Origin of the sequence: Salegentibacter sp. UBA1130 (genome assembly GCF_002311535.1) — a bacterium.
Lineage (GTDB): Bacteria > Bacteroidota > Bacteroidia > Flavobacteriales > Flavobacteriaceae > Salegentibacter > Salegentibacter agarivorans.
Genome location: NZ_DCAP01000027.1, coordinates 180,314 through 291,497, shown reverse-complemented (window position 1 = coordinate 291,497; position 111,184 = coordinate 180,314). Strand labels below are relative to the sequence as shown.

Genomic DNA, 111,184 nt, shown 5'->3' with positions numbered 1-111,184 from the left:
CTGGGGCTACTATGATCTAATGACCAAAATAAAATACAAGGCCGAAAAAGCCGGTATTGAACTGATCATTGGTTAAAACATTTTCGAGGGTGCTTGTACACCCGCAAGGTGATTTGAACAATTCACTCACTAAATGCGCTTAGCATATACAACGCGTGGGTATCTCTTAATTTAATTTCATTAGAAAAAGATCTTAAGCCGAGCATGTTTGAAAAGTTAAAAATCTATCAGCACTTATTATTGCCAGAAAGGAAATTCCTAATTTACTGCCTTCCTTCGACGAAAATTTGATATTTTTAAATAAGGTTATCCAATTTCATTTTTTAAGAATAGTAAATTTTACAAGGTCGAATGCAGTTAAATTTACCTTCAAGAAAATTGATAAGGCGTTCATAACCAAATTTCTTACTTATTTAAAAAACAGACTATTGACTTATCACTCTTATAAGAATAATCAGGAAAAAAAACCAATTACAAAGCACAACAAAACAGTAGGTGCCATATTAGGAAAAATTGAAAAATCTATCTTTTTAGTAATCTTTTTAAGCCTTTTAGTAAGCTGTAAAGAAGCTTCAAAAACACAGGAACCTGAAGATAAGGACAGTAATAAAATTGTAATTGATCTTAAAAATACATCTGATAAGCTATTTAGTTTTGAACCAGTTTTTTCAGAATCACCGGTGTATTCTTTAGAAAAAAAATATCCAGAATATTATGATAAAAAACTACAGAAATTTAAAGGATTGCCGTCAGTAGACTCATTTAGAATAGTCAGCAAAAATTTTCAATTAAAACCTTTCATTCAAAATCTTTATGAAGATGGATTTATCAGAAAGGGTAAAGCACTTGAAACAATGGGAGAAAGTGAATTTGAAAATTTATCTGCAAGAGTAGACACTTTGGACTTTCAGTTAAATATTTTTTCTGGTTTTAAGGGAAACAAACAGCTAATAATAGCAGATCTAGATCACGATAATAATTTTGCAAATGATGAAACTCTTGAATTTCAAATAGACTATAGAAGTAAAAAACATATTGAACAAAATGAAAATATTCCAGTCCTACATCTCCCTTATGAAGTCTTTCTAAATGATGAAATTTATAGTCTAAAAAGAGATATCAAAATATATCCAGAAACTAAGCATCCGCACATTTATTTATTTGAAGATAATGTATTAGATGATACCACGAATGAGTATACTGTAATGCTAAAGTTTGTAGGTTACAAAAAGGGAGAGCATCAATTGAACGATATGGCTTATTCATTCGGAGTTCAAGGATTGTTCGGAGAATTTGTGCGATTAAAAATAATACCCAATTCCATTACAAATCCTAAAAGCAGAAAATCTGATAATTTTTTGTATTCAATCTCAGATACATTAAGGGCTGGCAATAATTTTTATGAAATTGAAAGTGTTTCAGGAGATTTAGCCAAACTTACACTGAAAAAGATAGATGTTGATACCGACAAATTTACTGGGTATAGAATTGGTGATAAGATTGATAACTACAACTTACTAACATTAGAGTCTAAAAAGGTTAACTTATTAGAGTCAATCAATAAAAATAAGCCATACACGCTACTTGACTTTTGGGGTACCTGGTGTGCTCCTTGTATTAAAGGTCTTCCCGAACTAAAGGGTTTTCATAATGAATTTTCAGAAAAGGTGAATTTAATGAGTTTTGCTCTTGATAAAAATATTAGTGACGTGAAAGAATTCAGTATTAAGAATAATATGTCCTGGCAGCATTTTTTTATTAATAGCAATAATCGGAAAGGTAGCATAATTGCAGGTATGAATATAACTAAGTATCCCACTTTTATTTTATTAAATGAAGATTTTGAGATAATCTACGAAGGGAATTCAGGTTCCTTAGCTGAAATTAAAAAGTTGATAGAGTATTAACTGTTTTAAGCTATTGTATAGCATCAGCAATACGCCAAACTCAATCATTTTAAAGCCGGATAAGTTTTATCTCTATTTTTTCACCCACGAAGGATTTCATTTTTAGTTAATACTGGGTATAGCTTATATCTGAAACTAACAGTTCACTGAGTTGTTCTGATCTTTCTATACTATTTAATTTTTCAACTGATCTAGGTATCTAAGTAGTCAAGTACTGTATTTGGCAGCATAACTCAAACCCCGTTCAGCCCATTCCCACTACATTTCGCAAAAGCTTCATTCCGGGAAAAGCGCTTCTCTACAAAGGTCTTGGACACCATCGAAGAAATTACGATTTCCATTACGCTAACCCGATGAAAAATCGGAACGCTCCATTACAGTTCGAAATTTTTCGATGAAGTCCGCTTGATTGAGGTCTAGATCATAGTCCTTCTTCCTAACAAAGTGGTGGTGTTTCCTGATCCATATTCAACTATACTTACGCCCCTCCCCTTTTTAAGATGCAAATAACAACATCCTTTCCTGGACAGCGGCATAAAGCCGATTCGGCTTTGCCTATTCTTTTTATACGCTTTACCAGGCCAGGATGTTGTAAAGCAAATGCATCGAAAAAGGTAATGTGACGGCGCTATAGGAAGTAAATCTAAAAGGAAACGGTAGCCTCTGTTCAAAACCTTAAAAGGCTTAGATCGAGTCTGGAGTCAAAATTTAAAAAAAAAAGGAAAATGCTCTAGATATAATAAGTAAATCTATTTAAAAAATTAATTCAATGAATGGATTAGGTTTTCTATTCCAAAATTGGATACGACGTTTTAGACGTTCACAGTGGAAATTTTTGAATGGTTTTTCGTCTCCGTATTCAAAAATCTGCGTTTTTAAAATTCTTGATTTGATTCAAATCTGAATTTTTACCTCAAATTAAATCAAAATACACCAAATCATACGAAAATCTCATTTTCAAAAACAATCCAGAAATAGTATTTTAAAGTGTTGATTTTCTGATTAATATCATTAACGAAAATCCTCGGTTTTGACTTTCGCTAAATAATAAAATGCTTCGAAAAGGAAATAGGACTTTTTTTCATTCCTTTTTTAAAAAGCAGTTGGTGCAAACCAACATGTATGAAAAATTTTGTCCCGCCTGCGGGACGAAATCGAATAGCAAGAGGGTAACACGTTGCACGGTGTTATTCGATTTCTTTTTTAGCTAAGCCCTGTGTTTATGGGGCTTTCTAAAATTAAAATTTTAAAAAGTATCCACCCTACTGGATATACCCCACTGGAAGAGCCCGTAAAATAAAGGTGGCCATAGCCAGTAAATAGTAAAATAGTATCCATTATGGCGAAATCAAGACTACAATTAAAGGCAAGTACGGCAAAGCGGTTCCGGGAGTTTTCGAAGAAAAACAATAGCAACCAGTCTGAAACTTTGGAGCTGGTCCTGGACTTTTTTGAGCAAAATAACCTCTCTCCTTTTGAAACTTTAGTGCCCTCAAAAGTGAGCCTGGAACAACTGATTAAAAAAAGGATCGATGCGGTGATTGCCATCCTTAAAAATATTGAGAAGACCCAGACTAAACCGAGCTTGTTAATGCTGGAGTTACTGATGGAAGGACGATCGGTTCCAAAACTTCAAGTGACCAAGAAAGAAAAGGTTCTTGTTACCGATAAAAAAAGCCAAGCACAATTGGAATTGGAAATTTCCAGGCTTCAGGAATTATTAAAAACTACAAAAAGAGATCTGGAATACCTCGTTCAACATGTGGAAATAAAGAGTAATGCTTTTGGGTCAGATTATCTAAAACTCAATCTCCCTCGGTCAGAATTTGAACATTATAAAATAGCCATCAAAAAAAAGGACTAATGTATATCAGTATCTCTCCTCAGAAAACCGGTGCCGCTTTTTCCAAAAGTGCAGGGGATTTTGTGAGCTACCTGGAAAAAGAAAACGAGGGAAAAAGCCCTATGGAAAAGGAATTCTTTTTTAACCAGTATGACGATAATATACGGCCGTACGAGGTAATCAAAGAAATAGATGGGAATACCGCGAAATTAAAAACCAAAGAACCCAAATATTACTCAATCACCATGAGCCCAAGCCAGTACGAATTAAAACACATTCGTAATAATCCTGAAAAGCTAAAGGCTTTTGTTAGGGAAGCGATGAAGGAGTATGCCGACTCCTTTAATCGGGAGATCAATGGAAGGCCTGTGGGTGTTGATGACCTAAAATATTACGCCAAAATTGAATATGAGCGAACTTATAAAAGTAACGATGTAGCGGTTAAGGAAAATAAACCCTACAGCAAGCAGATCGCCCATCTTAAAAATGAACTTCGGAAGGTAGAACGTGGGGAGATTTCAGGGAGCACCCGGAAACTTGAAAGTGAAATTCAAAAACTGGTGAGGGATGCGCCTTATAAAATACGCGGCCAGATGATAGAACCGGGAATGAAAAAAGAAGGACTGCAAAGTCATGTCCATATTATCGTTAGCCGAAAAGATACTTCTAACACTTACAGCCTTTCCCCAGGTAGTAAATACAAAGCTTCTGAAGTAAAAATGCATGGCAAAATGATCAAACGGGGTTTTGAGCGAGACCGTTTCTTTCAGAATTCAGAAAAAGCCTTTGACAAGATGTTTCAGTACAACCGGAATTATGTGGAGCGCTATGCTTCCAAAAAGATGCTGAGTAAAGATCCTAAACAATATTTTGTAGGCCTAAAAAACCTGGGAGTCAATGAGAAAAAGATCGCTTTTAAAATGATCCGTCAAACGGGATTACAATTACCCGTATTACACCTGCCTACAAATAAAGTAGGATTTGCCTATAAACAATTAAAAAAAGTCATCGAAGCCGGAATTAAATCTAGTTCTATCGGTTATTAAAACTACCTGTTATGCTGTCAAATATTTATTTTATCCTCTTTTTTAATATAGCCGTTGGAGCTATGTTTCTCTATTCCTTGAAAAACACTTCCTGGGGTTTCATCATCAACTTTGTGTTCATTTTCTTGTTGTTTGTTATCAGTTTTCCTACTCGCTTTAATTTTAACTTGTTCGTGCTGCTTTCCTTCCGCTTATTCATCCCTTTGATCGTGATCAATGTGCTACTAAGTGAATGGTTACTAAAGCCAAATAAAGACAATTTAATCAAACAATATGCTTTCAAAATGCCACTAGCTTCCGGGTCGATTAATTTGAAGGATATTCGCCGCGGTGTCTCTATCATTGGTGCTGCGGGTAGTGGAAAAACCGAAAGTGTTGTTGCCCAATTTCTAAAGTATTTTAGTAGGCAAACCTTCTGCGGAATTATCCATGACTACAAGAATTTTGAACTATCCAAAATAGCCTACCCCCTATTCAAAGAAAGCAAAATGCCCTTCTATATCATTTCCTTTGATAATATCTATCATAAGGTTAATCCCATCGCACCTCGTTATATGCAAGATGCAGAAAGTGTAAATGAGATTTCCCGGGTACTGTTGGAAAACCTATTAGAAAAAAAGGAAAGCATTTCATCCGGTAACTCCAAATTTTTTAATGATGCTGCAGAAGGTATTATAGCGGGGTTGATTTGGAAACTAAAAACCGATCATCCTAGCTACTGCAGTCTTCCCCATATGATCGCACTATTTCAGCAATTAACCACCTATGAGCTAGTGGATTTTTTAAGTACTAACCTCACCTCTCAGGCTATGGCGAATGCGTTTATAAATGGGGTAGATTCCGAACGGCAAACAGCTTCGGTAAAAAGCACCCTTTCCAATGCTTTTAAAAAGATAAGCACCCAACGTATCTTTATGGTACTTTCTGAGGATGAGATCCCACTAAATATTAATCATTCTGAAAATCCAGGGGTGATTTCCGTGGTTAATAATCCGAAATTCGAGTCGGCATACTCACCCATCGTAGCTACCATTATTCATAGTATTACCAAGCAGATGAGTGTACATGACAGGCTTGGTTCTTTTATACTTATGGAAGAGGCTTCCACGATTCGCCTGCTCAATATGCATCGCATTCCGGCAACGCTACGAAGCTATAATATTGCCACGGTTTATGTCATCCAGGATAAAATACAGAATGATATCCTCTATGGCAGGGAAGCAGGAAGAGCGATCCTCAGCAACCTATCCTATCAGTTCTTCGGAAAAGTGAATGATCCCGATACCGCCAAATACTATGAAAGTTTCTTTGAGATTGTAAAGCGGAAAAGTATTAGTGTAAGTAAAAGTGATAACCTGAATTTCGATACCCGAACTACCAAAAGTGAACGAGAAGTAGCCAAAATAAGGGCAGATCTATTCTTCCGCTTAAAACCTGGTGAGTTTGTGACCTTTGCCGATGGAAAAGATCGAAAAGTAAAATTCGCTACACCCAAATGGACCAAGGAGTTACCGATTCCTAAACACGAATTTTCTCAGGAAGAATTGGAATTAAATTTTCAGAAAATATACAGGGAAGCCAAAACGATTTATAAATCTGAAAACTACAAAAAATGAGCGACGTCAATTACATTAGCCACCTAAACGGAGTATTACGGAAATTCGCTGATGATGAAAATATCTCATCCTCCCATCGCAGTTTATACTTGGCCTTTTTTGAACTATGGAATCAGAAACATTTTCCTAGAACCATTATGCTTAATAGTAAACAGGTAATGGCACTAGCCAAAATACGATCCAGGACGACCTACCACAAATTACTTCGGGACCTCACAAATTGGGGTTATCTTAAATACCATCCCTCCACTACTCCCCAAATGGGATCACTCGTGGAGATGTTCAGATTTGATACAGACCCTGATCAAAAAATGAACAGAACTTATCCAGTTTCTGAACAAGTACCTGTCCAAAAATTGGTATCTTTTAATAAACATGAAAGTAAACATATAATAAACTCTTTTATAAACACTTGTCCAAAAAATGAACAAGAGGTTATTGATTATTTTAAATCAAAAAATAGAAATTCCCTGGAGGCGAAAAAATTCTATAATTTTTACGAGTCCATAGGCTGGAAATTAAATGGTAAAAATCCGATCACAAACTGGCAGGCCTGCGCACGCAACTGGATGCTAAAAGCTGATGAAATAAAAAGAGAACTAAAGTCTAATTCACCGTCCCAGAACCGGGACAACTTGCATACTAGTAAGGATAAAAATTATGGAGAGCCGTTGTGAAAGATCAGCTTCAAAATATTCTTGAAAAATTCTCAAACTATCAAACTAACTTAAATCCATTCATAAATGGTCTTTTATATTAGCCAAAAGATACTAATAATTAATATTTTTAAAATCTAACCACCTTTTTAGATCTGACTCTTTTAAGGGATGGTTCTTGGAATATTTTGAAATCATACTTTCATATTGTTTGAATTGAAATGAATTTAATCTAGGATTCGATATAATATCGAATTTCAAATTTTCAATTTCTGGAAGTTTAAATTTTAGTCCAGGTATGTTTAAAATTTCTTTCATAAATCCCACGATTCTATACTCTGCTTCGTGTTTAAATGATAGGTGTTTTCTAAATGCAGAAAATTTTAAAAGTGATTCTTTTTCCTTAAAAAGCATATCGTCATAATTTTGATATTTTACGGCACCGGCAACTACAATATCTAAGTTACTGGTGGGTTTTTCTTGTATTTTAATTGATTCTTTAATAAGTTTTTGAAAATATTTTCTTTCAAATCTAATTGTAAATCCAGCTTTACCATAGATATCCCACATTGCGAAGGATTCAACTTCATTTAATATCCAACAGCTTACATATCGATGTTTCTGTTTTAACTCGAGACTTTTTTGTAAACCATTTAAAGCTGCAATATTTTCTTGAATAATTTCTCCCCATTGATCATCACTAATATAAGGATTTGCATCCTCAGGTTTTTTTAATGAGTTGGTCCTTACTTTTAGTTCATTAATGTCGTAAGGTTCAATATTTTCCAGATTATCTTCAAACTTATCTAGACGGGTTAGAAAGATACTACTTGATTCTAAAAAATCAACCAACTTTTCGATTGTCACATATCTATAAACGTATTTTTCTTTAATTCCTTTGGTGTTATATGTATCCCAAGTCATTTTTAATTATTTTTCATCGGTATATTTTGGCTTTACAGACTATATACAAATTTAAATTAATAGGGTGAAAAAAATAACAATCTTTCTAAACCAAGCTGTAGACTGTATTAATGGAATGAAGAATAAGGTAGAAAAACAATTTAATTTGTAAATATTCATCGCAAGTAACAGGAATTGGCGAAAAAGTAAAATTTACAATTCATGATTTTTCTTCTACAAATTAAAATTATAAAAACTTAGCTGAATTTTCTAGTAATTTTTCGAGAAATAAGGCAAAAAACACTATATTTCTCGAAATTTTACTAAAGGTGAGTTTAAGCGATTTTATAAAAGAGCGATTGTCATTTGAAGAGTACGCCTTTACCTGGGATGAGTTAATTGAAGGTGTCTCCGGTAAACCAGAATCATTAATCCGCAACGATCTCTATTATGCTGTGAGCAATGGTAATGTTGTTTCCCTCCGGCATAAGTTCTATTTAATCATTCCTCCCAGGTATTCCCATTCTGCCAAACTACCCGTTGAGCTATACATAGATAAACTATTTAATTTTTTACACAGAAACTATTACTTAGGGCTGTATTCTGCCGCGAGGTATTATGGTGCTAGCCACCAACAAATACAGAAAGAGTATATACTTCACGATAAATCTCCGTTACTCTCCGTTTCAAAAGGGGCTGTTAAACTTGACTTTTTTACCGTTTCTAACTGGCCAGAAAAAAACATATTAAATCGTAAAGGAGATGCAGGGATGTTTAAAATATCCAGTCCTTCTTTAACAGCAGTCGATTTACTTTACCATCAAACTAAAATAGGAGGATTTAACAGAACTCTTTCCATATTGGAAGAGTTGATTGAAGAAGTGGAAGTTTCAGATGTAATAGACCTGCTGTCCTGGTATCCCCAAAGAAGTGTCCTTCAACGTTTCGGTTTTTTACTAAATCAATACGATTCCAAATCCGAACCAGCTGAATTAATTTATAATTATTTGAGTCTTCAAAAGTTCTATCCTGTTTTATTGAGTCCAAAATCTAATCAAAAACCAGGATCAGTCAATAATCGTTGGAAAGTTGATGTCAATATTAAAATGGAAAGTGATCTATGATACCGAGACCAGATATAGCTAAATGGCAGGAAAATGCCCCCTGGAAAGAATTTATGCAAGTCGAACAAGACTTAATAATCAGCAGAACTTTAGTAGAATTATTTTCTGATGATTTTTTAAATCAGAATTTAGCATTTAGAGGTGGTACAGCACTTCATAAGTTGTATTTGAATCCTGCTCCACGTTATTCAGAAGATATTGACCTGGTGCAAATAAAACCGGGACCAATTAAACCAATTATGAAACGGATAGGTGAAGTGGTTACTTTCTTTGAAGAAGAAAGACGTACTCAAGTTAAAGGACACGGAGCAAAAGCACTATATCGATTCAATTCAGAATATGAGAATATCAGACTAAGGCTAAAGTTAGAAATAAACTGTAAAGAACATTTTAATGTATTGCCCTGGGTTGAATATCCTTTTGAAGTGAAAAGCAACTGGTTTGAAGGAAAAGCGAATATTCGTACTTATAGTATCAACGAATTATTGGGAACAAAATTAAGAGCCTTATATCAACGTAGTAAAGGTAGAGATCTCTTCGACCTGGACTATTCTAGACGAAATATTGATTTAGACCTTGATCAGATTTTAAAGTCTTTTAAGACCTATATGGATTTTTCTGTAGGCAGATCCCCTAGTGCTAAGGAGTTTTTATTAAATATAGAAGAGAAAGAAAATGATCCTGACTTTACAGGCGATATGGAAGCCTTGTTAAGATCAGAAATTGAATATGACCAGGAAAAAGCATTTGACTGGTTAAAGAAAAATATAATTGAAAAGATTTAAAGCTTAGAAACCACTACATGGCAATAAAAAAATCAGAATTATACAGTTCTCTTTGGAAGAGTTGTGATGAATTGAGAGGCGGAATGGATGCCTCTCAATATAAAGACTACATTTTACCATTACTATTTATAAAATATGTTTCAGATAAATATGCTGGTGATGAGGATGCATTAATTACTATCCCGGAAGGAGCAAGTTTTTCTGACTTGGTTAAGATGAAAGGCAAAGACGGTATTGGTGATTACATTAACAAAAAAGTACTAGCCCCTATTGATAAGGAAAATGGCTTTGACATGCTATCTAAAATGGCAGATTTTAATGATGAAGATAAATTAGGTAAAGGCAAGGAACTTATTGAAAAATTAAGTAAGCTTATTGCTATTTTCGAAAATCCTGCGCTTAATTTTAGCAATAACAGAGCAGAAGATGACGACCTTCTGGGCGATGCTTACGAATATTTAATGCAGCACTTTGCCAAAGAAGCGGGTAAAAGTAAAGGACAATTTTATACACCTGCAGAAGTATCTCGAATTATGGCTAAAATTATTGGGGTTAATAACGCCACTTCGCAATCGCAAACTGTATATGATCCTGCCTGCGGTTCGGCTTCTTTACTTCTAAAAGTAAACGATGAAGCCCCATATGGTCTAACAATTTACGGCCAGGAAAAAGACAATGCAACAGTAGCTTTGGCAAAAATGAATATGGTATTGCATAATAATCCAGAAGCAGTACAAGACATTGTACAGGGCAACACATTAGCAGACCCAATCCACAAAGATGGAGAGCAATTAAAACGCTTTGATTTCTGCGTGGCAAATCCGCCATTTTCAGTAAAATCTTGGAGTAATGGGTTTCACCCTGAGAGTGATATTTACAAACGTTTTGATGGTTTTGGTATTCCACCAAATAAAAATGGCGATTATGCTTTTTTATTGCACATCATCCGTTCACTAAAATCTAAAGGAAAAGGTGCGGTTATTTTACCTCACGGTGTTTTGTTCAGAGGGAATGCAGAAGCGACTATTAGAACTAACATTATAAAACAGGGCTTCATAAAAGGTATTATTGGGTTACCAGCAAACCTGTTTTTTGGCACGGGTATTCCGGCTTGTATTATAGTCATAGATAAGGAGCGGGCAGCAACAAGTAAAGGTATTTTTATGATAGACGCTAGCAAAGGCTATATCAAAGATGGAAATAAAAACCGGTTAAGGGCACAAGATCTACATAAAATAGTAGATGTTTTTAATCAACAAACTGAGGTTAATAAATTTGCCAGAATGGTACCCTATGAAGAAATTGAAACCAACGATTACAATTTAAATATTCCTCGATATATTGACAGTCAAGAAGAAGAAGATATTCAGGATATTCAAGCACATTTATTGGGTGATATCCCCAATCGTGATATAGAAGCTTTACAAACATATTGGGAAGTATATCCAAGTCTAAAGGAGCATTTGTTTCACCCCGCAAGACGCAAAAAATACTCTAAGTTAGTTGTACCTAAAGAAACCATAAAGGAAAGTATTTTCAACCACGGCGAATTTATTGAATACCGAAAAACGTTGGATAGTGTATATGCCTATTGGGAAAATGAATCTAAATCGAAACTGTGGAATATAAATGCTAATACAAACCCAAAGGAATTAATTGCTGAAATTTCTGAGAGTCTGTTACAGCACTATAAAAATAAAGCTTTAATCAATCCTTATGATATCTACCAACATTTGATGGATTACTGGAATAATATTCTTAAAGATGATAGTTTTCTAATCAAAGAAGATGGTTGGGTTGCTACCTTAACACCATTAAAAGACAAAAATGGAAAAATTAAAAAAGGCGAATATGAAAGCGAATTAATTCCTTTCGAATTAGTTATCAATCGCTTTTTTGAAAACGAGCAAGCCGAAGTCAAAACTATTGAAGCTTATTTAGATACATTGTCTGCGGAAATGACTGAACTCAAAGAGGAACACTCAGGTGATGAAGGCTTATTGAATGAAATAATCAACGATAAAGGAAATATTACCAAAAGCGACATCGCCAAACGATTGAAGGAAATTAAAGGCGATGATGAATATGCAGAAGAATATGATATTATTCATAGCTATGAAAAGTTGATGATCTTAGAGACTGCCAATAAAAAGACTTTAAAGGAAGCAGATGTGAAGCTAAAACAGCAAGTGTATGCTAAATACCCACAACTCACTGAACAGGAAATTAAAACCCTAATTGTAGAAGATAAATGGTTAGCTGTTTTAAAAAATAGTATCGATAGTGAAATTGACCGAATAAGCCAACGTTTAACTATACGTATTACTGAGTTGGCAAACCGCTACGAAAATCCATTACCACAAGTAGAGCAACAAGTGCAAGAATTGCAAACCAAAGTTGCTGAACATTTACAGAAAATGGGAATGGTATGGAATTAAAAAAAGGTTATAAGCAAACTGAAGTTGGTGTTATTCCAGAGGATTGGGAGTATTCTTATTTAGGAAATTTAGGAGTTTTTAAAAAAGGAAAGGGAATAAGGAAAGATGAAGTTATATCTGATGGATTACAATGTGTCAGATATGGACAATTATATACAACTTACGATTTTCTAATTTACGAAACCAAATCATTTATTTCATCTTACTCTGCTGAAAATAGCACAAAAATAAAAAAAGGAGATATTTTGTTCGCTGGTTCTGGCGAAACAAAAGATGAAATTGGTAAATGTGCCACCCTAACTTCAGACAAGATTACTTATGCAGGAGGAGATATCATTATTTTAACGCCAAGCAATGCCAATTCTGTATATTTAGGTTATTTGTTGAATGAGAAAAGCATTCAAAAACAAAAAAGTCAAATGGGGCAAGGAGATGCAGTTGTCCATATTTATTCCAGTGGATTATCAAAAATCAAAATCCCACTACCACCTATTGAAGAACAAAAAGCCATCGCCCAAGTCCTGAGCGACACCGACCAACTTATTCAAAATCTAAAAACACTCCTTGCTAAAAAGCATGCTATTAAGCAAGGAGCAATGCAAGAATTGTTAACTGGCAAAAAGCGGTTAAAGGGATTTGATGGAGAATGGGAAATGTCGAAGTTGGGGGATATTGCGAATTTTCACAAAGGTAAAGCGCTTTCTAAATCACAAATAAAGGAAAGCGGAAAAACAAAATGTATTCATTATGGAGAATTATTTACAAAATATTCAGAAGTAATTACTGAAATCAATAATAGAACTGATTTAACTGAAAAAATTTTTCTTTCTAGGGCTAATGATATTCTAATGCCTACTTCTGATGTTACCCCAAGAGGTTTGGCGACGGCTAGTTGTATTAATGAAGATGGAGTAATATTAGGAGGAGATATTTTAGTTATTAGAGTGCCTAATTCGTTATTAAATGGAATCTTCTTTTCCTATTTAATTTCAATAAATAAAGATAAAGTATTGCAATTAGTTACTGGTTCTACTGTCTATCATTTATATGGTTCAGATATGGCAAAATTTGAATTCAAATTACCTAATGATATTAAAGAACAAAAAGCCATCGCCCAAATTTTGAGCGATATGGATTCTGAAATTGAAGCTTTAGAGATTCAGTTAGGAAAGACACAACACTTAAAACAAGGAATGATGCAGGAGTTGTTAACTGGTAGAATTAGATTGGTTAAGCCAGTTAGTCCATCTAAAAAGAAAGAACGACTTATAAAATTAAAACCCAAAATTGAAAGTACCACAATCCCTATTGCAGCAGAACCAAAGAAAGAATATAAATCTGAAAAGACACGTAATGAACATATAACTGATGCAGTTCTAATTGGCACGATGGCAGACTCATTCGGAAGCAAGGAATTTCCCCTAACTCGCTTTATGTACACAAAGGTTTCCTATTTGTTCAAACGATTTAAGCAAGTTAGGGATAATGGCTACTTGAAAAAAGCTGCTGGCCCTTACAAACCAAAAACAAGATATGGCGGAGCTGAAAAAATTGCTTTAGACAACAATTATGTGCAGTTATATATTTCTTACTACAATGGAAAAAAATACGAAAACTTTATTGCAGGAGATAATTGCAAAGAAGCTATCAGCTATTTTAAAAAATGGTATGGAGAGAACGCTTTGAAATGGATTCAACAATTCAAATACACAAAACGGGACCATTTAGAATTATGGACAACTGTTGATATGGCAATTCAGGACTTATCAAAAGCCAATAAGCTGACAAACTTTCAAACGGTAAAGAAATTAATCAACGAAGATAGAGAGTGGCGGCCAAAATTAAAGCGTCCCGTTTTTTCTGATGAAAATATAAAAATGGCTATTAAAAAAGTAAACCAGTTATTTGGTAAAAATTAGAATATGAGACAAGGACACGCAGAAGATGTATATAAAAGCTTTGATCGATTTGTAAATGAATTCCTTTTAAGCAGGAATAGTATCTTAACAGTTGGCCATCAAAATATCCTGAATGACACCACTATAAACAATTGTTTCGAATACTTTGTAAAAAATTTTAACGGCGACCAAAATAGTAATTTTGACGCAAAAATAGCTCAACAATTTAAAGATGCAGATTTAGATACTAGATTAGTGTTTGCTCACGCAGAATGGCTGTGGGCTTTTGCAGTAGATGATATTAGCTATAAAAAAAAGTTACACTATACAAAAAGAACCACAGAATTAAGTGATGATAAGTTGGTTAAAGATATTTATCCAGAAGGATTTGGGAGTGCAGGACAATGGCACACAAATAATAAGTATTACGAAATCACTTTTAGTTTACTAATAATTCAATTCATTAAAAGAAAAATTGAAGCAAATGAAATTAGTGAATTAGAGGAAGTTAAGAATTGGATTGAGAACATCTGTATATATCTCAAACAAAAAAATGAGGTTGATGGTTACGAATTACCAGATGACTTAAAAGATAAGTTACCAAAAAACAAATTAGCTCTAACGAATATCTTGACCTACGCCAGTAATCCTGAATATTATGAGCGTATAGCTTCTGATAACCATAAAAATCAAATCATAGTTTCATTTAATGGTTTATTAAATGAGCAGGAAAAGGAAAATTTAAGTGCTGATGAAAAAATATATGCTATCAGACAAAAATTAGGAGAATATACAAGACCTGACTTTGATTTTTATGAACGAGAATATGCTAAAATCTGGAACTACTCTTTAACAGAAGAGGGCTTTTCAGAGATACAAGGATTACAATATAAAAAAGCCATTATTTTATATGGCCCACCAGGAACAAGTAAAACCCATACAGCGAAACACCTTGCAGAGGCCCTGATTTCCCATAGTTATTTAAGCAACAAAGAGAATGTTGTAAAATACTTTAGAGAAAAAACAGATTTTATAACTGACCGAATACATCATTTACAGCTTCATCCAAATTACACTTATGAAGATTTTATTGCAGGCTATCAATTAAAAGATGGTAATACAGAAAAAACTAAAGGAACGTTGTTCAATATATGCAAAGCAGCAGCGCAAGACAAAGAGAAATTACCTCACGTTTTAATATTGGACGAAATTAACAGAATTGACCTATCAAGACTATTCGGAGAAGTGTTTTCTGCATTAGAAAATAGAGATGAACCTATCGAAGTCGGTGTTGGTGAGTTAGAGCTTACTATACCAAGTAATTTGTATGTAATTGGTACAATGAATGAAATAGACTTTTCACTTGAACGTATTGATTTTGCATTAAGAAGGCGTTTTTTATGGTTCTTTTATGGCTATAGTAAAGATATACTTTGGGAAATAATAACTAAAAAAAATGATGCCCTGGAAACACGATTAAAGATGGGTGATGAAATTGAAAGGTACGTGAAGAATGTAACAGCTCTTAATGGTAAAATATCAATCACTCCAGAACTAGGCAAACAATATCAAATAGGTCATACCTTCTTTGGAGAAATTGTTGAAATTTATAAAAGTTACAAAGAGATTGGTGGTTACAAAAATTTACAAAATCAACTATACAGAAATGATGGTGGAGCAACTGGTATTTTATGGAACATCTCCATTGAACCTATGCTTGTTTCCTTTTTAGGGAATATGGAATTAGAGTTAAGGGATGAAATTTTAGAAGAACTTAAAAACATTTTCTTTAATAAATAATGTTAAACTCGCCAGTTCTAATTAATGCAAAAGATTGCTTTCCTTTTGAAAATCAAGAGGGATATGGAGACGTATTGAAGTATTTCATTTCTAACCAAAAACAGCTAAATATTTTCCATTTTAGTAATTATACCAATAGGGATGATTTAGAAATAGCATATTTTAATACAAGAGATGGAAAATGGTATGCAGGTAGGTTGATAGGCGAAGCTCAATTTGAATATAAAGATGTTAATTATAAAATTGTAATTACACCCAGGTTTGGGAACTTACAACTCTTTAGGATGCTAGAGGAAATTTACAATATAAAATTGGCCAATTCCAAAGGCACCATCACCAAGCAAAATGATTATCAATACCTAATTAAACAATTAATAGCTTTTTTGTGGTTAAATCTATTATCAAAAGCGAATAAGCACGGAATTCCAAAGCAGAATGAGTTTAAAAATTATAAAGGGGCAATCGTTAGAGGTCGTTTAGATGTAAGAAAAAGTATTATACCTCTGCAGGTTGAAGAAAAAATTGTTAGTAGATATAACGAAAAAGTAGTTGATTCAACTGTAGCTAAAATTCTCATTAAAGCTTATAAAATTCTGAAAGCGGATTATAAGCTATCTTCAATTAGGGTGTCCTTAGGAGCTAAAAATGCCATCGAACAATTACAAGCATCTAATACTAGAGATACTTATTTAACCGAATTAGATTATAAGAACTTAAGGTATAATAACATCTATTTATCCTTTAAACCGGTTGTTGATCTCTCTTGGGATATAATTAAAAAGAAAAATTTCAATAGCAATAATGACAGTACTTCAGATAGTTTTAGTTTCTTTTTAGATATGGCGGAAGTATGGGAAATCTATTTACAATCAATCTTAAAGCGGCACTTTGCAAAATTTGGGTGGCATTTAAAGAAAGACAAAATCCAAACCTATACGGGTAAAGACTTCAAGCGCCTAATAATTCCAGATATTATTTTAGAAAAAGGTAATGAAGTAATGGTTTGGGATGCTAAATATAAACGAATGGAGTTCGATTATTTTGATTATGACAGAGCTGATTTCTTTCAAATCCATACCTATATTAGTTATTATCATCAAAATCAAAAAGTTATAGCTGGAGGGCTTTTATACCCTTTGTCAAAAGAATTTAGCCGAGAAAGACAATTCAAGAATAGATCAGAAACCCTCTTTAATCAAGAAGCCACAAATACTAAATACCTTGTTGACGGAATTGATTATACAAATTTGAATGAGGAAAAAATAAAAGAAGAGGAAGCAAACTTCTTAAATAGAATAGCCGACTTACAAATAAATTAAATATGAGCAACATAGGCCAAATAGAACGTATCACCCAAAACAAAGTAGTTCAGTTTTTTGAATTGGGTTTAAATTATGACTATCTCGGCGATTGGAAAGACCGAGCTGGCAATAGTAATATAGAACCTAAATATTTAGTTCCTTTTTTAAAAAGGAAAGGCTATTCAAACACACTCATTACCAAGGCTATCGATAAGTTATCTAAGGAAACGAGTGATTTGGGTAAAAGCCTATACGATGCCAATAAAGATGCGTATAGTTTGCTTCGTTATGGCGTTAAAGTACGACCAGATGTCGGGGAAAATAAAGAAACCGTTTGGCTAATTGACTGGAAAAATCCAAGTAACAACCATTTTGCCATTGCCGAGGAAGTTACTATTTCCGGAAACCACACCAAAAGACCAGATATTGTAATTTATATAAATGGTATGGCCCTTGGAGTAATCGAACTGAAAAGAAGTACGGTAGGCGTTACAGAGGGCATCAGACAAAATTTATTGAACCAAGAGAAAGACGTCATTGGTTCATTTTATGCCACAATGCAATTACTAATGGCAGGGAATGATACTGAAGGTTTGCGTTACGGAACGATTGAAACTTCAGAAAAATATTATCTCCAATGGAAAGAAAACAGCGAAGAACAAAACAAGTTATTAAAGCACCTATTTCAAATATGTAACAAGGAACGCTTTTTGGAAATCATTCACGATTTTATTGTATTTGATAAAGGCGTAAAAAAATTATGTCGACACAATCAATATTTTGGGGTCAAAGCAGCACAAGAAAGACTTCTAATGAGAGAAGGCGGCATTATTTGGCATACCCAAGGTAGCGGTAAAAGCTTAACGATGGTGTGGCTCACCAAATGGTTGCGAGAAAATGTGGATGATGCCAGGGTATTGATAATTACCGATAGAGAAGAACTTGACAGTCAAATTGAAAAGGTCTTTAAAGGCGTTCAAGAGGAAATTTACAGAACGAGAAGTGGTCGGGATTTAATTGATACACTCAATCAGAAAAATGAATGGCTCATTGGCTCATTGGTTCACAAATTCGGTGGTAAAGATGAAGCCAATTTTGATGCCTTTGCAGAAGAATTGACACTGAGTTTGTCTAAAGATTTTAAAGCAAAAGGAAATCTTTTTGTGTTTGTAGATGAATGTCATAGAACACAATCTGGAAGCTTGAATAAAGCAATGAAACAAATACTGCCAAATGCTGTCTTTGTTGGATTTACAGGGACGCCTTTGCTGAAAAAAGACAAACAGAAAAGTATTGAAGTTTTTGGCACTTATATTCACACCTATAAATTTGATGAAGCTGTTAAGGATAAAGTGGTTTTAGATCTCAGGTATGAAGCGAGAGATGTAGAACAAAATATCACTTCACAAAGGAAAATAGACCAATGGTTTGATGCCAAAACCAAAGGCTTAACAGATATTGCAAAACAAAAATTGAAAAAACGCTGGGGAACAATGCAAAAAGTTTTGAGTTCTCAAGACAGATTGAATAGAATTGTTGATGATGTTTTATTGGATTTTGAGCTTAAAGATAGGTTACAGAACGGAACAGGAAATGCAATGTTGGTTTCAGGAAGTATTTATCAAGCCTGTCGTTATTACGAAATCTTTCAACAGAAAGGCTTTAAACGCTGTGCTATTATAACATCTTACAACCCTACGATTCAGAGTATTAAAGACGAAACAACTGGAGAAGAAGGCTATACTGAAAAATTGATGCAGTATGAAACCTATATAAAAATGCTCGATGGTAAGACCACAGAAAATTTTGAACTGGAGGCGAAAACAAAATTTATAGAGGAGCCTGCCCAAATGAAACTACTCATTGTGGTTGATAAACTGCTAACTGGTTTTGATGCGCCATCAGCAACCTATTTGTATATTGATAAGCAAATGCGAGATCACGGTTTGTTTCAAGCAATTTGTAGAGTAAATAGATTAGATGGAGAGAGTAAAGAATATGGTTATATTATAGATTACAAGGACTTGTTTGAAAGTTTAGAAGGTTCAATTGACGACTACACTAAAGAAGCTTTTGGAGAATTTGATGAGGACGATGTACAAGGGCTTTTGGAAAATAGATTAGAAAAGGCAAAAGAGCGATTAGAAAACGCAAGGGAAACGATTAAAGCTTTATGTGAACCGGTGTTTCCACAAAGTGCGATTAATTTTCAACGTTTCTTTTGTGGTAATTCAGAAAATAAAGCAGATTTAAAAAATACTGAACCTCTAAGGTTAAACCTATATAAGTATACTGTTAGCTTAATTCGTTCTTATGCCAATATTGCCAACGAAATGAGAGAAGCCGGTTATACTACAGATGAAATCGAAACAGTAAAGCAGGAAGTAAGGTTTTACACAAATTTAAGAGATGAAATAGAAAAAGCAAGTGGCGATTATATCGACTTAAAACGTTTTGAGCCAGCAATGCGACATTTAATTGATAGCTACATTAGAGCAGAAGAAAGCGAAACAATTTCTGCCTTTGATGATTTATCCTTAATTCAATTAATTGTAGAGCGTGGGGAAGACGCTGTTGATTCTTTACCAGAAGGGATTAAAAAAGATAAAGAGGCCGTAGCAGAAACCATTGAAAATAACCTACGTAAAGTTATTATTGAGGAAACCCCGACCAATCCACGATATTTCGAAAAAATGTCAGTTATTTTAGATGAATTGATATTGGAACGAAGGCGTGAAGCATTTGATTATAAAAAGTATCTTCAAAAGATAATAGAGCTTACCAAAAAAGTAACAAGACCCAGTAAAACATCTTCTTACCCTTCTGAATTAGACACTAACGCAAAGCGAGCATTATATGATAATTTGGGAAAAGATGAAGCATTGGCAATGTTAATGGATGAAACAGTCAAATATAATAAGCAAGCCGATTTTAGAGGTAATAAATTAAAAGAGAAAAAAATAAAAATTGCAATCAAACATATACTTCCCGATGGTTATAGTGTGGATGAGATTTTTGAAATTATAAAAAATCAAAATGAGTATTAAGGAAGAACAGATACAGGTACTGGATTTAAGGATTGATGTGGTTAAAAAGGATATTAAAAATATGCATTTAGCAGTTTATCCCCCTACAGGAAGAATCCGTATAGCTTCACCTAAGGAGGTCAAAGATGAGGCTATAAGACTTTTTGCAATTAGTAAAATACAATGGATTAAAAAGCATCAAAAGAACTTCTACGAACAATTAAGAGAGACACCGAGAGAATATATTACAGGCGAAAGCCATTATTTTGATGGGAAGCGTTTTTTGTTGAAAGTAGTAGAGCGTCACGGCAAGCATGAGTTGATAATTAAGAATAAAACCTATTTAGAATTATATATAAATCCTAAAGCATCCGAAAATGCTAAAGAAAAAGTATTTCAAGAAAAATATAGAGCTCATTTAAAAGAAATTGTACCTGGTATTATTAAGAATTGGGAAGAAAAAACTGGTTTGATCTGTGAACATTGGGATGTCAAAAAAATGAAAACCAAGTGGGGTTCCTGTAATATTGAAAAAAGAAAAATATTATTAAACCTAGAATTGGCAAAAAAACCAAGACATTGTTTGGAGTATGTTATTGTTCACGAGCTAATGCACTTTTTGGAACGTAACCATAATGACAAATTTAGAGCTTTGTTAGATAAGTTTATGCCAAATTGGAGAACCTATAAAAGAGAGTTGAACGAACTGCCTGTGGTTTATTAAAAAATTATTTTTGTTGTAAAAAATGTAGAATTCTTATTATAAAGATTAACTACAATTTTTTCTTAAACACAACAATTAGGTTTGATCCGATAATGGTTTTCCACCCATCCTAAATATTGGTGCACAAAATCCTTAGGTTGGATCAATCCTAAATCTAAATGCATAAGAATCAATATTAAATGATAGCAATTAATATCAATTAAAAATTTGCTTTTGAATAAGGAGTTATTCTGTACCCATTCTGTACTTATTCTGTACTATAAGAAATAAAAAAAGGCTTTCGATTTCTCGAAAGCCTTGTCATTGCTAGTAGCGGGAACTGGACTCGAACCAGTGACCTTCGGGTTATGAGCCCGACGAGCTACCTACTGCTCTATCCCGCGATATCGACTGCAAATATACAGTCATTTTTTGTTTCTCCAAAGCTTTTTTTCAATTAAATCATTACCCAATTCATAGCTTTCATTCGCTCCTTTTTTTTAAAGGCTTCTACATCTGCCGGAACAATAAAATCTTTTATTTTCATAGATTTCTTAAACATCTTATCATCAGTAACAATAGCTATTTTTTTTAGATCTTCAGGATGTGAAAAATGAAATTTTACTGCCTTAAAAAAACCTCCCAGTGAGATTCCTTCATCAGATTCGTCCTCTAAATAAAGACATATTGGCCTTATTTTTTCTAAACGATTTTCTATTTTTGAAAGGATCTCTTTCATTTTTTTGTGATCAATTTCTTCCTTAATCATAAAACCGACAACATGATCGGCAAACTCAAAAGTTTTTTCCATTGGGTTATAGAATGGTTAGTATATTCCGTAAGTTAAAAAAAGAAAATGAATTTGGAAGTAGATAGAAAGTAATTTAGAAGCTTACTGTTCAATATTCACGGCCTCATAAGATGTTAATTCTCCATTCTCAAAAGAGACACGTATTTCTATAGGGTTACAGCAATTCTCGCAGTCTTCAATATAGGTTTGACTTCTAACCGATGGATCTAGAAGTACAGAGATTTCTTCCCAGCAATAGGGACATTGAAAAAAGTGTTCAAACATAAATTACAATTCAATATTCAACAATTGGCCGGTGAGCTGTAGCAACTCCAATTCAGCAATCTTTGCATCATATTTTGCGAGATTAAGACTCGTTCTTGCATCCAGTAAATTCACCTGGGCCTGTCTAAATTCAATAGAAGTAATTCTTCCAAGATTAAATTGTTCCTGGGAACGCTCAAAATTATCCTGGTTTGTAGCCACGTTTTCTTCCTGAACCCTTAAAATATATAACCGGTTTTCATAATTTCCCAGAGCATTAGCAATATCCCTTCTAATTCCCAGGGCTACCTGTTTCTTTTGCAACTCCTGGTTCTCGTGGGTTATTTTAGCATTCTGAATTTGCACAGAAGTAGTACCACCATCAAAAAGATTCCAGGTTAAACTTACACCTCCCGAAATACCATCGGTAGTTTGGCGGCTCCCGGGAAAGAACGCTGTTGCTGCACTTCTATTAAAATTCCACCCATAAGAGCCGTTAAGATCTATAGTAGGCAAATAACCCGATTTGCTAATTTTAATATCGTATTCTGTAATAGCCAAATTTCTATCCAGCTGAAGCAAGGAAACGTTATTAGCTTCGGCTTCATCAATATAGGCTTCCAATTGTAATTTTGGAATAAAAGTAACCGTGGTATCTACCTCAAAATCCTTGTTCATTATTTGTCTATCTACCAAAACATTTAAATCTCGTTTGGTATTATCCAGTTGTTGACGGGTTTGCAGCAGGTTCACACTATCGTTATTTACATCTACCCTGGCATTAAGCACCGCCAGGTTATTACTCTGCCCGTAATCGAACTGGTATTGTGCCCTGGTTACACGCTCTTTTGAAGTTTCCAGAACATCTTTTAATACTTCAACATTCTCGCTTAGGCGTGCAATTTCATAGTAAACGGTTAATAACTGAAGCATAGTATTTTCTATGGTTTCCCGGGCCTGAAGTTTAGATAAATCGTATTGTTCTTTTAAACTTTTGTAGTTGTAAAACCTACCCAAACCATCAAACAAAGTGTAATCTAAATTTATAGATGCATTATAAGAATTGCTTTCTATGCCTTGTTGATCTAGGGGTTCACCTTCTTCGGGTTCAGTAAGCCTGTTGTTAAGATCGTAACCGGCACCTGCTCGCCCAGTTACCGATGGTAAATAGCCAGAATTAAGGATTCCCTGATTGTTTTCGGAGATTTCCACATCGTTATTAGCCATTTTAATACCGTAATTACGCTCCAACGCGAGTGCTATAGCTTCTTCCTTGGTTAAGACATTTTCTTCCTGGGCAACCATACTACCCATACAAAAAATAGCGACCACAAGTATTAAATTAACCAATCTCCCCATGTGCTTTTTCTTCTTTTTGTTCTTTAATAGCTCTTTCTACTTCTTCATGCGTCACTCTGTTTCCGCTGGCGAGCCATTTTCCACTCACTTTAATATTATTACTGATAGATAGAAGTAATGGTAAAAGCAGTAAGGTTAGTACCGTAGCGATAGCGATTCCATAAGAAATAGAAATTGCCATTGGTTTTAAGAATTGCGCCTGCCTGCTTTTTTCAAGGAGTAATGGCGCCATTCCCGCAATAGTGGTAAGCGAGGTTAGAAAAATAGCCCTAAATCTTGCCCGGCCGGCTTCGTAAAGTGCATCGTTAAACTTCATCCCGTCTCGCAGGTTTCCGTTAAATTTACTTATAAGCACCAGCCCATCATTCACCATAATTCCTACTAAAGCAATAATTCCTAAAGCGGAAAGTACATTTACCGGGAAATCGTGAATCCAGTGTCCCCAGGCAACCCCAATAATACTAAAAGGAATCATTATCATTAATAATAATGGCTGGCTGTAACTTCTAAAAGTAAAAGCGATTACCGCATAAATAAGGAATAACACCACCGGTAATACTCCCTTAGCGGAATCGGTTAGCTTGTTGGCTTCCCTGTTTTGCCCTTCATAAGAAACCGATAAACTGGGATATTTTGCAAGCAAATCGGGCATTACGTTACTTCTGATGTCTGCTAGAATTTCGGTAGAACTTCCGTTGGGATCTTCCATATCTGCACTCACCCTAATTTCCCGAAGTCCGTCCAAATGGCTTATAGATTCGGTACCGCGCACAATATCATAATTTGCAATTTCATTAAACGGTACACGCGCGCCATCTGGTGTTGTTAATCGCATATCGTCTAGATCGTTAATAGAAGACCGATTCTCAAGATCGTAACGAACCCAAACCCTAATCTCATCCTGGCCCCGCTGAAAACGCTGTACCGGAGTTCCAAAAAAACCGTTTCTCACCTGGCGCATCACTTCACTAAGATCCAGGCCAAGAGCATAGGCGCTTTCTTTCAGTTTAATATTAATCTCTTTGATACCTTGCGGATCGTTATCCTTAACATCTTTTAAAAGCGCATTATTTTCAAAATTATCCTTTAGTTCTTCTTTTGCAGCCTCCAGTTCCTGGAGGTTATTCCCCAGTAAAGACACCGAAACCGGATCTCCTCCAAAATTACCACCAGAGCCAAAAGTAAGATTCTCTACACCAAAAACAGGTCCTACTTCATCCCTTATAGCATTTGTAATTTCTGGCGATCCAATATCTCTTTCTTCTCCGGGCAGTAAATTTACCTGCAGAGAAGCTTTATTATTTCCGGGGCCAACTCTTTTTATAGTATTTTCTACAACTTGTTTATTTCCGCTTTGGCGACTGCTAAAATCTTCATTTACGCGCCAGGCAGCTGCTTCAACCATAGAAATAATAGAGTCTGTTTTTTCGGGATTCACTCCTTCAGCCATTAAAAGATCTATACTCACCCTGTCACTGGCAATACTTGGGAATAGGGTTATCCTAATCCAGTTGCCACCAATTGCGCCAATGGTTAGAATTAAAACAGCAACCAAAATTCCTAAAGAAAGCATTTGTTGTTTAAGTACAAATTTTAATACGGGGCTATAAGATTTATCTCTTAAATAGCTCATAACCTTATCCCCGGTGCGGTTTACTACCCGCATCTTAACAAAGAACTTAGCCAGGCCGGTTTTCTTGTTATCTTCTTCAACATTTCTGGCTTGTAATGCTTTTGAATGAGCAATGTGGGCCGGTAAGATAATAAGTGCTTCTACCAATGAAACCACTAAAGTAAGAATGACCACTGTGGAAACTTCGCCAAAAAATTCACCAATTCTACTGTCTAAAAATAAGAATGTTGAAAAAGCTAAAACCGTAGTTAAAATAGCTGAAATTATGGGAGGAATAACTTCCATTGTACCATCTAAAGCAGCCTGAACGGGAGTTTTCCCCATTTCATAATGCTGATAAATGTTTTCACCAATTACAATCCCATCATCTACCAGGATCCCAATTACGATAATCATCCCGAATAAAGAAAGGACGTTTATAGTTACTCCAAACTGACCAGCAAATATAAACATCCCCAAAAACGCAATGGGAAGCCCAAAAGCCACCCAAAATGCCAGCCTTGTATTTAGAAAAATCGACAAGAACAATAACACGAGAAATATTCCCATTGCCCCATTTTCTAGCAGGAGCTGGGTTCTTTGCCCTAATGTAATAGAAGAATCTGATACTACATCCAGGCGAATATTACTGCTTTTCGTATTATAATCTTTTACGTATTCTTTTACCTTTTTTGCAGCCGATAAAAGGTCTTCATTATTGGTATTGCTTATCGCTACATTTACAGCAATATTGCCGTTGAAATATGAAGAGTTAGAAGTTTCACCAAATTGATCCCTAACTTCGGCCACATCGCTTAAGCGGGTAGTTTGACCGGTAGCTGAAGATCTTATAACCAAATCGTTTAAAGCATCGGCATAATAACTACGGCTGTTTGCTCTTATTAAATAATCTTCTGCTTCGGTTTTAATAGTTCCGCCGGTACTTAAGATATTTGCTGCGCCAACGGTTCTGGCAACTTCTTCAAAAGTTAGGTTATAAGCTAAAAGATCGTCCTGGCTCACTGCAATTTCAATTTCTTCTTCAGGAAATCCAGAAATTTCTATTTGCGAAATTCCGTCAAGCTGCCTTAGATCGTTCTCTACTTGCTCGCTAATACGTTTCAGCGTTACCAGCGGCACGCCATCGCCGCTAATAGCAAAACTAATAGATGGGCGCACTCTTTCTTCTTTAGAAACCACTAAAGGCTCCATTCCGCCAGGAAAAGTAGGAACGCGGTCTACCGCGTTTTTTACTTCGGTGAGCATAACATCTATATCTTCGTCCTGCTCTATTTCTACTGTAATTGAACCGCCACTCTCCCGTGCTGTAGAAGTCACTCGTTCTATACCCACCAGGCCTTTAAGGTTATCTTCAATTTTGAGAATAATCCCTTCTTCAATCTCCTCTGGAGCTGAACCCGGATAATTTACACTAATATTGATGATGCGTGATTCTTCTAAAGGAAAAAAGGAAGAATTTAAGCTGAATACACCTACGAGGCCAAAAATTACAAAAGCGAGGATTACCACATTAACGGCTACCTCATATTTTATAAAATAACTAATTAATTTTCTCAAAATTCCTCGGCTTTAGCAGTGTCTTTCTCTTCCTGTATTTGCACTTTCATTCCAGGATGGGCGCCGGGAACAGGGGCCGAAACAAGCTTATCGCCATCTTCAAGGCCTTTTATCACCACTTTATTGCTGGAAAAATAAACAGGATTAATTTCTTCTAAAACCATCACGCTATCTTTTACCACGTAAACTTTTGACCGGTCTACCAACAATTCCCTGGCAATCTCAATGGCATTATCCTCATCACGAGCATCTAATTTTGCTTCCAGGTACATTCCTTCCCGAATATCGGGATCTTCAATTCTTATAAAAACCTGGATGGTTTGTGAAGCTCGGTCTACCCTGGCATTTATCCTGCTTACGGTACCTGTGTATGTCTGATTCCCGTCAAGATCCTGGAGCGCTACATTTTCTCCGATTTTTAATAAATCTGAAAACTTTTTCCCAACAGCAACTTCAAGTTCGTAAACCGAAGGATCTATAAATTCGCCAAGTTTCTGGCCGGGTCTTACCAAAGTTCCCGGGTTTACGGAAGCTTCAGTTAAAACTCCATTAAATGGGGCAACTATATTGAATTTTCTAAGGCGTTCTTCCAGGTTCTTTATCTCGTAATAAGCCGATTGGATTCCGCGGCCGGTAATAAAATATTTTTCTTTATCTGAATCTGCCTCAGGCAAAGGTTTGGTTGTACTGTTTACATCAAAATTATTCAGGTAATCCTGCCATTTCTGAAAAGAATCTGGATAATCCATTCTAAGATCGGGCATAATGGAAGTGATATTATTGAATAATTCACTTTTAGCCGAACGCACACTTGCAGCATATTCTTCTGAATTAATACTTAATAGCACCTGGCCTTTATTATAACGTTGCCCGGGTCTAAAATCTTTACTGCTGTACTGGAAAATTCCTTCTACTTCAGAAAAAAGCTCCATTTTTTTAAGCGCGGTAACATTACCATTGGCGGGAACTATTATGGGAACCCTTCGGTTTTCAACAGTTTCTACAAATACATTTTTTACCACTTTGGTAGTCTCGGGAACTTCTTTCACATTACTATCAATAATTGCTTTTGCACCAAAAACTGCTAAAACAATAAGTAATACTCCAAGTATAGAAAGTATAATTTTGCGTTTATCCATGTGTGTAAGACACCTATTTGCCCAATTGGTTTAATTTAAACTTGAAATTATAAGAATTGTTTATGCTAAACTATCCAGGCTTTCCTGAATTTCTTCCCATTCTTTCATAAGAGAGTTTAGCTCTTTTTTCTTTGTTTTATACTTCTCCAAATATCCTGGCTTCGCTGCAACTTCATCGTAATTTGTAGCTAATTCCATATCACGCGTTTCGAGTTCTTTTTCTAACTTAGTGATTTTAGATTCGGTATTGCTCAACCTGTTTTTTAAAGATTTTACTTTTTTCTGATCTTTGTAGGCTTTTTTGTTGTTAGAACCGGCATCTTTTTGAACTTTCGCCGCCTTATCTCTTTTTTCAACACTACGCATATCTTCCAGTTTACGCTGCTCTAAAAAGTAATTAATATCACCCAGATATTCCTTTATTTTGGTATGCTTAAACTCATAAACTTTATTAGAAAGTCCTTGAAGAAAATCCCTGTCGTGAGAAACAATTATTAAAGTTCCCTCAAACCTGTTCAACGCTTCCTTTAATACGTTCTTGGATTTAATATCAAGGTGGTTGGTAGGCTCATCCATTATAAGAACGTTGAAGGGCTGTAGCATAAGCTTACAAAGCGCCAAACGGTTTCTTTCCCCTCCTGAAAGCACTTTCACCTTCTTCGATACTTCATCTCCTCTAAAGAGAAATGAACCCAACATATCACGAACCTTACTTCTATTCTTTTCATTGGCAGAATCAATCATAATATCCAATACGGTTTTCTCACCGTCCAGGTAATCGGCTTGATTTTGCGCAAAATATCCTAACTGAACATTGTGACCCAGTTTTAAATTTCCTTCGTAAGAAATTTCATCAATAATAATTTTAGCAAGCGTGGTTTTCCCCTGCCCGTTTTGTCCCACAAAAGCAATTTTACTTCCACGTTCTATTAAAAGATCAATATTCTTTAAAACCTGATTATTACCATAAGCTTTGCCAATCCCCTCTGCTTCTATAACCACTTTCCCAGGTTGAATAGAAATAGGGAAACTCACATTCATCACCGCATTATCATCCTCATCTACCTCAATCCGATCTATTTTATCAAGTTTTTTGATAAGCGACTGTGCCATAGAAGCTTTTGAAGCTTTTGCCCGAAATTTATCGATAAGCTTTTCGGTTTGCTCAATTTCACGTTGCTGATTCTTTTGTGCGGCCAGTTGTTGCTCTCTTAATTCCTCTCTAAGCACCAGGTATTTTGAATACGGCTTATTGAAATCGTAAATCTGGCCAAGCGAAATTTCTATGGTTCTATTGGTAACATTATCCAAGAACATTTTATCGTGAGAAACAATAATCACACAACCTGAATAGTTATTAAGGAAATTCTCCAACCAGATAATACTTTCAATATCCAGGTGGTTGGTAGGCTCATCCAGCAACAGAATATCGTTATTTTGAAGTAAAAGTTTTGCAAGTTCAATTCGCATTCTCCAACCTCCCGAAAAAGTTTCGGTAAGTTTACCAAATTGTTCCCGCTGAAAACCGAGTCCAAGTAACACCTTTTCGGTATCACCTTCGTAATTATACCCGCCAATTATTTCGTAGGTATGTGTAATCTCACTTAAATCCTGAATAAGTTGGGTGTAAGATTCACTTTCGTAATCGGTTCTGGTTGCTAATTGATGGTTAATTTCATCAATTTGCTTTTCAAGTTTCTTTATTTCAACAAAAGCTTGTTGCGCTTCTTCTAAAACACTGCGACCCTGTTCAAAATCTATATCCTGCTTTAAAAAACCAATATTCAGTTCTTTATCACGCGCAATCTGCCCACCATCATATTCCTGCTCGCCGGCAAGAATTTTAAGCATTGTAGATTTTCCGGCACCATTCTTTCCTATTAAACCAACGCGATCTCCCGCGCCCAGTCTAAAGGTTATTTCTTCAAAAAGATATTCTCCGCCAAAGGAAACAGAGAGATTATGAATATTAAGCATTTGTTGATTTTATTTTTGCAAATATGCCTAAATTTACAACGTGAAAAAAATATGTTTACTCCCAATCTAAAGCCACAACGAAACTTATAACCCCTTGATTATCAATTATGGAATTTTTAAAAGGAACCAAGCTTTACAGTATACTTACAGGAACCTGCCCTGTTTGCCACGAAGAGAGTATGTATGTTGAAAGCAATCCTTATAAATTAGGACGTATTTTTGAAATGCACGAGCACTGTTCTAACTGCGGAACAAAATATAAAATAGAGCCTTCTTTCTTCTTTGGAGCTATGTATGTAAGCTATGCGGTAGGCATCGCATTTTCTGTAGCAGCATTTGTAATTGCGTATTTCTTTTTTGGAGGTGGATTAATGACCTCTTTTTGGGCCATAATAGGAACGCTTGTAGTATTTATGCCAATAATTATAAGGCTTTCCAGAAATATCTGGATTAATTTCTTTCTTAACTACAAACCCAATGCGGGAAAACGCTAAGCCTTATAATGTTTCTTATTGAATCTTTGTAAATCTATTTCCTGCGGAAGCTGAACATTTTCTTCAATAAACCTGATTAATTGTTCTGAAACCATGGGGGAACTAAGCACGCCTCTGCTTCCAAATCCGTTGCAGCAATACAGGTTTTTATATTTGGGATGCCTTCCTAACATTGGTTTGCGGTCTTTGCTGGCAGGTCTAATTCCCGCCGACTGGTCTACAACTTCGAACTTACAGGTAATTAACTTTTTAATTTTATTTTCCAGGTCTTCCCGTGCAGTTTTACTGGGTTGTGGATCTGTATCCTTGTTGTTATAAGTAGCGCCAACTTTATATAAATTATTCCCTAGCGGAATAATAAAAACCGAAGATTTTACTGCTTCTTCCAGTTTTAATTCTTCTGAATAAATAGTGATATATTCTCCTTTATTTCCGCGTAGCGGAAGGTAATTAAAGAAAGGATTATGTTGCATCCCAAATCCTTCACAAAAAACGATTTGTTTGGCTGAAACTCCATTATAGTTAACGGAATCTTCATTAACCTGAAGCGCCGAATAATCAAATCTTTCAAATTGAATTTTGTTATTATTTTTTAAATAATTTCGGTATTCTTTTATGAGCACATCGGTATCAATAACCCCGGTTTGGCGAACCCTCCCAAAAGAAAATTCTGAAGGAATATTGGGATTTATCTCTTTAACCAGGTTTGTATCTAAATATTCTGAAAGTAAAGGTTTATCGGCTGCTTCAAACCAATTGTTCTGCTCTTCGGCTGAAAAGAATTTTCTATAAATTTCTACAGGATAAACTATCTTAGCCTGTAATTTTGCCTCTAATTCCTTATAAAAAGGAATCGCGATCTTCATTTGTTCATTTGCATTCCAGGCCAGGGTAAAACGTTTAAGAATTACCGGGTTAAAAAGCCCACCGGCAACCAGGGAAGATTTTTGAGAATTATCTTCAAAAACTACAAATTTCTTATTTCTGTCTTCCAGCCTTTGACTTATTGCAATTCCGCTTAGGCCTAAACCAACTACTATATAATCTAACATAGTTTAAAATTAAAAATTTATAGTTAACCTCCCTATTGAAAATGAAAAAGCGTCCCATAAGGAACGCTTTTCTAATAAATTTTTAAGCTTTTAAAGGAATTAGTAATTCCACATATCCAGCTCAAAGTTTCTTATTTGTTCTTTAATACGCTGGGCCTCTAAAAGTTCCATAAACGCATTATCTACAATGTATTCATCAATTTCACGATCTCCATAGACATTATCTTCTTTATAGATCATCCCATCAAATCTTCTGGAATTGAGTAAATGATCAAAGGTGACGGTTTGCGCAGAACTACTACCGGTAAAGGCTTTATTATCATGCAAAACCTGCCTGGCATCGGGAAACCAAACCCAAAATAATTCTACCAGATCGGTTTGACCAGAATCTATAAAATTTACATCGGGAGCTACGGGAGCAATACCGAGTATTCTATACTTCAATTCTGCCTGGCGCTTATCAAAATACCACATTCCACGAATATGATATTCTGCGATATCAGCGGCACTTAAATCCCGTCTATCTATAAATTGTTCCTCAACCTGTTCCCCGGCATTATACTGCTCAATTCCAAGATCTGTAGTATCTACTTTAGATAAGGTTGCTTCAATATCCTTAAGGGTTCTCTTTTCTTTAAAGTAAGAATCGGCATAAATGTTTTGAATTTTACCACTTTTAATAGCAGAAACCAAAACATCGTACAAGGCCCTACGGTTATTCCCAATATTATTAGTATCTATTGGGTAATACAATGGGAAATTAACCCTTTCATCAAGATCTATTTTTTCCCATACGTTTTTAGACCATAATACATCACGATCTTCAATGTATCCATATTCAAGTGGTTTATCATTTATATCACTTTGAATCTGGGCTTCGGTTTTCCTGCCAATATCTTCAGGGTCTTTAGCGTTTAAAATATTCGCCTGCCCAAAAGATGTTATTGTGAAAGAAAACACCAAAGCATTCAATAAAAATCCTCTCCAATTCATCTTCTAAATTTTATTAATTTGTTAACTCTATAACAACTGGAGAAACTTTCTTCAGTTTATATCCAGAGTTACCAGAGATACCCGCTTGAATATCAAAAATTTGCACAGATTCTCCTCGTCCTGCTCTTCTTAGAGCAGCTTTTGCTCTATCGTCTAACCTACTACCATTAACCTGAATAGTTGGTTGTCCCGGTACTTTAAAACTAAATCCTGTTACGTTTAGATCAAGATTGAAATCGAAATCTGGAAGTGTTGCCCCAATAGTAGAAACTTCTAAACTATTACGTTGCATTTGCACCGATCCATCTTCTCCCCTAACCGTACCTGCCGGTCTTGGAATATCTTTAATTCTAAATGTTTTACTATCTGAAACGGTTTCTCCACCGGGAAGCTTACCGCTTACATTAATTGCTACTTCTCTAGCCTGTAAATTAGTAACGTTCATCACGTATTGTCCCGCACCACCAGCTGGTGAAAGTCCTGGAGCCTGAGCACTAATACTACCAACACCAGGAATAGAAATCGTCATTGGGTTTTGAACCCCACGATAAAGTACATTCATTTTATCGGCAGAAATAACTGCTGAATTAGGCTTTGGAATAACAGCATAAGAACTATTAATAGGGATTCTCACAATTGAGTCACCTTCTTTAAACTGAAGCTCTCCGTTAATTTCTTTTTCACCTACATTACCTGCAGGGAAGTCTAACATAACCTGTCCCGCCTGTGTGCTTTCTACCTTATTGCCGTTTATAGTAACATTTTCAAACTTTAAAGTAGGATCTACACGACCTAAAACTACTTTACCTTTAAAGTTTTCACCACTAAAAAAGGCAGTTTTGTCTGGCACTACTATGGCCTGATAATTAGTTAAGGAAACGTCACTTTGCAATTGCCCTTCAAGCATTGAAGACAAAATATCGTTTTCTGTTGTTCTAACATCAGATTGTATCTGAGTTAATTTTGTAAGAGAAGCAATTAACGGAAATCCCTGATAGTTATACATCAACCAGGGTTGAGTTACATTCTCGTTATTAGTTACTTCTTCCGTAGAAAAATCGTTAGCTACTTTACTTCTAATCTGCGGAAAACCATCTCCCAGAATATTAAGTACTTCATTTCTATAATTATCTATTGCAGCCACAAATTCTTCTCCCCTGGGAGTTACTCTACCACTTGCAAAAAACAAGTTATTTAGTTTATCTGCGCGATCCATAGACTCATAATTGGTCCTTTCCTCACCTTCATAATCGGCTAATAATTCATCTTTAAGATTACCTACCGTATTGTATAAATTATCTGAAAGCACACCAATTTGTTCGGCTTTAGCTTTTAATTCTTCATATTTTGCAGGTTGTTCTTCGGCTTTGGCGGCTAAACCGGCCATTGCCATATCATTACGTTGAGATGTAGTAGCATTAGATTCCTCAAGGTCTTCATTCATTTGACCAAAGGCTGTCAATACTTCCTTAGACATATTTAGTGCCATCATTGCGATGAACACCAGATACATCAGGTTAATCATCTTCTGTCTTGGGGTTTGTTTTCCAGACGCCATGTGCTAATTAGTTTTGTTCTTTAATAATTTAAGTTTTCAGGGGTAATAAATTCACTAATTAGTTGGCACACCACTGCGGGTACCGTTCATAGCTGTAAGCATACCTCCATAAACTCCGTTTAAAGAAGAAAGGTTAGCTGCAAGAGATCCCATTTCCTGGTTTAATTTACCGGCATTTTCTGCAACCTCCTGGTTGATTTCTGCCTGGCGTGAAGCTGATTCTACCTGAGCTTTATAAATATTATTTAAGGTTTCCATTTGCGTAGCTGCTGTAGTAAGCTCTTCGCTGTATTTCTTTTGAGAAGCCATAGCATCTACAGTAGGAGCAATTCCTTTTGCCGCTCCTTCAAAATTACGGATACTGTCTCCAAGACTGCTCATTAGATTAGCATCTATCTTAGCTTCTTTAAGCATTTCATCTAATTTCTTAGAAAGTTGGCCCTGAGTTTCTTTGTCTTCCTCAATTACTGTTGCGCTACGTCGAGTTCCTTGTCCACCGGCTAATTCAGGGTAAACTAAAGACCAGTCAAGGTCGTCATCTGTAGGTTCAAATGCAGAATATGCAAATACAAAAGCCTCTACTACAAGACCTGCAATAAGCATTGGGTTTGCAAATGGCCAGTGCATAATTTTAAAAAGCGCACCTAATATTACAACTGATGCACCTAAACCGTACACCATGTTAGTTATTCTCTTTGTTGAATTCGATTTTGCCATAATAATAAAATAGATTTAGATTTTCTACTGGTTAAATAGGTTGTTGTTAATTATCTGTTTGGTTGATTTAGGGTAACATCTGTTCCGAGGTAATCTTGAACTGTTCTAAAGCCAATATAGCTTCTTGCAGAATCTGCATATTCATAATCTCTTGAACTTACCTGAAGGAAATAAGCTACATCTTTCCAGGAACCTCCCCGCACTACTTTTCGCATATCGTCGGGATTATTAACCGTTGGGTTCATTGAAGACATGTATTCGTAAGAAGCGGGATCGTAAGACGAATCTACCCACTCTGCCACGTTTCCGGCCATATTATACAAACCATAATCATTTGGATCGTAAGATTGAGCTTCAACAGTATAAAGCGCCTGATCTGCCGCGTAATCTCCTCTTAATGGTTTAAAGTTGGCCATAAAACAACCACGATCGTTTTTGGCGTAAGGACCTCCCCACGGGTAAGTAGCTCCTTCTAAACCACCACGAGCTGCGTATTCCCATTCACCCTCGGTTGGTAAACGGTAAGAAGGCACGTTGTGCTCACCTTTTTCTCTTCGGTAATAATTATGATATAAGGTTCTCCATTGCGTAAAAGCCCTTGCCTGTTTCCAGGTAACTCCTACTACGGGATAATCGTCAAAAGCACTATGCCAAAAATAATCATTATGCATAGGCTCATTATATGAATAGTTGAAATCTCTTATCCAAACTGTAGTATCGGGATAAATTTGAATTTCTTCTCTTTTTATATAATCACTTCTATTTCCCTGTTTTTTAGCCGCACCCTGCACATCCATCCAGGTATAAGTGAACTTTAATTTTTCTACATCTATGGTACGCTGTCCGTTATAAACCTCTTCCATGGGGATATACATCATATCCATAACTTCCGCATAATACACATCTGGATAATCTTCTGTATCCCAAATAATATCAATATCCTTATTTAAACGGCGGTTCTCGTAGGTGTCAGATGGACCACCCTGGCCGTATGTATTCAGCATATATTCTTCATAAGGCGTCATGTCTCCCTCATCGGCATCCATAAAAGCGTAATCTCCAATTCCGCCTGAGCCTTCTGCTTCGCCCATGTTTTCAGCCATAATTGCTAATTCGGTTCTAACAATAGAATCCTTTACATCATTAACAAATTGACGGTATTCGGCATTGGTAATTTCGGTTTCATCCATATAGAAAGAACGCACGGTCACCGTTTTAGGCGGGGCATTGCGTTGGCCTGCGATATCATCATCAGACTTTCCCATTATAAATGAACCTCCAGGAATTAATGTCATCCCAAGTGGTTTCTCCGGATTCCACTTCTCCCCTTTCGCACCAACCAGCTGTCCACGATCTCCACGACCACAGCTTGAAAGCAAGGCCAGAACAGCTATTAGCGAAATAAATTTCTTCATAGTTTCTCTTAGGTTAAGACATCTCAATTTACGGCAGTAAACCTATCTAATTATTTTTTAAAAAACAATATTTTAGGTAAAAATACAGTAAATACCAAGAATGCCTGAAATTATTTTAAACTTCGTTTTTTCTTTTTGCTTTATACCATCTTTCTGGAATTACCTGATTACAAGCTTCCAGGTAATCTTCCTCACTGCAAGGTAATAACGTACTCCTTTTTAATTTAGTATCTACATGTTCAAGAAACGGAATCTCTATCCACCACCTCCCGCTAACAGGACTTTTGTAGAACACCAAAACCTCATCATCTATAGGAACCTGATACTTTATAAACTCTTTTTTTGCCGAAATAGTATTTTCGTTAGTCCGGTAATTTATTCCTTCAGCAAAATACCACATCATTTGTGCCATTAACATGGCACCCAAATTTCCGAATTTTAAATTATCATATTCATAAATCCCGAAAGAGCTAACTTTGTCACTAATCCCGGCGTAGCGAGCAAGCGCACAAATTTCTTTCCCATCAAATCCATTAGGGGAAGCAATATCACGAGAACCCGATGAAGGTGCACTTACAGCTGCTAAATCTATAGCCACCATATTTGCATCCCTCATTACCGGTTCTACTAATTTTATATTATTACTAACTTCTCCTAAACGATAAGCGTCAAAAAACAGGCGCTCCATTAACTCTATTTCGTCCTGCGAATTAAAATAGGTTTGATAGCCAATATTGGAATAATTAAATAAATTATAAGGCTGATTAACTACTATCTTACCAACGTAAGAGCAATTGCTTATCGGGTTTTCGGCATCTCCTAAATCAAAACGGCTATCTATGTTTACAAGATTTACCATTTGATCTAAAGTATCGTATGCCCGGTATTGCGCATAAACTAAATCCTGACTTCCGCCTAAAAGCACGGGAATCACATCTTTTTTCACTAATTGCGCCACCAGGGTTTGCACTGCAAAATAAGTATCTTCTACAGTTTCGCCTTTTTCAATATCCCCCAAATCGGCAATATTAATATGCCAGTTTCCCGGGAATAAACTATAAAAAGCCTTTCTCACATCTACAAAATCAAGAAAGTCTATTTCTTCTCCCAGCCGGTTTTCTTTAATACCCACCACTGCCATTTGTACGCCATCTAACTCTGGCAAACCGTGAGAGGCGGTATGTTTTTTTACTGAATTCCCCAGGGAATGTTCACCAAAACCGGCAATTTCCCTAAGCAACTCTTCAGAAAGGGGACTCAGAAAATCTAAATCCATATATTACTTCTTCTTTTTTGTAGTGGTTTTCTTTTTTGCCGTGCTCTTCTTAGCAGTTGTTTTTTTAGCAGGAGCTTTCTTTTTAGTAGTCTTTTTTTTATTTTTAGATTTCTCTTCAAGAATTTCTTTTACTTCCTCCAAACTTAAGTTTTCGGCATCTGTGGTTTTTGGCAACTCAATTTTAGTCTTGCCTTTTATAATATTAAACCTTCCCCAACGTGCTTTTTCAACTCTAATTCCTTCTTCTTCCCAATTATGGATCAACTTTTCACGCTCTTTACGCTTCTTATCCTCAATTAAAGTTTCAATATCTTCAATAGAAAGATTATCAAAATCGTATTTTTTATTCACGTTAATGAAAATACCATTCCATTTTAAGAAAGGACCAAAACGACCTACACCTTTTTGTACCGGCATATCTTCGTAGTGGTGAATTGGAGCATCTGCCTTTTCTTTTTCCTTGATCAGCTCCATTGCGCGATCAAAATCTACGTTTAATGGATCTTCGCCTTTTTCAAGCGAAACATATTTCTTGCCAAATTTCACATAAGGACCAAAACGGCCATTATTTACCTCAACTTTTTCATCTTTATACTCTCCTAATTCCTTCGGAAGCTGGAAAAGATCCATCGCTTCTTCGTAAGTAACCGAATCTAAAGTCTGGTCTGGTCCAAGGCTGGCGAACTTTGGCTTTTCATCATCTTCTACAGAGCCAATTTGAACCATAGGCCCAAATTTTCCTAACCGAACACTTACCGGTTTCCCTGTTTCGGGATCTTCGCCTAAAATTCTTTCTCCAACTTCACGGTCGGCATTTTTGGCTACATCTACAACTTGAGGATGAAAGTCTTCATAGAATTCTTTCATCATATGCGTCCATTCTTCATTTCCTTCCGCGATATCATCAAAACTCTGTTCAACTCTCGCGGTAAAATTATAATCAAGAATGTTTGAAAAATGATTCACAAGAAAATCGTTCACCACCATACCTACGGCAGTTGGCACTAATTTTCCTTTATCACTTCCAACGGTTTCAGTTAATTTATTCTCTTTGATGTCAGAACCTTTCAATACAAATTGCAAATACTCGCGCTCTGTACCTTCAACCGACCCTTTTTCTATATAATTCCTATTCTGAATAGTAGAAATTGTAGGTGCATAAGTAGAAGGACGTCCAATTCCCAATTCTTCCAGTTTCTTCACTAAAGAAGCTTCAGTATATCTATATGGCGGTCTTGTAAATCTTTCTGTTGCGGTAATGTATTTGTTGTTAAGCGGCTGATTTTCCTTTAAAGCCGGTAACATTCCGTTTTGCTCTTCCGCATCTTCATCATCATCGGTACTTTCCAGATAAACTTTTAGGAAACCGTCAAATTTCAAAACTTCTCCATTTGCAGTAAACTGCTTATCGTGTTTAGAAGCTTCAATTTTCACATTAGTACGTTCTAATTGGGCTTCACTCATTTGTGAAGCGATAGCTCTCTTCCAGATCAACTCATATAAGCGTTGTTCGTCCCGATCTGCCCTTACCGAGTGGCTGGCAAAATTTGTTGGGCGAATTGCTTCGTGAGCTTCCTGAGCGCCTTTAGTTTTTCCTTTAAATTGTCTTGATTTTGCGTATTTATCTCCGTAAGCCTTTAAAATTTCTTCATTAGCTCCTTTTCGTGCATCTTCTGAAAGGTTTACCGAATCTGTTCTCATATAAGTAATATGACCGGCTTCGTACAAACGTTGCGCCATAGTCATGGTCTTACTTACTGAAAAATACAACTTCCTGGCAGCTTCCTGTTGCAAAGTTGAAGTGGTAAACGGTGGTGCAGGAGATTTTTTCGCTGGCTTGGTAGTAAGTTCCGCAACTTTGAAATCAGACCCTAAGTTTTGCTGAAGAAATGATTCAGCTTCTTTACGGTTATCAAAATTTTTGGGAATTTTTGCTTTAAAAGATTTACCGTCTTCCGTACTGAATTCAGCGTCTATTCTAAATGAAGCTTCCGCAGTAAAATTTTGAATTTCTCTTTCTCTTTCTACAATAAGTCTCACTGAAACAGATTGTACTCTCCCGGCCGAAAGACCTCCTTTAACTTTTCGCCATAAAACCGGCGAAAGTTCGTAACCTACCAACCTGTCTAAAACCCTACGGGCCTGCTGGGCGTTTACCAGGTTATAATTAATATCCCTGGGATTGTCAATAGCTTTAAGAATAGCCGATTTAGTGATCTCGTGAAAAACAATTCTTTTGGTTTTATCACTTTTAAGATTAAGCTCTTCGGCAAGGTGCCAGGCTATAGCTTCCCCCTCCCGGTCTTCATCACTTGCCAGCCATACCATATCAGCATCTTTTGCAAAACCTTTTAGTTTTCTAACTACATCTTTTTTGTCTTTAGAAACTATATATTTTGGTTTAAAATTACCTTCGGTATCAACACCTAATTCTTTTGTAGGCAGGTCGGCAATATGTCCAAAACTGGAAGCCACCTTATAATCTTTTCCTAAAAATTTTTCGATGGTTTTCGCCTTGGCAGGGGACTCTACAATCACTAAATTCTTTGCCATAACTCTCTTTTTTCTAGCTGCAAAAGTATATCAATTTTTTTTTAACATCCTAAATGATTTTACAAAACAAGTAGAAATAGCTTGTAAAACAGCCACATTCACGGCTTCACGTATAAAAAAATTCTTTTCTCTATAATTTATAAAAAAACCCCGCAGTATTGCGGGGCATCCTTAAAAAACCAAACAAAATAAAATCAATTAAGGCTGAAAGTGCTTAGTAAATTGATCTCATTACCTTTATAAGTATATTGGAAAAGTGTATTATCCCCAACCATTAAGAGCACATCTTCTAAGGGGATGACGTCATAGGTGTTAATGTCCTGAAAATGGTCTATTAGTTCCAGGTTGGGGGTATTTTTTGTATCATATATTTTTAATCCGGCAGTACCATCACAAACAAAAAGCCAGTCGTCTTTTACGCCAAGCCCGTAAGGATTTTTCATTGGGTAAGATTGTAATAACTGTGGATTGGACTTATCGGTTACATCTATTACATCCAGCTGGCTCCATTCCTGCCCGCATATATTTCCACCTCTAATAGATACATAAGCCATATCGCCTTTTACCACAACGGGATCGCAACCAAGAATATGTCTAAACATAGATTTATATTCTGGCGTAGCTGGATTTTCTACACTATAGATATACATACCGGTAGAACTTCCCAGGTATAAATGATTTTCTTTATAAAAAATAGTTTCTATATCTGGCCCAATCCATTCAGTTTTTAATAATTCGGGGTTACTTAATCCTGCAATATTGAAAACCGACAAATTATTTTGATCTACTACATATAAATAATCTTGGTGAATATTAAAACGTGCTAAAGAACCTCCGGTACCGGAACCGCCTGATGAATTTCCTGATTCAGAAAAAGATGCCCTGTCATTAGTTAGCCATTCTGTATTGCTTGCCATTTCAATTTTTCGGGTTTCCATAACATAACCTATTACTACTTCGGTTTCAGCATTAAAATTATCGCTATCTACAAAAGATGCACTTGCAGGAATACGGTTATTATGGTTGGGAAAAACGTTCTTCATTCTTTCCGCTTGTGTAATATTATTCATATCACTAATATCAAAAACTACGAGATCCATAGCTGAATTTGCAAATAACATGTCATCTTTTACAGCGATATCGGTATTTTGCGGAATTTCAAGAAATTTCATTTTTACAGGGTTTCGGTGATCACTGTTATCTATAATATGTACACCTTTTTGATCATCGTTTATAAAAACATAATCTCCATAAGAATAGATCTTGCCCGCTTCGGTAATTGCTCTTGGCTCAGAAATTTTAACCATAGCCCTAAATTCTTCAATAGGCTTTACTACGGGAACGGCTACATTATAAAACTCTTCTTCGGTTGCGTCTTTCTCGCAAGAAGTGAACAAAGCCATTAAAGCCAGAAGAAGCAACGTAATTAAACTGTAGAAAAATCTCATAATTATCTGGTTGGTTTCTATATAGATGCATTAATTACGAAAAGGTTGCGTGAGAAAATTAAAAATATTGCTGTCACTTTGTCAGAAGTTCGTTTTACCCTTATCTTTGCATTTCTTAATCCTGAAAAGGAAGATTTGAATTATGGAGAAGACAATAGACGAAAAACAACAGGGAAACACGCTCGTAATGGAGCCTAGGCAAGAAAATACCCGAAAGCTTTTTATTGAAAGTTACGGTTGTGCAATGAATTTTAGCGATAGCGAAATTGTTGCTTCTATTCTTGCAAAAGAAGGTTTTAATACTACTCAAAATTTAGAAGAAGCAGATCTGGTTTTGGTAAACACCTGTTCTATTAGAGAAAAAGCTGAACAAACCGTTCGTAAAAGACTTGAAAAATATAATGCAGTAAAAAGAATAAATCCCGGAATGAAAGTGGGCGTATTAGGTTGTATGGCCGAGCGTCTTAAAGAAAAATTCCTGGAAGAAGAAAAAATAGTAGATCTTGTAGTTGGGCCAGATGCCTATAAAGACCTTCCAAATCTTATAAATGAAGTTGAAGCAGGCCGGGATGCAATAAATGTTCTACTCTCTAAAGAGGAAACTTATGGTGATATTTCTCCTATTCGATTGCAAAGCAATGGAGTGTCAGCATTTGTCTCTATCACCAGGGGTTGCGATAATATGTGTACTTTTTGCGTGGTACCTTTCACCCGAGGAAGAGAGCGAAGCCGCGACCCACAAAGTATAGTAGAGGAAGTAAACGATCTTTGGAATAAAGGTTTCAAAGAAATTACCCTTCTGGGCCAAAACGTAGATAGCTATTTATGGTATGGCGGCGGACTCAAAAAAGATTTCAAAAATGCTTCGGAAATTCAAAAAGCTACAGCCACAGATTTCTCCGCACTTTTAAGGCTGGTCGCCGAAGCACAACCAAAAATGAGGATTAGGTTTTCAACTTCAAATCCGCAGGATATGACTTTGGAGGTAATTGAAGTTGTAGCCGCTTATCCCAATATTTGCAAGCATATTCATTTACCGGTTCAAAGCGGAAGTGATAGAATCTTAAAAGAGATGAATAGATTACACACCCGCGAAGAATATTTTAAACTTATAGACTATATAAGAGAATTAATGCCAGAGTGCTCTATTTCCCAGGACTTAATTGTTGGTTTCCCAACTGAAACTGAAGAGGATCACAAGGATACTCTATCATTAATGGAATATGTGAAATATGACTTTGGGTATATGTATGCATATTCTGAAAGACCGGGCACTATGGCGGCCCGTAAATTGGAAGACGATGTGCCTGCAGATACAAAACAAAGAAGATTAGCCGAAATAGTAGCGCTTCAGCGTGAACATAATCATTTTAGGACGCAAAGATTTCTTGGAGAAACCGTAGAAGTTTTAGTTGAAAAAGAATCCAAAAAGTCTAGCGAACACTGGAGCGGCCGAATCACTCAAAACACCGTGGCGGTATTCCCAAAAGAGAATTACAAGATTGGTGACTTTGTAAACGTAAAAATTAATGACTGTACCAGCGCAACCCTAATTGGAGAAGCCGTTGGATATAGTGAAAATAATTAAAAAATAGTTATTCAGTCTAAAGGAATCAGTTTTAGTAACTAGATTAATTCCTTCTGAAATAACAGGATTAATATATGGAATCAATTCAGGCAGTAAAACAGCGGTTTGGAATAATTGGCGACGATCAACGCCTTAACCGCGCTATAGAAAAAGCAATCCAGGTTGCGCCTACAGATATCTCGGTTTTGGTAACCGGGGAAAGTGGGGTTGGGAAAGAAAGTATTCCAAAAATAATCCATTCATTATCTCATAGAAAACACGGGAAATATATTGCAGTAAACTGTGGTGCAATTCCCGAAGGCACTATAGATTCTGAACTTTTTGGTCACGAAAAAGGCGCTTTTACCGGTGCCACCCAAACCCGAAGCGGTTATTTTGAAGTTGCCGATGGCGGGACCATTTTTTTAGATGAAGTTGGAGAATTACCACTTCCCACACAAGTTAGGTTACTGCGTGTTTTAGAAAACGGGGAATTTATAAAAGTTGGTTCATCTAAAGTGCAAAAATCTGATGTTCGTATTATCGCGGCTACCAACATTAATATGCAGGAATCTATTAAAAAAGAACGCTTCCGTGAAGACCTGTATTATAGATTAAGCACAGTAGAAATTAACCTTCCGCCACTGCGGGATCGTAAAGACGATATTCATTTATTGTTTAGAAAATTCGCTTCAGATTTTGCGCTGAAATATAAAATGCCAACCATTAAACTTCAGGATGATGCGGTAGGTTTATTAAAAAAATACCGATGGGGCGGGAATATTCGGCAGTTAAGAAATATTGCCGAGCAAATTTCAGTTTTAGAGCAGGAACGCATTATTGGCCCCGAGCGTTTAAAAGAATATTTACCTGATATTGGTAGCAATTTACCCGCAGTTATTTCAGAAAAAAAGAAAGAAAGCGATTTTAGCAACGAACGGGAAATTCTTTACAAAGTGCTTTTTGATATGAAAAGCGACCTGACCGATCTCAAAAAACTCACCCTAAAACTTATGGAGAGTGGGAATACGCAAAAAGTTCAGGATGAAAACGAAAGCCTAATTCAAAAACTTTACGGCGACGATGATGGTGAAGATGTTGATGCAGAAGAATTAGAAGCGTTAAATGATGAAAGGCTGGAAGTACTTCAAATTCCGCAGAACAGTCCGAAATCTGAAATTAGTAGGGAAAAGGATAAATATTATTTTGCAGAAGAGATCCAGGAAGAAGAAACCCTTTCTTTGCAAGATAAAGAATTGGAACTTATAAAAAAATCTTTAGAAAGACATAGCGGAAAACGCAAAGCTGCCGCTGAGGAATTAGGGATAAGTGAACGCACACTTTACCGAAAAATAAAACAATACAACCTGTAATTTTAGTCGGCTTATATGAAAAAAACTGCTTTTCTTTTATGTTTTGTGCTCCTGCTTAGCACCCAATCTTGCGGAATTTACTCTTTTACGGGTGCGGATACGGGTGATGCAGAATCTTTCCAGGTGAATTTCTTTCAAAACCAGGCAGATCTAGTAGAACCGGGAATAGACAGAACTTTCACTTTACAGTTACAGGATCTTATTCAAAATCAAACCAGTTTAAGCCTGGCCAACAATAACGCCGATCTTATTTTTGAAGGAGAAATTATTGATTTTTATGTAGCACCTATTACCGCTACCGCTGAAAATACGGCGGCACAAAACCGACTCACCATTGCAGTGAATGTTCGTTATTATAACACCCTGGAACCCGAAAAAGATTTTGAAAGAAGGTTTTCTTTTTACTACGATTATCCCGCCAATGCGCAATTAGTTGGTGATGTTTTGGCCACTGCCTTAGATGAAATTTACAACAGGTTAACCCAGGATATTTTTAATGCCGCTTTAACCGATTGGTAATATGGAAGCAAACGAATTCATACAACTGCTGCAAAACCCAGCCGAAATCACTGCCGGGCAAACCAGTGCTCTGGAAAAGCTTATTCAGAAAGCACCGTATTTCCAGGCGGCACGTGCAGTAAGGCTCAAAGGTTTAAAAGAGCATCAGGAATTCAGCTACAACAGCGCACTAAAAAAGACTGCCGTCTATACCACTAATCGTAGTGTACTTTTTGATTTTATAACCTCGGTAGAATTTAATCAGAATAAAATTGCAAGGCAAATCCAGGAGCAGGAAGAACAATTGCGAAATATTACCGTTTTTGAACCCGAAGAAGTTTTTGCCAAAAGAAGTATGGCTATAGATGAAGCCATAAAAATGAGGCAATCTGAATCTGAACAGGTGATGGATCCCGACTTGTTTTCTGAGAAAAGTGTGAAAGCAAAGGAACATACCGAAGAAGATTTATCTGAAGACCAATTGAAATTGGGAGAACCTTTAGAGTTTGATGCTTCAGAATCACATTCTTTTTCAGAATGGTTGCGACTTACTTCAGCAAAACCTATAAAAAGAGAAGAATCCGAAGAAGAAAATCCGAAAGATGAGGTTCAGCATAAAAAGTTTGAACTTATAGACAGGTTCATATCCAAAAGTCCGAAAATAAAACCGGGTAAACCCAGCAATAAATCCAACCTGGCAGAAGTAAGCACAACCCCGCCAGAGTCGTTAATGACAGAGACTTTAGCACGGGTTTATTTGGAACAAAAAAATTATAAAAAGGCAATCCAGGCATATAAAATATTAATTTTGAAAAATCCCGAAAAAAGTGGTTTCTTTGCTGACCAAATTCGGGCAATCGAAAAATTACAAGAAAATAATACAAAGCAAGAATGAGCACATTCACGATTTTTTTAGCATTAATAGTTATTGTAGCCTTTTTACTGGTAGTGGTAATTATGGTACAAAACCCTAAAGGCGGTGGTTTATCTTCCTCTTTTGGCGGTAGCGGACAACAAGTAGGTGGAGTAAAGAAGACCGGAGACTTTTTAGATAAAAGTACCTGGACTTTAGCAACACTTTTATTAGTCCTTATTTTACTTTCTAATGTAACTATTATGGACGATTCAAGTTACGGCGAATCAAGGGTTTTTGACGAAGATGCAATGCCTGAAAATACCGCTACTCCACCGGCACAAATGCCAGGACAAACTTCAGAATCTGACAGCGCTCAATAAACGCTTCCATTCTTTATAAAATTCACAAATGCCAGCTTATGACAAGCTGGCATTTTTTGTTTGTAATTGGCAGTAAAAGCGGGGTGGCATAATTTTAGAAATAGGCTTAGTCGCTTATTCAAAGATTAATTAACCTAAATAAATTTATAAAAAAATGGGACTAAACATTAAACCGCTCTCAGACAGGGTTCTTATTGAGCCTGAAGCAGCCGAAACTAAAACGGCATCTGGAATTTACATTCCCGAAACAGCTAAAGAAAAACCACAACGTGGAAAAGTTGTAGCTGTAGGCAAGGGTAATAAAGACCACGATATGACTGTGAAAGTTGGTGATACTGTGCTTTACGGAAAATACTCCGGTACAGAATTAAAACTTGAGGGCACAGACTATCTAATGATGAGAGAAGACGATATCCTTGCAATAGTATAAGACTTCTTTTCCCCACTCCCGGGGAAACTTTCAAAATAAATAATAGTATTAATTAGATTTCCGTCTTTACGGAAATGACAAAACATAATTTACAATGGCAAAAGATATAAAGTTTGACATTCAAGCCCGCGACGGAATTAAGCGCGGTGTAGATGCATTGGCAAATGCCGTAAAAGTAACTTTAGGTCCAAAAGGACGTAATGTGGTAATAAGCAAATCTTTTGGTGCACCAACCGTAACTAAAGATGGTGTTACTGTAGCAAAAGAAATTGAACTGGAAGATGCCTTAGAAAACATGGGCGCTCAAATGGTAAAAGAAGTTGCTTCTAAAACCAATGACCTTGCAGGAGATGGTACTACTACTGCAACTGTACTTGCCCAGGCTATCGTAAAAGAAGGCCTTAAAAACGTGGCAGCAGGCGCAAGCCCAATGGATCTTAAAAGAGGTATAGATAAAGCTGTAACTGCAATCACTAAAGATTTGGAGAAACAAACCAAAGAAGTTGGTGATTCTTCAGAAAAAATAAAGCAGGTAGCTTCTATTTCTGCAAATAACGATGAGCATATTGGTGATTTAATTGCCCAGGCTTTTGGTAAAGTTGGAAAAGAAGGTGTAATTACTGTAGAAGAAGCAAAAGGTACCGAGACTCACGTAGAAGTTGTTGAAGGTATGCAGTTTGACCGTGGTTATCTTTCTCCGTATTTCGTAACGAATTCAGAGAAAATGACTGCAGATCTTGAAGATCCGTACATTTTATTGTTCGACAAAAAGATCTCTTCTATGAAAGATTTGCTTCCAGTTCTTGAGCCGGTAGCACAATCTGGAAAGCCACTTTTAATTATTGCTGAAGATGTAGATGGCGAAGCCCTTGCTACTTTGGTAGTAAATAAATTGCGTGGTTCTCTTAAAATCGCTGCTGTTAAAGCACCAGGATTTGGAGATCGTAGAAAAGCAATGTTAGAAGATATCGCTATCCTAACAGGTGGTACTGTAATTTCTGAAGAAAGAGGATTCTCTTTAGAAAACGCTACTATTGATATGTTAGGTACTGCTGAAAAAGTAGCTATCGATAAAGATAATACTACTATTGTAAACGGTGCTGGAGACAACAAGCAAATTGAAGAACGTGTAAACCAGATCAAAGCTCAGATCGAAACCACTACTTCAGATTATGATAAAGAAAAACTTCAGGAGCGTTTGGCTAAACTAGCCGGCGGTGTTGCCGTACTTTATGTAGGTGCAGCTTCAGAAGTTGAAATGAAAGAGAAGAAAGACCGTGTAGACGATGCCCTTCACGCAACCCGTGCGGCTGTAGAAGAAGGAATTGTTGCCGGTGGTGGTGTTGCGTTAGTAAGAGCACAAGCGGTTCTTGCCAAAATCAAGACTGAAAATGATGATGAAGCAACCGGAGTTCAAATTGTTTATAGAGCAATTGAATCTCCACTTAGAACCATCGTAGAAAATGCTGGTGGTGAAGCTTCTGTAGTGATCAATAAAGTTCTTGAAGGCAAGAAAGAATTTGGTTACGATGCAAAAACCGACACATTTGTAGATATGATGAAAGCCGGAATTATAGATCCTAAGAAAGTAACAAGAGTTGCGCTTGAAAACGCTGCTTCTGTTGCCGGAATGATCTTAACTACCGAGTGTGCACTTGTTGATCTTCCAGAAGACGACAAAGGCGGCGGAGGTATGCCAGGCGGAATGGGCGGCGGAATGCCCGGAATGATGTAATGGCCCGGCCATAGCAAATATTAAAAACCCGTTTCTTTATTGAAACGGGTTTTTCTTTTTTCCAGAAACTTAAAAACTGGATTTATTAATTTCATTTAGAAAAATAATTATTCCAATCCCCGAACAATTCTTTTCCCGTGATAGGCTTTAGCATTGATTCCCCGGTGTAAGCCTTCCAGATTTTTTGAGGTGATTTTTCCTGCGCAAATCACTTCCATATCACCAGCCAGAGCTGTTATTTTTTTAAGTTGAAGGATGCCTTCAGCCGCGGTATTTTCTCCTCCTGAAGTAAGAATTCCATTTACAACACCTAAGTCTCTTAAAGATTTCACAGATTCTAAAATAGCCGGAGTTTCATCAATGGCTTTATGAAAGACAAATTTCATAGGTTTTCCTATTTCCGCAAGTTTTTCAACGGCATCAATATTTATTGTTTTATCTTCTTTTAAAATTCCTAATACCACGCCATTTACACCGGCTTCTTTACAAAAGACTATATCACTAGCCATCTGCTTAATTTCAGCATTATTATACACGAAATCACCAGCCCGGGGTCTAATCATAACGCGGATCGGAATATTTAAATGGGATTTAGCCGAAAGGATCAATTCTCTGGAAGGTGTTAAACCTTCTGCATCTAAATCTGCACAGAGCTCGATGCGATCAGCTCCATTTTCTTCAGCAACCAAAGCTTGTTCTATGCTTTCTACGCAGGCTTCTCTTATATAAGTCATTACATTATATTAGCTTTTCTTCATAAAATCAAAGCCACCTTTCCTAAGATTGATCCCAAATTCCAAATAAGCCTTTAAACAGGCAAGGAAATTTGCCCAACCTTCGGTATTTTGCTCAGAATCTATAATCGCTTCATAAACTTCAGCTTTCGATTTTGCGATTTGCAGGGCCGTTTTAATTTCTAACATCTTCATAAGTTGAAATTTACTTAAATATAAAACAGAAATTCCAAACCTCACAGGTTTTTGAAACCTGTGAGGAGAGCGATAGATAGCTTAAGAATTATTCTCCTTCTATTTCAATTAATTTTTTCGGAAAAAATAACACGAATTTGAAGTCAAACCAAGATTACTAAAAAATAAAATTTTTCATATCTATAACTAACTAATTCTACTTGTCTTACTTAATATACACCCGTTAAGAATGATTATTTAGAGTTAATTATATCTCTAAAATAACCAAAAAATTAAGCTCTGATGATACTTCACTTATTTCTAAAGTTTCTTTCTTATAACTAGCAACAACAGGTGTATAATAATCTGTACCACATATTGTTCTTGATTGTTCTGTTTCAAATTGAACATTAATAGTTTCTTCTATATCATCTAAATAAATAGTGTATTCGTATGATGATCTATGTGGCACTGTTAACATAATCGAATTATCCAGCACTCTAATTTCAGCATCAGGGTTTGCAAATTCATTTCCTGGAATAAATTGAAAAGTAATAAGTTCTTCTGAATAATCAGCTTCTACCCTGATATTATCTGGGTCAATAGTCCCTTTTTAAAAGAGATTAGCACCTGAGTCATCAACTATCTTGAGATGCAAGGAAGGCACTGCCATATCTAAAATACAGTCATCTCCTTCATCGTCGCTGTTGGAACAACTGGAAATAAGAGACCAATTAAAATAAGCGTAATGATTTTTTTCATAATTCAGTATTTATTAAAATTTAATACTCTTAGTTCTATTTATTAGATGCTCTTTCTTCTAAATGGTTGCGCCAAATGGCATACAATTTTATTATACTACTCCTTTCAAGTAGCATTTAAAGTATAACAGTTATTTCGTAGTAATTAAAAACTAAACCCTAAACTCAAGAAATACAAAACTTATAATTCACTCAGGCTTAGATTTTGAAATATATCCAGAAGGATGCTTAGTTAGAGACTAAATTTTAGCGTTGCTAAAACCTGCGAAGGCCGCAACTGATAACTGCTCTGCACATAATAATATTGATTGTTATATGCATTTATAAAAGTATCTGTATTCAAAATATTTCGCCAGCTTAAATTCAAGTCCATTTTGGGCTTTTTAAAAGTAAACTGATAGCCCAAGTTTACAAAATAATTATCCCCATTTTCAGAAAGCGAATTTCCATAATATTCTCCACTCAAACTCAAATATTGATTATCCTTAGGATAAAAATAAAGTTCTATGATATGTTGATGGGTTTCTATTTTTTGAAAATTGTTCCCTTCAAAACCCGAAGTATAAGTAGAGAAATTACCTGAATAATTCGCAATTAGCCAACTCCAAATATCGGCTTCCAAACTTCCTCGTAGATTCAAATTTTGTGTATTCACCTCGGCCAGCGTATTATTTAAAAGCTGTTGCCGATTTGATAAATTATATGAAGCATTTAGTTTAAGTGTTGTTGTTAGTTCCCTAAAGTATTTGCTTCCGCCGGCTTTGAAACTATGATTATCAAAACTATTATTGCGAGCCACAGCTTCTAAAATTGTTGTTCCATTTTCACCAATATTAGAACTGTACAATAGGTTATTTTCAGAATACGCATACGAGTAAGACGCATTTAAAAATAATTGCTTTAACGGATTTCGATAACGTAGGCCTCCGCTATAATTTTGTTTTTGTTCTTCGGAAATTGGTGCATTGTAGCGATTTAAATTCCGATAGCCTTTCAGTAAAAATCCGTAATATAATTGCTGAATTTCACCAAAATTATAACTCAATCCTGCTGAAGCATTTGCTTCCCAAAAAGCTGAAATTTTCTTTCTTACATAAAAATTAGGTTCAAAAACCAAACGATCCAGATTTCTGCTATCCTCAAAATTATCATCTTCAAGGTGAAAGCTTTTAAATTCAAGCGGTGTACTTAAACGCAAATTCCATGTTTCATCCTTACTTTCAAACCTGAAAGCGTTTTTAAAATACACCGAAGATTGTACAAATTCGGTTCGATTTTTAAAATTCACATCCAAAACTTCGTCGATCTCATTAAGGAAAACATCGCTATCTAACTGCTGATGCTGAAATGAAAAGCCAAATTTTGGGGAGATAGTGAATTTCCCCAGTGCTTTTGTCAATCCGGCAGAATTATCGGTATAAATTTTTCTGGCTGATACCAATTGCTGAATTTCCCCAAATGGATCGCCATCATTAAAAATAGCTTCAAATTGTCCTGGCTGCACCATGAGATCCTGATTATTTTCTGTAAATCCGGTATTCGAATTAAAAGTGATTAATTGTTTACCCACGGCCCTAAGCAAACGCAGATCGTTTTTAATTCCGAAGAAAGGATTATCCAGCTGCTGCTTTATTTTTGTATCAGGACGATCTATAACACCTCGTGCAGCATTCCAAAATCCGTTAAATTCCAATTGATTTTTCAGGTAATTTTTATCGGCATTATTTTCTAGGGTTAGTTTCCCCTGAAGTGTACTCACATAAAGATGGTTGTTTGTATTCTCGATCACATCAATCGTATCTGTAGGTGTAAAATAGCGGGTTTGTGTACTCCCATCCTGTTGCTGGTAATCATTTAGATAAGAGATATTCAGTTTTAGATCTATATTCTCTTTTATACGCTGTAAAATATTTGCAGAACCCAAATGCACATTATTATCCAACCAGCGTTCCTGAGAAAAAGGCGGCTCTGAAATGTTCTGAATCGAAAGCCAATCGGTTTTATCGATCGTAAACTGATCACCCAAAAAATTAATCGAAAAATCACGAATCTCCCGGGAAACATCACTACCGGTATTATTACTTTGATAAGTAAAGATCGCCTGTTGTTTTTTAGTAAAAATCATGGGCGTTACCTTTGCTTGCCAAAGCAGAGGCGCTGCACCAATCCCGGCGGTGGCCGTTCCGCTATACGTAATATCTTTTTTAAGCTTGATATTTATGGAAGCGCGCTCTGAAAATTCCAAACTATCCAAAACTTTTACCGGCTGGTGATTTTCCAGGATCTCTACTTTAGAAACCGCCTCGGCAGACAGGTTATCATTCGCCAGATTATAACGCCCTTCTAACAAATCTAAACCTTCGATATAATATTTCTGAATAGGCTCATCTCTATAAAAAATCTGTCCGTTTGGCCGAATATCGATACCCGGTATTTTTTTTAGAACATCAGCGATCACACGGTCATTTTTTCCTTTAAAGGCTGCTACTGAAAAACTAAGCGTATCGCCACGTTGCTGCAAAATTTCAGATTTTACGAGCACCTCTTTTAAAGATTCTGAAGAAGGTGAAAGCTTAACTTCAAGTGTCTGTGATTTATTCTGAATCGTTTTTTTAAACGTACCAAAACCTATATATGAAACTTTTAAAAACAGGGAATCACTCTCATTTTTGACAGCTATTTTGAATTTTCCATTCGCATCTGAAATACCATAAGCTAGTATTGGAGAAACAGAATCTTTACTCACCATCACCGTTGCCCCACTCAGTTTCTCATCTTGATCGTCTAGAACCTGTCCCGAGATTTCTTTTTGAGAATAACCTACAGAAATGATAAATATCGATATGAGGAATAGGAAAATCTGTCTAAAATGATCCAATTGATTATTTTTTTTGATTGATGATGATTTATTATGGCTAAAGCTCGATTGGATTATTTCGTTTTTTATATTTTTCGCTTAGTTCTTTTCTTGTTTTAGTTTCATCTTCTTCGCTCCAACCGAATTTTATGCCTGCCTTTTGCATTGTACCAATAGGATCACGATCATAATCGTCCCGAACCTGATCAAGTTCTTGCTGAGAAACAGTTTTATAATTATCTAAATTCAATAGTTTATCTACCGGATTTGCTAATTCCTGAAATGCTGTTAAGCTAAAATGATAATGATTTTTCAGGTCTGAAATCTCTAGAATAAGTCCCGGCAAACCACTAAACTTATAAGGCCCATCAGAGAATGGTAATTCTGGCGCAAACCAGGCGACATAATTTCTCCCTGCAAAATCACCTGTGGCTTTCTGAACGCTAAAACCTAAAATTTCTTTATTCTCTGGCTGAATTTCCCAATCAATCTGTTTTAGATCCTGTTTATATTTTAGTTCATATTGAAAAACTTTTTCGGCTAAAATAAGTTCGTTCTCCTGATAATCTTTATAGATGGTATATTTAAAATCGGTCATTTGATTGTACTCATCCATCCTCATGCTTACAGGATTTGTCATATTTTTTAAAGAATCTTTAACTGCTTTACCCAGGCTGGAATATCGTGATTGCTCCTCACTTAAATAAAGTACACCGGTTTCAGATTTTATGGAGTTTTCATCTGTCGAATCCTCCTGGAATTCGAGTTGATACGTAGCTTTATAGGAATATTGATCCTGTGCCTGCAAATTTCCTAAACTAAGTAAAAGCACTAACATTATAAGACTTCTCATTTTTGTAGTTCTATTTGGTTATTCCTTTTCGCAAAACTTTCTTTAAACGCTTCAGCATATTTTTTTTTGGTTTCTGCAGAGATGGTTATATTAGGGGGGATGGGAGCATACCCCCATGGATCTTCCATATATCGTTTCCAAACTTTATATAATTCAGTTTTATTGGTTTCAGCGTATTGGTTAAGATTGATCTTGTATTTAAGTTTTGGACTGAGTTTCTCAAGACCGAAAAATTCAAATACATAATGCTGCTGGGTATCTTCAAGCTCCAATATTAAACCCGGCAAACCACTAAACTTATAAGGCCCGTCTGAAATTGGAATTTCTGAAGTGAACCAGGCTATATAATCTCTTCCGGCAAAAGAAGTTTTAGCTTTCTGAACCTCAAAATCTTTAATTTTCTTTTTCTCCGGTAGAATTTCCCATTTAAATTGATTCATTTCCTGGGTATAGTAAAATTGATCACGTGAAATAGTTCTCGTGAAAAACAGCTTATTTTCACTCCTATGCTTCAAAATAACATATTGAAAATCTGTAACCGCTTCCCGGGAAGTATGTGCAGTATTTCCTTTTCTAACAATAGGATTGGCCAGAGTTTTTGCCCGACTTGAAAATTTAGAAAGTTCGTCTCCGGCAAACAGGAGCATATATTCAGATTTCGATTTATCCAGATTGGTAGAGTCTAACTTATAAGTGAGCTTGTAGGTAACTTTATATTCGAATTTATCGGTGAGTTTTTGAGCACTGCAAATTGATGTAAACAAAATAAGTAGAAATATCAAGTAGGCTTGTTTCATAGTTTAAATTATTTCAGTTCTATGGGGTTATTTTTCTTCTTAAATTCCTCGCGATGTTCCTTTAATAATTTCTCCTTTTGACCGGGTTGAAAACCCATTGTAATCCCGGAACTTTCCATTATTACAAAGGGATTTTCAGCATACTCTTCTTTTATTTGTAAAAATTTTTCTCTACTAACCTCCAGATAATTTTCTGGATTAAACTCCATCGAAATTTCATCGTTCAATTCTTTGAAACCGGTAAGTTTAAAGGTATAATAACCTTTATTATCTGAAATTTCCAGGATCAGGCCCGGTAAGCCACGAAATTTATATGGCCCTTCTGAAACAGGTATCGCAGTAGTAAACCACGCGGTATAATTCCTTCCTGAAAAACTTGTTTTTGCCTTTTGTGCCCCAAAACCGGCTACATCTTTAGTCTCGGGCAATATTTCCCAATTCAAATCAGCAATTTCCTGTTTATACCGGTAATTGTCCTTGACGATTTTCTCAGTAAAAGAAACCTCTGCTGAGTTCTGCCTCTTAAAAATATAAAAGTTTAATGCCGACATTGGCATTTTGGACCTCATTTCATTAAAACTTTGTTGGGTTCGTTCGCGATCTTTATAAGCCTCTTTTATAGAATCTGCTATGTATTGGCCTTCGCTGGAAAATCGCGAAATCTTATCACCAATAAACAATACCATAGCTTCATTCTGGATAGACTTAGCATCTGTTGAATCTATTTGCCAGGTAAGGTTGTACGTAGCTTTGTATTTAAATTGATCTTCAATCTCTTTGTTTTGTGCAAAAGCGGAAGAAAAAATAAGACTGAAAATAATCAAAAGGAAAGTCTGCATTAGTGATGATATATTAAGGATTAGATTGATATGGTGAATAATTATTCAATAATAAGAATATATTTTTCCTAATAAAAATTTTAACTAAATAAATAGTAGTTAAACTAAAAATAAAGTTGTCGCATATTTAAAGAATTATCCAGCTTTATTAAATTTAATATCTTGGTAGATCCTTGAGAACCTTATCTAATGAATAAATTTATAAGAGCGCTAATTTTAATAGCGGGGCCATTATTATTTTTTATCCTTCAAATCATCGGAGCACCGCAATCTATGCCGCCGGCAGCTTTTGATATTCTTTGTATTACCATTTGGATGGCGCTCTGGTGGGTTACCGAGGTAATCCCAATTTCGGTTACCGCTTTATTACCCATTGTCATGTTCCCCTTAACCGGCGCTTTAGATATTGAAGCCACCACCGCTGCTTTTAGTCATAAATACGTGTTTTTATACCTGGGCGGATTTGTTCTCGCGGTAGCTATAGAAAAATGGGATTTACACCGAAGAATCGCGCTGAACATCATCAATCTTATTGGCAGCAAAATAAAATTTATAATCCTTGGCTTTATGATAGCCACAGCATTTCTTTCTATGTGGATCTCCAATACCGCAACTTCAGTTATGATGCTTCCAATTGGCACCGCGATAATAAGTCAGTTAAAAAACAATCCTTTTAGCAACGAAAATGAACCTTTGGTCTTTGGTAAAGCATTAATGCTCGCAATTGCCTATAGCGCTTCTATTGGTGGAATTGGAACGCTGATAGGAACACCACCAAACCTGGTTTTTGCGGGAATAGTTGAAGAGTTATACGGAATAGAGATCAGTTTTTTAAAATGGGCAATGTTAGGAATTCCTATCTCGGTTTTTCTGTTGTTTATATGCTGGAAATACTTAACCAGTTTTGCTTTTAAATTTGATAAAGCTGAATTCCCGGGTGGAAGAGCCGAAATTAATAAACTACTGAAGTCTTTAGGAAAAATAAGCAAGCAGGAAAAAAGGGTGCTGGTTATCTTCGGTTGCACCGCTTTTTTTTGGATCACAAGATCATTTTTAATTCAGCCTTTTTTACCCTTTATAGATGATACTATAATAGCTATTATTGCGGCAATCGCACTCTTTATTGTTCCCTCCGGAAAAGAAACAAAACCTTTATTAAACTGGGAAGAAGCGGTGAAAATTCCGTGGGGAATTATTTTACTTTTTGGCGGCGGAATGGCATTGGCAAAAGGTTTTAGCGAAACAGGATTAGCCATTTGGATAGGCGAACAACTCACCTATCTACAAAACCTGCCGTTATTTCTATTAATATTAATTCTTGTCGCTGCCGTTAATTTTCTAACTGAAGTAACCTCTAACCTGGCTACTACGGCAATGCTACTTCCAATTTTAGCGCCTATGGCTTTGGCAATTGGACTTCACCCTTACTTATTATTAATAAGCGCAACACTGGCCGCATCCTGCGCTTTTATGTTGCCGGTAGCAACTCCACCAAACGCGGTAGTCTTTGGCTCCGGCTATTTAAATATTCCAGATATGATAAAAACAGGATTATGGATGAACCTGTTTTCTATTCTTTTAATAAGTATTTTAGTGTATTTCTTTTTACCCAGCATCTGGGGTTTTAAAGTGAACGAGATTCCAGAAGTTTTTGCATAAAAAAACTTGTGACTGATCAAGGGGAAAACTTTTTTTAATCAACTTCCTTCTTTCTCGTTTTCAAAAAGTATTTAGGATTTACTCCATACTTTTCTTTAAAGATCTTAGAGAAATAACTCCTGTTATTTAAACCAATCGCGGTTACAATTTCAGAAATATTCTTTTCTGAAGTCATTAGCATTTCTTTGGCGGCTTCCAGCTTTTTATGCTGCATATATTTATTTACCGTAAGATCGTAAACATATTTAAAACCTTCCTGCAGTTTATTTACGTTTGTTCCCGCCTCTTTTGCCAGGGCTTCTACTGTTAGATTACTTCCTAAATCACCCTGAATGCGTTTTACCACATAATCTACCTTTTCAATGTCAGACTGTCTTAGTATCTGCGGAAGCTTATCGCCATCTTCGTCATCTTCATACTGGGCAATTTGAATAACGAGCATTTGAAATGTTTTACCTTCCAAATAAAGAGAACGTAAGAAACCGGTGAATTCCTTAGTATTAATCTCATTCATAATATCGGCAGCTTTTATACTATAGTTGCCCTGGTAGAAAAACTGCTTTTCGGCCACCGCATCCTGAAATAATCCTTTTAGTGTGGGTTCAAGATCTTTAAAATCGTAGTTACGCCTATGGGCAAAAACCGATCTAATAATTTCAAGGCTGGAAATGTGAGTTGCCTCGTTGGCTTTAAAATACAGTACGTGCCCATTATACCCGCTACTGGATACAATGATATTTTGATAAGCTTTTATTTCATTTACTTTCTCAGCATCCTGGAAAGAATGACCAATTGATCCCGCTGAGCAAAAAATAAACTTTAAGGGATGCACCGTGTTTAAAGCAAAATGAATTTCCACATCTTCATAAAACTTGCAGTTGTATGAAATGAAGCCCATTCCAGAGTCAAAACTAATTCCCCTAATATAGCCTTCGCCCACTTCTTTTGGCAATTCTATGGTGTATTCTCCACTTCCATTTTGAATTGGTGCATTAAGGTTTTTAGAAATATCCTGAATAATTTCATCTACTGGTAAAGTTTTTACATTTATCCTCATAAACTAAACGTGGGGAAGCCCCTTTATTTCGAATTTTAAAACTTAATATTAGTTTTATTTTAAATACCAACGAAGTGTTTTAACACTCGTTGAATTTCTGTAAAGTTAGAATATCCTTCGCAAATAGCACTAAAAGCCATTAACAAATCGGTTTTAAGTTAATATTTAGAGCTTTTGCGTTAAACACTTTACTTAATTGCAACCTCAAAATACGCAATTGTGCCCGATTTCACGTTATAAACCGTAACTTTTATCTTAAAAACGGCAAGCAAAACAAATTAACAATCAGATATTTACATATTATTAATCGCGCCCTCTCCTACCCTGGTTAGGTACCAAATATATCGATTACTATGGATATTATTTTTCTTCTTTTGGGCCTTGAAGCTTTGGCAATAATTATTGTTTCCACATTTTTTGTAAAAAAAATAATTAAAACACTAAGAAAGAAGTAGCTGCCAACTACCTTTTAAATTCTCAAATTTCAAAACTTCCTTTATTAAAACAAACATTCATTGGGTAAGTAAGTTTTAATGGATATTTTAGACCAAAATTGTATAAATTAAACTTGTTACAAAATGTCTAAGACTTACTATAATCCAGATGATTTAAGAAAATTCGGCGAAATAACCGAATGGAGTGAAGAATTAGGAAATAAATTTTTTGATTACTACGGAAAAGTTTTTGAAGAAGGAGCACTTTCTGCTAGAGAAAAGTCGCTTATAGCCCTTGCGGTTTCGCACGTTGTAAAATGCCCATATTGCATTGATGCCTATACTAAAGACGGTTTGCAAAGAGGAATCACCAAAGAAGAAATGATGGAAGCCGTACACGCCGGCGCCGCTATTGAAAGTGGAGCTACCCTTGTACACGGGGTACAGATGATGAACAAATATGATAAATTGAGTATGTAAGTTTTATACTGAAATATTTAAATACAAAATCATTTTCTTCAAATTAGCACAAAATGTAATTTTTACATGGCTTTATTAAAATCCTTATCGGCTAGAAAAAACGATCTTTCAAAACCCGAGAACCAACTTGCCTTTTTAAGCAACGGAATTTTTAAAGAAGGAGAACTTCCTTTTTTTAAAGATAAAATTGCCAAAACCGGTAATTACCCGTTAAAACCTGAAAAACTAGAAATCCTTCAGCTTAATTTAGGTTATATGTGCAACCAGGTTTGTTCGCATTGTCACGTAGACGCCGGTCCCGATCGCAAGGAAATTATGACCAAAGAAACCATGCAGCAATGCCTGGAGGTTATTAAAACCACTAAAGCCCATACCTTAGATCTCACTGGCGGCGCACCGGAAATGAACCCGAATTTTAGATGGTTTGTAGAAGAAGCTTCTAAAGCAGGGATCAAAGATTTTATTGTTCGGTCTAACCTTACTATAATTCTGGCAAACAAAAAATACCACGACTTACCAGAATTCTTCAAAAAATATAATGTTCACGTAGTTTCCTCGCTTCCATTTTATAAAAAGGAAAAAACAGATAAACAGCGCGGAACTGGTGTTTTTGATAAATCTATCAAAGCTCTACAAATGCTTAACGCTGTGGGCTACGCACAGCCAGAAACAGAACTAAAATTGGATCTCGTATATAATCCATCAGGGGCCTTTCTACCTACCAATCAACAAGCACTGGAACAGGATTTTAAAACCGCACTTAAAGAAGATTTCAATATAGATTTTGATAACCTTTTTGCTATTACTAATCTTCCTATAAGCAGGTTTCTGGAATTTTTGATCGCTTCAGAGAATTATGAAGATTATATGTATGCGCTTGTAGAGGCTTACAATCCCGCCGCGGTAGAGAGTGTGATGTGCACCAATACCATTTCGGTAAGTTGGGATGGCTGGTTATACGACTGTGATTTTAATCAAATGTTAGAATTAAAAGTAGACAGCAAAGTGCAGCACATTAGCGATTACAACGAAGATTTGCTCAATAACCGGGAAATTAGAATTTCACAACATTGTTACGGCTGTACTGCAGGTGCTGGAAGTAGCTGCCAGGGAACAGTTGCATAATTTTCACTTCTTAAATTTTAAACTTTGAGCCTTAAACCTACCGAAGCTTTATTAATTATCTTTACCAGGAATCCAGAACCGGGAAAAGTAAAAACCAGGCTTGCCAAAGATGTTGGCGATATAATTGCTTTTAAAATTTATAATTTTTTGCTGGAACACACTGTTTCAGTTACTAGAAATCTTGCAGTTGGCAAAGAAGTATATTATTCTGAAGGAATTGCCCAAAACGATATTTGGGACCCTGAGATTTATGCTAAAAAACTTCAGCAGGGAGAAGGCCTTGGAGAAAGAATGAAGAACGCCTTTGAAGAAGGCTTTAAAAATGGCTACCAAAATATTATAATTATTGGCAGCGATCTTTACGATTTACAGCGGGAAGATCTGGAAAAAGCTTTTCAATTACTTCAGGAAAAAGATGCGGTAATTGGCCCGGCTACAGATGGCGGTTATTATTTATTGGGAATGAATCAATTGTTTCCAGAAGTATTTGAGGATAAAAAATGGGGAACCTCATCGGTTTTGGAGGATACTTTAAAGGATTTAAAAGGAAAAAATATCGGTTTGCTTGACGCCAGGAACGATGTAGATTATTATTCAGATATTAAAGATCATAAAGATTTTCAGCAATTTTTCAAAAATTAAAAAATGATTAAAGAAATACAGGAAACTACTAAATACCTGAAGGAAAAAGGATTTGAAAACCCTGAAATTGGAATAATCCTGGGCACCGGTTTAGGTCAGCTCTTAGACGAGATAAAAATAGAAATTGAGGTTAGTTACAATCATATTCCGCATTTTCCAACCGCAACGGTAGAATTCCATAAAGGGAAATTAATTTTTGGAGAACTGGAAGGAAAAAAAGTGATGGTCATGCAGGGGCGTTTCCATATGTATGAAGGCTACACGATGCAAGATGTTACTTTTCCTGTGCGCATTATGCACCAGCTTGGTATTAAAAAACTACTTGTTTCTAATGCTTCCGGATCGGTAAATTTGAAGTTCAAAAAAGGTGAACTTATGCTAATTGACGATCATATTAATTTGCTGGGAGATTCTCCTTTAGCCTTTAAAGGAGTTTCACAAATGGGCGAACGTTTTGTGGATATGAGTGCGCCTTACGATGCTGAAATGAATAAAGCATTTGAAATTATCGCTAAAAATGAAAGAATTACACTGCACAAAGGAGTCTACGCAGCACTTTTAGGTCCGCAATTAGAAACCCGTGCCGAATATAGAATGTTGCAGGTCTTGGGAGCAGATGCTGTGGGAATGAGTACCGTACCCGAAATTATTGTGGCCAATCATCTAAAACTACCGGTTTCGGCTATTTCTGTAATTACAGATGAAGGCGACCCAGATAACCTAGAACCGGTAAATATTAATGAAATTATTGCAATGGCCGAAAAAGCAGAACCAAATATGATTAAGCTTTTTAAGGAAGTAATAAAATCTGTTTAAGAACAGTTGCTTTGAACAAATTCAAAAGAAAAAATAAGAAATAATAACTTAATTTCGAAGAAGGCCCTGGAGCTTTTAAATCTCGATTATCGAGCACGTATGGAACATATTGTTATTATAGGAAATGGGATTGCAGGAATTACCTGTGCGCGGCATATCAGGAAAAATTCCGATGCGAAAATTACCGTAATTTCTGCGGAAAGCGATTATTTCTTTTCCCGTACCGCATTGATGTATGTGTATATGGGGCATATGAAATGGAATCACCTAAAACCTTATGAAGACTGGTTTTGGGAGAAAAATAGAATTGAACTAAAAAAAGCCTGGGTTGAGACCATATATTTTGAAGAAAAAACATTGCATTTTTCTTCGGATGAAACAATGAAATACGATAAGCTGGTTTTGGCAACGGGTTCAGTTTATAATAAATTTGGTTGGGAAGGACAGGATTTAGAGGGTGTGCAGGGCTTGGTTTCTAAACAGGATCTGGAGCTGCTGGAGAAAAACACCAAAAACTGTAAAAAAGCGGTAATAATTGGCGGCGGACTTATTGGCGTGGAACTCGCCGAGATGCTCAAAACCCGAAATATTGAAGTCACTTTCCTGATTCGGGAAGAAGCTTTTTGGCATAATGTATTACCAATCCAGGATGCTAAAATGATCTCGGAACATATTAAATCTCACGGTGTAGACCTTAGAGAGAAAACAGAACTGGATAAGATCGTTGCTAATGAAAATGGAAGAGTTAAATCTATAATAACAAATTCCGGAGAAGAAATTGAATGCCAATTAGTGGGACTTTGCACCGGCGTTAAACCCAATATAGATTTTCTTAAACATTCAGCTTTAGAAACCGATAAAGGAATTTTGGTAGATGAATTTCTACAAACCAATATCAAAGATGTTTACGCTATTGGCGATTGTTCACAATTAAAGCAGCCTTTATCTCATCGCAAACCCATTGAAGCAGTTTGGTATGCCGGCCGTATGATGGGTGAAACCCTGGCACAAACCTTAACATTAACAGGCAATGAAATACCCTACAAACCCGGAAACTGGTTTAATTCGGCTAAATTCTTTGATATTGAATATCAAACTTACGGCAATGTTTCAGCAAAACCGGGCGATAACGAAATGCATTTTCACTGGCAGCATAAAGATAATACCAAAGCTATTACGATCGCCTTTGATGCAAATTCCAATAAATTCCTTGGAATAAACACCTTCGGAATTAGGATGCGTCATTCAGTTTTCGATCAATGGCTGAGCGAAAATCGAAAAATAGATCACGTTTTGGCTAATCTAAAACAAGCTAATTTCGATCCCGAATTTTATACTCATTACGAGAAAGACATTTTTAAAAGTTTTAAAGAGAATCTACAGAAAGCATGAGCAAAATAGAACATAACATGTCTCTCACGGCAGAAGCACCGGCAAAACTTTCTACTACGCAAAGACTAGCCAGTGGCATAGGTTTAGTTGGCCTTTTTATCTTAGTGCTTGCAGTTGCGAACGTGAATTTTCCCAATAAAACTTTATTCTTAACTTTATCTTTAGGGCTTATCGCAGCCGGTACCATAATTTTTGCCAACGATCTCTATTTAGGAAAACACGAAGGCATAAAAAACGACGGAGTTTGGTTTAAATCGCTTAGCGGGCGCGGTTTTTGGGCCTGGATCCTTGGCATTAGCCTTACCCTTTTTTATGTGGTTTTGTATTGGTATCCACAATATTTAGGATTAAATGCTGACGGAGCCAATACCGGTATCATCTCACTTTTTGATCCATTAAGTCAATTCATTAGCGGAAATCCTGCCAGTCAATGGTTTGTTTACGGTACGCTTTACACGCTGGCAATCCTTATTTTCGGCTATAAATTTATTCTCAAATATCGCAATAATCGCTACGAGGTAATTCGCACTTTTTCGGTGATGTTCTTTCAGTTGGGTTTCGCGTTTATACTTCCCGAAATTTTAATTCGCCTAAACCAACCTTACTATAATCCTGCCAATATATGGCCGCTTAACTACGATTTGTTTACCGATTATAAGATCAACGAATTCCTTTCGGCAGGCAATATTGGAGTTATTATGCTAGCTTTTGGTTTGATTTCCATTTTTGTAATCACTCCAATTTTAACTTATAAATACGGTAAACGTTGGTATTGCAGCTGGGTTTGTGGCTGTGGCGGCCTCGCGGAGACCGCCGGCGATCCTTACCGCCAGCTTTCGAATAAATCACAATATGCGTGGAAAATTGAACGCTGGGTAATTCATAGCGTTTTGGTTTTTGTTACCGTAATGACCATCGCGGTTTTATACTCATTTTTAGGCGACAGTGCCAATGATTTCTGGCTTACCAAAGATGTTTTTCTTTGGGGTGCGGCCGGATTTCTCACCTTCCTTTTTGCCGTAATTATGATTTTTAAGCGTAAAGAATTGGCGAAAGATGCTAAATATGGTGCGATTGGTTATTTAGTAGTGATTTTATCAATTATCAGTATCAATTATTTCAGCGGAAATGGGAATATCTTTTTCTTCGGCGGTTATCAACTTAGGGAATGGTACGGTTTCTTAATTGGCGCCGCATTTTCAGGAGTTATTGGCGTAGGTTTTTATCCAATTTTTGGAAGCCGAGTTTGGTGCCGTTACGGTTGCCCAATGGCGGCGATTTTAGGAATGCAGCAACGTCTTTTTTCAAGGTTTAGAATTACTACCAATGGCGGACAGTGCATTTCCTGCGGAAATTGCTCTACCTATTGCGAAATGGGAATTGATGTTCGCGCTTATGCTCAAAAAGGAGAAAATATCGTGCGCTCCAGTTGTGTTGGCTGCGGAATTTGCTCGGCAGTTTGCCCAAGAGGCGTTTTAAAACTTGAAAATGACGATATGGGCGGACGCATAAATTCTGAAGAAGTGCTGTTGGGAAATGATGTAGATCTAATAGATTTAGTAAACCAGAAATCGAAGTAAATGCCGCAAAAAAATCAGGAATCAGAGAGTAAAACCCTTACCAATGATTCAGAAAAATATTCTGCTAATGATAAAAAATTTCATGATATAAAAACCTCTGTAGGGATTAAGGTTATTATTCCGGCTTATAACGAAGAAGAGTCCATAGCTAAAGTCATTGCAGAAATTCCTGAAATTGTTCAGGAAATAATTGTAGTAAGCAACAATTCTACTGATGCTACCGAAGAAAATGCTAAAAACGCCGGTGCCACGGTACTACAGGAGAAGCAAAAAGGTTACGGCTATGCCTGTTTAAAGGGAATGGATTATATTTCAAAACAAGAAAACCAACCCGATATTATTGTTTTCCTCGATGGCGATTACAGCGATTTCCCGGGCGAATTAACTAAAATTGTGGCCCCAATTATTAAGGAAAATAAAGACGTTGTTATTGGCTCCAGGGTAAGAAGATGGCGGGAAAAAGGTTCAATGACCTTTCCGCAGATATTTGGAAACTGGCTGGCCACTTCGCTAATGAAATTATTTTTCAATGCCCACTTTACCGATCTGGGTCCTTTTAGAGCCATCAAATACAATAAGTTGCTTCAACTTGAAATGCAGGACAAAACTTACGGCTGGACGGTAGAAATGCAATTAAAAGCCTTAAAAAAAGGATTTTCTTACACTGAAGTTCCCGTACATTACAAAAACAGGATTGGCACTTCTAAAGTTTCGGGAACTTTGAAAGGTTCTATCTTTGCAGGAGTAAAAATCCTGGGTTGGATCTTTAAATATAGTTTTAAGTAATGGATTTAGCCATTATCATTATATACACGCTTGCCCTGCTGCTTATTTTCTTCTATAGTATCTCGCAGTTGCATTTGTTATTGAATTACCTGAAAGCCAAAAAACAGATAGATGCTTCGGAAAAATTTGATTTAAAAAATCCTGCGGAAACACCTTTCGTCACTATCCAGCTCCCACTCTACAACGAACTTTATGTAGTGGAACGTTTGCTGAAAAATATTGCGAAAATTGATTATCCTCGTGAAAAATTAGAGATCCAGGTTTTAGACGATTCCACCGATGAATCAGTTGAGAAAATTAAAACCCTGGTAGAGCAACTTCAAACAACCGGACTCGACATCCAACATATTACCCGAAAAGACCGAAGCGGATTTAAAGCCGGTGCTTTAAAAGAAGGTTTAAAAATCGCAAAAGGAGAATTTATCGCGATTTTCGATTCCGATTTTATGCCTAAAAAAGATTGGTTGCTACAAACAGTGCCATATTTCAAAGATCCTGAAATTGGGGTGGTGCAAACTCGGTGGGGACATATTAATCGGGACTATTCCTTGCTCACAAAAATTCAGGCTTTTGCTTTAGATTTTCATTTTATCCTGGAACAAACCGGAAGGAATTTTGGACGGCATTTTATCAACTTTAACGGGACAGCAGGAATATGGAGGAAGGAATGCATTTTAGACGCGGGAAATTGGAGCGGAGACACCTTAACCGAAGACCTTGACTTAAGTTACCGCGCACAGCTTAAGAACTGGAAATTTAAGTACCTGGAAGATGTGGAAACTCCAGCCGAATTGCCAGTGGCGATAAGCGCGGCGCGTTCGCAACAATTTCGCTGGAATAAAGGTGCTGCAGAGAATTTTAAAAAAAACTTCAAGAAGTTACTTAAAGACAAATCGGTACCTTTTGGCACTAAGTTTCACGCATTCTTCCATCTTCTAAATTCCAGTATGTTTTTAATCATCCTGGTGTTGGCGGTTTTAAGTATTCCGGTATTATTTATTAAAAACAACAATCCGCAGTTTGGCTGGTATTTTAATTTGGTGGCTTTCTTTTTAGTAAGTACCGTGATTTTCTTTCTTTGTTATTACGCGGCTTATGTGAAGATTCACGGAAAAAGCTTTAAAAGCTTTTTGAAGTTTATAGGCATGTTTTTTACTTTCTTTTCGGTAGCGATGGGATTTTCGGTTCATAATTCCCTGGCGGTTTTGGAAGGTCATCTGGGGAAAAAATCGGCTTTTATTAGAACTCCAAAATTCAATGTAAGTTCCCTAAACGATTCCTGGAAAAAGAATATTTATATTCAGCAGAAATTTTCCTTAAGCATTGGGGTTGAATTTGCTTTATGGCTGTATTTTGGTTTCGGACTCTATAGCGCTTTTATGCTGAACGATTTTAGCCTCGCCATTTTCCACTTGATGCTGTTTATAGGCTTTGGGTTTGTTGTTTTTAGATCGGTTAGGGTTTAAATTCAGGCTTGTTACCGTCGTCACCCTGAATTTATTTCAGGGTCTAAGAAGTGGATCAGTTCATGTTAGATCCTGAAACGAATTCAGGATGACGAAGTATATATATGGATACAAATAGACCTCACAGGTTTTAAAAACCTGTGAGGTTTCAATCAAAAATTGTGTTAGATTTCTTTAAAAATCATAAGTTTTCCTTTCTCCTAATCTTAACAGGAATTGCTTTTTATTGGTCTTTCGCTTACGATCTAAACCGCACTGATTTCACAAAACTGATCAGTCTTTATACCGGTTTATTTTTTATCAGTTTTAAGCTTCTTCAATTAGAAAAAAACAATTTCTGGTTGTTAGCTGGAATTGCAGTTTTATTCCGACTCGTTTTTATTGTGGCCACGCCAAACCTTTCGCAAGATTTTTACCGTTTTATCTGGGATGGAAAATTGATTCTGGACGGAATAAATCCTTATTTATCGGTGCCGAATGATTTAAAAGAGATTTCAACTTCTCTCGAATTCACACAGCAAAAACTAATACAGGGAATGGGAAGTTTAAGTGCGGGAAACTACACCAGTTATCCGCCGGTAAATCAACTGCTGTTTGCAATTTCAGCATTTTTAGGAGGAAAGAGTATTTTGGGTTCTGTGATCACGATGCGATTTTTTCTCATTTTAGCCGATCTGGGCACGCTATATTTCGGCCGAAAATTACTGCTGAAATTAAAACTACCCACTCACAAGGTCTTCTGGTTTATTTTGAATCCTTTTATAATCATAGAACTCACCGGAAATCTTCATTTTGAAGGCGCAATGCTGTTCTTCTTAACCTGGTCTATTTATTTATTACATCAGAAAAAATGGATTTGGAGTGCGGTACTACTTGGAATATCAGTTTCGGTAAAATTGTTGCCACTATTGTTCTTACCGCTTTTATGGAATTATTTCTTAAAGAAAAGAAACTTTAAAAACCTACCCGACAATGCACTGATTAGAAACAAAATAAGACAAGTTAGGGAGCTAAATTTTCAGCAGTTATTGATATATTATCTAATTGCGGGAACCACTATTTTAATTAGTTTTCTACCTTTTCTTTCTTCGGAATTTATCTCCAATTTTTCAGCAAGTATTGCGCTATGGTTTCAGAAATTCGAGTTTAATGCGGGTATTTATTATATAATTAGATGGATTGGATTTCAGCTAAAAGGCTACAATATTATTGGCACAGCCGGGAAAATCCTACCTCTAATTGTAATTTTAATTCTAGCAGGACTGGCCTTTTTCAGAAGAAATAATTCAACCCAAAAGCTAATTGGCACTATGCTGCTGGGAGTCTCGGTTTACTTTTTTCTTTCAACAACCGTACATCCCTGGTATATTGCCACCCCACTTTTGCTTTCGGTTTTTACCAAATTCAGGTTTGCACTGGTATGGTCGTTTTTGGTAATGCTAAGTTATTCGGCTTATACCATTAACGGATTCCAGGAAAATTACTGGTTAATTGCGGTTGAATATATTCTTGTTATAGGAATCTTCCTAATAGAAATTTTTAAACCGAAATTACTCACCAGACTTCCGTATTATAAATAAATTCCTGATATAAACAATTCCCCCAAAAAAGTGGGCGGCAATTAAAACCGGGTCATCCCGAAAAATGCCGTAAGTAAAAATAAGAATTGATCCCACGAGGCTTATAATCCAGAATTTAAGCGGTAAATCTGACTCCTGGTTTCTTTCGGCATGAATCCATTGATAAATAAAACGCGCAGTATAAATAAGTTGCCCCACAATTCCAAGAGCAATAAGCCATATAGAAATATTGTCGCCTTTAATAAGATCTTCCCAGTCTAACTGCCCAAATAAGCCGATATATAATGCGATTAGAATTGGCAAAACAATGACATAAACCTTGAACATTATGCCAGATTCTCCCCATTTACCCTGTAACTGAAGGTTTCTAAAATAACCGCCATACACCAGGAATTGTCCTAGCATAATAGCCATATCGTCTCGAAGATACCCGTAGATAAAAAGTAAAACAGCACCCTGCAGGCTCAGCTTCCAAAATAGCGTTGGTGTTTCAATTTTTTTGTTTTTCTCTGATTTTATCCACTGCATTATTAATCTTGCAGAAAATAAAAGCTGGGCTAAAAAACCAATGGCATATACTATCCAACTACTACTCATATCTTCATCTCAACTTAACTAAAAAATGGCACAAAAAAAGCTGTTCAATAATACATTAAATGCATTTCTGAACAGCTTTAAAGTCTAATAATAATTTGTTAATTACATATCTAACAAATAAGCAAAGATTAAGGGCGCAACAATGGTTGCATCACTTTCTATAATATGTTTTGGAGTGTTTATATCTAGTTTTCCCCAGGTAATTTTCTCGTTAGGAACCGCTCCCGAATAAGAACCGTAACTGGTAGTTGAATCTGAAATCTGGCAGAAATAGCTCCAAAAAGGAGTATCGGTTCTTTCCATATCCTGGTACAACATTGGCACCACGCAAATTGGGAAATCGCCCGCAATACCACCACCAATTTGGAAGAAACCAATTCCCTCTTTAGAATTGTTGGTGTACCAATCGGCAAGAAAAGTCATATACTCAATTCCCGACTTCATGGTGCTGGCTTTTAATTCACCTTTTAGCACATAGGAAGCAAAAATATTACCAAGCGTACTATCTTCCCAACCGGGAACAACCATTGGTAAATTCTTTTCGGCTGCGGCATACATCCATGAATCTTTAAGATCTATTTCGTAATGCTCTTCCAAAACCCCCGAAAGTAATAACTTATACAGAAATTCATGCGGAAAATAACGTTCGCCACTAGCCTCAGCATCTTTCCAAATCTTTACAATATGCTTCTGAATTCTTCTAAAAGCTTCTTCTTCCGGAATACAGGTATCGGTTACCCGGTTAAGCCCTTTTTCAAGTAAATCCCATTCATCCTGAGCGGTTAAATCACGATAATGTGGTACTCTTTTATAATGAGAATGAGCCACCAAATTCATTACATCTTCTTCAAGGTTTGCACCGGTACAGGAAACAATATGCACCTTATCTTTCCGAATCATTTCGGCAAAAATCTTACCTAATTCAGCAGTACTCATAGCTCCTGCAAGGGAAACCAACATTTTTGAGCCGCCTTCAAGTTGCTTTTCGTAATCTTTTGCAGCATCTACAAGTGCTGCGGAATTAAAATGTAAATAATATTTTTCTATAAATTGGGAAATCGCTCCTTTACTCATCTTCGTCTTCTTCGTTATAATTTTGGTATTTGAATTTGTAGCTCAGCATTTTGTAATACAACTTGGCCGCAAGAAAATCTGATGATTTTTCATTCTCATTTGGGCAAAGTTCTACAATGTCAAAACCTACAACATTTTTCTTTTTAAACATCATTTTTAGGAATTCCAGCGTCTCGTACCAGAAAAGGCCTCCTGGCTCCGGCGTGCCGGTAGAGGGTAAAATAGAAGGATCAAATGCATCTAAATCTATAGTGATAAATACATTTGGCGTCATTTGTCCAATAGCATCATCCTGCCAGTCTTCATAAAGATCGTGAGCAAAATACACCTGGTTTTCATCCATATGTTCTACTTCAGAAACATCCATAGAACGAATTCCAACCTGCAATAAATTTGTCTTTTTACTAGCCTCGTGCAATGCGCAGGCGTGATTACAAGTAGAACCTTCATATTCTGGTCTAAGATCGGCATGAGCATCTAATTGCACCACGGTAAGATCTTCAAAACTTTCATTAAAAGCTCTAATAGTCCCGATAGACACTGAATGTTCTCCTCCAAAAATAGTAACAAACTTCTCCTGCTTTATGTAGTTTTTTACCGTTTTATATACGGTATCTACCATTTTCTCGGGTGAAGAATCTTCGGTTACTGCAGGTGCCAGATAAATTCCTTTTTTATAGACTTCAGATTTTGTTTCAATATCATAAAGTTCCATATTCTCTGAAGCTTCTAAAAATGCGTCAGGGCCCTTATCTGCTCCTTTTTGCCAGCTACTGGTTCCATCGTACGGCACCGGTATTAATACCACTTTCGCGTCGTCTATTCGCGAGTATTTATCTGGTATTCCGGCGTAATTCTTTTTACTCATTGTAATGCTAAATTGGTTGTTGTTGGTTATATAAATTTATAAAAAATTAATTGCTTCCATTATAACCCAGAATTTTAAGCATATCCTCGGCATTTTGTTCAGGGCTAAATAAACTGGTTTTTATATTTCCATCTTGGTCTTTATCGATAAGAAGATGTTTTGGCTGCGGAATTAAACAGTGGTGCAAACCACCGTGACCTCCGATAGTTTCTTGGTAAGCCCCGGTATTAAAAAAGCCGATATAAAGTGGTTTTTCCTTTTTATACTTAGGAAGATAAATGGCGTTTACGTTCTGCTCTGAATTATAATAATCGTCACTGTCGCAAGTTAATCCTCCAAGTAAAACACGTTCATATTCATCATTCCAACGGTTTACCGGCAACATCACAAACTTTTTGCTTATGGCCCAGGTATCTGGTAGAGTAGTGATAAATGAAGAATTGATCATATTCCATTTCTCACGATCGTTTTGTTGTTTTTGATACAAAATCTCGTAAATAGCACCACCGCTTTCTCCTACGGTAAAACTTCCAAATTCGGTAAAAATATTAGGGACATCAACTTCAGCTTCCTCGCAATATAATTTGATTTGATTAATAATCTCGTCTACCATATAGGCGTAATCGTACTCAAAGTGAAGTGAATTTTTTACCGGGAACCCTCCACCAATATTTAGGCTGTCCAGCTCTGGACAAACTTTTTTCAGGTTTACATAAACGCGTAAACATTTCTGTAATTCGTTCCAATAATAGGCTGTATCACGAATACCCGTATTAATAAAGAAATGGAGCATTTTTAGAGAAACCTGGTAGTTTTCCTTTATTTGCTTATTATAAAAAGGTACAATATTCTTATAACCTATTCCCAACCTGGAAGTATAGAACTCAAATTTTGGCTCTTCTTCTGAAGCAATCCTGATTCCGATAGGAAATTTACCGTTAATCTTTTCAGACAAAAGGTCTATTTCTTCGTAATTATCGATAATTGGAATACAGTTCTTATGACCATCATTTAACAGTCTGGAAATATTTTCTACGTATTGATCGCGCTTAAACCCATTACACAGCACGTAAGTATCATTGGTAATTTTACCAGATTTTTTAAGCTGCTCCACAATATTAATATCAAAAGCCGAAGAGGTTTCAATATGAATATCGTTTTTTAAAGCTTCGTTTAATACGTGCTGAAAATGTGAACTCTTGGTACAATAACAATAATTATAACTTCCTTTATAATCGTGTTTTGCCATAGCATCTGCAAACCACTTTTTGGCCCGACCAATATTTTCTGAAATTTTGGGCAAATAAGTGAATTTTAATGGAGCACCATATTCCTTTACAAGCTCCATTAAATCTATGTTATGGAATTTTAATTCGGTGCCTTCCAAAGTGAATTCTTCCTGTGGAAAATAATAAGTCTGGTCTATTAAATCGCTGTATTTCGTATTCAATTGATTGGTTTATATATTAAAGGTAAAAATTTAGGCATTAATTTTTCGCATCAAAAGAAATGACTGGTAAATTAATGTTAAGAAAGTGAGTTGAATTAATTGATTTGAAGCCTGAAAGGGTTTCAGAAAAAATAAAATTAAAGAGCGGAGAGCGCTCACATTTGTTTAGGTTATAAAATCCTGTCAATTAATTGTATGCATTAAAGTTTTTAAATAAAAAACCGGAAAAGGAAAATCCTAATCCGGTTCAAAAATATTAAAAAACTTAATACGGAATCACTTTTTTTAAAGCATTCCTAAATTTATAACTTCCTGATCTGTAAGCCTTCTAAATCGGCCTCTTGGTAGGTCTTTTTTTGTTAGTCCGCCAAAAACTACACGATCCAGTTTTTCTACTTCATAACCCTGACTTTTAAAAAGTCGTTGAATAATATGGTTTTTTGTACTGTTGGTTTCTATCCCAACTTCGTTCTTTGGTCTCTCAGCAATATAACTAATATCCTGAATGTTTACTTTCCCGTCTTCCAGGATCACACCGTTCCTAATTTTCTCTAAGTGTTCTACAGAAAGTGGTTTGGTTAGATTTACCTGGTAAATTTGTCTAATTCCATTTCTTGGCTTACCAAGTCTTTTAGCTAGAGTACCATCGTTAGTAAAAACCAATAATCCCATGGCCTGGGTATCTAATTTCCCTACAGGATCAAGCTTTGCTTTGGTAGCTTTAGCCATAATATCCATTACGGTTTTCCCTCCTTTTTCGGTACTGCCGGTAACATACACTCCTTTTGGCTTATTAAGCACAAAATATTCAGGCTTATCTGGATTCACGCTTCTTCCATCAAACTTCACCTCATCGGTTGGGGCTACCTTAAAGCCCATTTCGGTCACCACTTTTCCATTAACGGTTACATTTCCGGCAGAAATAAAGATATCGGCATCACGGCGGGAACAAATTCCGGCGTTTGCAATATATTTATTTAAACGAATTCCATCGGTTTTGGAAGGGGTTTTAGGAGCGGACTGCTGCTTTTTTATAGGCGCATTGCCGCGGGCCATAGACTTTTTAGAGTTTCCACCACCCTGTCTTCCGCTAACTTTTCCACCTTTAGATTTATCGTTTCTACTCATATCGCTAATTTTTTGCAAAGGTACTCTATTGATTTATAGTGGCATTCTATTTCGCCTAAAGATTTTACACCATATTTTGATTAAAAACCAGCAGATTAATAATCTACCCGATCGCCCTTAGCCTCCCATTTTTGAAAAATCGGAAGTCCTTCTTCTCGCATTAAATTTTCAAAAGGAATTTTACGATCGTCCATTTTCAGTGCAATTTCATCGTAAATAAACTGGTCGTCAAAACCTATTTTAGCTGCATCTTCCCTGGTTAGCGCGTAATAAACTTTCTTAGGGCGCGCCCAGTAGATTGCTCCCAAACACATGGGGCAAGGCTCGCAGGAAGTATATAAAATACAATTTTCTAATTGAAAATCCTGCAATTTTTCACAGGCTTTTCTAATCGCAACGACTTCTGCATGTGCTGTAGGATCGTTACTGGCTGTAACTTTATTGTTAGCTTCAGCTATAATTTCGCCATCTTTTACAATTACGGCTCCAAAAGGACCGCCCTGGCCTTTATCCATTCCTTCTTCGGCTAATTGAATAGCTCTTTTCAGAAAATAGCTATGATCTTTTTTCATATAAATTTTTGAATAAAATGATTAGAATACTCTGTTGAGCACTTCTTGAATATCTATAAGCAGAATGCTGAAAACACCTACTACAATTATTAATTTAAGAATATTATGGAGCAATAAATATTGCCATTTTGCCTTGCTGAAATAAAGAAACAACAGGAAAAACACGAGTAACAGCAGCGATACATAGAAATAGTAATTCATATAGCCAGTATCATACCGCGTGATTAAAAGCAAAATGGGAACAATAGCCAAAACACATAAGACTGAAAGAAATAGCTTACTAAGTCGTTCACCATAAACTACCGGGATGGTCTGGTAATTTTGAATTAAATCGCCTTTCATATTTTCCAAATCTTTCACTAATTCACGCATCACAATCATTAAATAAAGGAAAGTCGCGTGGATAAAAATTACAGTTTCAAAATTCTTATAGTACACAAACACCACAAAAAATGGTGTAATGGTTAAAATGGAAGCAACAAGATTCCCCAGGAACAATATTCGCTTTAAACGATGGGAATACAACCAAATCGCAAAAATGTAGATTGAAAAGAAAACTACCGCTCTAAAAGAAACATAACTCGCGAAGAAAATAGCAAGCAAATTAAGTATGAAATAGCCTGAAAGTTTTGTACGCTGACTTACAAACCGGTCTAACATTGTTTTTTTAGGCCTGTTAATAAGGTCTTTTTCGCTATCGTAGAAATTATTGATAATATATCCGGAAGCGATTACCGTTGCTGAAGAAAGGATGAGAAAAAATAAATTATCGTCAAAAAGAATTTCACGTAAAGGCAGCTCTGGCGCTAAAATAAATGCCGAAGTAAGATATTGTGCTACGATGAGCACAAGGATATTATAACCACGAACCACCGAAAACAAACTAAGCATTTTCAGCAATAAGCGCTTATTAGAAGAGGACGCCATGAAGGGTGAAATTTAGAAGTTATAAACCACTTCTAATTTGTAATCTTTAAGAGCTTTTCTGGCTTTTTCAATATCTTCAGTAAAACCTAAAATATAGCCACCACCACCAGAACCACAAAGTTTCAGGTAGTAATCGTTGGTATCAATTCCGTGTTTCCATAGTTTATGAAATTGGGCAGGAATCATTGGTTTAAAATTGTCCAGCACAACGTGAGAAAGCCTTTTTACGTTACTGAATAAGGATTTCACGTCCCCTTTAAGAAAATCGTCTACACAGGCATCGGTATGTTTTACAAATTGCTCTTTAAGCATTTGACGGAAACCTTCCTGTTTCATATTTTCCATAAAAATCCCAACCATAGGGCCGGTTTCACCAGTGCTCCCGCTGTCTAATAAAAATACCGCACCCTGGCCATTTTCCGTTTGAGATGGAATACCGGCGGGCTCAATATTATCTTTAGAATTTATAAGAATTGGTATACTTAAATAACTATTAAGCGGATCTAAACCTGAAGATTTTCCGTGGAAAAAAGATTCCATTTCTCCGAAAACTTTTTTCAGTTTTAATAATTTCTCCCGGGTAAGATTTTCTAAAACAGTAATTTTCCCGGTTGCGTATTTATCGTAAATAGCAGCAACTAAAGCACCACTACTTCCCACACCATACCCTTGCGGAATAGTAGAATCAAAATACATGCCTTTTTCAATATCTGCATTTAAAGCAGTTATATCAAATTGCACAAGCTCTGGATTGTTTTTCTGAAGTTCGTTAAGATAATCGGCAAAACGGCGTAAACTTTTATTAGAAGCAATAGCTGCTTCAGAAGGATCTTCATCTACTTTTAAAGCTCCATTATAAAAATTATAAGGAATGGATAAACCTTTGGAATCTTTGATAATTCCATATTCTCCGAAAAGAAGAATTTTTGAATAAAATAAAGGTCCTTTCATATTCTAATGTTTTAATTCAATGGAAGCTTTGATTTTAGCCTTCACTTAAACTTGCAATTTCTTTACAATAATTATTCATTATTGTGGTAACCAGATAGTGTTGCTGCTTTTTTTCAAAAAACACATACCAGGTTGTACGCTTATTAGGTTTATAAAAAATATAATAAGTACCTAAGAAACGTAAGTTTTCCGGAGTGATTTTATGCGGAAAACTGTCTATTTTCGTTGTAACAAAATCAACAATTTTATCAACATAATTTTGTGCATTTTCTTTAAAAGAAAAATAGTCTTGCCTAAAAAGAGGATGCAAATAATTATCAAAATACTCTAAGGTGGATCTGGTAAAAATTACTTTTTCCACGGATATTCATTAATCCTTTTACGCATTTCTGCTTTAAATTCTTCGCCAGTCAAACCGTTCTCCCATTCCTTATCGAAATCGAATTCCTCATTCCTGTCCTTAATAGCCTTAATCTCATTAAGAACATTTTCATCTTCCAGGTCTTTCAACCAATCCAGCAGTTCGAATCTTTTAAAATCTACTTGCATAGCGAATGCTTTTAGCTAAAAATACGAATAATTATTAAACCCTGTTTTTTAGCTTATTGTATAGAAACAACTTTTTCTGCTCCCTTTCCTACAACATCGCAAATATACTGCCCTTTTTCACAATAGGCAACAAGCTCATTCTTAATGAATTCTAAAACTTTTGTTTTATTTGCCTCGGGATAAAGCACATGTACGTTAGCACCTGCGTCCAATGTGAAACAAATAGGCGTTTCGGTAGCTTCCCTAAACTCCCAGATTTTATTGATAATCTGTAATGTATTAGGCTTCATCAAAATAAAATAAGGATTGCTACTCATCATCATCGCGTGAAGTGTAAGCGCCTCACTTTCTACAATAGAAATAAACTTTTCTAAATTTCCGGAAGCAAAAACCTCTTTCAATTTGTCTAAATTTGAATGCGCCTGGGCAAAACGATTTTCAGCAAATGGATGGCCGTGCATTAAATTATGACCAACACTGCTGCTCACCTGTTTTTGGCCTTTGTCTACCAACAAAATAGTATCCTGGAAACTTTTAAAAACTTCATTAACTTCAAACGGATATTTTATTCCGAAGAGATCACTGCTTCCCGGGATATCTTTATGTTCTCCCCACTCAATTAATTCTCCTTCCAAACTACGGCAGGCGCTTCCTGAACCCAATCTTGCTAAGAATGAGGCTTTTTTATAAAAATATTCTTCATTATTAGTTTGTATAGCTTCTAATTCCTTTTCCAAACTCATTACGCAAAGCGCGAGAGCACTCATCCCACTGGCCGAAGATGCAATTCCGCTACTATGTGGAAAAGAATTTTCGGTATAAATCTTAAAGCTATATTCTTTTAAAAACGGGCAGTAAGTTTCAATTCTTTCAAAAAATTGTTGAATTTTCGGTTTAAAATCTTCCTTCTTTTTTCCTTCAAAATAAAGTTCAAAATCAAAAGATTCAGATTTTCCTGATTTCTTCTGAAATTCCAGTTTGGTAGTGGTTTTGCAATTATTCAAGGTAAAACTCACCGATGGATTTGCCGGAATCTGGTTTTCCTTTTTTCCCCAATATTTTACCAATGCGATATTGCTGGGAGATTGCCAGGTTACTTCTCCTTTCTCTATATTATTCGAAATTTGCTTGGAAATAAAATCCTTTTCAGGCATAATCAATATTTTAAAACTATGAATATTGGAGCTTAATAAACCAAATATCCCAAATTAAGAAGCAAAGATATGTTTTATGTTTTGGGAATTTTCTTTCCCGGTTCAAATAAATTTATATTTTAGTAGTTGAAAACTCACAAGCTTAGCGTCTGAAATAGTGATTTTTACACAATCTATTTCAGGAAACAAATGCTTGAGCGGTTTTAATTTTACTTTGAAAATCAACCAGGAATGACCAAAAAACTCTTTTTTCGAAGTTCGGTGGCCATTGGCATTTGTTTGCTGTTCGGTTTTATGGGCGTGATTGCTACCCAAACGGGATTTGAAGGTTGGTATCCAGAGTTGAACAAGCCCTGGTTTAATTTGCCAGATTCTATATTCGGGCCTATTTTATTTTTAATGTATGTTTTAATGGGAATTGCCGCTGGGATAGTTTGGAGTAAAGGTTTTTATCATAAATGGGTAAAAACGGCTTTATATCATTTTGGATTTCAGTTGTTGTTAAGCGGCGCCTGGTTCCTTCTATTTTTTGGCCTCCAACAGCCACTTTTAGCACTTTTAAATATTATTGCTTTATTTATTCTACTTCTTTTCACCATAAAATGGTTTAAAGTAGTAAATAATACTGCAGCTTATTTGCTTCTTCCCTATGCTGTTTGGGTGCTTTTTGCGATAGCACTTAATTTTGAAATTTGGCGACTCAACTAATCTTTACTTATTGCTTGCGCGGCAAGAAAGCCACCCGTCCAGGCATTCTGAAAGTTAAATCCTCCGGTTATGGCGTCTATATTTAAAATTTCTCCTGCAAAAAATAGATTTCTATAAAGTTTGCTTTCAAAAGTTTTAAAATTGACTTCTTTAAGATCTACGCCACCGGCCGTAACAAATTCTTCTTTAAACGTGCTTTTTCCATTTACTTTAAAAGAGGCCTCGGTAAGTTGTGCGCTTAAATTTTGCAGCTGATTTTTATTTAAATCTGCCCAGGTGGTACCATCTGTAATTCCTGCTGCAACTATTAAATTTCTCCAAAATCTTTTGGGTAAATCGAATTGCGCATTTTTTAAAACCTGCTGTTTGGCGAGTTTGTTTTTTAATTCTTTTAGTTGATCTAAAATTTCTTCGGCAGGATAACCCGGAAGCCAATTTACCTTAATTTCAAACTGATAATTTAGCTTTTCTAAATCCCTTGCTCCCCAGGCCGAAAGCTTTAAAATCCCCGGCCCGCTCATTCCCCAATGGGTAATTAAAAGCGGCCCTTTACTTTCTAAATTTACTTTTTTAGAATTTATTTTTACTACCGCTTCAGTCGCAATTCCCGGTAGGTCTTTAATTCGCTCGTCTTTAATATTAAAAGTAAAAAGGGAAGGTACCGGCTCAATAATTTTATGACCGATTTTTTTCAACAAATTCCACATTTTGGGATTGCTTCCTGTAGCCAGCATAACTTTTCCTGCTGAAAAATCTCCTTTACTGGTCTTTATCTCCCAAAAATCATTTTTTTGCTGAAATGTTTGAACTGCATGACTTTTTAATACCTGAATTTTTAATCTATCGGTTTCTCGTAAAAAGCAGTCTATAATACTCTGGGAATCGTCTGAAACAGGAAAAATTCTTCCGTCGTCTTCAATCTTTAATGCTATGTCTCTTTCTTCAAACCATTGCATAGTATCGCCGGTCATAAAGCTGTGAAAGGGCCCCAATAATTCTTTTTCGCCACGAGGATAATTAGTGCTAAGTTCCTTTGGAAGAAATTCAGCGTGGGTAACATTACATCTCCCCCCACCTGAAACTTTTACCTTGGTAAGCACATCTTTGCCACGTTCTAAAATGGCAATTTTTAAGTTGGGGTTTATCTCTGCTGCATTTATTGCGGTGAAAAATCCGGCTGCCCCGCCGCCAATTATAATGATATCAAAATGCTGCATTTTCAGGTTTAAAAGTTTAAAAATTCGGGTTTTTCAGCTTTCTGGCTTCTCTTAAAATAGTCTATCGGGAAAATCTGAAATAATCCCGTCAACACCAAATTCTTGCATTCGCGCAATATGTTCGGGTTCGTTAACCGTCCAGACATTTACTTTAAATCCGGCTTCGTGAGAAGCTTTTACATTATCTCTTGTAATAATTCCTAGGGAAGGGTGAATTGCTGAAGCATTGAGTAGTTTTCCCAATTCTATTGCCTCAGTCACACTTGCTTTACTCAAAATTCCTAAGGGAACATTTTCATCGAGTTTTCGCATTTGAAATAACTCGTTTTTCTGAAAACTGGAGACGATAAAATCTTCATATTTCCAGTTTCTTTCAGCAATATATTTCTTTAAAATTTTTGAGGTAGCTGTTGCGGTATTTAATCCTTTCAATTCAATATTTATGGCGCATTTTCCTTCAATAAGATCTAAAACTTCAGTAAGCAATGGAATTCTAAATTTATTTTCAATTTTAAGGGCTTGCAATTCTGCTAAAGATTTTTTTGCGATTTCTCCACTCCCATTGGTAGTTCGGTCTAAAGTAAAATCGTGAATTATCACTAATTCGCCGGTTTTACATCTATGTGCATCAATCTCTATGGCATCAACTCCAAAATCAAGGGCTTTTTGAATACTCTCCAGCGTATTTTCGGCTAAATGACCTTTGGCGCCCCGATGTCCAATCTTTAATAAATTCATTCGACAAAGGTATTCAATTAACACAAATGAATGTTTTTTTAACCTTATTAGGTTTTTAAAAGACCTCTTTAGAAAGACTTATAAATCCTTAACATTTTATTGTAGGCAATGCTTCTTAACTTTATACTTCGCCCGATTTCGAAATTGCCAAAGCATTAATTATAAAATATTTAGCCTAAAACCAATCAATATGAATAAACCAGAAAAATTTCCTGACCAGCAGCAGGAGCAACCCGGAAAAGAATACAAATTGAATCCGGAACCGGAAATTATTAGAAAAAACTATAAAGGTTCGGGTAAATTAGAAGGTAAAAACGCGTTCATAACCGGTGGCGATAGCGGAATTGGACGAAGCGTTGCCGTTCACTTTGCTCGTGAAGGGGCAAACATCGCGATTATCTATTTAGAGGAAAATGAAGATGCCCTGGAGACCAAAAAGTTAGTAGAAAAAGAAGGAAAAAAATGCCTCATTATTGAAGGGGATTTAAAGAAAGAAGACTTCTGTAAAAAGGCTTTGCAAGAAACTTCTAAAGAATTAGGTAAATTAAATATCCTGGTGAATAATGCCGCGATTCAGTTTCCCAAAGAAAATATAGATGATATAAGCACAGAGCAAATTCATAAAACTTTTGAAACCAACATTTATCCTTATTTCTATATCGTAAAAGAAGCGCTACACCAACTTCAGGAAGGTGATATAGTGATAAATACCACGTCTGTTACAGCTTATCGTGGCAGTGAACATTTACTGGATTATAGCAGCACAAAAGGCGCAATTGTAAGTTTTACGCGTTCATTATCTAAAATGCTTGCAACTAAGAAAATTAGGGTTAACGGTGTTGCGCCCGGTCCCATCTGGACACCGTTGATTCCAGCTACTTTTGATGATGTAACCGAGTTTGGCCAGGATACTCCAATGGGAAGGGCAGGCCAACCCAGTGAAGTGGCTCCGGCCTATGTATTTCTGGCCAGTGAGGATAGCAGTTATATCACCGGACAAATTATTCACGTAAATGGTGGTGAAATTATTGGGGGATAAGCTGAAAATCAGTTAAATTACTAAAAACTTATTATGGAAAAATGGTTTGAAGCTTCCTGGACATCTATTCTGGCAATTTTTCTCACTGCCGCCGGGATTTACCTGGCTATTATAATTTTTACAAGAATTGCCGGAAAACGCAGCTTCTCTAAAATGTCCAGCTTTGATTTTGCGATGACGGTAGCAGTGGGTTCTATTCTGGCAACTACAATCCTCTCAAAATCGGTGAGTTTAATACAGGGAATTATAGGTTTGGCAGCCGTATATATTCTGCAAATTTCAGCGGCAATATTAAGGCGATTTTCCTGGTTTCAGGAAGCTATTGATAATTCACCGCTACTCCTAATGGACGGTAATACAATACTTCATAATAATTTAAAGAAAGCTCGGGTTACCGAAGGTGATCTCCGGTCTAAATTAAGGGAGGCCAACGTTCTAAATCTTTCGCAGGTGCGTGCGGTCGTTTTTGAAACTACCGGTGATATTTCCGTATTACATTCTTCAGATGAAAATGAGGAATTAGAAGACTGGCTTACTAAAGATGTCCTAAAATAATAAAATATGAATTTAGAGTGGACCGATATTCTGGGACTGGCGGCAGGAATTTGCACTACGGTGGCAGTGATTCCGCAGATTAAAAAAGCCTGGAAAACCAAGAAAGTGGAAGATGTTTCACCGGGAATGTTTAGTATTTTGATACTGGGCGTTTTTCTTTGGGTAATCTACGGAATCACCCAAAAAGATCTTCCTATAATCGCTACTAATGGAGTTTCCCTGGGATTAAATAGCGTTATGCTGTATTTAATGATTCGCTATCGGAAGAAGGAATGAAGCAACCTGTTAATCTTTTAAAATTTTGAACTAATTTATTCTTAAACCCCATAGAAGCTTTCAGAAAACCTGATAGTTTTACAAAAATAACCATTCAACATTATGATTTCCACCAGAGAAAAATCTAAAGTAAAACAAATGAAAGCTTCTACAGATCAAGCTATAGAGCCTGCATTTAAAGACTTTGTGCTTACGCAAGATCATCCTTGTATAATGGCACAAACTGTATTTAGCCAGGAGCATATAGACCTCCATACCTACGATGAATTTCCAAGTCGAAAAACCGCGAAACTCATTTATAACGATTTAGAAAAGTATATTGAAAACTACGACTTTGAATCGAATGAATTTCATACGTTCATGGCTGTTTTTAAAAATCAGGAATCTTTTTCTGAAACCCAGTTTGAAACCGCACTTTGGAAACAATTAGAATTTCTACACGATATTGACAATAAAGCCTGGGATCCCACCGTAAGCAAAAATCCCGAAGACGATAACTTTAGCTTTAGTATTGGCGGAAAAGCTTTTTATATGGTTGGCCTGCACCCCAACAGTAGCCGAAAGGCGAGACAAAGCCCATACCCCGCAATGGCATTTAACCTGCACTGGCAATTTGAGAAATTAAGGGAAATGGGGGCGTATTATACTGTAAGAGATAAAATTAGGGAACGCGATACCGAATTACAGGGTAATATAAACCCAATGTTAGAAGATTTTGGTGATAAAAGTGAAGCCAGACAGTATAGTGGACGTAAAGTTGGAGATGAATGGAAATGTCCCTTTCATCAAGGAAAAAAATAACTATGTACCAACCCAAAAAATACAAAAAGGATGATCCTGAATTTATCTTTAAATTTATACAGCATCATCCTTTTGCAACTTTTATAATTAATGGAGACCGACTTTTAGCTACTCATATTCCTGTTCTCACTCTTGGTACGGCAAAAGACTTTATTTTATTTGCTCATATAGCAAACCACAACGAGCAGTTTAAACACCTGGAAGATGGTAAAGAAGCTCTGCTTATTTTTCAGGGAGCCCACGGCTACGTTTCTTCCTCCTGGTATAAAGAAAAAGATATTAGTACCTGGGATTATTCGGCAATACATGTAAATGTTAAGCTGAAAATTCAATCGCGGGAAGAGCTGGAAGAATCTTTGCAGGAACTAGTAGCTACTTTTGAAAAGCAGCAGGAAAACCCGTTGTATTATAAAGATATTCCTAAAGAAATGCTGGAAGACCATTTACCACACATCACAGGATTTTGGTGTAAAGTTGAGAAAATTCAGGCCATTGCAAAATTGCACCAGGGGTATGATAAAGACGATATAGCATCGGTTACTTCACATTTGGAAAAGCAAGAAAATAATTTATCTTCCGCGTTAAGCGAAAACATTAAAAAAGAGCATAAATGCAAGTAATTAAAAAACAATCTGGAGCTGCCTTTAAATTGAAAAAAGGACAGAAGCTGAAGGTGATAGACCCCGAAGGTGAACAGGTTAGCGATATGGTTCTATTTAATGCAAAAGATAGAAGGGAAAAAATATCATCGGGCAAAACCCTGGATTTTGAAGAGTCTATTTTAATAAGTACCGGGAATTTTCTTTGGAGCAACCGCAGTAATAAAATGATGGAACTCCTGGAAGATACTAACGGTAGAAACGACTTTCTACTGGCACCCTGCAGCCCTGAAACTTTTGAGGTGATGTATGATTATGAAGGTTATCATCCTAGCTGTTTTGAAAACCTCTACACCAACCTTGAAAAATTTGAAATTGAGCCGGATGATATTCCTACGGCGTTCAATATTTTTATGAACGTACAATTTGATGAAAAAGGAAAACTTAGCGTAGACCCGCCATTAAGCAAAGCAGGAGATTATGTGTTGTTTGAAGCCAAAATGGACCTGATTGTAGCCTTAACCGCGTGTTCTGCTGAAGATAGCAATAACGGTAGTTTTAAGCCTATACATTATGAAATAGTAGATTAATTATTTCGAAAAACTACAAAAAAAGCGGCCGAAAATTCCAGATTTCCGGCCGCCTTTTAATTTATCCTAAAATGGTTTTTAAGAAACCGCTTTAAGTTTATTTATTGTTGATTTATTCAATTTATCCTCGGCATATTCCCGTGACACTTTAAGTTTGCTATGGCCACTTTCTGGCATTTCAAACATTGCATCAGTAAGGATTGCTTCGCATAAAGATCTTAATCCTCTTGCTCCTAATTTATATTCAACGGCCTTCTCCACTATATAATCCAGTGCATCATCTGTCATTTCAAACTCGATATCGTCCATTTCAAACAGTTTTTGATACTGTTTTACAATGGCGTTTTTCGGTTCTGTTAAGATAGAACGAAGCGTACTTTTATCCAACGGATTCATATAAGTAAGCGCCGGTAACCTTCCAATTATTTCAGGAATAAGTCCGAAATCTTTTAAATCCTTCGGAATAATATATTTCAGAAGATTGGTTCTTTCAATCGTGTCTTCACTTTTTGAAGCGCTAAACCCAACAGCCTGCATATTTAACCGCTTACTGATGTTACGTTCAATACCGTCAAAGGCACCTCCTGCAATAAAAAGGATATTTTCGGTATCTACCTCAACAAATTTCTGATCGGGATGTTTACGACCTCCTTTTGGCGGCACGTTAACTGTGGTTCCTTCCAGTAATTTCAATAAAGCCTGCTGAACACCTTCCCCTGAAACATCTCGGGTAATTGACGGATTATCGCTTTTACGGGCAATTTTATCTATTTCATCAATAAATACAATTCCGCGCTGTGCTTTTTCAACATTATAATCGGCTGCCTGAAGCAATCTCGTTAAAATACCTTCTACATCTTCACCTACATAACCAGCCTCGGTAAGTACCGTAGCATCTACTATAGCCAAAGGCACATTAAGCATTTTCGCGATGGTTTTGGCAATAAGGGTTTTACCCGTACCGGTTTCCCCAACCATAATGATGTTAGATTTTTGAATTTCTACATCATCGTCGCTTGCCGGTTGTAACAACCTTTTATAGTGGTTATAAACGGCTACAGACATTACTTTCTTGGTAGCTTCCTGCCCAATTACATATTGGTCTAAAAACTCTTTAATTACTTTGGGTTTGCTAAGCATGAGATCTGAAGACAATTCTTTGGCTTCTCCCTGCTTAAGCTCTTCCATTACAATGCCGTGCGCCTGCTCTATACATTTATCACATATATGCGCATCTAAGCCTGCAATAAGTAAATTGGTTTCGGGTTTCTTTCTACCGCAAAACGAACATTCTAATTCTTCTTTCGCCATTTCTTCAAATTTCAATTTTCAATCTATAAAATAATAAACTGAAAATTAATTCTTATCCTTCTCTCGTTAAAATCTCATCAATCATTCCGTACTCTTTGGCTTTTTCAGCCTTCATCCAGTAGTCACGATCACTATCTTCTTCAATTTTTTCATAAGATTGGCCAGAATGTTTTGCGATAATATCGTAAAGTTCCTTTTTAAGGGTTAATATCTCTCTCGCTGTAATTTCTATATCGCTGGCCTGTCCCTGCGCACCTCCTAAAGGCTGGTGAATCATCACTCTTGAATGCGGTAAACCGCTTCTTTTTCCTTTTTCACCTGCACAAAGCAATACTGCGCCCATTGAGGCTGCCATTCCTGTACAAATTGTGGCCACATCTGGTTTTATAAACTGCATAGTATCATAAATTCCCAAACCTGCATAAACGCTTCCTCCCGGAGAATTTATATAGATCTGGATATCTTTAGAAGCATCTGTACTTTCTAAAAATAACATTTGCGCCTGGATGATATTTGCAACCTGGTCGTTTATTGCAGTACCCATAAAGATAATCCTATCCATCATTAACCTGGAAAAAACATCCATCGCGACTGCATTCATTTGTCGCTCTTCAATAATATTAGGAGTCATCCCCGTAGGAGTCACGCTGCTCACTATCTTTTGGTAATAGTTACTATTTATACCGTGATGTTTAGTGGCGTATTTTTCAAATTCTTTTCCGTAATCCATCAATTTTTCTGTTTTTAAGCTTTTTCTCTTAGCTGCCTTTCAAGTGAAAAGGCGTTAATCCAAATGGTTTAACGCCTTAAATATAAGTATAAATTTATAGAAAAAGCTTACTCGTAAATCTCTTTCACAAATTCATCGTAAGTCACTTCTTTTTCTTCAAAAGACATTTTCTCTTTGTAGAAATCAAGCAATTTCTCGTTCATTAATTGCTCTGACATTCTTTTTACTTCGTCCTGATTAGAAAGAATTCTTGCCGCGATATCGTCAAGTTCTTTATCTCCAGGATTCATTTGGCCGAACTGTGCCATTTGTTCTTTGATCTTTTCTTTAGCAAAAGCTTTAAGATCTTCAAACTCTACTGTAAGGTTATTTTCGTTTACTATTTTACCTTCAATTAACTGGTAACGTAAACCTTCTTCACTCTTTTCGTATTCTTCTTTGGCTTCTTCTTCAGTCATTGGTTTCTCACCAACTGTTTGAATCCATTTTTGAAGAAATTCTTTAGGAAGTTCAAATTTAGTTTGCTCAATAAGCTGCTTGGTCACATCGTTCATTAACTGCTGATCGCTTTGCTGCTTAAATTGTTTTGCTGCATCTTCTTTGATCTTTTCTTTAAGCTCATCTTCACTGGTTACTTTACCTTCACCAAAAAGCTTATCGAATAATTCCTGGTTAAGCTCAGCCAGTTCTCTATGGTTAATCTCTTTTATGGTAAATTCAACTTCAATATCAAGATCGTGCGCCTTATCGTGCTCAATTCCTAAATGCTGAATTAGCTCATGGTCATCTTCAAAAAGACTTTTGGTCTTTAAAGTGATAGAATCGCCAACTTTAGCACCAACAAACTTATTAAGATTTCTTTTCCCTTTAAGTTTTTCTAATTCTACTGAAGTTTCTTTCTCAATCCCTTCTTCTTCATTTTTGAAGGTACCAGCAACGATATCTCCTTCTTCAGCCTCATCTTTAGAGATCAGTTTCCCGTATTGTTTTCTAATAGATTCAATCTGGTTATTCACCATTTTTTCATCTGCCACAATATTGTAATGGGTAACCGGCTTTTCAAGTTCAAGGTTTACATCAAACTCTGGAGCCAAACCAAGTTCAAACTCAAAGCTATATTCTTCTTTATTCCAATCGAAGTTTTCCTGTTCTTTTGGAAGAGGATTTCCAAGAACATCCAGTTTTTCTTCGGTAAGATATTTATTTAGTGAATCCTGTAAAAGTTTATTTACCTCATCTACCAACACAGCCTGACCGTATTGTTTCTTTACCATTCCCATAGGCACGTGCCCTTTTCTAAAGCCGGGAATATTGGCATTTTTACGGTAATCTTTTAAGATTTTATCAACTTTACCGGCGTAGTCTTCTTTGGCGATATCTACTTTTACTACCGCATTCAATTCATCAATATTCTCTCTGGTAATATTCATCTTGACTTGTTATAAAAATTGGAGTGCAAAATTACACTTTTTTCCCAAGCCAACAAAGTTTCAAATTATTGAATTTCAGCAATATTGTGCTAATCTTTTCCTAATAAAGAAAACAGCAAGGATTGAAAGAGTGATAAAAGCAAACTAAACAGCAAGGCTATAAAAAAGCCGCTAACTCCAAATCCTGAAACAAAAGCATCTGCCAGTAAGATAATTATCGCATTTATTACGAGTAAAAATAAACCCAGAGTAAGGATAGTAACCGGCAAGGTGAAAATTACCAAAATTGGTTTTACCAGTAGGTTTAGAATAGCCAGGACAATTGCTACAATTATTGCAGTTAGATAGCCTTCTACCTCAACCCCGGGTAAAAATTTGGCCAGTATAACTACTGCAACTGCGGTAAGTAATATTCTTAATATAAAATTCATAATATTCAGATTAGTTAGATTCTGAAAAATACAAAAAACGCCGGAAAAATCCGGCGTTTGTAAATCTGTATTAAAAAGTATGTGTTCTTATTGAACTTCGTTGTTATAGGTCACTGTACCGTAAGCACCTACGTTTACTTTAGGCACATCGGCATTATAAGTAGTATTAATTGCATCAATTATACGGTTAGAAACTATTGCGTTTCCTCGAGGTGTAAGGTGGATACCATCAAGTGAGAAAGCACCTCCAGTTACAAAATCTGAAGTTACAAATCCGCCATCAAAAGAGATCCCATCTGTTGCTAATTTATTTAGCATTGCATTAGCATCTACAAACGCAAGACCATTAGCCTCTGCCAAACCAGAAATAACCTGATTATATCTAGTTGTAGCATCTCTAATTAATTCTTGCTCTGCATTTGTCAAAACGTGCTCATCTCCTAAAGGAACCGAAACCCCGTTTATCATATTTGGATTATCACCCACGGGAGTTCCAAGAATTCCAGAGCTGGTTAAAGGAATAAGATCTGTAGGTGTAGCCTGTCTTAACTGACTTAACAATCCTGCAGTTTGAGGATCAAGATTAAATGGCGCTCCCTGAATAGCCTGGCCAATATTGGTTAGCGACTCATCTTGTAGCGTTACATAATTTTGACCTTCAGCAAAATTAATTTGTCTGCTTTGCGCTTCTTCAGCGGTAATAAAACCAGCCTGAACCAAACCAGGAAGAACCTGTGTATTGTAAGCTGAAAATTGCTGATTTAAGGCTGCGGCGGTTTGAGCATCTAGAGGTATAGCATTAACAGGTACTCTTGTAAAAAAGGGAACCGAAGCTACATCTGGAATATTAATAAGAACTCCACCACTTGCATTTGCGGCTAAAGCCTGTACCATTTCACTATATACACTGGCAAAAACGTTTGGATCTGTAATATCATTATCTGCGTATGTAGAAGGCTGCAAATTATTTAATTGATATACTCCTGTTCCCCCAGTTCTTGCATAACCAAGAACATCATTATTTCCTATCCATAAAGAAAAGAAAGTTGGGTCCTGAGCAAGAGCATCTTCCATTACAGAAGCATTAGGCGCAGATGCGAAGCGAGCAAAATAAGGGTTTGCAGTTCCTACTGCTATTCCCTGGACATTTCCATATCCTGCAGCACCTAAATGATAAGATTTAGCGCCGGGTACTCCCATATTACTAAACGGCCCCTGTTGAACATTTCCCACTTCAGTAGTTGGTTGCATTCCTGTATATACTCGTGGAAGGGTATCGCCATTTACCACAGATAGCACCAATCTATTATTTGTTATTTGATTACCTCCTGCTAAAAGTCCGCCGGCATTATCACTCATAAAAGGAATAGTAAAATCCTCGATATCCTGAGTTTTATCAAATTGCTGCGCAAGGATGTTTGGATAAGAATTTTCCTGCCCGGTGATATAAAGGGCGTTATCTGCATATCCAGCAGTTAGTGAATTACCAAGGGCTACGTATCGGGAAAAATCTGCTTCCCCGTTACTGTACGCCCCGGCTTCGTCTACCGGGTTATCAAATTCTGGCTCGCAGGAAACAATTCCCAGCGCCAATATTGCTATATATTTAAAATACTGTTTCATCTTCTAAATTTTATAATTTGTAGGTTACACCAAGTCCCGGAATAAAGGCTGAAGTTTTATAAGTTCCTTCAAAAGGAACAGTCTCTCCATTCTCAGTATAATAATTGTAAGATTCGTCTACTTCCTCATACCTGTTGTAAAGGAAAGCCGCATCTATAGAGAATCTATCACTTACGTGTAAAGAAAGTCCGCCGGTAAATCCGTGGGCATCGTTTCTTGGAGTTTCAGGAGCAAAGTAACCTGATTGCACCGGAGATTCGTCAAAATAATATCCAACTCTTAAGGTAACGGTTTCGTTTGCAAAATACTGTAAACCAAACCTGTAAGAAGAAGAGTTTTTGTAATTTCTTGGGTTATTAGAATCTGGAGTTGCATTTGCAAAATCTATATCTAAGGATTCGTAAACATCCCAGTAGGTCATATTATAATCGAATGCAAAAAGCCATTTATCCAGAAGCTCATAAGAAAGTCCTACCGAAAGCTCTGCAGGCATAGGCAATGCAGCATCAAATTGTGTATCCTGAAAAGGAGTTAAAGGAGAATTTGGAACGTTTTGAAAAGTAGCGTCCCCACCTTCTGCTTCAACCATAATTTCACTTCGGTAATTTATACCAAAACGTAAATCCTCGGTTGCGTTATACATTGCACTGGCAGACCATCCAAAGGCGCTAACCCCACTGGCATCTACGGTTACATTAGATCGGTTTCCATTAAGATCAGTTAGCGTACGGTTAAGGTTACGGTTAAAGTTTACCGATCCATTTACATAGATTGGCCCACCACCAACACTTAATTTATCTGAAATTTTCACAGAAGCAAGAGCCTGGATATAAATTGCTTGGAGATCTATATTGTTTACCAAATGAGACCCGGCCCAATCTGTTGGCCACTCTACACTACTACCGTAGGGAGTATAAGCTGCCAATCCTAAAGTTAACCAATCGTTCACACGGTAAGAACCATAGGCATAGAATGGCGTTCCTACAGGACTATCGGTTTCAGAACTAATTCCGAATTCTGAATTTTGATATTTCACATTGGAAAAAACAGCACTGGCACCGGCTGCTACATTTATCTTGTTTTCAAGATACACAAGGCCTGCGGGGTTAAAAAATGCAAGCTCAGCATTGTTGACTACCGCAACACCGGTGTGGCCCATAGCTAGCGATCTTTGTCCCTGGAGACTCACTCTATACCCACCTGCATAAGTTACCGCAGCCATTAGACCAAAAAGGCCCAGGAAAAGTAATTTTCTCATAATTGATTTGGATTTTATTCTATACTAATAATTTACTATCTCCAAATTTAGAATAAATTACATATTACTCAACAAAAAACGATAATTTATTATGCACACATAATAAATTTAGAAGGATTTTAAAGAAAATCGGCCACAGCTTTGTAGAAATCGTTCATTTTCTCAGCGTGAACCCAGTGCCCTGCATTGCGAATTTCCTCAAATTTAACTTCAGGAAATTGTTTTTGAATAGCAGCTTTGTCTTCTTCTTTGATATAATTTGAATTAGCGCCTTTTATAAATAGCGTAGAACCCTTAAAAATTTTATCTTGCGGAAGAGACTTGCCTACTTCTTCAATATTCTCTTTTAAAGTTTCCAGGTTTACTTTTAGACAGTATGTGCCCTCAGATTTTCGGTTTAAATTCTTTAAAAGAAAAAGCCTGATTGGTTTTTCTGAAATAAATTCTGAAAGTAATTTATCGGCTTCCTGCCGGGAGTCTAAATCTGCTTCTTCCAGAGCTGTTAATCCATCCAGGATTTGCTGATGATGCGGTTTATAATATTTAGGCGCAATATCTACCACAATAAGTTTTTCTACCAAATCAGGATATTCGGCTGCGGCAAGCATTGCAGTTTTACCTCCCATAGAATGCCCCATTAAAATAATATTTGATAAAGAATGTTGCTCGCAATAATCCTTCACATCTTCAGCCATTAACTCGTAGCTATGCTCATTGGTATGCGGACTTTTCCCGTGGTTACGTTGATCTATAAGATGCACCTGGAAATCCTTTTCTTCAGCAAGTTTATTGCCAATGGTTTTCCAATTATCACTCATTCCTAAAAAGCCGTGCAGTATTAATAAGGGCTGCCCCTTTCCCAGTATTATAGAATTTAATTTCATTGCAATTATTTTTTATGGAATTGTATTATTTCAGCAATTCCAGGTATTTTTCAATGGTTTTTTCCAGCCCAATATATAAAGCTTCAGCAATTAGTGCGTGGCCAATAGAGACCTCATCTAAGTAAGGTACATTATCTTTAAAATAATTTATATTTTCTAAAGAAAGATCGTGCCCGGCATTTATTCCCAAACCTAATTGATGTGCCAGAGTTGCACATTTTTTATAAGGTTCTACCCCCGTTTTATCACCTTTCGCATATTTTACTGCAAAAGCCTCGGTATATAATTCTATTCTCTCGGCACCGGTTTCCACAGCTCCTTCTATCATTTTTTTATCGGGATCAACAAATATAGAAGTACGAATACCGTTATTTTTAAATTCCTGGATTACTTCCTGAAGAAATTCTTTGTTTTTAATAGTATTCCAGCCGGCATTAGAGGTAATTGCATCTTCGGCATCTGGTACTAAAGTAACCTGAGCCGGTTTTGCCTCCAGCACCAAATTAATAAATTTTGCAACCGGATTTCCTTCAATATTAAACTCGGTTTTCACAATTGGAGAAAGATCCCGCACGTCCTGGTAAGTAATATGCCGTTCGTCTGGTCTTGGGTGAACAGTGATACCCTGCCCACCAAAAGATTCTATTTTCTTGGCGGCTTCCACTACGTTGGGAATATTGCCCCCTCGGGCATTTCTTAAAGTGGCAATTTTATTGATATTTACACTTAATTTAGTCATTTTATAAGCTTTTGTTTAACAAAAATACAAACTTGTAAATGCCCTAATGAATTTTATTTTAATTAATTTGCATAAAAAGGAAGCGACATCATGAACATGCAAGATATTATAATTAACGATGTCTCTATAAGGCATTTTTCTGATAAAATTGGGGAAGTCCAGGACTTATTCAATCAGTTAACATATTCGCATTTACCAGTAGAAAACAACGGTATTTATATGGGTTGTATTTCAGAAAACGATATTCGTTGTTTTGAAGCCGAAAAATCGCTGGAAGATTATCAATATGCCCTGGAAGGTTTCTTTGTTAGAAATACAGATTTTTGGCTGGATATTTTAGAACGTTTTGCCCAAAACAATACCAATATTCTTCCTGTTTTAGATGAAGAAAACACCTATTTGGGCTATGTAGAACTCAACGAAATTATTGCCTTATTTAACGAAACGCCTTTTTTAAGCGAAGCGGGAAATATTATTGTGATCCAAAAAGGTATAAAAGATTATTCCTTTAGCGAAATCACCCAAATTACCGAATCTAATAATGCCAATATTCTGGGGATCTTTATTTCAAAAATTGAAAATGATGTTGCCCAAATCACGGTTAAATTAAGCCCTTCGGGTATAAATGAAATTATTCAGTCTTTCCGCCGCTATGGTTATAAAATAATTTCTGAACACCGGGAAGACAATTTCAACAAAAATCTTAGAGACCGCTCTAAGTATTTAGATAAATATATGAATATATGAAAGTAGGCATCTACGGTCAGTTTTACCATACCAATGCCGGGATCTATATAGGGCAGCTTCTGGAATTGCTGAAGCGCGAAAATATTAAAGTAGTAATTGAAGAAAATTTCCTGGATCTAATTCATTTAAATAAAACTATAAATGAAAATTACTCACACTTCAACACATTTGAAGAGTTAGATAATAGTTTCGATTTGTTTTTTTGTATTGGTGGAGATGGTACTATTTTAAAATCTATAAATTATATTAGAAATTTAGATATTCCAATTGTAGGAATTAACACAGGGAGATTGGGCTTTTTGGCAACTATTCAAAAAGAGGAAATCAAAGAATGTTTACAGAGTATTCTTGAAAAGAAATTTAGTATTTCCCGTAGAACTGTTTTAAATATTAAAACAAATCCCACCAGCCACGACCCGGTTTTTAGAAATATAGCCCTTAACGAAGTTGCAGTTAGCCGAAAAAACACCACTTCTATGATTACCGTAGATACGTGGCTAAATGATCAATATTTAAATTCTTATTGGGCCGATGGATTAATTGTCTCTACACCCACAGGCTCTACCGGTTACTCCCTTAGTTGTGGCGGCCCGGTTATAACCCCAGATGCAGGCTCTCTTATAATTACCCCCATTGCGCCACATAATTTAAACGCGCGTCCTTTAGTAATTAAAGACGATACTAAAATAACACTTCGGGTATCGGGACGGGAAGAATCTCATTTAGTTTCTATGGATTCCCGTATCGCAACCCTGGAAAATGATACTGAAATTATTATAGAAAAAGCACCCTACGCAATAAATCTTGTTGAACTTAAAGGCGATAGTTTTCTTCACACCCTAAGAAAAAAGTTAATGTGGGGTGAGGATAAACGTAATTAAGCAATAAATGATTTTAAAAACTGTTTAAGAATATATACAAAATTGCTCAAATTATTGTGGAGCAAACATAATTGTTATATTTGCAAACTTTTGAAAGCCTATGAGGTACCTATTAGTTGTAGTAATCATGCTTGTTTTTGCTCCAAAAACAAATTCTCAAACATTTGAAGTAGGACCATATATTGGTGGCGCCAATTATATTGGAGATGTAGGGCGAACCAATTTTGTTCTACCCAGCGGACTGGTTGGAGGCGCATTGCTTAAATGGAATCGCAGCCCACGTCACGCTTTTAGATTTTCGCTTTTATATGCAGAAATAAATGCCGACGATGCAAATTCTAATGACCCCCGAAGATTAAACAGAGGCTACTCTTTTAACAATACAATTGCAGAAGCTTCGTTAGGATTAGAGTATAATTTCTGGAGTTTTGATTTGCACGAAGGCCATCCCCAAAGCACCCCATATTTGTATACAGGGATAACTTATTTTAGAGCAGATCACTTACTACTTGATGCCGATTTTCCTAACGGCCAATTGGAAAACCAGGGCGCCAACTGGGATTTTGCTATTCCGGTAGTTTTTGGTTACAAAGAAAGTATTACCTCGCATATTGTAGGAGCCCTGGAAGTAGGTGTTCGTTATACTTTTACCGACAACCTGGATGGAAGCTGGCCTGAAGAAATTTTTGGGAACAGAATGCCAAAAAAGGAATTCGGAAATAGAAATACCAACGATTGGTATGTTTTTACGGGCGTGAATTTCACCTTCTCATGGGGTAGGGAACCTTGCTACAGTAGATTTTAATATGGATTATAAAAAAAACATAGATCTTAAGAAACTACCTAAACACATTGCCATAATTATGGATGGTAATGGGCGTTGGGCAAGAAAAAAAGGCTTTCTTAGGGCTGCTGGGCACGAAGAAGGCACTACCGCAGTTAGAGATGTTGTAGAAGCTTCAGCCGAAATTGGCATAGAATACCTCACCCTCTATGCTTTTTCTACCGAAAACTGGAAGCGTCCAAAATTAGAAGTAGACACTTTAATGCGTCTATTGGTCTCTTCCTTAAGAAAAGAAATTAAAACACTTCAGGACAATAATATTAGGTTAAACGCTATAGGAAATCTAAATACCCTGCCTAAAAAGGTATTTAGAGAACTTCACGAAGTTATAGAGAAAACTAAAACCAACGATCGTATGGTGCTTAACCTTGCACTAAGTTACGGTTCACGGGAAGAGCTAAGTTCTGCAATACGTGAAATTAGCCTGAAAGTTAAAAATAATGAAATAAGCGCCGATGCTATTGATGAATCGGTTATAAATCAGCATCTTTACACCCGAAATTTTCCGGAGGTGGATTTACTAATCAGAACCAGCGGAGAACAACGTATAAGCAACTTTCTATTATGGCAAATTGCTTATGCCGAATTATATTTTACAAAAATCTTATGGCCAGATTTTAGAAAAGAAAATCTTTTTGAAGCCATTTACAATTATCAAAATAGAGAACGACGATTTGGAAAAACCAGTGAGCAACTCAGTTAGCGCATTCATGACGAAGAAAGTATTTACCCTTCTGGCAATAGCATGCAGTTTAATATTCAGCATTTCTTCACAAGCTCAGGGCTTACCATTAGCAGATGGCAAAAAATATATAATTGGAGATATAAAAGTTACGGGTACCGTTAGTTTTAACGAGCAAACCGTAATTGCTTATACCGGTCTAAAAAAAGGGGAAGAAATCTATATTCCCGGAGATAAAATTAGTAGCGTGATCAATAAACTATGGGATATTGATCAATTTAGTGATATTAACTTTTATATCACCAATGTAAGTGACGGCAATGTAGCCGATCTTGAAATTGAGATACAGGAAGTTCCAAAACTTAATAAAGTTCAGGTTACCGGACTTAAAAAACGGGAGAAGGAAGAAATAATTAAGGAAAACAAACTAAGAACAGGCGCAAAAGTTTCTGAAAACCTTATAACCACCACCAAAAATTATATTGAAAGTAAGTATAGAAAAGAAGGTTATTTTAATGCTAAGGCAAAAATAAGCACTAGTGAAGTTACCGATACTACAGCAAATACCAACCTGGTAAATATGCTTATAGACATAGACCAGGGTGATCGTGTAAAAATTGCCGAAATAAATTTTTCTGGCAACGAAAAATTTTCTAACTGGAAGCTTAAAAGGGCCATGAAAAACACCAAACAAAAGAATTTTTTCCGCTTTTGGAAAAGATCAAAATTTGTGAGGGCAGATTACCAGGAAGACAAAGAAAATATTATAGATAAATATAAGGAAAGTGGTTATAGAGATGCCAGGATTGTTACAGATTCTTTGGTAGAAGTTGACGACGAAACCATAGCCTTAAATCTTAAGGTAGAAGAAGGAGATCAATATTATATTGGTAATATAGATTATTTAGGAAATTCGGTTTATACCGATGCGCAATTACAACGAGCTTTAGGAATTAATAAAGGCGATGTTTATAACGGGGTGCTTTTAGACGAGCGAATTGCCGATGAAACCAAACCAGACGGGGAAGATCTTTCTAACCTGTATAAAAACAATGGTTATTTATTTTCTACCATTAACCTTGTAGAAACCAATGTTTACAACGATACCATAGATTTTGAAATACGAATAATTGAAGGAAAAGAAGCATACTTCAATAATATTAGTGTAACCGGAAACGACAAAACAAAAGATCACGTTATTTATCGTGAATTAAGAACAAAACCAGGCCAAAAATATAGCCAGGAAGATGTGGTTAATACCGTTAGGGAACTTGGACAACTTGGATTTTTTGATGCAGAGCAATTAGAACCAAAATTTGTTGATCCAGATCCGCAGGCCGGTACTTTAGACCTTGAATATTCTGTTGTAGAAGCAGGCGCCAGCCAAATAGAACTACAAGGTGGTTACGGTGGCGGTGGCTTTATTGGCACTTTGGGGCTGTCCTTTAACAACTTCTCTTTATCTGGAATTTTTGATAAAGAAGCCTATAAGCCAGTACCTATGGGAGATGGGCAAACGCTTTCTTTAAGAGCACAAGCCAGTACGTTTTATCAAACGTACAGCCTGTCTTTTCAGGAGCCATGGTTGGGAGGTAAAAAGCCGGTAAGTTTGCAAACCTCTTTCTCTTATACAAGACAGTTTTTATTCGATTATATAAACAGAGAAGCAGATAGAAGCAGAAGTTTTGATATACTTGGAATAAACGTAGGCCTGGCAAAACGTTTAACGGTACCAGATCCTTATATGACGGTGTCTCACTCGGTAGGTTTTCAGCGTTATAACTTAAATAATTACAATACGGGGCTATTTACTTTTGGTGATGGTCACTCTAACAACTTCACCTATACTTTTGGACTCACAAGAGATAATACTTATGTAAACCCAATTTTCCCAATGGGGGGTTCTAAATTTAAACTTACGGCAAAATTCACTCCTCCTTATTCTTTATGGAATGGTGTAGATTATGCAAATTTAGCTGATCAAAGAGAGTTTCAGCTGGAAGATGATAATGGGAATCTTATAGACCAACAAGGCAACAGGGTCACTCCTGAAAATGCAGTTGGAGACCAACGTCTAATAGATCAGAAGAAATTTAACTGGTTAGAATTCTATAAAGTTAAGTTTAGTGGTGAGTGGTTTACTCAAATCTACGACAAACTTGTACTAAGAACTAACGCCGAATATGGTTTCCTTGGAGCTTATAATAGCGATCGTGGTGTTCCACCTTTTGAAAGATTCTTTCTTGGGGGAGATGGCCTTGGCGCATTTAGTTTAGATGGCAGAGAAACCGTACAGTTAAGAGGTTATCCAAATCAATCTGTAGTTCCTTTAGATCGTCCTGCCGGAGTTAATGATGATGGCGCTACCATTTACAACAAATACTCTTTAGAACTTAGATATCCTATTACCTTAAAGCCAACAGCATCTATTTATGCACTTACCTTCCTGGAAGCAGGTGCATCTTACGATAATTTTAGGGACTTTAATCCTTTCCAGGTGAATAGATCTGCCGGGGCAGGTTTAAGAATCTTTATGCCAGCCTTTGGTTTACTTGGTATTGACTTTGGTTACGGTTTTGATCCTATTGGAGGACAACCCGGGCCTAACGGTTGGGAAACGCATTTCATTATCGGACAGCAATTTTAATTTGGCACGATATTTTCTATATTCGATTTAAGTATGCTTAAAAGAACATTTTTATTCACACTTTTTATTTTTATTGGATTGGGGGCAAGCGCTCAAAAGCCAATAAATATAGGCTTTGTGGATATGGAATACATCCTTGAAAATGTTCCAGAATATCAGCAAGCTTCATCTCAATTAGACGGGCGAGTAAAAGAATGGCGAAACGAAATTGAGCAAAAGCGAAACGAAATTAGTGAAATGAAAACCAGCCTGCAAAATGAACGGGCGTTACTCACTCCCCAACTAATTGAAGAACGGGAAGAAGAGATCGCTTACCAGCAAGAGCAGGCTACAAATTACGAGCAGAAACGTTTTGGCCCGAAAGGTGATTACATGATTCAAAAGAGGCAATTAATAAAGCCAATCCAGGATCAGGTTTTTAACGCCCTGCAGGAAATAGGTGAAAACAGGGATTTCGATTTTATATTTGACCGTAATGCTGAATCGGGTATGTTATTTGCAAAAAAACGCTTTGATTTAAGTGACCAGGTTCTAAGAAGTATTAACAGAGCTTCTAACCGTAAACAAATTGAAACAAAACAGGAAGAACGAGAACTTGAGAGAGCTGAAGCGCGTACAGCAGAGGAAGATGAAGAATTAAGCCAACGCGAACAAGCTATTGAAGATCGTAAAAGCGAACGCGAAGCCTTAATAGAAGAACGCAGAAAAAAACAAGACTCTATTAAAGAAGCCAGACAAAAAGCTTTTGAAGAACGCCGGGAAAGAATTTTAAAGGAAAGAAAACAAAAAAGAGATTCTATAGAAGCGGCACGAAATAGAAAAGACACCATAAACTAAATAATTTTAAACCTTAATACTTAAACAATTAATATCAATTAAAATGAAACAATTCAGAACACTTTTTATAGCCCTTGCATTAACCATAGGAGCTACTGCATTTACAAACGCACAAAGCAAAGTTGCTCACATCGCAACCCAGGAGCTTGTAGAAACTATGCCTGCTTATAAAGATGCAATGTCTCAACTTGAGAAGTTAGAGAAAACTTACGATGCAGAGATTAAAGACATGCTTACTGAAGCTCAAAACACGATGCAACGTTACCAATCTGAAGCTGAAACAGTAACAGAAGAAGAAAATGCAAAAAGAGCAAGCGAACTTCAGGCAACTGAAAGAAGAATTCAGGAGCACAGCCAGAGAGCTCGTCAGGAACTTCAAAAGAAAGAAAACGATCTAATTAGACCGGTAATTGAAAAAGCTCGTGAAGCTATCCAAAAAGTAGCAAGAGAACAAGGATTTGATTATGTACTTGACTCTACTACAGGAACAGGAGTAATTCTTGCCGATGGTAAAGATCTTATGACAGATGTAAAAGCTGAATTGGGAATGTAATATTCACCCAATACATAAATAAAGATTAAAAACTGCGTCCTTTCCAGGCGCAGTTTTTATTTTTGTATCAATGAGCAATTTGCAACCCATAGGTATTTTTGATTCTGGTGTAGGGGGAACTTCCATTTGGAGAGAAATTCACGAGCTACTTCCCTTTGAAAAAACCATCTACCTCGCCGATAGTAAAAACGCTCCATACGGCGAAAAACCTATTGAAGATATTAAAAATTTAAGTCGAAAAAATACTGAAAAATTGCTGGAAATGGGCGCCAAAATTATTGTGGTTGCCTGCAACACCGCTACTACAAACGCCATTAAAGACCTTAGAAATGAATATGCATTTCCTTTTATAGGGATTGAACCGGCTATTAAACCCGCTGCACTAAATACCAAAACCAAAACTATAGGTATTTTGGCTACCCGTGGAACCTTAACCAGCACACTTTTCTCAAAAACATCAGATTTTTATGCCAGAAATATTAATGTGGTTGAAGTAGAAGGTCGCGGCCTGGTAGAACTTATTGAAGCAGGAGATTTAGATTCTCCCCAAATGAGAAGCCATTTACTCAGACTCCTGGAGCCGTTTTTAGTAAATAAAATAGATTACCTGGTGTTGGGTTGTAGTCACTATCCCTACCTTATTCCTATTTTAAAAGAATTAATGCCAAAAGATGTTATAATTATAGATTCGGGAGAAGCAGTGGCCAGACAAACAAAATCTATTCTTAACGAAAATAATTTATTAATAACGGAAGTGCCTTCTCAAAAACCTATCCCGGAATTTTTCAGCAATACCAATCCTAAAGTTCTGGAGAATTTAACTGAAGCTGAAAAAAATGGCTATAAAGTCTCTTACCTGGACTTTTAATTAATAGCGGGGCATTTACAATCCCAACGCCCTCTACTCTTTCCAAAATCGTAGCCAATGGTAATTTGATGAAAACCATTATTACTTAAAACCACCGAGTTAAACTGGTAGCTAAAAGTATAGCCAAACATAAAATTTTTGTAATCCAGGCCTACAAATGGGGTAATATACCGCAGCTGCTGACTTTCAATTTCGTTACCATCCGTAGTATATTCGGCACCTTCAAAACTGTTTCTATAGGAAACCCCGCCCCATAGTTGCCCGAAATCAACTTCCCGATACACTTTCATATTTAAATCTATATTCATCTCGTTTGTAGCTTCCCGTAACTGATATAAAATTGAAGGCTCATAACTCCAATCATTATTATTATCAAAAACATAACCCGTAGAGAATAAATATTTACGCTGATTGCTGGGCACAGCATCAGAATAAAATAGTTCACGTCTTACTGAAATTAAATTTTTTGCAGCCAGGTGTGCATAAAAATCTAAATAATAATAAGAGACTCCAATATCCATATTTCCGAAGATGTCAGAAACATTACTCCCACTTACAATAGGATCAAATTCGGTAAATCCACTTTGATCTAATCTATGCTGAACAATCCCGGCACTAATTCCAAAAGAAAGTTGATTCAGGTCCAGTTCACTTCTGGAAAAAAGTAAATGATAGGCTACGGTTCCATAAGCACCTATTTTAGAAAAATTCCCGTTTTGGTCGTTGAAAACAATTCCACCAATCCCAAGCTTATCTCCTACCCGGCCATTAACCGCAAGGGTTTGTAAGCTAGGTGCATTTTCTACGTCAAACCATTGCTGTCTGGCCGTAAGTCTAATTTGATTTCTATTAGCAGCACCGGCCATAGAAGGATGAAGAAGAAAAAGATTATCGGTTAAATAATCTGAGTATATAGGAATTACCTCCTGTGACTTCACCGACGAGCCGGTTAAAAAAACAAATAATATTAAGAAGATAAATTTAATAATTAAGCTAATTTGATTAGCTCTTAAAAAAACATTATAATCCCCACTAAATAAAGTTCTAATCCCCATAAGAAAGGTAAAGATATAGATTAACTAAGTTTTCTTTAGTACTTTTGCAAAAAAAATGATATGAGCAATTTCACCATAAATATACAAGCCACCAACAAACCGGGAATCATTAAATTTGAAACTAACAAATTTCTTACCCGGCACGAGAATCACGAGTTTAAAAATATTGATGAAGCATCCAAATCTCCTATAGCCCAGCAGTTATTTTATTTACCATTTGTAAAAACGGTTTATATCGCTCAAAATTTTATCGCGATAGAAAAATATGATATAGTGGAATGGGATGATGTACAGGAAGAAGTTGCCTCGCAAATAGAAGAATTTTTAAATAAAGGCGGTGTAGTTGTAAAAGAAGACACCAAGGACGCCAAGAATGTTCCGGTTACGGTTTATGCTGAAAGTACTCCCAACCCGGGCGTAATGAAGTTTGTAGCCAACAAAAAACTGGTTTTAAAAACTGCCGAGTTTAAAAATATTGATGAAGCTAAAGATGCGCCACTTGCGCAACAACTTTTTCATTTTCCATTTGTAAAAGCAGTATTTATAGATTCTAATTACGTTTCTATCCATAAGTATGATGTTGCACAATGGGAGGAAATCACCCTGGAGTTAAGAGAATTCATTACTAATTACCTACAGGATGGGAAAGAAGTTTTAAAAGCCGAAGCCTCGGTACCACAACAAACTGAAGCAGCGAGCCATCCGGCAAATCCAGAGGTAAGCCAGGAAATTAAAGATCTTGACGATACTTCTAAACAAGTTATCGCAATTCTTGATGAATATATTAAACCTGCGGTTGCCAGCGATGGTGGAAACATCCTTTTTGATTCTTATAATGCCGATAATAAAACCGTAAAAGTAATTCTTCAGGGAGCTTGTAGTGGTTGTCCTTCTTCTACAATGACGCTTAAAAGTGGAATTGAAACAATGCTAAGGGATATGCTACGCGGAAAAGTAGATTATGTAGAAGCAGTAAACGGATAATTCTTTAAACGTTAAAGCGTAGACTTCGCTTCCACATAAAATTCTCTGAATAACTGAATTAGATTAAGGGTAGACGAAATAAGGTCTTTAGACTCCAGTAAAAACCCAAAATAAAGTTTTGTGTTTTTAGGACTGCTTTCTGAAGTCCTTATTCGTGTGATCTGTTTCTCTATCATTTCTGAAACCATATCTAGCAACTGTTGCTTTTCAGCAAGAATATTGTCTAAGCGCTCAAAGTCGTGTTCATCAAAGGTGTATTTTATCTCTCCAAATAACTCCTGAAGTTTTCTATCAATCTTTTTCAAATCCCTAATCTGGTTAAATTTTAGGTTTTTGTGATTGTTATTTACGTGTTCAAAAGAGTTTCTGGTAATGTATCGGGTAGAGTTTACCATTTCCTGCAAATAATCCAGCAAATGAATATAAAATCGGCTTGCTTCAATTGAATCTTCGTCTAGCGATTTTATAAAGTAATAGATATTTCCTTTTAAATCATCTACTTCGCTTTCAAGCTCTCCAACTTTCTTATTATTCTTCTTTAGTTTTCCTAAATCGTGATAACCCAGGTTATCTACGGTTTTGGTATAGCGTTTACTAATCCCAGAAATTACCTGGGAGATATTTACAGAGCTTTCTGCAGTAATTTCGTTAATAGTAATTATATCGGTTCGTTTATACCTTTTCTGGCGCTTATCGGCTTTAGCTTTTTTAGCGTGAGAGAGTGTATTCTTAACGATAAAAAAAGCGGTTATAGAAACCAAGACGGCTATAGCAATTAAACCTCCATAATAAATTATTGCGGCAAAAATTGCAGCTCCTAAAAAAGCCACCAAAGCCGTAACAAACCAGCCTCCAATTACATTTAAAACTCCCGCCACCCTGTAAACGGCACTTTCCTGGTTCCAGGCCCTATCGGCCAAAGAAGTACCCATGGCCACCATAAAGGTAACGTAAGTGGTAGAAAGCGGAAGTTGCCAATTAGTTCCCATGGAAATTAGAATACTGGCTACCACCAAATTCACCGAAGCCCTCACCAAATCGAATGCGGGTGGTGCTATTTCCCTGGGCTGATTTTTAGTCTTTGGAGTTTCAAACTGGTTATTTATCTGCTTTCTAACCTTCTGCGGAAGTACATCTGACACTGCAGCACCAAACATTATAGAATACCTAACAATGGTTCGGGATAAATAATTAGCTCCAAACGGTTCTGCCCCCTCATTTTGCCGGGAAAGCTTTACACCGGTATCTACCACGGCCCTTGCTTTTCCTGAAAACCACAAGGTAAGTACCATAACTCCCCCCGCAAAAATGAGGATTATCTCTGGTGTGGGAACGCTGCCGGCGAGATCACTCATTAATAATTGAGAAGCCGAAACTCCAGAAACGCTCCATATTTCGTAAGATTGCCAGGCTGCTATTGGCACCCCAATAAAATTCACCAAATCGTTTCCGGCGAAGGCCAGGGCCAGCGCAAACGTACCTACCATCACAATTATTTTAAGAATATTTACCCTAAAAAAACTAATAAGAATTTTAGAGAGCATAGTAAAACCAAGCAGACTAAAAATAATAATCTGTATTCGATTCTCATTTACATCGTCTACAAAGTGATCTGAAACAAAAGCCATACTGTTAAGGCCTTTTATGAGGATAAAATAGAAGATCGCGGCAAGAGAAACCCCTCCAAAAATAACCCCGGCAAACCTCAGTCTTTTTTCATATTTAAAAGAAAATACCAAACGTGAAAAATACTGCACTACAGCACCCGTAATAAAAGCAATAACTATGGCAATAAGAATTCCGAAAATAACTTCAGAAGCTTTTTCAACGTTTATAAAGTTTACCAGGTGCGAAATATCGTTAGTAGTGTTAAAAATTTTGATTAAGGCGACACTTACGGCTGCTCCTAATAATTCAAACATAATGGAAACCGTTGTAGATGTTGGCAAACCCATAGAATTGAAGAAATCCAACAGCAAAACATCAGTAATCATAACGGCCATAAATATGACCATGATCTCTTCAAAATAGAATTCTTGCGGAAGAAAAATTCCTTTTCTTGCTACCTCCATTAATCCACTGGAAAATATAGCGCCCACCGCCACACCAAGACTCGCAATAATAAGGATAGACCTAAGGGAAACCGCTTTAGAACCAATGGCAGAATTCAGGAAATTAATAGCATCGTTACTAACCCCAACCACCAAATCGGTGATGGCCAGAATAAATAAAATTCCCAGAATTATTAAATAAACATCCTGCATGCGAATAACTTCCTTTTAACCTGCAAAAATCAGTGATTTTTTCCTTATATCGTTTTTATGAAGGTTATTAAAACTTTAATTAATAATGTAAAGCTTAAATCATTCCGCAGAAATTTTAGAAGAAGTAGGCCCGTAATTTACTGGTAATAACCCCTATTTTTTAGTTTCAATTTAGTTTTCGAAGAAATTAAGGCTATCTTTAGTTAATTGAATACTAACATTTTAAAACCAATCTATTATGTCTATTGTAAAAGTTATTGAGATCCTGGCAAATTCTACCGAAAGCTGGGAAGATGCCACAAAGAAAGCAGTGAAGCACGCCGCGAAAACTGTGAAAAATATAAAATCGGTTTATGTTAAAGAGCAAAGCGCACTTGTGAATGGAGAAAACATTACCGAATTTAGGGTTAATGTAAAAATCTCTTTTGAAGTCAATTAATTTTAGCTCAAGAAATTAGCAAGGCTCTCTGGGATTCCAGGGAGCTTTTTCATTTTAAAAAATAACCATGACCACACCAAAATTCACCAATAGCCTAATAAACGAGACCAGTCCCTACCTTTTACAACACGCACATAATCCCGTAAACTGGGAGGCCTGGAATTCCCAAACTTTAAAAAAAGCGCGAGAAGAAGATAAATTATTGCTTATTAGCGTAGGCTATTCTGCCTGCCATTGGTGTCACGTGATGGAGCACGAAAGTTTTGAAGATGAAAGTGTAGCCGAAATTATGAACCAGCATTTTATAAATATAAAAGTTGACCGCGAAGAACGTCCAGATATAGACCAGGTTTATATGAATGCGGTACAGGTAATGACCGGTGCCGGCGGTTGGCCTATGAATATTGTTGCCCTCCCCGACGGCAGGCCAGTTTGGGGCGGAACGTATTTTAGAAAAGAGCAATGGAAAGACGCTTTAAAACAACTTTCAGGACTTTACCAAACCAAGCCGGGGGAAATGAAAGCATATGCTTCACGGCTTGAAGAAGGGCTGCAACAATTGCAACTCATAGAAATTCCTGAGGAAGAAACGCCGTTCAGCAAAGATTTTCTAAATGAAATTCTTGAAAAATGGCAAATTGGCTTCGATAAAAAAAATGGTGGTTCCCGCGGGGCACCAAAATTTATGCTTCCGGTAAACCAGAAATTTTTATTGCGTAGCGGCGTGCAGTTAGAAAATAAAGCCGTTTTGGAACATACTCTTCACAGCCTTAATAAAATCTCTTACGGCGGCGTTTTTGACCACATAGGCGGTGGATTTTCGCGTTACTCGGTAGATGAGCGATGGCACGTACCTCATTTTGAAAAAATGCTCTATGATAATGCCCAACTGGTAAGTTTATATAGCAAAGCCTATTCATTCACTAAAGATAATTGGTATAAAGAAGTAGTTTTTAAAACCCTAAATTTTATAGAGGAAGAACTTACCGATACTACAGGCGCTTTTTACTCGGCTTTAGATGCCGATAGTGAAAATGAAAACGGAAATAAAACCGAAGGCGCTTATTACGTTTGGAAAAAAGAGAACTTACAGGAACTTTTAGAAGAAGATTTTCCAATTTTTGAAGCTTATTATAATATAAATTCTTCCGGAAAATGGGAGGAGAATAATTATGTTCTTATCAGGTCTAAAAATGATGAAACCATAGCTGATGAATTTGATCTCAGTTTATCTGAACTGGAATCTAAAAAAGAAAATTGGACTAAAATTTTAAAAAAAGAACGTGATAAAAGAACAAAACCGGGATTAGATGATAAAAGCCTAACGTCCTGGAACGCTTTAATGCTTACCGGCTACGTAGACGCTTACAAAGCTTTTGGTAACCAGGAATTCTTAGAAAAAGCTCTTAAAAATGCTGAATTTCTTCAGGAATATCAGTTTAAAAAAGACTACAGGCTATGGCATAATTACAATAACGGAAAAAGTTCTATAAATGCTTATCTGGAAGATTATGTTTTTTGTACCGAGGCTTTTAAAAATTTATACGAAGTTACTTTTGATGAAAAATGGCTGGAAATTGCCGAAAAATTAACTGAGGTTTGTTTTGAAGATTTCCAAGATGAAAAAACCGGCTTATTCTATTTTACTTCTTCCAAAGATGAAGCGCTAATCACCAGAAATTATGAATTAAACGATAATGTAATGCCGGCTTCAAATTCCGTTATGGCTAAGAATTTATTTAAAATCTCTAAAATAACCGGAAACCGGGATTATTACAATTTAGCTGAAAAAATGCTTAAAACCGTTCAACCCCAAATAGAGACCCAGCCGCAATCCTACGCCAACTGGCTGAATTTAATGCTTAATTTCACTGGAAATTTTTATGAAGTCGCAATTACTAGCAAAAATGCACTGGGAATAAGAAAAGAACTTCAGGAAGAATACTTTCCGCATACTGTGTTTGCAGGAAGCCTCCGTGAATCAGAAGTAGAACTTTTAAAATCGAGATTTAAAAATAATAAAGATTTAATTTACATATGCAGTGATGGTAAATGCGATCTTCCTTTAAACTCCGTAGTAGAATCTATTAAAAAAATTAAACAATTTTAACAAAAATTAAACAATAAAGGTTCTGATAAATAAAATATTTATAGTCAATTTGTTGCTTGAAAAATAATTGATATAATGGATAAATTAAACGATTGGGGCGCCATCGCGAAAGAATACGCAGAAAAATTAATAGATTATCTGCCAACGTTATTAGGAGCACTTGCGCTGCTTATTATTGGGCTTTGGGTAATTGGTCTTATTGTTAAATACTTAGACAAATTATTTAAAAAGAAAAATTTTGATGAAACCTTAGAAATCTTCACTATAAATGCTGTAAAGTGGGGACTTCGCATCATTCTTTTTGTACTTTTTATTACCCAATTAGGTGTAGAAAGCGCATCTTTGGTTGCCGCAATTGGTGCGGCCGGTTTAGCCATTGGTCTTGCTATGCAGGGCTCGCTATCTAATCTCGCCGGCGGTGTACTTCTTATAATATTAAAACCCTTTAAAGTCGGTGACTGGATAGAAGTTCAAGGGGTTTCAGGTACTGTTGTAGAAATTTCCTTATTCTATACCAAATTAGACACTTTTGGAAATCAACGTGCAGTAATTCCAAACGGCGAATTAAGCAACGATAATATTATTAATTACAGTCATAATGGTACAAGAAGGGAAACCTTAAGTTTTGGAATTTCTTACGATGATGATTTGAAAAAGGCTAAGCAGGTACTTAGAGATCTTGTTGAAGAGCAGGAAGATGTGCTTAAAGACCCGCCACCACAAATTATTGTAGCTGAACTCGGTGCCGATTCTGTAAACTTTTCAGTTAGATATTTTGCCGAAAACAGTAAATTCTGGGATCTTCACTGGTATATGATTGAAGAAGGAAAAATTAGACTGGAAGAAGCCGGAATGACAATTCCTTATCCTCAGCGTGATGTTTACCTCTACGACCAAACTAAAATGAATGGTACGATAGAAAAGAAATCAGCACAAAAACAGGATAACAACAATTCGAATATCGCCGATTAGTTACCCGGCAATAAAGTCTTTTAAATAATAAGGTTCAAAATAAGCGACATCTTCGGTGTCGCTTATTTTGTATTTAGCTTCCGCCAAACTGCACATTTCCCGTGCAGAGGGTAATTTATCTGATATAAATTCAGCGTTAGCATGTTTACAAATCGCTTCAAACTTTTCTACACCGTTTCCTATAAATACCGTTTTATCTTTTTCGAGAAAATCAATAAAAGAATTTTCAGCTAAAACTTCAGCTTTGGTTTCTCTAATATTCTTCAAATTTTGATCAAAGACTGCTGAATAAACTTCCATTCTACGCGCATCTAACATCGGAATTATATATCCTTTCTCCAGTTTTACCTGCGCTGCTAAAGAAGCGAGCGTAGCGATAGAAATTAATGGAATATCTAATGAAAAACATAAGCCTTTGGCGGTAGAAACGCCAATTCTAAGTCCGGTGTAAGAACCCGGCCCTTTACTTACTGCTATGGCATCAAGATCTGTGACCGTTAAATTATTTTCTTTTAGAATTTCATCTATAAAAACGTGTAACTTCTCGGCGTGCGAATAATTGTTACTCTTATCTTCTTTAAGCGCAAGTTGAACGCCATCTTTTGAAAGTGCCACAGAGCAGTTTGTAGTAGCGGTTTCTAAGCAAAGTATTAATGCCAAATCTTCAAATTTTTCTTATTCCTATTTATTAGTCACCTCAACATCATCACCTTCTTTCAGGCTTTTTGTCACGGTATTATAAGGGCCGGTTATTACCGTCTCCCCTTCCTCCAGGCCTTCGGTAATTTCGATATTACTATCGTCCTGGATTCCAGTGGTAACTTTTCTAAGTTCGGCTTTTTCTCCTTCTTTTAGAAAAACCGCCTCATATTTTTGATCTTGATTTTTACCTGCCGTGGTATCATTTTTAATCACGATAGCACTAATAGGCACTCCAATTATATTATCTTTTCTATTGGTAATTATATCTACAGTAGCTGTCATCCCCGGTCTAAATGGAGAATAATTCTCATCTTTTCCCGCTAAAAGCTCTTTGTAAGATTCTTCTATTATACGAACTTTAACTTTAAAATTAGTTACCTGGTCTGTAGTAAGAGCAGCATCAGCCGAGTTAGAAATTTCAGTAACAATTCCGCTGAATTCTTTTCCTAAATAGGCATCAACTTCAACAATTGTAGAATCTCCTACCTGTACTTTTACAATATCATTCTCGTTTACATCTACTTCCACTTCCATATTGGTTAGATTGGCCACCCTAAGAATTTCGGTACCGGCCATTTGCTGGGTTCCAACAACTCTTTCACCAAGTTCGGCATCAAGTTTTGAAATGGTTCCGCTCATAGGCGCGTAAATATTGGTACGTCCAAGGTTATCTGTAGCTTCTTTTACCGTAGCCGCTGTACTTTGCATATTGTAATAAGCAGATTCTTTATTGGCCTGTGCTACTTCATATTCTGAAACGATCCTGTCCCATTCTGCTTTAGAAATTACACCCTTTTCAAACAAGCTTTTGTTTCGGTTATAGTTAGCTTCAGCTTGTTTTAAACTTGCCTGGGCTTGCGAATAATTTGCTCTTGAAGTTTCTAATCCTGCCTGGGCTCTATTTACGTTAGATTGGTAAATATCTGGATTTACCCTCACCAATAGATCACCTTTTTCTACCGCCTGACCTTCAACCACGGGAAGTTCTATTATTTCTCCTGAAACTTCTGAAGAAAGTTTTACTTCAATTTCCGGTTGAATTTTTCCCGTAGCCGAAACTGTTTCTATAATATCTATAGGTTCTATTTTGGTTATTTCTACTTCTTTAAAATTGCCAGATTTACCAAACCAACCGGCTTTTTTTCCTACTATAAGCAAGACAATAAGCGCGAGAGCAATTCCGATAATTATAAAAAGAGTCTTTTTCTTCATGGTTTAAAATTTAAGATCGGTCACCGGTACTCCAAAATATAATTCAAGTACTTTTAGTTTAAAAATGTAATCGTATTTAGTTCTTAGCACTTCACTTTGTGCATTTTCATATCTCAATTTTGCCTGGCTAAATTCAAAAGCATTAGAAATTCCCACATCAAAACGTTGTGTAGAATATTCAAAAGCCTGCTCTTGCGCGTTTGCTGCAACCAGGGCCGCTTCGTAAGCTTCAAAAGCTCCTTCGGCATCTACATAAGCCTGATAAACATTCGCTTCAAGATCTAATTCTGCCTGCTCCAATTCATATTCCGCACGCCTGGCATTTACCTGGCTTCTTCTTACCTGGTTCCTGGTGGCAAATCCGCTAAAAATTGGTACACTAACCTGAACCCCGTAAGTCATACCATCGTTGCGTTGTAATTGTTCAAAAAATGGCAGCGGGCTACCAATTGTAGTAAGCGTATTTGGTGCCACAACAATGTCACCGGTTTCTTCTACCACACCAATCTCGCGGGTAGGATCGTTAGGATCTATTTCTGCACCCACTATTCTTCCCTGTCCAGATTCCCTGGTATTATAGTTAAAGAAAGCTCCTACACTTGGGTAGTAAGCTCCTTTGGCAATCTCTACGTCTTTTTGAGCAAGTTCACGGTTTGCTTCAGCAATTTTAATTTCAGAACGTTCTTCTTTAGCCTGTTCTACTATATCCTCTACTGGATTATCTAGAATTTCGGTTCCAAAAATATTATAATCTCTTTCTACGATATCAAAATTCTCATAATCTTTAATAAGCAGGGTTTGAGCTAAACTTATAAGAGAAATTCTAATATTGTTTTGGGCCACAATTATTCGCTGTCTTTCATCGGCATTGGTAGCTTCAATTTCCAAAAGATCTCCCTGCGGTAAAGAACCGGCTTCTACGAGTTCCCTGGTTCTTTCCATTTGTTCCTGGGTAACTTCATTTTGCATTCTAAGAATTTCCAGGTTTTGCTTGTTAAAAAGCACCTGTAAATAAGAATCTGCTACAAACAACGTAATATCATCTT

At 36.3% G+C, this 111,184-nt stretch carries 99 protein-coding genes and 1 tRNA gene (1 of these 100 only partly in view); 50 read left to right on the top strand and 50 right to left on the bottom strand.

Translation table 11 applies throughout. From position 1 onward, the window contains the following. The first annotated feature begins 428 nt into the window (after positions 1-428). From B4F31_RS11475 to B4F31_RS11455, 5 genes are all read left to right on the top strand, one after another. Positions 429-1,907 carry a TlpA family protein disulfide reductase gene (locus tag B4F31_RS11475; RefSeq protein ID WP_286761340.1) on the top strand — a complete coding sequence of 493 codons (1,479 nt, stop codon included), beginning with the start codon at positions 429-431 and terminating at the stop codon, positions 1,905-1,907. A gap of 1,339 nt (positions 1,908-3,246) precedes the next feature. Then, positions 3,247-3,771: a BfmA/BtgA family mobilization protein gene (locus tag B4F31_RS11470; RefSeq protein ID WP_286761339.1), complete on the top strand. Its 525-nt coding sequence runs from the start codon at positions 3,247-3,249 to the stop codon at positions 3,769-3,771. Beyond that, positions 3,771-4,796: a MobB family relaxase gene (mobB, locus tag B4F31_RS11465; RefSeq protein ID WP_286761338.1), complete on the top strand. Its 1,026-nt coding sequence runs from the start codon at positions 3,771-3,773 to the stop codon at positions 4,794-4,796. Before B4F31_RS11470 ends, mobB begins: the two co-directional genes overlap by 1 nt. Before the next feature lie 11 nt (positions 4,797-4,807). Next, on the top strand, positions 4,808-6,412 hold the full coding sequence (locus tag B4F31_RS11460) for a type IV secretory system conjugative DNA transfer family protein (RefSeq protein WP_414706137.1): 1,605 nt from the start codon (positions 4,808-4,810) through the stop codon (positions 6,410-6,412). A gap of 311 nt (positions 6,413-6,723) precedes the next feature. Continuing rightward, positions 6,724-7,089, top strand: coding sequence for a hypothetical protein (locus B4F31_RS11455; RefSeq protein ID WP_286761337.1), 366 nt, complete (start codon positions 6,724-6,726; stop codon positions 7,087-7,089). 93 nt (positions 7,090-7,182) lie between these two features. On the opposite strand, the gene B4F31_RS11450 is transcribed toward B4F31_RS11455, so the two are convergent. Continuing rightward, positions 7,183-7,992, bottom strand: a complete 810-nt coding sequence (locus tag B4F31_RS11450) for a DUF2971 domain-containing protein (RefSeq protein WP_286761336.1) — start codon at positions 7,990-7,992, stop codon at positions 7,183-7,185. A gap of 308 nt (positions 7,993-8,300) precedes the next feature. Here B4F31_RS11450 and B4F31_RS11445 point away from each other — a divergent pair, with 308 nt between their 5' ends. Genes B4F31_RS11445 through B4F31_RS11410 form a run of 8 tightly spaced genes read left to right on the top strand, consistent with a single transcriptional unit; the run spans position 8,301 to position 21,067 of the window. Then, the gene (locus tag B4F31_RS11445) at positions 8,301-9,095 is read left to right on the top strand and encodes a type IV toxin-antitoxin system AbiEi family antitoxin (protein WP_286761335.1); all 795 of its coding nucleotides are present in this window, start codon (positions 8,301-8,303) and stop codon (positions 9,093-9,095) included. Continuing rightward, entirely contained in the window at positions 9,092-9,880 is a 789-nt protein-coding gene (locus tag B4F31_RS11440; RefSeq protein ID WP_286761334.1) for a nucleotidyl transferase AbiEii/AbiGii toxin family protein, read from the top strand. The genes B4F31_RS11445 and B4F31_RS11440 overlap by 4 nt, the downstream gene beginning before the upstream one ends. Before the next feature lie 17 nt (positions 9,881-9,897). After that, positions 9,898-12,318: a type I restriction-modification system subunit M gene (locus tag B4F31_RS11435; RefSeq protein ID WP_286761333.1), complete on the top strand. Its 2,421-nt coding sequence runs from the start codon at positions 9,898-9,900 to the stop codon at positions 12,316-12,318. Next, the gene (locus tag B4F31_RS11430; RefSeq protein ID WP_286761332.1) at positions 12,309-14,237 is read left to right on the top strand and encodes a restriction endonuclease subunit S; all 1,929 of its coding nucleotides are present in this window, start codon (positions 12,309-12,311) and stop codon (positions 14,235-14,237) included. Before B4F31_RS11435 ends, B4F31_RS11430 begins: the two co-directional genes overlap by 10 nt. A 3-nt stretch (positions 14,238-14,240) precedes the next feature. Beyond that, a complete protein-coding gene (locus B4F31_RS11425; RefSeq protein ID WP_286761331.1) occupies positions 14,241-16,016 on the top strand; it encodes an McrB family protein in 1,776 nt (591 codons plus the stop codon). Then, the gene (locus B4F31_RS11420; RefSeq protein WP_286761330.1) at positions 16,016-17,335 is read left to right on the top strand and encodes a 5-methylcytosine restriction system specificity protein McrC; all 1,320 of its coding nucleotides are present in this window, start codon (positions 16,016-16,018) and stop codon (positions 17,333-17,335) included. Before B4F31_RS11425 ends, B4F31_RS11420 begins: the two co-directional genes overlap by 1 nt. A gap of 2 nt (positions 17,336-17,337) precedes the next feature. Further along, positions 17,338-20,364 carry a type I restriction endonuclease subunit R gene (locus tag B4F31_RS11415; protein WP_286761329.1) on the top strand — a complete coding sequence of 1,009 codons (3,027 nt, stop codon included), beginning with the start codon at positions 17,338-17,340 and terminating at the stop codon, positions 20,362-20,364. After that, complete coding sequence (locus B4F31_RS11410) at positions 20,354-21,067, top strand: M48 family metallopeptidase (protein ID WP_286761328.1); 714 nt, start codon at positions 20,354-20,356, stop codon at positions 21,065-21,067. The genes B4F31_RS11415 and B4F31_RS11410 overlap by 11 nt, the downstream gene beginning before the upstream one ends. Positions 21,068-21,377: 310 nt before the next feature. On the opposite strand, the gene B4F31_RS11405 is transcribed toward B4F31_RS11410, so the two are convergent. From B4F31_RS11405 to B4F31_RS11375, 7 genes are all read right to left on the bottom strand, one after another. Further along, positions 21,378-21,450 (bottom strand) — tRNA-Met (locus B4F31_RS11405). A 53-nt stretch (positions 21,451-21,503) separates the two neighbouring features. Then, positions 21,504-21,857: an STAS/SEC14 domain-containing protein gene (locus B4F31_RS11400; protein ID WP_093305738.1), complete on the bottom strand. Its 354-nt coding sequence runs from the start codon at positions 21,855-21,857 to the stop codon at positions 21,504-21,506. 81 nt (positions 21,858-21,938) lie between these two features. Then, positions 21,939-22,121 (bottom strand): CPXCG motif-containing cysteine-rich protein, encoded by a 183-nt coding sequence (locus tag B4F31_RS11395; RefSeq protein ID WP_093305740.1) that lies wholly within the window; start codon positions 22,119-22,121, stop codon positions 21,939-21,941. A gap of 3 nt (positions 22,122-22,124) precedes the next feature. After that, entirely contained in the window at positions 22,125-23,459 is a 1,335-nt protein-coding gene (locus B4F31_RS11390; RefSeq protein WP_286761327.1) for a TolC family protein, read from the bottom strand. Then, positions 23,443-26,649 carry an efflux RND transporter permease subunit gene (locus tag B4F31_RS11385; RefSeq protein WP_093305744.1) on the bottom strand — a complete coding sequence of 1,069 codons (3,207 nt, stop codon included), beginning with the start codon at positions 26,647-26,649 and terminating at the stop codon, positions 23,443-23,445. The genes B4F31_RS11390 and B4F31_RS11385 overlap by 17 nt, the downstream gene beginning before the upstream one ends. Beyond that, entirely contained in the window at positions 26,646-27,788 is a 1,143-nt protein-coding gene (locus B4F31_RS11380; RefSeq protein ID WP_093305746.1) for an efflux RND transporter periplasmic adaptor subunit, read from the bottom strand. Before B4F31_RS11380 ends, B4F31_RS11385 begins: the two co-directional genes overlap by 4 nt. Positions 27,789-27,848: 60 nt before the next feature. Next, a complete protein-coding gene (locus B4F31_RS11375; RefSeq protein WP_093305748.1) occupies positions 27,849-29,765 on the bottom strand; it encodes an ABC-F family ATP-binding cassette domain-containing protein in 1,917 nt (638 codons plus the stop codon). A gap of 107 nt (positions 29,766-29,872) precedes the next feature. Between B4F31_RS11375 and B4F31_RS11370 the strand changes: the two genes are divergently transcribed. Then, complete coding sequence (locus tag B4F31_RS11370) at positions 29,873-30,259, top strand: DUF983 domain-containing protein (RefSeq protein WP_093305750.1); 387 nt, start codon at positions 29,873-29,875, stop codon at positions 30,257-30,259. Here the strand turns inward: B4F31_RS11370 and B4F31_RS11365 are convergent. The 8 genes from B4F31_RS11365 to B4F31_RS11330 form a co-directional block, all read right to left on the bottom strand. Continuing rightward, complete coding sequence (locus tag B4F31_RS11365; RefSeq protein WP_286761326.1) at positions 30,256-31,311, bottom strand: NAD(P)/FAD-dependent oxidoreductase; 1,056 nt, start codon at positions 31,309-31,311, stop codon at positions 30,256-30,258. The genes B4F31_RS11370 and B4F31_RS11365 overlap by 4 nt on opposite strands. Positions 31,312-31,410: 99 nt before the next feature. Beyond that, positions 31,411-32,304, bottom strand: coding sequence for a gliding motility protein GldN (gldN, locus tag B4F31_RS11360; protein WP_075325741.1), 894 nt, complete (start codon positions 32,302-32,304; stop codon positions 31,411-31,413). Positions 32,305-32,317: 13 nt separating this feature from the next. Further along, positions 32,318-33,862 (bottom strand): gliding motility protein GldM, encoded by a 1,545-nt coding sequence (gldM, locus tag B4F31_RS11355; RefSeq protein ID WP_075325740.1) that lies wholly within the window; start codon positions 33,860-33,862, stop codon positions 32,318-32,320. 54 nt (positions 33,863-33,916) lie between these two features. After that, entirely contained in the window at positions 33,917-34,579 is a 663-nt protein-coding gene (gene gldL, locus B4F31_RS11350) for a gliding motility protein GldL (protein WP_093305755.1), read from the bottom strand. Positions 34,580-34,629: 50 nt separating this feature from the next. Then, complete coding sequence (gene gldK, locus B4F31_RS11345) at positions 34,630-35,994, bottom strand: gliding motility lipoprotein GldK (RefSeq protein WP_075325738.1); 1,365 nt, start codon at positions 35,992-35,994, stop codon at positions 34,630-34,632. 115 nt (positions 35,995-36,109) lie between these two features. Further along, the gene (locus B4F31_RS11340) at positions 36,110-37,270 is read right to left on the bottom strand and encodes a formimidoylglutamase (protein WP_093305756.1); all 1,161 of its coding nucleotides are present in this window, start codon (positions 37,268-37,270) and stop codon (positions 36,110-36,112) included. A 3-nt stretch (positions 37,271-37,273) separates the two neighbouring features. Next, entirely contained in the window at positions 37,274-39,823 is a 2,550-nt protein-coding gene (gene topA, locus B4F31_RS11335) for a type I DNA topoisomerase (RefSeq protein ID WP_286761325.1), read from the bottom strand. Between the two features lie 194 nt (positions 39,824-40,017). Continuing rightward, positions 40,018-41,271, bottom strand: a complete 1,254-nt coding sequence (locus B4F31_RS11330) for an LVIVD repeat-containing protein (protein WP_286761324.1) — start codon at positions 41,269-41,271, stop codon at positions 40,018-40,020. A 142-nt stretch (positions 41,272-41,413) separates the two neighbouring features. Between B4F31_RS11330 and miaB the strand changes: the two genes are divergently transcribed. The 7 genes from miaB to groL all read left to right on the top strand — a co-directional run bounded on the left by miaB (position 41,414) and on the right by groL (position 48,110). After that, positions 41,414-42,859, top strand: coding sequence for a tRNA (N6-isopentenyl adenosine(37)-C2)-methylthiotransferase MiaB (gene miaB / locus B4F31_RS11325; RefSeq protein WP_286761323.1), 1,446 nt, complete (start codon positions 41,414-41,416; stop codon positions 42,857-42,859). A gap of 74 nt (positions 42,860-42,933) precedes the next feature. Beyond that, on the top strand, positions 42,934-44,211 hold the full coding sequence (locus B4F31_RS11320; protein ID WP_093304958.1) for a sigma-54 interaction domain-containing protein: 1,278 nt from the start codon (positions 42,934-42,936) through the stop codon (positions 44,209-44,211). A gap of 15 nt (positions 44,212-44,226) precedes the next feature. After that, complete coding sequence (gene lptE, locus B4F31_RS11315) at positions 44,227-44,730, top strand: LPS assembly lipoprotein LptE (protein ID WP_093304960.1); 504 nt, start codon at positions 44,227-44,229, stop codon at positions 44,728-44,730. Position 44,731: 1 nt separating this feature from the next. Continuing rightward, complete coding sequence (locus tag B4F31_RS11310; protein ID WP_093304962.1) at positions 44,732-45,604, top strand: hypothetical protein; 873 nt, start codon at positions 44,732-44,734, stop codon at positions 45,602-45,604. Beyond that, complete coding sequence (gene secG / locus B4F31_RS11305) at positions 45,601-45,945, top strand: preprotein translocase subunit SecG (protein WP_093304964.1); 345 nt, start codon at positions 45,601-45,603, stop codon at positions 45,943-45,945. The genes B4F31_RS11310 and secG overlap by 4 nt, the downstream gene beginning before the upstream one ends. Before the next feature lie 154 nt (positions 45,946-46,099). Beyond that, a complete protein-coding gene (locus B4F31_RS11300) occupies positions 46,100-46,375 on the top strand; it encodes a co-chaperone GroES (RefSeq protein WP_057482963.1) in 276 nt (91 codons plus the stop codon). Between the two features lie 94 nt (positions 46,376-46,469). Then, the gene (gene groL / locus B4F31_RS11295; protein WP_093304967.1) at positions 46,470-48,110 is read left to right on the top strand and encodes a chaperonin GroEL; all 1,641 of its coding nucleotides are present in this window, start codon (positions 46,470-46,472) and stop codon (positions 48,108-48,110) included. 107 nt (positions 48,111-48,217) lie between these two features. Here the strand turns inward: groL and B4F31_RS11290 are convergent, their stop codons facing one another. The 7 genes from B4F31_RS11290 to B4F31_RS11260 all read right to left on the bottom strand — a co-directional run bounded on the left by B4F31_RS11290 (position 48,218) and on the right by B4F31_RS11260 (position 55,125). Further along, on the bottom strand, positions 48,218-48,844 hold the full coding sequence (locus tag B4F31_RS11290) for a copper homeostasis protein CutC (protein WP_286761322.1): 627 nt from the start codon (positions 48,842-48,844) through the stop codon (positions 48,218-48,220). Positions 48,845-48,853: 9 nt separating this feature from the next. Next, the gene (locus B4F31_RS11285) at positions 48,854-49,039 is read right to left on the bottom strand and encodes a hypothetical protein (RefSeq protein WP_286761321.1); all 186 of its coding nucleotides are present in this window, start codon (positions 49,037-49,039) and stop codon (positions 48,854-48,856) included. A gap of 247 nt (positions 49,040-49,286) precedes the next feature. Then, positions 49,287-49,499 carry a hypothetical protein gene (locus B4F31_RS11280; RefSeq protein WP_143083653.1) on the bottom strand — a complete coding sequence of 71 codons (213 nt, stop codon included), beginning with the start codon at positions 49,497-49,499 and terminating at the stop codon, positions 49,287-49,289. 512 nt (positions 49,500-50,011) lie between these two features. Further along, complete coding sequence (locus B4F31_RS11275; RefSeq protein WP_286761320.1) at positions 50,012-52,657, bottom strand: carboxypeptidase-like regulatory domain-containing protein; 2,646 nt, start codon at positions 52,655-52,657, stop codon at positions 50,012-50,014. Positions 52,658-52,694: 37 nt separating this feature from the next. Further along, the gene (locus B4F31_RS11270; protein ID WP_245764368.1) at positions 52,695-53,489 is read right to left on the bottom strand and encodes a GLPGLI family protein; all 795 of its coding nucleotides are present in this window, start codon (positions 53,487-53,489) and stop codon (positions 52,695-52,697) included. Then, complete coding sequence (locus B4F31_RS11265) at positions 53,486-54,286, bottom strand: GLPGLI family protein (RefSeq protein WP_286761319.1); 801 nt, start codon at positions 54,284-54,286, stop codon at positions 53,486-53,488. The genes B4F31_RS11270 and B4F31_RS11265 overlap by 4 nt, the downstream gene beginning before the upstream one ends. 8 nt (positions 54,287-54,294) lie before the next feature. Then, positions 54,295-55,125: a GLPGLI family protein gene (locus tag B4F31_RS11260; protein WP_286761318.1), complete on the bottom strand. Its 831-nt coding sequence runs from the start codon at positions 55,123-55,125 to the stop codon at positions 54,295-54,297. Positions 55,126-55,314: 189 nt separating this feature from the next. On the opposite strand from B4F31_RS11260, the gene B4F31_RS11255 reads away from it, so the two are divergent. Continuing rightward, positions 55,315-56,784, top strand: a complete 1,470-nt coding sequence (locus tag B4F31_RS11255) for an SLC13 family permease (RefSeq protein WP_286761317.1) — start codon at positions 55,315-55,317, stop codon at positions 56,782-56,784. A gap of 34 nt (positions 56,785-56,818) precedes the next feature. On the opposite strand, the gene B4F31_RS11250 is transcribed toward B4F31_RS11255, so the two are convergent. After that, the gene (locus B4F31_RS11250; RefSeq protein WP_075325721.1) at positions 56,819-57,841 is read right to left on the bottom strand and encodes a helix-turn-helix domain-containing protein; all 1,023 of its coding nucleotides are present in this window, start codon (positions 57,839-57,841) and stop codon (positions 56,819-56,821) included. Positions 57,842-58,419: 578 nt separating this feature from the next. Here B4F31_RS11250 and B4F31_RS11245 point away from each other — a divergent pair. The 9 genes from B4F31_RS11245 (at position 58,420) to B4F31_RS11205 (ending at position 68,142) form a co-directional block, all read left to right on the top strand. After that, positions 58,420-58,755, top strand: coding sequence for an arsenosugar biosynthesis-associated peroxidase-like protein (locus B4F31_RS11245; RefSeq protein WP_075325720.1), 336 nt, complete (start codon positions 58,420-58,422; stop codon positions 58,753-58,755). Between the two features lie 66 nt (positions 58,756-58,821). After that, positions 58,822-59,880: an arsenosugar biosynthesis radical SAM (seleno)protein ArsS gene (gene arsS / locus B4F31_RS11240; protein ID WP_093304983.1), complete on the top strand. Its 1,059-nt coding sequence runs from the start codon at positions 58,822-58,824 to the stop codon at positions 59,878-59,880. A gap of 24 nt (positions 59,881-59,904) precedes the next feature. Beyond that, positions 59,905-60,522 carry a TIGR04282 family arsenosugar biosynthesis glycosyltransferase gene (locus B4F31_RS11235; RefSeq protein WP_093304987.1) on the top strand — a complete coding sequence of 206 codons (618 nt, stop codon included), beginning with the start codon at positions 59,905-59,907 and terminating at the stop codon, positions 60,520-60,522. 3 nt (positions 60,523-60,525) lie between these two features. Continuing rightward, the gene (locus B4F31_RS11230) at positions 60,526-61,338 is read left to right on the top strand and encodes a purine-nucleoside phosphorylase (RefSeq protein ID WP_093304989.1); all 813 of its coding nucleotides are present in this window, start codon (positions 60,526-60,528) and stop codon (positions 61,336-61,338) included. A gap of 99 nt (positions 61,339-61,437) precedes the next feature. Further along, on the top strand, positions 61,438-62,730 hold the full coding sequence (locus tag B4F31_RS11225) for an NAD(P)/FAD-dependent oxidoreductase (RefSeq protein WP_093304991.1): 1,293 nt from the start codon (positions 61,438-61,440) through the stop codon (positions 62,728-62,730). Then, positions 62,727-64,310 carry a 4Fe-4S binding protein gene (locus B4F31_RS11220; protein ID WP_286761316.1) on the top strand — a complete coding sequence of 528 codons (1,584 nt, stop codon included), beginning with the start codon at positions 62,727-62,729 and terminating at the stop codon, positions 64,308-64,310. Before B4F31_RS11225 ends, B4F31_RS11220 begins: the two co-directional genes overlap by 4 nt. Continuing rightward, on the top strand, positions 64,311-65,096 hold the full coding sequence (locus tag B4F31_RS11215; RefSeq protein ID WP_286761315.1) for a glycosyltransferase family 2 protein: 786 nt from the start codon (positions 64,311-64,313) through the stop codon (positions 65,094-65,096). Beyond that, complete coding sequence (locus B4F31_RS11210) at positions 65,096-66,562, top strand: cellulose synthase family protein (protein ID WP_093304997.1); 1,467 nt, start codon at positions 65,096-65,098, stop codon at positions 66,560-66,562. The genes B4F31_RS11215 and B4F31_RS11210 overlap by 1 nt, the downstream gene beginning before the upstream one ends. 161 nt (positions 66,563-66,723) lie before the next feature. Continuing rightward, positions 66,724-68,142 (top strand): mannosyltransferase, encoded by a 1,419-nt coding sequence (locus tag B4F31_RS11205; RefSeq protein WP_286761314.1) that lies wholly within the window; start codon positions 66,724-66,726, stop codon positions 68,140-68,142. Here the strand turns inward: B4F31_RS11205 and B4F31_RS11200 are convergent. The 11 genes from B4F31_RS11200 to mvaD all read right to left on the bottom strand — a co-directional run bounded on the left by B4F31_RS11200 (position 68,113) and on the right by mvaD (position 77,412). Then, positions 68,113-68,739, bottom strand: a complete 627-nt coding sequence (locus B4F31_RS11200) for a lipid-A-disaccharide synthase N-terminal domain-containing protein (RefSeq protein ID WP_075325712.1) — start codon at positions 68,737-68,739, stop codon at positions 68,113-68,115. The genes B4F31_RS11205 and B4F31_RS11200 overlap by 30 nt on opposite strands. Positions 68,740-68,841: 102 nt before the next feature. Beyond that, positions 68,842-69,813, bottom strand: coding sequence for a deoxyhypusine synthase family protein (locus tag B4F31_RS11195; protein WP_075325711.1), 972 nt, complete (start codon positions 69,811-69,813; stop codon positions 68,842-68,844). Further along, positions 69,806-70,681 (bottom strand): agmatinase, encoded by an 876-nt coding sequence (gene speB / locus B4F31_RS11190; RefSeq protein WP_075325710.1) that lies wholly within the window; start codon positions 70,679-70,681, stop codon positions 69,806-69,808. The genes B4F31_RS11195 and speB overlap by 8 nt, the downstream gene beginning before the upstream one ends. Before the next feature lie 46 nt (positions 70,682-70,727). Continuing rightward, on the bottom strand, positions 70,728-72,131 hold the full coding sequence (locus B4F31_RS11185) for an arginine decarboxylase (RefSeq protein WP_286761313.1): 1,404 nt from the start codon (positions 72,129-72,131) through the stop codon (positions 70,728-70,730). A 285-nt stretch (positions 72,132-72,416) separates the two neighbouring features. Beyond that, complete coding sequence (locus B4F31_RS11180) at positions 72,417-73,259, bottom strand: pseudouridine synthase (RefSeq protein ID WP_075325708.1); 843 nt, start codon at positions 73,257-73,259, stop codon at positions 72,417-72,419. 95 nt (positions 73,260-73,354) lie between these two features. Beyond that, positions 73,355-73,831, bottom strand: coding sequence for a nucleoside deaminase (locus B4F31_RS11175; RefSeq protein WP_075325707.1), 477 nt, complete (start codon positions 73,829-73,831; stop codon positions 73,355-73,357). Between the two features lie 21 nt (positions 73,832-73,852). Further along, positions 73,853-74,758, bottom strand: coding sequence for a geranylgeranylglycerol-phosphate geranylgeranyltransferase (locus B4F31_RS11170; RefSeq protein ID WP_075325706.1), 906 nt, complete (start codon positions 74,756-74,758; stop codon positions 73,853-73,855). Positions 74,759-74,770: 12 nt separating this feature from the next. Next, positions 74,771-75,709 carry a mevalonate kinase family protein gene (locus tag B4F31_RS11165; protein WP_075325705.1) on the bottom strand — a complete coding sequence of 313 codons (939 nt, stop codon included), beginning with the start codon at positions 75,707-75,709 and terminating at the stop codon, positions 74,771-74,773. 34 nt (positions 75,710-75,743) lie between these two features. Continuing rightward, positions 75,744-76,070, bottom strand: a complete 327-nt coding sequence (locus B4F31_RS11160; protein WP_075325704.1) for a hypothetical protein — start codon at positions 76,068-76,070, stop codon at positions 75,744-75,746. Continuing rightward, the gene (locus B4F31_RS11155; RefSeq protein WP_075325703.1) at positions 76,058-76,258 is read right to left on the bottom strand and encodes a hypothetical protein; all 201 of its coding nucleotides are present in this window, start codon (positions 76,256-76,258) and stop codon (positions 76,058-76,060) included. Before B4F31_RS11155 ends, B4F31_RS11160 begins: the two co-directional genes overlap by 13 nt. 53 nt (positions 76,259-76,311) lie before the next feature. Continuing rightward, positions 76,312-77,412: a diphosphomevalonate decarboxylase gene (mvaD, locus tag B4F31_RS11150; RefSeq protein ID WP_075325702.1), complete on the bottom strand. Its 1,101-nt coding sequence runs from the start codon at positions 77,410-77,412 to the stop codon at positions 76,312-76,314. A 231-nt stretch (positions 77,413-77,643) separates the two neighbouring features. Here mvaD and B4F31_RS11145 point away from each other — a divergent pair, with 231 nt between their 5' ends. Further along, positions 77,644-78,120 (top strand): TspO/MBR family protein, encoded by a 477-nt coding sequence (locus B4F31_RS11145; protein ID WP_075325701.1) that lies wholly within the window; start codon positions 77,644-77,646, stop codon positions 78,118-78,120. Here the strand turns inward: B4F31_RS11145 and B4F31_RS11140 are convergent. Together B4F31_RS11140 and B4F31_RS11135 are read right to left on the bottom strand one after the other, a co-directional pair. Then, positions 78,117-79,337, bottom strand: a complete 1,221-nt coding sequence (locus B4F31_RS11140; protein ID WP_093305005.1) for an NAD(P)/FAD-dependent oxidoreductase — start codon at positions 79,335-79,337, stop codon at positions 78,117-78,119. The genes B4F31_RS11145 and B4F31_RS11140 overlap by 4 nt on opposite strands. Before the next feature lie 51 nt (positions 79,338-79,388). Then, positions 79,389-80,075 carry a glycerophosphodiester phosphodiesterase gene (locus B4F31_RS11135; protein ID WP_075325699.1) on the bottom strand — a complete coding sequence of 229 codons (687 nt, stop codon included), beginning with the start codon at positions 80,073-80,075 and terminating at the stop codon, positions 79,389-79,391. Positions 80,076-80,265: 190 nt separating this feature from the next. On the opposite strand from B4F31_RS11135, the gene B4F31_RS11130 reads away from it, so the two are divergent. The 6 genes from B4F31_RS11130 to B4F31_RS11105 all read left to right on the top strand — a co-directional run bounded on the left by B4F31_RS11130 (position 80,266) and on the right by B4F31_RS11105 (position 83,935). Continuing rightward, entirely contained in the window at positions 80,266-81,114 is an 849-nt protein-coding gene (locus B4F31_RS11130) for an SDR family oxidoreductase (RefSeq protein WP_286761312.1), read from the top strand. Positions 81,115-81,147: 33 nt separating this feature from the next. After that, the gene (locus B4F31_RS11125) at positions 81,148-81,669 is read left to right on the top strand and encodes a DUF421 domain-containing protein (RefSeq protein ID WP_075325697.1); all 522 of its coding nucleotides are present in this window, start codon (positions 81,148-81,150) and stop codon (positions 81,667-81,669) included. Between the two features lie 6 nt (positions 81,670-81,675). Further along, entirely contained in the window at positions 81,676-81,945 is a 270-nt protein-coding gene (locus B4F31_RS11120) for a SemiSWEET family sugar transporter (protein ID WP_075325696.1), read from the top strand. 102 nt (positions 81,946-82,047) lie between these two features. Continuing rightward, positions 82,048-82,746, top strand: coding sequence for a guanitoxin biosynthesis heme-dependent pre-guanitoxin N-hydroxylase GntA (gene gntA / locus B4F31_RS11115; RefSeq protein WP_075325695.1), 699 nt, complete (start codon positions 82,048-82,050; stop codon positions 82,744-82,746). A gap of 2 nt (positions 82,747-82,748) precedes the next feature. Further along, complete coding sequence (locus B4F31_RS11110) at positions 82,749-83,366, top strand: FMN-binding negative transcriptional regulator (RefSeq protein ID WP_075325694.1); 618 nt, start codon at positions 82,749-82,751, stop codon at positions 83,364-83,366. Next, the gene (locus B4F31_RS11105; RefSeq protein ID WP_075325693.1) at positions 83,357-83,935 is read left to right on the top strand and encodes a DUF1989 domain-containing protein; all 579 of its coding nucleotides are present in this window, start codon (positions 83,357-83,359) and stop codon (positions 83,933-83,935) included. The genes B4F31_RS11110 and B4F31_RS11105 overlap by 10 nt, the downstream gene beginning before the upstream one ends. Before the next feature lie 78 nt (positions 83,936-84,013). On the opposite strand, the gene clpX is transcribed toward B4F31_RS11105, so the two are convergent. From clpX to B4F31_RS11065, 8 genes are all read right to left on the bottom strand, one after another. After that, positions 84,014-85,246, bottom strand: a complete 1,233-nt coding sequence (clpX, locus tag B4F31_RS11100; RefSeq protein ID WP_075327894.1) for an ATP-dependent Clp protease ATP-binding subunit ClpX — start codon at positions 85,244-85,246, stop codon at positions 84,014-84,016. A 52-nt stretch (positions 85,247-85,298) separates the two neighbouring features. Beyond that, on the bottom strand, positions 85,299-85,976 hold the full coding sequence (clpP, locus tag B4F31_RS11095) for an ATP-dependent Clp endopeptidase proteolytic subunit ClpP (RefSeq protein WP_075325692.1): 678 nt from the start codon (positions 85,974-85,976) through the stop codon (positions 85,299-85,301). A gap of 107 nt (positions 85,977-86,083) precedes the next feature. Continuing rightward, positions 86,084-87,406 (bottom strand): trigger factor, encoded by a 1,323-nt coding sequence (gene tig / locus B4F31_RS11090; RefSeq protein WP_093305011.1) that lies wholly within the window; start codon positions 87,404-87,406, stop codon positions 86,084-86,086. A gap of 89 nt (positions 87,407-87,495) precedes the next feature. Continuing rightward, positions 87,496-87,837, bottom strand: coding sequence for a phage holin family protein (locus B4F31_RS11085; protein WP_075325690.1), 342 nt, complete (start codon positions 87,835-87,837; stop codon positions 87,496-87,498). 87 nt (positions 87,838-87,924) lie between these two features. Next, positions 87,925-89,460, bottom strand: a complete 1,536-nt coding sequence (locus B4F31_RS11080) for an SGNH/GDSL hydrolase family protein (protein WP_075325689.1) — start codon at positions 89,458-89,460, stop codon at positions 87,925-87,927. Between the two features lie 10 nt (positions 89,461-89,470). After that, entirely contained in the window at positions 89,471-90,718 is a 1,248-nt protein-coding gene (locus tag B4F31_RS11075) for an OmpP1/FadL family transporter (protein WP_075325688.1), read from the bottom strand. Between the two features lie 119 nt (positions 90,719-90,837). Then, positions 90,838-91,602, bottom strand: coding sequence for an alpha/beta fold hydrolase (locus tag B4F31_RS11070; protein ID WP_075325687.1), 765 nt, complete (start codon positions 91,600-91,602; stop codon positions 90,838-90,840). A 25-nt stretch (positions 91,603-91,627) separates the two neighbouring features. Continuing rightward, a complete protein-coding gene (locus tag B4F31_RS11065) occupies positions 91,628-92,341 on the bottom strand; it encodes a pyridoxine 5'-phosphate synthase (protein WP_075325686.1) in 714 nt (237 codons plus the stop codon). 90 nt (positions 92,342-92,431) lie between these two features. On the opposite strand from B4F31_RS11065, the gene B4F31_RS11060 reads away from it, so the two are divergent. From B4F31_RS11060 to murI, 8 genes are all read left to right on the top strand, one after another. Beyond that, a complete protein-coding gene (locus tag B4F31_RS11060; RefSeq protein WP_075325685.1) occupies positions 92,432-93,088 on the top strand; it encodes a CBS domain-containing protein in 657 nt (218 codons plus the stop codon). Then, positions 93,085-93,969, top strand: coding sequence for an NAD kinase (locus B4F31_RS11055; RefSeq protein ID WP_075325684.1), 885 nt, complete (start codon positions 93,085-93,087; stop codon positions 93,967-93,969). Before B4F31_RS11060 ends, B4F31_RS11055 begins: the two co-directional genes overlap by 4 nt. 100 nt (positions 93,970-94,069) lie before the next feature. After that, entirely contained in the window at positions 94,070-94,774 is a 705-nt protein-coding gene (locus B4F31_RS11050) for a DUF6089 family protein (protein WP_075325683.1), read from the top strand. Between the two features lies 1 nt (position 94,775). Further along, positions 94,776-95,516: an isoprenyl transferase gene (locus tag B4F31_RS11045; RefSeq protein ID WP_075325682.1), complete on the top strand. Its 741-nt coding sequence runs from the start codon at positions 94,776-94,778 to the stop codon at positions 95,514-95,516. Between the two features lie 7 nt (positions 95,517-95,523). Continuing rightward, entirely contained in the window at positions 95,524-98,142 is a 2,619-nt protein-coding gene (bamA, locus tag B4F31_RS11040; protein WP_177195695.1) for an outer membrane protein assembly factor BamA, read from the top strand. Between the two features lie 33 nt (positions 98,143-98,175). Then, positions 98,176-98,979, top strand: a complete 804-nt coding sequence (locus B4F31_RS11035) for an OmpH family outer membrane protein (protein ID WP_093305018.1) — start codon at positions 98,176-98,178, stop codon at positions 98,977-98,979. 43 nt (positions 98,980-99,022) lie between these two features. Beyond that, positions 99,023-99,532 (top strand): OmpH family outer membrane protein, encoded by a 510-nt coding sequence (locus B4F31_RS11030; protein ID WP_075325679.1) that lies wholly within the window; start codon positions 99,023-99,025, stop codon positions 99,530-99,532. 70 nt (positions 99,533-99,602) lie between these two features. After that, entirely contained in the window at positions 99,603-100,400 is a 798-nt protein-coding gene (murI, locus tag B4F31_RS11025) for a glutamate racemase (protein WP_075325678.1), read from the top strand. Here murI and B4F31_RS11020 read toward each other — a convergent pair. Next, complete coding sequence (locus tag B4F31_RS11020; protein ID WP_075327893.1) at positions 100,397-101,386, bottom strand: PorP/SprF family type IX secretion system membrane protein; 990 nt, start codon at positions 101,384-101,386, stop codon at positions 100,397-100,399. The genes murI and B4F31_RS11020 overlap by 4 nt on opposite strands. A gap of 129 nt (positions 101,387-101,515) precedes the next feature. Between B4F31_RS11020 and B4F31_RS11015 the strand changes: the two genes are divergently transcribed. Next, positions 101,516-102,439: a NifU family protein gene (locus B4F31_RS11015; RefSeq protein ID WP_075325677.1), complete on the top strand. Its 924-nt coding sequence runs from the start codon at positions 101,516-101,518 to the stop codon at positions 102,437-102,439. 11 nt (positions 102,440-102,450) lie between these two features. On the opposite strand, the gene B4F31_RS11010 is transcribed toward B4F31_RS11015, so the two are convergent. Then, positions 102,451-104,703 (bottom strand): inorganic phosphate transporter, encoded by a 2,253-nt coding sequence (locus tag B4F31_RS11010; RefSeq protein ID WP_075325676.1) that lies wholly within the window; start codon positions 104,701-104,703, stop codon positions 102,451-102,453. A 238-nt stretch (positions 104,704-104,941) separates the two neighbouring features. Between B4F31_RS11010 and B4F31_RS11005 the strand changes: the two genes are divergently transcribed. From B4F31_RS11005 to B4F31_RS10995, 3 genes are all read left to right on the top strand, one after another. Further along, the gene (locus B4F31_RS11005) at positions 104,942-105,142 is read left to right on the top strand and encodes a dodecin family protein (RefSeq protein WP_075325675.1); all 201 of its coding nucleotides are present in this window, start codon (positions 104,942-104,944) and stop codon (positions 105,140-105,142) included. 67 nt (positions 105,143-105,209) lie between these two features. Further along, a complete protein-coding gene (locus B4F31_RS11000) occupies positions 105,210-107,252 on the top strand; it encodes a thioredoxin domain-containing protein (protein WP_286761311.1) in 2,043 nt (680 codons plus the stop codon). A 75-nt stretch (positions 107,253-107,327) separates the two neighbouring features. Next, entirely contained in the window at positions 107,328-108,224 is an 897-nt protein-coding gene (locus B4F31_RS10995) for a mechanosensitive ion channel family protein (protein WP_075325673.1), read from the top strand. Here the strand turns inward: B4F31_RS10995 and tsaB are convergent, their stop codons facing one another. The 3 genes in view from tsaB to B4F31_RS10980 are tightly spaced (at most 21 nt apart) and all read right to left on the bottom strand, a layout consistent with a single transcriptional unit that may run on beyond the window. After that, a complete protein-coding gene (gene tsaB / locus B4F31_RS10990) occupies positions 108,225-108,884 on the bottom strand; it encodes a tRNA (adenosine(37)-N6)-threonylcarbamoyltransferase complex dimerization subunit type 1 TsaB (RefSeq protein ID WP_093305021.1) in 660 nt (219 codons plus the stop codon). Between the two features lie 21 nt (positions 108,885-108,905). Further along, positions 108,906-110,138: an efflux RND transporter periplasmic adaptor subunit gene (locus B4F31_RS10985; protein ID WP_286761310.1), complete on the bottom strand. Its 1,233-nt coding sequence runs from the start codon at positions 110,136-110,138 to the stop codon at positions 108,906-108,908. A gap of 3 nt (positions 110,139-110,141) precedes the next feature. Further along, on the bottom strand, positions 110,142-111,184 hold the 3' portion of the coding sequence (locus tag B4F31_RS10980) for a TolC family protein (RefSeq protein ID WP_093305025.1). Its footprint extends 397 nt past the window's final position; the window shows 1,043 of its 1,440 coding nt (coding positions 398-1,440); its start codon lies off the right edge, out of view — the gene reads right to left on this strand; it ends in the stop codon at positions 110,142-110,144.

Bases quoted from the DNA above. Each gene is read 5' to 3' on its own strand.
- B4F31_RS11010 (WP_075325676.1), bottom strand. From the start codon at position 104,703: ATGCAGGATGTTTATTTAATAATTCTGGGAATTTTATTTATTCTGGCC.
- gntA (WP_075325695.1), top strand. From the start codon at position 82,048: ATGATTTCCACCAGAGAAAAATCTAAAGTAAAACAAATGAAAGCTTCT.
- B4F31_RS11045 (WP_075325682.1), top strand. From the start codon at position 94,776: ATGGATTATAAAAAAAACATAGATCTTAAGAAACTACCTAAACACATT.
- gldL (WP_093305755.1), bottom strand. From the start codon at position 34,579: ATGGCAAAATCGAATTCAACAAAGAGAATAACTAACATGGTGTACGGT.
- B4F31_RS11400 (WP_093305738.1), bottom strand. From the start codon at position 21,857: ATGGAAAAAACTTTTGAGTTTGCCGATCATGTTGTCGGTTTTATGATT.
- B4F31_RS11075 (WP_075325688.1), bottom strand. From the start codon at position 90,718: ATGAGAAAATTACTTTTCCTGGGCCTTTTTGGTCTAATGGCTGCGGTA.
- B4F31_RS11200 (WP_075325712.1), bottom strand. From the start codon at position 68,739: ATGAGTAGTAGTTGGATAGTATATGCCATTGGTTTTTTAGCCCAGCTT.
- B4F31_RS11470 (WP_286761339.1), top strand. From the start codon at position 3,247: ATGGCGAAATCAAGACTACAATTAAAGGCAAGTACGGCAAAGCGGTTC.
- B4F31_RS11425 (WP_286761331.1), top strand. From the start codon at position 14,241: ATGAGACAAGGACACGCAGAAGATGTATATAAAAGCTTTGATCGATTT.
- B4F31_RS11050 (WP_075325683.1), top strand. From the start codon at position 94,070: ATGAGGTACCTATTAGTTGTAGTAATCATGCTTGTTTTTGCTCCAAAA.
- B4F31_RS11450 (WP_286761336.1), bottom strand. From the start codon at position 7,992: ATGACTTGGGATACATATAACACCAAAGGAATTAAAGAAAAATACGTT.
- B4F31_RS11265 (WP_286761319.1), bottom strand. From the start codon at position 54,286: ATGAAACAAGCCTACTTGATATTTCTACTTATTTTGTTTACATCAATT.
- B4F31_RS11055 (WP_075325684.1), top strand. From the start codon at position 93,085: ATGAAAGTAGGCATCTACGGTCAGTTTTACCATACCAATGCCGGGATC.
- gldK (WP_075325738.1), bottom strand. From the start codon at position 35,994: ATGAAGAAATTTATTTCGCTAATAGCTGTTCTGGCCTTGCTTTCAAGC.
- B4F31_RS11390 (WP_286761327.1), bottom strand. From the start codon at position 23,459: ATGGGGAGATTGGTTAATTTAATACTTGTGGTCGCTATTTTTTGTATG.
- clpP (WP_075325692.1), bottom strand. From the start codon at position 85,976: ATGGATTACGGAAAAGAATTTGAAAAATACGCCACTAAACATCACGGT.
- B4F31_RS11215 (WP_286761315.1), top strand. From the start codon at position 64,311: ATGCCGCAAAAAAATCAGGAATCAGAGAGTAAAACCCTTACCAATGAT.
- B4F31_RS11300 (WP_057482963.1), top strand. From the start codon at position 46,100: ATGGGACTAAACATTAAACCGCTCTCAGACAGGGTTCTTATTGAGCCT.
- B4F31_RS11285 (WP_286761321.1), bottom strand. From the start codon at position 49,039: ATGAAGATGTTAGAAATTAAAACGGCCCTGCAAATCGCAAAATCGAAA.
- B4F31_RS11140 (WP_093305005.1), bottom strand. From the start codon at position 79,337: ATGCAGCATTTTGATATCATTATAATTGGCGGCGGGGCAGCCGGATTT.
- speB (WP_075325710.1), bottom strand. From the start codon at position 70,681: ATGAGTAAAAAGAATTACGCCGGAATACCAGATAAATACTCGCGAATA.
- B4F31_RS11330 (WP_286761324.1), bottom strand. From the start codon at position 41,271: ATGAGATTTTTCTACAGTTTAATTACGTTGCTTCTTCTGGCTTTAATG.
- B4F31_RS11000 (WP_286761311.1), top strand. From the start codon at position 105,210: ATGACCACACCAAAATTCACCAATAGCCTAATAAACGAGACCAGTCCC.
- B4F31_RS11340 (WP_093305756.1), bottom strand. From the start codon at position 37,270: ATGGATTTAGATTTTCTGAGTCCCCTTTCTGAAGAGTTGCTTAGGGAA.
- B4F31_RS10995 (WP_075325673.1), top strand. From the start codon at position 107,328: ATGGATAAATTAAACGATTGGGGCGCCATCGCGAAAGAATACGCAGAA.
- B4F31_RS11015 (WP_075325677.1), top strand. From the start codon at position 101,516: ATGAGCAATTTCACCATAAATATACAAGCCACCAACAAACCGGGAATC.
- B4F31_RS11005 (WP_075325675.1), top strand. From the start codon at position 104,942: ATGTCTATTGTAAAAGTTATTGAGATCCTGGCAAATTCTACCGAAAGC.
- B4F31_RS11310 (WP_093304962.1), top strand. From the start codon at position 44,732: ATGGAAGCAAACGAATTCATACAACTGCTGCAAAACCCAGCCGAAATC.
- B4F31_RS11415 (WP_286761329.1), top strand. From the start codon at position 17,338: ATGAGCAACATAGGCCAAATAGAACGTATCACCCAAAACAAAGTAGTT.
- B4F31_RS11255 (WP_286761317.1), top strand. From the start codon at position 55,315: ATGAATAAATTTATAAGAGCGCTAATTTTAATAGCGGGGCCATTATTA.
- gldN (WP_075325741.1), bottom strand. From the start codon at position 32,304: ATGAATTGGAGAGGATTTTTATTGAATGCTTTGGTGTTTTCTTTCACA.
- B4F31_RS11395 (WP_093305740.1), bottom strand. From the start codon at position 22,121: ATGTTTGAACACTTTTTTCAATGTCCCTATTGCTGGGAAGAAATCTCT.
- B4F31_RS11320 (WP_093304958.1), top strand. From the start codon at position 42,934: ATGGAATCAATTCAGGCAGTAAAACAGCGGTTTGGAATAATTGGCGAC.
- B4F31_RS11180 (WP_075325708.1), bottom strand. From the start codon at position 73,259: ATGAGTAGAAACGATAAATCTAAAGGTGGAAAAGTTAGCGGAAGACAG.
- mvaD (WP_075325702.1), bottom strand. From the start codon at position 77,412: ATGCCTGAAAAGGATTTTATTTCCAAGCAAATTTCGAATAATATAGAG.
- B4F31_RS11195 (WP_075325711.1), bottom strand. From the start codon at position 69,813: ATGAGTAAAGGAGCGATTTCCCAATTTATAGAAAAATATTATTTACAT.
- B4F31_RS11155 (WP_075325703.1), bottom strand. From the start codon at position 76,258: ATGCAAGTAGATTTTAAAAGATTCGAACTGCTGGATTGGTTGAAAGAC.
- B4F31_RS11085 (WP_075325690.1), bottom strand. From the start codon at position 87,837: ATGAATTTTATATTAAGAATATTACTTACCGCAGTTGCAGTAGTTATA.
- lptE (WP_093304960.1), top strand. From the start codon at position 44,227: ATGAAAAAAACTGCTTTTCTTTTATGTTTTGTGCTCCTGCTTAGCACC.
- B4F31_RS11410 (WP_286761328.1), top strand. From the start codon at position 20,354: ATGAGTATTAAGGAAGAACAGATACAGGTACTGGATTTAAGGATTGAT.
- B4F31_RS11280 (WP_143083653.1), bottom strand. From the start codon at position 49,499: ATGTTAACAGTGCCACATAGATCATCATACGAATACACTATTTATTTA.
- tig (WP_093305011.1), bottom strand. From the start codon at position 87,406: ATGAATATTACCAGAGAGAATATTGATGAATTGAATGCGGTAGTAAAA.
- topA (WP_286761325.1), bottom strand. From the start codon at position 39,823: ATGGCAAAGAATTTAGTGATTGTAGAGTCCCCTGCCAAGGCGAAAACC.
- B4F31_RS11365 (WP_286761326.1), bottom strand. From the start codon at position 31,311: ATGTTAGATTATATAGTAGTTGGTTTAGGCCTAAGCGGAATTGCAATA.
- murI (WP_075325678.1), top strand. From the start codon at position 99,603: ATGAGCAATTTGCAACCCATAGGTATTTTTGATTCTGGTGTAGGGGGA.
- bamA (WP_177195695.1), top strand. From the start codon at position 95,524: ATGACGAAGAAAGTATTTACCCTTCTGGCAATAGCATGCAGTTTAATA.
- miaB (WP_286761323.1), top strand. From the start codon at position 41,414: ATGGAGAAGACAATAGACGAAAAACAACAGGGAAACACGCTCGTAATG.
- B4F31_RS11430 (WP_286761332.1), top strand. From the start codon at position 12,309: ATGGAATTAAAAAAAGGTTATAAGCAAACTGAAGTTGGTGTTATTCCA.
- gldM (WP_075325740.1), bottom strand. From the start codon at position 33,862: ATGGCGTCTGGAAAACAAACCCCAAGACAGAAGATGATTAACCTGATG.
- B4F31_RS11250 (WP_075325721.1), bottom strand. From the start codon at position 57,841: ATGAGGATAAATGTAAAAACTTTACCAGTAGATGAAATTATTCAGGAT.
- B4F31_RS11260 (WP_286761318.1), bottom strand. From the start codon at position 55,125: ATGCAGACTTTCCTTTTGATTATTTTCAGTCTTATTTTTTCTTCCGCT.
- B4F31_RS11245 (WP_075325720.1), top strand. From the start codon at position 58,420: ATGTCTAAGACTTACTATAATCCAGATGATTTAAGAAAATTCGGCGAA.
- B4F31_RS11080 (WP_075325689.1), bottom strand. From the start codon at position 89,460: ATGAAACAGTATTTTAAATATATAGCAATATTGGCGCTGGGAATTGTT.
- B4F31_RS11165 (WP_075325705.1), bottom strand. From the start codon at position 75,709: ATGAAAGGACCTTTATTTTATTCAAAAATTCTTCTTTTCGGAGAATAT.
- secG (WP_093304964.1), top strand. From the start codon at position 45,601: ATGAGCACATTCACGATTTTTTTAGCATTAATAGTTATTGTAGCCTTT.
- mobB (WP_286761338.1), top strand. From the start codon at position 3,771: ATGTATATCAGTATCTCTCCTCAGAAAACCGGTGCCGCTTTTTCCAAA.
- arsS (WP_093304983.1), top strand. From the start codon at position 58,822: ATGGCTTTATTAAAATCCTTATCGGCTAGAAAAAACGATCTTTCAAAA.
- B4F31_RS11125 (WP_075325697.1), top strand. From the start codon at position 81,148: ATGGAAAAATGGTTTGAAGCTTCCTGGACATCTATTCTGGCAATTTTT.
- B4F31_RS11175 (WP_075325707.1), bottom strand. From the start codon at position 73,831: ATGAAAAAAGATCATAGCTATTTTCTGAAAAGAGCTATTCAATTAGCC.
- groL (WP_093304967.1), top strand. From the start codon at position 46,470: ATGGCAAAAGATATAAAGTTTGACATTCAAGCCCGCGACGGAATTAAG.
- B4F31_RS10985 (WP_286761310.1), bottom strand. From the start codon at position 110,138: ATGAAGAAAAAGACTCTTTTTATAATTATCGGAATTGCTCTCGCGCTT.
- B4F31_RS11210 (WP_093304997.1), top strand. From the start codon at position 65,096: ATGGATTTAGCCATTATCATTATATACACGCTTGCCCTGCTGCTTATT.
- B4F31_RS11135 (WP_075325699.1), bottom strand. From the start codon at position 80,075: ATGAATTTATTAAAGATTGGACATCGGGGCGCCAAAGGTCATTTAGCC.
- B4F31_RS11170 (WP_075325706.1), bottom strand. From the start codon at position 74,758: ATGGCGTCCTCTTCTAATAAGCGCTTATTGCTGAAAATGCTTAGTTTG.
- B4F31_RS11440 (WP_286761334.1), top strand. From the start codon at position 9,092: ATGATACCGAGACCAGATATAGCTAAATGGCAGGAAAATGCCCCCTGG.
- B4F31_RS11105 (WP_075325693.1), top strand. From the start codon at position 83,357: ATGCAAGTAATTAAAAAACAATCTGGAGCTGCCTTTAAATTGAAAAAA.
- B4F31_RS11130 (WP_286761312.1), top strand. From the start codon at position 80,266: ATGAATAAACCAGAAAAATTTCCTGACCAGCAGCAGGAGCAACCCGGA.
- B4F31_RS11220 (WP_286761316.1), top strand. From the start codon at position 62,727: ATGAGCAAAATAGAACATAACATGTCTCTCACGGCAGAAGCACCGGCA.
- B4F31_RS11455 (WP_286761337.1), top strand. From the start codon at position 6,724: ATGAACAGAACTTATCCAGTTTCTGAACAAGTACCTGTCCAAAAATTG.
- B4F31_RS11420 (WP_286761330.1), top strand. From the start codon at position 16,016: ATGTTAAACTCGCCAGTTCTAATTAATGCAAAAGATTGCTTTCCTTTT.
- B4F31_RS11460 (WP_414706137.1), top strand. From the start codon at position 4,808: ATGCTGTCAAATATTTATTTTATCCTCTTTTTTAATATAGCCGTTGGA.
- B4F31_RS11070 (WP_075325687.1), bottom strand. From the start codon at position 91,602: ATGAAATTAAATTCTATAATACTGGGAAAGGGGCAGCCCTTATTAATA.
- B4F31_RS11370 (WP_093305750.1), top strand. From the start codon at position 29,873: ATGGAATTTTTAAAAGGAACCAAGCTTTACAGTATACTTACAGGAACC.
- B4F31_RS11230 (WP_093304989.1), top strand. From the start codon at position 60,526: ATGATTAAAGAAATACAGGAAACTACTAAATACCTGAAGGAAAAAGGA.
- B4F31_RS11060 (WP_075325685.1), top strand. From the start codon at position 92,432: ATGAACATGCAAGATATTATAATTAACGATGTCTCTATAAGGCATTTT.
- B4F31_RS11030 (WP_075325679.1), top strand. From the start codon at position 99,023: ATGAAACAATTCAGAACACTTTTTATAGCCCTTGCATTAACCATAGGA.
- B4F31_RS11225 (WP_093304991.1), top strand. From the start codon at position 61,438: ATGGAACATATTGTTATTATAGGAAATGGGATTGCAGGAATTACCTGT.
- B4F31_RS11270 (WP_245764368.1), bottom strand. From the start codon at position 53,489: ATGAGAAGTCTTATAATGTTAGTGCTTTTACTTAGTTTAGGAAATTTG.
- B4F31_RS11145 (WP_075325701.1), top strand. From the start codon at position 77,644: ATGACCAAAAAACTCTTTTTTCGAAGTTCGGTGGCCATTGGCATTTGT.
- B4F31_RS11375 (WP_093305748.1), bottom strand. From the start codon at position 29,765: ATGCTTAATATTCATAATCTCTCTGTTTCCTTTGGCGGAGAATATCTT.
- B4F31_RS11120 (WP_075325696.1), top strand. From the start codon at position 81,676: ATGAATTTAGAGTGGACCGATATTCTGGGACTGGCGGCAGGAATTTGC.
- B4F31_RS11435 (WP_286761333.1), top strand. From the start codon at position 9,898: ATGGCAATAAAAAAATCAGAATTATACAGTTCTCTTTGGAAGAGTTGT.
- B4F31_RS11110 (WP_075325694.1), top strand. From the start codon at position 82,749: ATGTACCAACCCAAAAAATACAAAAAGGATGATCCTGAATTTATCTTT.
- B4F31_RS11290 (WP_286761322.1), bottom strand. From the start codon at position 48,844: ATGACTTATATAAGAGAAGCCTGCGTAGAAAGCATAGAACAAGCTTTG.
- clpX (WP_075327894.1), bottom strand. From the start codon at position 85,246: ATGGCGAAAGAAGAATTAGAATGTTCGTTTTGCGGTAGAAAGAAACCC.
- B4F31_RS11065 (WP_075325686.1), bottom strand. From the start codon at position 92,341: ATGACTAAATTAAGTGTAAATATCAATAAAATTGCCACTTTAAGAAAT.
- B4F31_RS11035 (WP_093305018.1), top strand. From the start codon at position 98,176: ATGCTTAAAAGAACATTTTTATTCACACTTTTTATTTTTATTGGATTG.
- B4F31_RS11380 (WP_093305746.1), bottom strand. From the start codon at position 27,788: ATGGATAAACGCAAAATTATACTTTCTATACTTGGAGTATTACTTATT.